Below are 115,343 nucleotides of genomic sequence, written 5' to 3'. Positions count from 1 at the left end.
GCATTCATCTTTTATTTACGGTTACCGCCAGCCAAACATAAATACTCCTATAACGAATCTGCGAAATAAAGCCAATTTGTTTCAATCGATGTGCCTGAGCGAGATGTCAAAAATATCGGTTGATATACTCCCGCTCTTACTTATCTCTAAAAATTGGCTATTAGCATTTTGATTCGTTAGCAATAAGGTTACGTCGCCTCAGGCTAAATTAAGGTTAGTTCCTGATAATAGTGAGTAGTACGCCCCTTATTCGAGTTCTACTTGAGGATTGTTTGAATGAAAGTTACGGTTTTTGGTATTGGTTATGTCGGGTTGGTTCAAGCCGCAGTTCTGGCAGAGGTTGGCCACGATGTTCTCTGCATTGATGTTGATGTAAAAAAAGTTGCTGATTTACAAGATGGCCGCATTGCTATTTTTGAACCAGGACTGGCATCGTTAGTAAAGGAAAACTATGACGAGGGGAGACTTCAATTTTCTACGGATGCAAAGGCTGGTGTAGCGCACGGTACTATTCAGTTTATTGCTGTGGGTACCCCCCCTGATGAAGATGGCGCTGCTGATTTGAAATATGTCCTTGAGGTCGCTGACACTATTGCTAAATATATGGATGCACCGAAAGTCATTATTGATAAATCTACTGTCCCCGTAGGAACTGCGGATAAAGTACGGGAAAGAATACAAACTGTTCTTCAGCAACGCGACCAAGAAATAGTATTCAATGTGGTTTCAAACCCCGAATTTTTGAAAGAAGGGGCGGCAGTTGCTGACTGTAAACGACCAGAACGTATCGTTATCGGTATTGATACAAATGATAATGGTGTTATCGATTTAATTAGTGAGCTATATGAACCGTTTAATCGAAACCATGACCGCATATTAATTATGGATATTCGCAGCGCGGAACTGACGAAATATGCAGCGAATGGCATGCTTGCAACCAAAATCAGCTTTATGAATGAGATTTCGAATATTGCAGAGCGATTGGGTGCTGATATCGAGAAAGTACGACAAGGCATCGGTTCTGATTCTCGTATTGGCTACCATTTTATTTATTCGGGTTGCGGTTATGGCGGGTCCTGTTTTCCCAAAGATATTCAGGCGTTAATTCGTACAGCTGAAAGTAATGGCTATCAACCACATTTGCTACAAGCAGTCGAACAGATCAATAACCAACAGAAGTATAAATTGGCCGAATTTATTCAACATCATTTTTCTTCACAACTTGCTGGAAAAACATTAGCTCTATGGGGATTAGCTTTTAAACCCAATACAGATGATATGCGAGAAGCCCCTAGTCGGATTTTAATGGAGACATTGTGGGAAGCCGGAGTGACTATTCAGGCTTATGATCCAGAGGCTATGGATGAAGCACAGCGAATTTATGGCGCAAGGGATGACTTGAGATTAATGGGGACAAAAGAGGCAGCATTACAAGGTGCTGATGCATTAGTTATTTGCACCGAATGGCAAAATTTTAGGGCTCCAGATTTTGATATGATCAAGTCTTGTCTGAAACAACCCGTTATTTTTGATGGGCGTAATTTGTACGATCCTGAGCGGTTAAATAGCCGAGGATTCACTTATTATGGGATTGGTCGTGGTGCGTCGATTAATCGGTTGTAATAAGTGAGAAAGATGATTTTATGTGTTGGGTACAAAATTTAAATTAGTTCTGTTTTGTAGCCAACGCTATCGTGGTTGGGCTTAGATACTGTCGCTTATTGCTTAATTTCACTTATATTACAGTCAATGGTGTCGTTAGGGCACCACAGCTATATCGATTATTATGATGTTATAAATTAGCAGAGTATTCTTATCGATTTACAATCAGAGTGATTGCACAGGGTTATTTATTGGAAATGATATGTTTAGACGGCCCTAACATCGATGATGTTTTGTCAGCGATTGAGTGGGGGTAATTTACCCGCGTAGGGTAAAAATACTGATTGGCAGTTTGGCGATAAACAAAAAATACCCCCCATATAATAGGAGGGTATTCTCATCACAATAGTAAATTAACTATTACGATTACAGCAGGAAATCATCCAGTGATTTACCTTGTTCTTCAATGGCTTTCTTAATCACTGCTGGGGTACGGCCTTGGCCAGTCCAGGTTTTAACATCGCCATTTTCATCGGTATACTGATATTTAGCAGGGCGTGCAGCACGTTTTGATTTACCAGTAGCCGCTTTAGCAGCAGCCATAGTATTCAACAGTTCGTTTGGATCAATACCGTCTGCAATAAGCATTTCGCGGTATTGTTGTAATTTACGTGTGCGTTCTTCAATTTCAGCCTGTACTTGGGAGTCTTCTTCGCGGCGTTCGTTAACGACCACTTCGAGTTTCTCAAGCATTTCTTCTAATGTTTCAAGAGTGCATTCACGCGCTTGTGCACGCAGAGTACGGATGTTGTTAAGAATTTTTAACGCTTCGCTCATTGTCCTGGTCTCAAATTATAATTGGTGGGGGGGCGTCTGGATAATAATAGAGTGCTATTTTAATTTCTGCAATAGCCAATTTGATTGGTATACTCGAATTTACGTATTTTATTAGTGAAAATTTGCTGCGTGCTACTAATAAACGGCGAGCACTTGTTATTATCTGAGCTGTTTTTAACGTGAAAGTTCGTTTTGCTCCCTAATGATCCTACTTGCGAACATGATTTTCTCACTAAGTTATAAGTTTGCTTTATATCAATAAAGCAAAAATAGGTTCCTTCGCTTGTAAGGATGCACAATAACTGATCGCATAAGTGCGTCGGGATATTGATATAGCTCTAACGAAATATTGAGTAAGAAAAAAGCATGTGCCATCGGAATTGTCAGGTTATGACAATATTTGTTATCACTATTTTACGAATTAATCATGAGAACACATTACCAGCATCATTAATGAACCAATCGTGCTGCGTACATATCGGACACAATTGGTTTCCCTTCTCTCAGGTTTGGTTAATGTTCAAGCAGAATATTTCAACTGTATCAATATTGTGAAATTGGTCATGTAATGTGTCTAATAATAGCGCATGTTTCACATGAAAGTTCTATCAATGACATTAGCTATATCATTACTTAATATAAAAAACAGTAATATAGATGAGGTGGCCAGCTCACCGCGAAGCCTGAATTTATGATAAACTACAAATTCATTGTCACTATGACCATTTATTATACCACTGGAGTTACGGGCCCATGGCTCAACTTTATTTTTATTACTCAGCGATGAATGCTGGGAAGTCAACCGCGCTATTACAGTCCTCTTATAACTACCAAGAGCGTGGGATGCGCACTCTGGTTTTTACGGCCGAGATTGATAATCGCTTTGGGGTTGGAACTGTCAGTTCGCGTATAGGACTGTCCTCACAAGCGATGCTGTTCAATAGCGGGACATCATTATTATCTATTATCGCTGCTGAACATCAGGATAAACCTGTCCATTGTGTTTTACTTGATGAGTGCCAATTTCTGACAAAAGAGCAAGTTCAGGAATTGTGCCAAGTGGTCGATGAATTAAATATCCCTGTTCTGTGTTATGGCTTACGTACCGATTTTCTTGGCGAGCTATTCCCGGGCAGCAAGTATTTGTTGTCTTGGGCCGACAAATTGGTTGAGCTAAAAACAATTTGTCATTGCGGGCGTAAAGCAAATATGGTGTTACGTCTGGATGAACAGGGGCGGGCGATGCATGATGGTGAACAGGTCGTCATCGGGGGCAATGAAAGTTACGTCTCAGTTTGTCGCCGCCATTATAAAGAAGCTATCAAAGCCGCGTGCCTGCAACAGCATCAGCAACACCCTTAATCACTTCATACCTCAGATAAGATACCTCACGCGCTTTGTCTGTAAAGCTGTGGGGTAACCAGCCTATTCTTGCATTAACTCCATAGGACTTCATACAGGCTCATTTACTGTGGTTATCTGTCATGACAACCTCTCAGTGGCTCTTTATTTAGGTGAGAATCGCAGTGCCGTACGTATTTGAGCTTTTAACTCAGAGAACAATGCAGAATAGATGACCCGGCTAAAAACCTGTATCAAGGCACCGAACGAATTGCCCGCAGAGAGCACCACAAAACGCGAAATGGGGAGAGTTTATCGAGTCGGGGGGAAGGTTAAGGCAAAAGCACGGTGCTGCTGTGATGACAGGTTGAGGAAGATAAGACGCTATTGAGTATGGGCCATGCAATTTGATGATGGCGTTATAGCAAAAGAAACCCCCGAATAACGAGTGTCATTCGGGGGTTAGGCCTTCTCGGGTTCACCTCTATCGAAAATGAGGTTCACACATTGAGATGGCGATTACTTTTTAGCTTTTTTCTCAGCTTTAGGTGCTGGAGCTACCACGGCTGCTTCTTCACTCGCAAGCTCTTCGCTAAATTCACGGCCATAGTAAGTATCCATCAGAATCTGTTTCAACTCAGAGATCAGTGGGTAACGTGGGTTAGCACCGGTACACTGGTCATCAAATGCATCTTCAGACAATTTGTCTACTTTAGCCAAGAAGTCAGCTTCCTGAACGCCTGCTTCACGGATTGAAGTAGGGATGCCCAATTCTGCTTTTATTCCATCTAACCAAGCTAGCAGTTTCTGGATTTTCTGTGCGGTACGGTCGCCCGGTGCACTTAGGCCCAGATGGTCTGCGATTTCAGCATAACGGCGACGCGCTTGTGGGCGGTCATACTGGCTGAAAGCAGTCTGTTTGGTTGGGTTGTCATTCGCGTTGTAGCGGATAACGTTGGAAATCAACATCGCATTTGCCAAGCCATGTGGGATGTGGAACTCAGAACCCAGTTTGTGGGCCATTGAGTGACAGACACCCAAGAAGGCGTTGGCAAAAGCGATACCGGCGATAGTTGCTGCGTTGTGAACACGTTCACGTGCAACAGGATTTTTAGCGCCTTCGTTGTAGCTGGCAGGCAGGAATTCTTTCAGCAGTTTCAGTGCTTGCAGAGCCTGACCATCAGAGTATTCATTTGCCAGTACAGAAACATAAGCTTCCATAGCATGAGTGACGGCGTCCAAACCACCGAAAGCACACAGAGACTTAGGCATATTCATAACCAGGTTGGCATCAACGATAGCCATATCTGGGGTCAATGCGTAGTCAGCCAATGGATATTTCTGACCTGTAGCATCATCGGTAACTACCGCGAATGGAGTTACTTCAGAACCTGTACCTGATGTGGTTGTTACGGCGATCATTTTCGCTTTCACGCCCATTTTCGGGAACTTGTAAATACGTTTACGGATATCCATAAAGCGCAATGCCAGTTCTTCGAAGTGGGTTTCAGGGTGCTCATACATAACCCACATGATTTTGGCAGCATCCATCGGTGAACCACCACCCAGCGCGATGATCACGTCTGGTTTGAATGAGTTCATCTGCTCTGCACCTTTACGTACGATGCTCAGGGTAGGGTCAGCTTCTACTTCGAAGAAGACTTCAGTTTCGATACCGTGAGATTTCAGTACGCTAGTGATTTGATCAGCATAACCGTTGTTGAACAGGTAGCGGTCAGTCACGATGAAGGCACGTTTTGCACCGTCAGTTGCCACTTCTTCCAACGCGATAGGCAGGGAGCCACGACGGAAGTAAATAGATTTCGGGAGTTTATGCCACAACATGTTTTCTGCTCGCTTAGCCACAGTTTTCTTGTTGATCAAGTGTTTCGGACCGACGTTTTCAGAGATAGAGTTACCACCCCAAGAACCGCAACCCAGCGTCAGAGATGGCGCTACTTTGAAGTTATACAGGTCACCGATACCACCATGAGAGGCAGGCGTGTTGATCAGAATTCGGGCGGTTTTCATTCTATCGCCGAAATACTTAACGCGCGCAGGCTGGTTATCTTGGTCTGTATACAGGCAAGATGTATGGCCGATACCGCCCATTTCCACCAGTTTTTCTGCTTTTTCAACAGCGTCTTCGAAGCTCTTCGCACGATACATTGCCAAAGTAGGTGACAGTTTTTCGTGAGCAAATGGCTCTGATTCATCAACAACTTTAACTTCGCCGATAAGAATCTTGGTGTTAGCTGGAACTTTGATGCCTGCCATTTCAGCAATTTTAGTGGCTGGTTGACCTACGATAGCCGCATTCAGGCCACCATTTTTCAGGATGATATCCTGAACAGCTTTCAACTCTTTACCCTGTAACAGGTAACCACCGTGTGAAGCAAAACGCTCGCGAACGGCATCGTATACAGAATCCACAACAATGATGGACTGTTCTGAAGCACAAATCACACCGTTATCAAAGGTTTTAGACATCAAGATAGATGCGACAACGCGTTTGATATCAGCAGTTTCGTCAACAACTACAGGTGTATTACCTGCACCTACGCCGATAGCAGGTTTACCTGAACTGTAAGCGGCTTTAACCATGCCTGGACCACCCGTTGCCAGAATCAGGTTAATGTCTGGGTGGTGCATCAGTTGGTTAGACAACTCAACCGTTGGCGCATCAATCCAACCGATAATATCTGCTGGCGCACCTGCTGCGATGGCGGCTTGAAGCACGATATCGGCGGCTTTATTGGTTGCGTCTTTAGCGCGTGGGTGTGGAGAGAATACGATACCGTTACGGGTTTTCAGGCTAATTAACGCCTTGAAGATAGCGGTAGAGGTCGGGTTAGTGGTTGGTACGATACCGCAGATCAAACCGATAGGTTCAGCGATAGTGATAGTACCGAAGGTTTTGTCTTCTTCTAAAATGCCACAAGTCTTTTCATCTTTGTAAGCATTGTAAATGTATTCAGAAGCAAAGTGGTTTTTGATCACTTTGTCTTCCACAATACCCATGCCTGATTCTTCTACAGCCAGTTTGGCTAAAGGAATACGGGCATCTGCGGCAGCTAGAGCTGCGGCACGGAAGATTTTATCAACCTGCTCTTGAGTGAAGTTGGCATACTCGCGCTGGGCTTTCTTGACGCGTGCTACTAGCTCGTTAAGTTCAGCGACATTCGTTACAGCCATAATGCTCTCCTGATAATGTTAAACTCTTTTAGTAAATGAGCTGTTGAAGCAACAAGTATAGACAGGCTCTAGCATGCTGTACTGTCAATTAGAGATAGTTTTTGTATCTTACTTTCTCATTTTCACCGCTGATTTACTGAAAGAGCTTTTAGTCTGCTAGGAATAAATTTGGATAAAAGGATTATTTTCAACCTTTATACTCTATTTCTTCGCAGTGCATTCTTCACTACAGGCCAGAGCTTAACTATTCTTAGGTATGTTTTTCGTGATTTAAATCACAAAATTAGCAAGCTGACACCATTCAGCAATTATTTGTTGAGAGTAATTATCATTAACATAAAAAAAGTGATAATTCATGACGTTAATACACCATTAACGCCACAGGGTATTAACAATAATGACGCTTTTAACCGATAAGCATTTACCCAGTATAAATGCAGGTTTATTACATGGATTCCTGTGACTAATTCCATTACATTAGCGCGCACATCTGTATGGTAGTGGCTCTAAGGTCGATTTTTAGTGAAAAGTGCTGTGGTGTGATGTTCGAATAATGCAGAATAGTATCTGCGCGTGGATGACATCATTTGTGTCGCAAATCTTCCTGATTCTGACCATAAAGTGTGTTGTCTGGGGCATTGGTGAAAATGACCCGTTGTCTGTGATGTATTTATTAGCAATTTCGCGGAGTGATGTGTGAGTCAATCACTGTTGGACCTTTCAGGTTACATCAAGTTTTTTGTTGGCTTATTTGCGCTGGTTAATCCGGTCGGTATTCTACCGGTATTTATCAGTATGACTAGCTATCAGGCGGCGGCAGGGCGGGACAAAACCAACCTAACAGCTAACCTGTCGGTAGCCATTATCTTGTGGATCTCTTTGTTCTTGGGGGATGCCATCCTGAAAATTTTTGGCATTTCTATTGATTCATTCCGAATAGCGGGTGGGATCTTGGTTGTCAGCATTGCAATGTCGATGATCAGCGGCAAACTCGGTGAAGACAAGCAGAATAAACAGGAAAAAACAGAAACTGCCGTACGAGAAAGTATCGGTGTTGTTCCACTGGCATTGCCATTGATGGCAGGACCAGGCGCTATCAGTTCAACTATAGTGTGGAGCTCTCGCTATCACAGTTGGCAAAACCTGCTGGGGTTGACTGTCGCGGTTGCTCTGTTTGCATTTTGCTGTTGGTTATTGTTCCGTGCTGCACCGCTATTGGTTCGATTGTTAGGGCAAACCGGTATCAATGTTATCACGCGTATTATGGGTTTATTGCTGATGGCATTGGGTATCGAATTCATTGTGACAGGTATTAAGGCTATTTTCCCCGGATTACTTTAATCTAACCAGTTCATTAGAATCCACGACTCATCATCTTAGAAAGGCCACCTGTTTATTACCGGTGGTTTTTTGCTTTTCGTAAGTAAAAGACTCAAATCATTAGGCATTAATTTGGTGCAAATAATGTATGAAGTTTAATCTGTTGCACTTAAATGCTGCAATAATGGTTGTTCTGTATAAATAATTTAGCTTAAGGCTTATTTTTATATCTTTAATAATAATTCACACACTCTCCGATTAAATAAAATGCGCGAGTTGTTGTTAAAATGCTCACATCATTCTGTAGGGCTTGTGCTGAATTTATCTAGGTGTTATTAGTGATTAGACCCAGATGTGTAGGGGTTTATTCTGGTAACGATATAAATGTTAACTTTATGTTTCTTTTCGCTGTTTTGAAGCATATTTTCCGGTGTGAAGTTAAATGGTGGTGTGTGTTTTTTGTATAAAATCAGTAGCTTAATTATTTATGACATTGCTAATGTAGTGAGTCACTATCGTTAGCTATGTATTGAAATAGAGAATTGCTTAACATTTCTGTAAAAATTATTGGCGTCGGATATCGGGTTCTGTTAGTTTCCGGTCAATTCGCTGACGAGAGTTTTCTTGTTTTTTCAAAGAAACTGGGCCGTAATTTTTATCTTGGAATAGTTATTGCTAGTCGTTGTTGGTGGCAGATTGACGCAGACCTAGAGAAAACATCACAAATCTCGCAAAAGGGCGGATAGAAATGCAAATAAAGTTTAAACAGCGACCACTGGCAATAATTGGCACTATTCTGGGTTTGTCATTCTCCACGGTCTCAATGGCGGCAACAATTCCTACTGGTGTGGTATTAGCTCTAGATCAGAGTATTACTATTAATAATGGTTCTGAAGTGGCTTCTCTGGACCCGCATAAAGTCGAAGGAAACCCTGAAACCAATATTATCCTCAACCTCTTAGAAGGGTTGGTGAGTAATGATGCTAATGGACACATCATTCCAGCTGTCGCGACCCGCTGGGATAATGACGGCTATAAAATATGGACTTTCCATTTGCGTGATGGCGCAGTGTGGAGTGATGGCTCACCCGTCACCGCACAAGATTTTGTTTATAGTTGGCAGCGTTTGGCAGATCCTAAAATAGGTTCACCCTATGCCAGTTATTTACAATATGCTCAAATTGAGAATGTTAACGAGGTACTAAAAGGGACTAAAAAGCCAGATGAGTTAGGTGTTAAGGCCCTTGATAGCAAAACATTGCAAGTGACTCTGACTGAGCCTGTTCCTTATTTTATCAGTATGTTATCGCATACCTCAATGAAGCCTGTTAAGCGTGATGTTGTGGAAAAATACGGCGATAAGTGGACACTTCCACAAAACTTTGTGGGTAATGGTGCCTACCAGTTAAAAAACTGGGTCGTTAATGAACGCATTGTGCTTGAGCGCAACCCAACATATTGGAATAACAAAGAGACCGTTATTAATCAGGCCACTTTTTTACCAATAACCTCAGAAGTCAGCGACATTAATCGTTATCGCAGTGGTGAAATTGATATTACTAATAGCGCCATTCCGCCAAATTTATTCGCCAAAATGAAGAAAGACCTGCCATCGCAGGTTCATGTCAACCCGTATCTTTGCACCTTCTATTACGAAATTAATAATCAGAAAGCACCATTTACTGATGCAAGGGTAAGAACAGCAATCAAATTAACGCTGGATCGAGATATTATTGCGACCAAAATTATGGGGCAAGGGCAGATTCCTGCTTATGGCTTTACCCCAACATTTACGGAGGGGGGGAATTTCGCATTGCCAGAATGGGCAAGTTGGCCTCAAGAGAAACGCAACGCTGAGGCAAAAAGATTGCTCGCAGAAGCTGGTTTTAACGCCGAGAATCCACTGACGTTTAATTTGCTCTACAACACGTCAGATCAAAATAAACAGCAAGCTATTGCTGCTGCATCTATGTGGCAAAAGAATCTGGGGGCCACTGTCACCTTACAGAATCAAGAGTGGAAAACATCATTAGAAAGTCGCCATCAGGGCCAATTTGATGTTGCCAGAGCAACCTGGTGCGGCGATTACAATGAGCCGACTGCTTTTCTCAATATGTTGTTGTCAGACAGCAGTAATAATACATTCTTCTATAAGAACCCAGAGTTCGATGCGCTTTTAGCGCAAACATTGGCAGCGCCTGATGCCAATGCACGTACCGCGTTATATCAACAAGCTGAAAATTTATTGGATAAAGATTCTGCAATGGTTCCGGTCTACTACCGCGTCAGTGTTCGGCTTATTCGGCCAACGGTGGGAGGATTTACGGGCAAAGACCCGCAAGACTTGGTGGATTTGAAAAATCTTTATATTCGTAAGTTGTAATCACTGGAAATATTGATTGCAGCAAGAAACAGAATCACGAAGTATTTAGTAAAGACAGAGTCATAGGGATGTATAACGCAGCATGAATTTTCGCCTGCTGCAAATACATAGAATATTTATATCGTCGGATTCGTTCCCCGAGCGATGTAATTTAAAAATGCCTTTTAAAGGTGAAGCATGTCCCGTCACTGGGCGATGCAATAATAAAAACTGGAGTGGATATAAGCATGACCAACATCACAAAGAAAAGTCTCTTGGCCGCAGGTATTGTGGCTGCCTTGGGTATGATGGCTGTAGGAAATACGTTTGCGGCAGATGTGCCTGCAGGCGTGCAATTGGCTGAAAAACAAGTTTTAGTCCGCAATAATGGATCCGAACCGCAATCGCTGGACCCACATAAAATTGAAGGTGTACCTGAATCAAATATCTCCCGTGACCTATTAGAAGGGCTGGTTATCAATGACCCTAACGGTAAAATTTTGCCGGGTGTCGCTGAGAGTTGGGATAATAAAGATTTTAAAGTTTGGACCTTCCATTTACGTAAAGATGCTAAATGGTCAAATGGTGACCCTGTAACGGCACAGGATTTTGTTTATAGCTGGCAACGTCTGGCTGACCCGAAAACCGTTTCCCCTTATGCAAGCTACGTACAATATGCACATATCGCGAATATTGACGATATTATCACGGGTAAAAAGTCGCCTGATACGTTGGGTGTGAAGGCGTTGGATGACCATACTCTGGAAGTCACACTTACCGAGCCAGTTCCTTATCTGGACAAACTACTTGCTCACCCATCTATGTCCCCGGTGAATAAAACCGTGGTTGAGAAATTTGGTGATAAGTGGACTCAGCCACAAAACTTTGTTGGTAATGGCGCTTATAAGCTGAAAGATTGGACCGTTAACGAACGTATTGTTTTAGAACGCAGTCCAACCTATTGGGATAATGCGAAAACCGTGATTAATCAGGTAACTTACCTGCCAATCTCTTCTGAAGTGACTGATGTTAACCGCTATCGCAGTGGTGAAATCGACATGACTTACAACAACATGCCGATTGAACTGTTCCAGAAATTGAAAAAAGAGATCCCACAGGAAGTTCATGTTGATCCGTATCTGTGTACCTATTACTACGAAATCAACAACCAAAAAGCCCCATTCACCGATGCTCGAGTACGTGAAGCACTGAAACTGGGCATGGATCGCGATATCATTGTGAATAAAGTGAAAAACCAAGGTGATTTACCGGCTTATGGTTTCACCCCACCGTACACCAGTGGTGCGGAGTTAACACCGCCAGAATGGTTTAGCTGGACACAAGAAAAACGCAATGAAGTGGCGAAGAAATTACTGGCAGAAGCAGGTTACACTAAAGATAAGCCACTGACATTCAACCTGTTGTACAACACTTCTGATTTACATAAAAAGCTGGCTATTGCAGCGGCTTCTATCTGGAAGAAAAATCTGGGTGTTGACGTCAAGCTGGAAAATCAAGAGTGGAAAACGTTCCTTGATACCCGCCATCAAGGGACTTTCGATGTTGCACGTGCCGGTTGGTGTGCTGACTATAACGAACCTTCTTCATTCCTGAATATGATGCTGTCTGACAGCAGTAATAACACCGTGCATTATAAGAGCCCGGCGTTTGATAAGCTGATGGGAGATACGCTGAAAGTTAAATCTGAGAAAGAGCGTGCTGGTTTATACCAACAAGCTGAAGTGTTGCTGGATAAAGATTCCGCTATCGTACCTTTGTTCTACTACGTGAATGCCCGTTTAGTGAAACCTTATGTCGGTGGGTATACCGGTAAGGATCCACTGGATAATATGCACGTTAAAGATCTTTATATTATCAAGCACTAATAGAGTAAGGGCAGCCACTCAATTTGTGTGCTGCCCTTAATGCTTTGAAATATAAAGTCGCAGTAAGAGGCTAAAGGTACAGGCAATGTTAAAATTTATTCTACGCCGCTGTCTGGAAGCAATTCCGACACTTTTCATTTTGATCACCATTTCATTCTTTATGATGCGTCTAGCCCCGGGCAGCCCATTTACCGGCGAGCGCAATCTTCCACCTGAAGTTATGGCGAATATTGAGGCGAAATATCACCTCAATGACCCCGTTTATAAGCAGTATTTCAATTATCTGGGGCAACTGGCACAAGGTGATCTTGGGCCATCGTTCAAATATAAAGATTACACAGTCAATGAGTTGGTTTCAGCATCGTTTCCTGTTTCGGCAAAACTCGGATTCGCCGCATTTTTACTGGCAGTGGTATTAGGGGTGAGTGCCGGTGTGATTGCCGCACTAAACCAAAATACCAAGTGGGATTATACCGTCATGGGGTTTGCTATGACTGGAGTGGTTATTCCCAGTTTCGTCGTGGCACCGCTATTAGTGCTGGTTTTCGCCATTATATTAAAATGGCTACCGGGTGGAGGATGGAATGGCGGGGCACCGAAATACATTATTTTGCCGATGGTGGCACTGTCGCTGGCTTATATCGCCAGTATCGCGCGTATTACCCGCGGTTCAATGATTGAAGTTCTTCATTCCAATTTTATTCGTACTGCGCGGGCCAAGGGCTTGCCACTGCGAGTTATTGTATTGCGTCATGCATTAAAGCCCGCATTACTGCCGGTTCTGTCTTATATGGGGCCTGCATTTGTCGGTATTATCACCGGCTCAATGGTGATTGAAACCATTTTTGGTTTGCCGGGCATAGGTCAGTTGTTCGTCAACGGAGCGTTAAATCGCGATTACTCTCTGGTCTTAAGTTTGACCATTTTAGTGGGTGCTTTAACTATTTTATTTAATGCGATTGTCGATGTGCTGTATGCCGTCATTGATCCGAAAATCCGTTACTAGCACTGGAGCACGCCCATTATGTTGAGCAAAAAAAATAGCGAAGCTCTAGAAGTTTTCAGTGAAAAACTGGAAGTTGAAGGGCGTAGCCTTTGGCAGGATGCCCGCCGCCGCTTTATTCATAACCGCGCGGCGATCACCAGTTTGGTGATCCTTATGTTTATTACCTTATTTGTTATTCTAGCCCCGATGCTGGCGCAGTTTTCCTATTCGGATACGGATTGGGGCATGATGTCTGCAGCACCCGATATGGAATCAGGACACTATTTTGGGACTGATTCCTCTGGCCGAGATCTGCTGGTTCGCGTTGCCATTGGTGGGCGAATTTCCTTGATGGTCGGTGTTGCTGCGGCACTGGTTGCCGTGGTCGTCGGCACATTGTATGGATCGTTATCCGGTTATCTTGGCGGGAAAGTTGACTCGTTGATGATGCGCTTATTGGAAATCCTGAACTCATTTCCTTTCATGTTTTTCGTCATTCTGCTGGTGACTTTCTTTGGCCAGAATATTCTATTGATATTTGTGGCTATAGGTATGGTGTCTTGGCTGGATATGGCGCGTATTGTGCGTGGACAGACTTTAAGTTTGAAGCGGAAGGAGTTTATTGAAGCGGCGCTAGTGGGCGGAGTTTCCACGCGCAATATCGTTTTACGCCATATTGTTCCGAACGTGTTAGGGGTGGTGGTGGTATACGCATCTCTATTGGTTCCCAGCATGATTTTGTTTGAATCTTTCCTGAGTTTCCTTGGGTTAGGTACACAAGAACCACTGAGTAGCTGGGGGGCATTACTTAGTGATGGCGCTAACTCAATGGAAGTTTCTCCTTGGTTATTGATGTTCCCTGCCGGCTTCTTGGTAGTGACTTTGTTCTGTTTTAACTTTATCGGCGATGGCTTGCGTGATGCCCTCGACCCGAAAGATCGCTGAGGAGTCGCACCATGACGACGATAGATAATCAGTCTGCTGTTCAGCAATCGAGCTTGTTTGAGCACAATGTACTGCTAGATGTGAAGGACCTGACGGTCACTTTCGGTACACCCGATGGTGATGTTACTGCGGTTAACGCACTGAATTTTGATCTGCGCGCCGGTGAAACATTGGGCATTGTTGGAGAGTCTGGTTCCGGCAAATCTCAAACGGCGTTTGCTTTGATGGGGTTACTGGCCAGTAATGGTCGGATAGGCGGCTCGGCAAAGTTTAATGGCCGTGAAATCCTGAATTTACCCGAAAAGCAGCTAAACCGTTTACGGGCCGAAGAAATCTCAATGATTTTCCAAGATCCTATGACCTCTCTGAACCCGTATATGCGTGTGGGTGAGCAGTTGATGGAAGTGCTGCAACTGCATAAGAAGATGAGTAAGAGTGAGGCATTTGAAGAGTCAATCCGCATGCTTGATGCGGTGAAAATGCCTGAAGCACGCAAGCGCATGCGCATGTATCCGCATGAATTTTCAGGTGGTATGCGCCAGCGTGTGATGATTGCAATGGCATTATTGTGTCGGCCTAAACTGTTAATTGCTGATGAGCCAACCACGGCGTTGGATGTTACGGTTCAAGCTCAAATCATGACTTTGCTGAATGAACTAAAGAATGAGTTTAATACCGCCATTATCATGATTACTCATGACCTTGGGGTAGTTGCTGGCATTTGTAATAAAGTTCTGGTGATGTATGCAGGTCGAACGATGGAGTATGGCCAGGCACGTGATGTTTTTTATCATCCAAGCCATCCGTATTCTATTGGTTTGCTGAATGCAGTTCCTCGCCTTGATGCTGAAGGCGAATCTCTCATGACTATTCCGGGTAACCCACCCAATCTACTGCGCTTGCCGAAAGGCTGCCCATTCCAACCTCGCTGCCAGTATGCAATGGATCGCTGTTCAACGGCGCCCGCATTAGAGCATTTTGGTGATGGCCGTTTACGTGCCTGCTATAAACCAGTAGGGGAGTTGGTATGAATGCCATGACAGAGAAGAAAGTTTTGTTGGAAGTGGCTGACCTGAAAGTGCATTTTGATATTCAGGATGGCAAACAGTGGTTCTGGCAGCCGAGCAAAACCCTCAAGGCCGTCGATGGTGTCACCTTACGTTTGTATGAGGGTGAAACCTTGGGCGTCGTGGGTGAATCTGGCTGTGGTAAATCTACTTTTGCCCGTGCCATTATTGGCTTGGTGAAGGCGACCGGCGGTAGTGTGGCTTGGTTGGGCAAAGATCTGCTCAATATGAGTGATGCCGAATGGCGTGCGACGCGCAGTGATATACAGATGATATTTCAGGATCCACTGGCATCATTAAATCCACGAATGACCATTGGCGATATCATTGCTGAACCCTTGCGGACTTACCATCCCAAAATGCCGCGTCAAGAAATCAAAGACAAAGTGAAAGCCATGATGTTGAAAGTAGGTTTATTGCCTAACTTAATCAACCGCTATCCTCATGAGTTTTCAGGTGGTCAGTGTCAACGAATTGGCATTGCCCGTGCACTGATTTTGGAACCGAAACTGGTCATTTGTGATGAACCGGTATCGGCGCTGGATGTGTCAATTCAAGCTCAAGTCGTGAACTTATTGCAGCAATTGCAGCGCGAAATGGGGTTATCCCTGATTTTTATTGCCCATGATTTGGCTGTAGTAAAACATATTTCTGACCGAGTGTTGGTGATGTATTTGGGGCATGCTGTTGAGCTGGGCACCTATGATGAGGTTTACCATAATCCGCAGCATCCTTATACCAAAGCGCTGATGTCGGCAGTGCCTATCCCTGATCCGGATAAAGAAAAGGCGAAAGTGATTCAGTTATTGGAAGGGGAGTTGCCGTCACCGATAAACCCACCGTCGGGGTGCGTATTTCGCACTCGCTGCCCAATCGCGGGGCCTGAGTGTGCCAAGACTCGCCCATTATTGGAAGGCAGTTTCCGTCATGCAGTCTCTTGTCTAAAAGTGGACCCGTTATAAAGCCATTTAACGGCAATTGATAAGTTAATAAAAAGCCCCGCTAAATAAGTGGGGCTTTTTTATTCTCATTGAACATGAACCGCTGCGGATGAGCTCCCCGCTATTCTTTCCACAGTATATGGCACAATTTATGGTCTTTTTCACGGCATAAAAGAACACGAGCAAAGACATCGTTGATCTCTTCACCGTCATTGTCAGCAAGACCAATGACCACTTCGGCGAAAAAGTCTGGGTTTAAGTCAAAATCGACATGCTCTTGCCAGTCTTCAGCGGGATCAAATAACTCAGCACCGCCACGTTCTTCAAACTGAAGATTAAACAAAAGAATATCTGCTGGGTCGAGGTTGTCACCCGCCAGTTCTAGAAAGATATCGTACGCCTGTTCCAGTGTTTCATCTTCAGTTAAGCGGTTATTCAGGTCCATTAAGTTTGGCTCTTGTGCATTCTGATCCATTTGCAGATTCCCATTTATCATGTGCAGATTGCGCTCATTAAAACATTCTCTCTCTAACTTTTACAATTATTCTACTGCTGAAAATGAATAACTCAGAGAATCTACAATTGAATGACGGTTGGTATTCAATTTATTACAAGAAGGGGCTGAAAAAGTAGAATAACCGTTCAGTAACCCGATGCCAGAGTGGGCGCTTGTTCCAAACTTCCCCGTCTAATAACTTCGAACGAGCAATATAATCATCTTGAACTTGGGCTAAATCGGCACCGAAACCATCATCATCAATCACCAATGTGATTTCAAAATTCAGCCATAAACTGCGCATATCCAAATTTACCGTGCCAACTAAACTTAGCTGACCATCGACCAGCACACTCTTGCTGTGCAACAGGCCACCTTCAAATTGGTAAATTTTAACACCAGCATCAAGAAGTTCTGAGAAGAACCCTCGACTGGCCCAGCGAACCATCATCGAGTCGTTATCCCGCGGAACGATAATGCTCACATCGACACCGCGCTGTGCTGCGGTACAAATGGCGTGCAGTAAATCATCACTGGGAACTAAGTAAGGGGTGGTCATGACCAACTGCTTACGAGCGGCATACACAGCAGTTAATAATGCCTGATGAATCATCTCTTCAGGGAAGCCAGGGCCGGATGCGATGACTTGAATGGTATGACCGCTCTCTTCTTCGAACGGCATGATATGGGTATCTGGTGGCGGCGGCAGAATACGTTTGCCGGTTTCAATCTCCCAGTCACAGGCATAGACAATACCCATGGTTGTGGCCACAGGACCTTCCATGCGCGCCATCATATCAATCCATTGGCCCACACCAGCATCTTGTTTGAAGAAGCGTGGATCCACCATATTCATACTGCCGGTGTAGGCCACATAGTTGTCAATCAGGACCACTTTACGGTGTTGACGCAAATCCATACGACGGAAAAACACCCGGAAAACATTCACTTTGAGCGCTTCGACCACTTCGATTCCGGCATTGCGCATCATGGAAGGATATGGACTACGGAAGAATTGCTGACTTCCGGCTGAATCCAGCATCAGGCGACAGTGGACACCGCGACGTGCCGCGGCCATAAGAGACTCAGCAACTTGATCTACCAATCCTCCAGGCTGCCAAATATAAAACACCATTTCTATATTATGTCGGGCCAGTTCAATATCACGCACTAGCGCTTTTAACGTGTCATCAGTCGTTGTCAGTAATTGTAATTGATTACCTTTAACACCACTGATGCCTTGGCGTCGTTCACATAATTGGAATAAAGGTGTCGCGACCTCACTGTTGGAGCTGGCAAAAATGTGTTGGCAATCTTTCAGTTCACTTAACCAGCGCGCAGTAGAGGGCCACATGGCTTTTGCTCGCTCTGCACGCCGCTTGCCCAAATGAAGCTCACCAAATGAGAGGTAAGCAATGATCCCAACCAAAGGCAGAATATAGATAACAAGCAGCCATGCCATGGCCGAAGGAACGGCTCTGCGTTTCATCAGAATACGCAATGTTACCCCGGCAATAAGCAACCAATAGCCAAAAACAGAGAGCCAACTGATTACGGTATAAAATGTTGTCATAAGGGCGGAAATCCTGTTCACAAATGGTCGCTAAAGAGTGTACGCACAGTGTGGCAAAGGCGAAACCTTTAATCGGATATATTAATTGATAAAATCTTTTTAGCTAAAGGACTTGCAAGAATAAATATAGCAGGCGTTTGTTATTCTTCCTGCATTGATAACGATAGGATTTAGGGGGAAACATGCACTTTTACTGTGGGCCGACTTGGATCGAGGAGTGAAAAGTTTATAATAGCCCAGTTCTCAGCTTTGGAAGAGTCGTTTCATGAGACGGAGTAAAAATGAGGTAGGCCGTTGGCGTATGCTGCGGCAAAATCAACGCCGCAGAAGTCGTTGGCTTGAAGGTCAATCGCGGCGTTATCGCCATATCTATTGTATTCGCCAGCTTCATGAACATCAGCATCGTAGGGCGCTATTGTTCACCGTGGCTTATGAATGGTAATTCACGTGCTCGCTAATAAAAACAGTCTCTTCATGAGGCTGTTTTTGTTTCAGTCATTAAGATATTGGGCGATGACTAAATCTCTACTATAAAATTACGTGTATAACGCCATCAGCCGACACAGAATTTTACGTGATTTCTGTACAATAGTATGGTCGATTTGAAATTGAGTAATGATATTTTCCACTTTAAATTTCGTTTTCTTTCGCATAAAAATCACACCTATCCTAAATTATCAAAATGCGATAATTCTGATGTCATTTTTAATAATAGATAGTGCAGAATAACGATCTATCAGTTTATTTCACATCTGAATGGCATCGCGCTACCTTATATATTAGGCCGCTTCGTTCTAATCGTTCAGTTTCAGGGGTGTTACTGTTAGGTTGTTCGAAGTGGCCATCCTCCTGCTAAATAAGTGATTCTGAAATAATAAACTTAATAATCATCATGATTGATTAATACTTTCTTATCTATCAATGGGTTGTTGATTGATGTTATTTTTTTCTTCAATTCTCATTATCGTTTTTAGTGATCAATAATAAAAAATTGATCAATTTTATCAATTGATCAATACTGCTGTTCTTATCAAAGAAAAGGATTTTACTGTGGATAGCAGGCTAAACATTGCAGTCGATTGCACTTTTATCTGTGAGCCGGTATACCAGCATAATGGTCAGTTACTGGCAGTGGAGTTATTGAGTCGTTTTACAACGTGTGCCTTTAAATCGCCTATTTATACCGAGCGTTTTTTGCATCAGCTTAATGCTCAGGTGAAGGCCCAATTACTGCATGACCAATTATGTGCAGTAAAAAACCATCAGCAATGGCTTATTGAAAAACAAATAATACTCTCAATAAATATAGATTTTGATATGGCTCAAGCGGTGTTGTATGACGAGAAAGTCATATCATTATTAGACTCAATGCCTTTTATCCGACTGGAAATAATGGAGAGTTTTCCTAATCTGGGTGACGGTGCAAAGAATACACTATTAAGTAAGTTGGCTAAACGATATTCCTTGTGGTTGGATGACTTTGGCAGTGGCAATGCGCACATTGCTGCGGCAGCCAGTGGTTTCTTTGAATGTGTAAAGGTTGATAAGCATTTTTACTGGCAGTGGGGAGGGAGTGTGACGTTTGACAATCTGGTGACCCGCTTGCGTGATCACTGCCAGAATGTGGTTGTTGAAGGCGTAGAAACTCACCAACAATTTATCCAACTTACAGATATGGGTGTTGATGCCATGCAAGGTTACTTATTTAGTGCGTCTCCATTAAATGAACTCCATAACCTCACGCTGCACTATGACCATTTTGATGTCAGATAAGTTTACTCAAATGATACTCACGTAAAAATAATAATCCACACACAAGGAAAGAGAATTTTTGTCGGTAGGACATCAAGTTAGGAGGCTTTTGCTGTGAATATCACAGATATATGCTGTGGTTCGGTGGATGATATAGTCCCTATTACAGCAAAGGCTATCGTTCATGTCTCAATATAAATTAGCTAAAACAGTATTCTTTGGGGACTTAAAAACTAGCACCGCACTCTATAAATATGAAATTTATTGCGAAGAGTCTGAACTGATATACCACGCTGCTATTTATTCTGAGCAAGTCATTGCTGCCGGTAAACATACATATCCAGTATGGGTAAGAAAAGATCATATGATACTGAAATCACCAGCGCATATGTTGGATAAAGCGGTGGAGGCTTGTGAGGACCATTGGTTGAAGCACTATAAAGTGTAGTGGGGCACAGAGGGGAAAATAGTCAATCAAATACGCCTGAACGCAGGCGTATTGTGTGGATTAATAATGTTTATCAATTCAATTAATCAAATAATTCTGATAGAAAACTTTTCTTCTTGTAATGCTTAGGTTTTGAGTATCCGTGGTTATCACGGTCATGATGACGTTCACGGTCTCTCGGCTCAGAATAAGAGGCCGTTGCAGGCCCATTTTCCACAGATTTTTCGATGATTTTATCTAACTCTCCGCGATCCAGCCAGACTCCACGGCAATTTGGGCAGTAATCAATTTCAATGCTTTTACGTTCAGACATCACCAATTGGGTATCTTTGCATACTGGACACTGCATAGTCTTCATCTCCGCGTTTAACAAAATGGCTCAATATCTCAAGAGAGAAATCGATAATTCATTAGACAATGATTCTCAGTAATTATAAGTAAAGATGATTAAAGAGATGTAATTGCGAAGCGTTAGGATGAAGAATGATAAGCCGTTTTCTAGCGGGGCTGCCACGATGCTAGCGCGGCGGCCCGATAAGTATGGTGTCAGAATACTCGCTTATAGGGTTTAACAATGACTGATTGGTACACACCTGCGGCGACATAAGGGTCTTGTTCTGCCCAAGTTTCAGCCTCTTGCTGTGAGGCAAACTCGGCTATCACGGTAGAACCACTGAATCCGGCTGCACCGGGGTCTGCACTGTCAATCGCAGGGTTGGGGCCTGCGGTCAGTAAACGCCCTTGGTCCTGTAAAGTCTGCAAGCGTGCTAGATGTGCAGGGCGCACTGATAAGCGTTTCTCCAGTGAATCGGGAACATCGGTCGAGAAGATTACATAAAACATGTTTCACCTTTAAAATTATTATCATGATATGCATCGAATTTGGTATCCCATAACAGCATGTTCCACCCATAAATTCAATAAGGTGCGCTAATGGCGCTGTATCCATTATCCGGCGCTTACCCCAGTAATGAACAATGAAATAAAATGATAATTAAGGGTAAATAGAAAGTACCATTTCGTTGATATTGTCGCTTAAAACACCATTTAAAGCCTATTGATGAGATAGTTTGCAGTTGCTTATTGAATATGATTGCTATTTGCATTTAAACTTAGCTGCATTAGAGGACACTGAATTATTATGCAGCTAAATAAATTTTTTCTGGGTCGACGGCTTACATGGCCAATCGCATTTTCAGTAGGGCTACATGGCAGCGTTGTTGCGGCATTGCTATACGTCTCTGTAGAGCAAATTCACGTACAGCCTGAAATCGAGGACGCACCACTGGCTGTCACGATGGTGAACGTTGCTACTTTTGCTGCTCCACAGCCAGCAGCGGCGGAACCACAGGCAGAGCCCGAGCCAGAACCGGTCGAAGAGGCACCACCAGAGCCTGAAGTGTTACCAGAGCCGGTTCCAGTGCCACTTCCTGAACCGGTGAAACCTAAGCCGAAACCTAAACCGGTGAAAAAAGAAGTTAAGAAGCCTGAAGTGAAAAAGCCGGACGTGAAGAAGACCGTCGCGCCACCGGATGACAAGCCTTTTAAATCGGATGAGCCAGCTCTGTTTTCTAACAATGCACCGGTAAAATCAGCACCGAAGGCATCAGTACCCGGAGCATCAACATCAGCAGGACCAAAAGCACTGAGTAAGGCGAAACCGACTTACCCGGCGCGCGCCTTGGCTTTAGGGGTTGAAGGGCAGGTTAAAGTACAATACGACATTGATGAGAATGGTCGAGTTACCAATGTCCGAATCTTGGAAGCCACTCCGCGAAATACCTTTGAGCGAGAAGTTAAGCAAGTAATGCGTAAGTGGCGGTTTGAGGCAGTGGCTGCTAAAGATTATGTCACAACCATCGTGTTCAAAATTGGCGGCACGATGGAAATGAACTAAGGCTTATATTTTATTGTTTGGAAAAGCAAAAATAGCTTAGTTGGACGCGAAATCGCATGATAAGAAAAGGGCGCCTTAACAGCGCCCTTTTGACATTAATAGAAAGCGGGGAGCTATTGTGTCGCACCCACCTCAAAATTTCCCCGTCCGTCGGGTAATGCTCGAGCTTTGCCTGCATCATCGACTGCGACATAGGTGAACACGGCCTCAGTCGCACGATAGCGCTGACCAATAGGCTCAGAAGAGACCTTTTTCACCCACACTTCGATATTGATGGTAATAGAGCTACGGCCGGTTTTAATGCAACGGGCATAGCAACATACGACATCCCCTACAGCCACAGGTTTGAGGAAAGTCATTCCATCAACACGGACGGTGACAACTCGACCTTGCGCTATTTCTTTTGCTTGAATGGCTCCGCCAATGTCCATTTGCGACATTAACCAGCCACCGAAGATATCGCCGTTGGCATTGGTGTCTGCGGGCATGGCAAGGGTACGAAGGACTAGTTCACCATTCGGTAATAATTGTTCACCGCGAGGTGATTGCTGTTCTTGAGTCATCTCTGTCGCTACTTGGGTTATAGATACCCGCTATCTTTCAAGCCGCAAGGTTGTTGGTTGTCATCACTGACTCATTTCATTGAGCTTATTTAGTGACCGCCAACCTGCAATGGAAAATCTATCGGGTATAAGTTAGTTAAATTATGACTTTTTCTGCTCTTCCGGCATATGTCGGTAAATATAAACACCGCTGATTAGCGTGAATACCAGTGTCAGCGCAGTTAAGCCAAAGACTTTGAAGTTCACCCAGATATCCTGAGGTAACCAGAAAGCGACATAGATATTCAGCAGGCCGCAGGCCAGGAAGAAGATTGCCCAAGACATATTCAGTGTTGACCACACGACATCAGGCAACGACAACTCTTTACCAAGCATTCGTTGAATCAATGGCTTCTTCATAAACCATTGGCTTACTAACAAAGCGGCAGCGAACAGAACATACAGCACTGTTACTTTCCATTTAATGAATAAATCACTGTGGAATGCCAGTGTTAGCGTACCGAAGACCAGTACCATAATCGCGGTGATTAGCGTCATCTTTTCAACTTTGCGATATTTGACCCAAGTAAAGGCCAGCGCTAACAACGTTGCGACAATGAGCGCCCCTGAGGCGACAAAAATGTCATACATCTTGTAGAAAACAAAAAATACGACCAATGGGAGAAAATCTAAAAGTTGCTTCATGAATCAATCCATCATTTATACACCGCCCGACTATACCGGATTCAGTGAGGTGAGTGTACCTGCGGTAAAACACTATTATCCTTAATTATCTGCCGGAATGCGCGCACTGCCAGCGGGATTTGCAGAAACTTACGATAAACAGGTAACAGATTTTGTCTGTATATTGCCAGCCATGCATTAACCCAGCATGATAAGCGGTAAATATTGGGTTAAGGCTGGGTAGGGTTGTTATGCAGAGAAAATCACTCCGGTATTGGATGCCGGGTTTGACCCAATTAATGGCCTATGAGCGTGGTTGGTTCAAGCCAGATGTGAGAGCCGGATTATCCGTTGCCGCTGTAGCATTGCCTATCGCTATAGCTTATGCCGAATTGACCGGCGTAAGTGCTGCGGTGGGGTTGTATTCTTGTATTTTACCCATGATTGCCTACGCATTTTTTGGTTCATCGCGGCAATTGATTGTGGGGCCTGATGCTGCGACTTGTGCGGTGATAGCAGCGGTTGTTGCACCACTGGCGGCAGGTAATAGTGAGGTTCACTGGCAACTGACCATCATAATGACATTGATGATGGGGACGTGGTGCCTGGTGGCGAGCCGCTTTAAATTGGGAGCATTGGCTGATTTGTTATCGCGGCCAATACTCACAGGGCTGCTTAACGGGGTAGCGATTACCATTATCGTCGACCAGCTAGGCAAAGTTTTTGGTTTTATGACCCGACCGCCCCAGTTAATCGAGCGGGTGTTAGCATTACCGCATAATTTGATTAATAGCCATTTGCCGACGGTCGCAATTTCGTTGCTGACTTTTGTCGTGCTATATGGCGTTAAATGGTTAAGACCCAATTGGCCAGCACCTTTGTTGGCCATTGTCATCGCGACTTTTGTCTCTTGGGCTGCCAATATGCAGCAATTTGGTGTTTCTGTCGTCGGCGGTTTTGATGGCGGGTTGCCAATCGTGCAATGGCCGGCTTTCCAGCCTGGTTTACTACGTGACATGGTCATTCCAGCCCTTAACTTAGCGGTTGTCAGTTTTGTCAGCATGATGCTGACGGCCCGTAGTTTTGCCGCCAAAAATGGTTATGAAGTTGACGCCGATGTGGAATTGCGGGCGCTGGGGGTCACGAATATTGTCTCCGCCTTATCCCAAGGTTTTGCTATCAGTGGGGCGAGCACTCGCACTGCAGTGAATGATGCCAATAATGGTAAGAGTCAGTTGGTTTCAATTATTGCCGCGCTGGTTATTGCGATGGTGCTGTTGTTCTTAACTCGCCCACTGCAATTTATTCCCATCGCCGCTCTGGGTGTGGTGTTGATTTATGCGGCTTGGTCTCTGCTCGGGTTCAGAAGCTTATGGCAGCTACGCAAACGTAATACTCAAGCTTTCTATCTGGCGCTTTTTACCTTTGCCAGTGTGGTGTTGGTCGGGGTTATCAGTGGTATTGGTTTAGCGGTATTACTGGGTATATTACAATTTTTACGCACGGTATTTCGTCCAACGGAGCAGCTGTTAGGGGTCAATGAAGATGGCATGATCCATTCAATGCGCAGTGGCAACGGTATTAAACCTGTTCCTGGAGTGATGATTTACCGTTTTAACTCACCATTGACCTACTTCAATGTGGCCTATTTTAAGCGGCGCATTCTGAATTTGGTTGATAGTACTTTACATCCGACGGATTGGGTGGTGATTGATGCGGTTGCCAGCTTTACCTATGCCGATATCAGCGTGTTGGCGGCTATCGATGAATTAAAACGCGATTTAAGACAGCGCAATATCAAACTGATATTAGCCGGAAGACGTACTGAGTTGACGCGTTGGTTCAGGATTAACCGACTCAAAAGCCATGATGAAGATCTGATTTTGGTCCCTGACTTGTATCTGGCTCTTAAGCTGATTCAGAGTAAACAGCGTGTGGCTGAAAAACAGGCGTCAGTGACGGAACTGGAACCTGAAAACGACGTGTAGAGAATAATGCGTTTATCATAAATAACAAAAGGGGCATATGGTGCCCCTTTTTATGAGAATGACAGGATATTTAGACTGTAATATCCGTCGGGCGCAGCAACATATATAAGCGGAACAGATACACCAGCAATAATGCAGAAACCAGATTGCTCAATGAACTTAAGATGACGCTGGCAATGGGGGTTGGCAACGCTGTTAAGTGATTGACCAAATACAGCAAGACCAATTTGGCGGCTATCCACAGCATCATCGCAGGAACAATTAAGCGCACATTCGCAAAGGCCAGTTTCGAACTGGCTTTTATTGCGGCAAAAACGCCAATCTTTTCAGTAGTCACGATAACCGGTGAGAGAGAAAGAGCAACGGCGATGATGATCCCAGGCACGATGAATATCATTAATCCCAACTGAATTAACAATGTGCCAATAAACATTAACAGCAGCAAGCGAGGTAAAATAGGCAGTGAAATTCCGATTGCCTGTAATGCGCTAACACGACGCCCAGTTGATACCATGGAGATCAGCGTTAACATTCCACCCACTAATAATACATTGCCCACTAATGCGGAAAAGGTTGCCGCAGCAGAGACTTTCAGTAGCACAATTTGCTGCTCTGGTGTGAGCTGTGCCACCATATCTCTAATACTGATATCTCCCGATGAAGCAAAATCACTTTCTGAAGCACTTAAAATACCCAGTTGTTCAGCATCAGGGATAAATGCCTGATTCAGCATGACGGTAATGAACGCAGTCAGCAACGCCAGCAACAAAATGGTGGGTAGCTGATTACGCAAAAAGTTAAAACTGTCACGGTATATAGTGTTAGCCGTGATAGGCATGAAAGCTCCTTGGGATCGAAAAAATAGCGCTAGCCGATGATTATACCTTGTTATGGCGCGCTATGGGATCCCGTGATTGGCCAATGGCTGATTTCTTCTGATCTAATTATCTGGATATTATCAATGGGTAACGGTGGCAAGCCGTAGTGGGCGCGGGCGCGATCACAATAAGGATTAGGTTCTCCGGCCTCGCCAGAGCGCTCAAATTCGTGGCAAGGCGGCGGTCGATCGCCATAAATTGAACAGGAAACGGACTGACCGACATCTCCTTGAAGGGCGATACAGCGGGGGGATTTGCTGTTAGTTCCTGACATGCAGCTAATAAATGGCGTGACTTGTTCTGTCATCGCATTAGGTACTGTACCACCCCCCTCTTTGGCTTCTGCCCAATAGAATGAAACCCGAAAATAGGCACAGCAGGCACCACAATTCACACACGGATTAATTTCAGCGCTCATCTTTAATCTACCGCTCCTTACAAAGTAAACAGCCAACCGATCACGATTTCACACATTTGACATCCAAGCATAGCAGCATGACGACGGTTCACTTTTTCATCAATGGTCATTAGCACGATTTGCTGAAAAAGGTCATTTATGATCCAGATCAATTTCAATGTTATTAAGGAATTAAATAACCCTACTTAAATTAGGATTTATTTAGATTGTTACGAAAGATGTGATCTCGATTGGATCATGAATACTTATTTGTAGGTATATTCTGTTCGCGAATGTACCTACAAATGGAATGGATAATGAAAAAAGTCACTTTGGCATTATTAGCCGTAGCAACTCTGGCATCGACTGCAGTCAGTGCGCATCAAGCAGGCGATTATATTTTCCGGGCAGGGACGGCGACAGTCAGACCAAATGCAGGGTCTGATGATGTACTAGGTTATGGTTCTTTCAAGGCGGATAATAATACTCAGTTAGGTCTGACTTTCAGCTATCTGATCACTGACAATATTGGGGTCGAGCTGCTGGCGGCTACGCCGTTCCGTCATAAAGTCGGTCTTGGGCCAACCGGGGATATTGCAGAAGTTAAGCAATTACCACCAACACTGATGGCGCAATATTATTTCCGTGATAAACAAGACAAACTGCGTCCGTATTTAGGGATTGGCTTAAACTACACCACCTTCTTTGACGAGAAATTCAACAATACCGGTGCTTCTGCGGGCTTGACCGATTTAAGTGTTAAAGACTCTTGGGGAGTGGCAGGACAAGCTGGTTTGGATTACATGGTCAGTGAAAACTGGATGCTGAACATGTCTGTCTGGTGGATGAACATCGAAACCGACGTTAAATTCAAAGCTGGTGGGGTGGAGCAGAGCATCCATACACGCCTTGACCCATGGGTATTTATGTTTGGCGCGGGTTATCGCTTCTAACTTCCCGTCGCTTTTGCCGCGACAAGAGGGTTAGCTGCACTTACTTGGTTAAGCTTATCGGGATTCGCCCATCTGTAACGGTAATGCTTTGAGCAAGCCAGTTGTGCTTGATATGGCAGGACTGGGTGATAAAGGAGGCGCAGAAATGCGCCTCCTATCGTTAAATTATCTGATTTGCATCTGATCACTGACCGATTTCACCCCAGGTACGGTGCGGGTTATTTGTACGGCCCGATTAGCATCTTGGCGTGAGCTGACGAAACCACTCAGTTGAACCCGCCCTTTGAATGTCTCAACACTGACTTCCGTGGATTTTAGATTCTTCTCACCCAGTAGTGCCGCTTTTACCTTCGTCGTGATCACCGTGTCATCCAGATAGCCCCCTGTGCCTTCAGACTTTGCTGTCGGTGCACAGGCGGATACCGCCATCGCCATAATCACTGCAATACATAAGGCCGAAAGGGTTTTGAAAATCTTCATAAATGACTCTCCATGTTTATCGATGTCATAGGGCATATGTAACACAATAATTAGTATTGGTTATTAATGGCGTTTATTCAAATTAGCAGTGAATAATTCGTGGAGAACATATTGAAAATAAGGGAGTAATTACTGCCAAGATTGCAATGTTCCCACAGGCCGCGAGAAATTTTAGCGTTAATACTCACGCGATAATGAGTTCAGCGCCTGAGAATGAGACTTTCAGGCGCTGAGTAAAGATTAGAGACGAGTTGCGGCTTTCATTTCTGAGACGAAATGAGCTAATTTTTTCAACATCTCAGCAGGTTGTGAGACATTATTTTCTATGATTTTGACAATGGCAGAGCCAGAAATTGCCCCCGCAGCCCCGGCAGCTAAACTGGCTTTTACCTGTTCAGGTTCTGAGATACCAAAACCTTGCAGTGCTGGTGCGGCATTGTATTCACGCAGTTTATCAATCAAATGATTTAACGGCAGATGACCGTGGTTCTCAGCGCCGGTAACACCAGCGCGTGAGAGTAAATAAGTATAGCCACGACCATGTGAAGCAATTTCACGCAATAAATCATCGTCAGCATTGGGGGGACAGATGAAGATAGGAGCAATGCCATGGCGTGCTGTGGCCGCGCGGAACGGAGCTGACTCTTCGAATGGCACGTCAGCAATCAGTACCGAGTCAACGCCCACTTCAGCACAGCGCTCATAGAAAGTATCAATCCCGTTGTGGAATACTAGATTTGCATACATCAGCAGACCAATAGGGATGGTTGGATGTTTTTTGCGAATTTCCGCTAACATCTCAAAGCAGATACCTGGCGTCACACCCGCAGCGAAGGCTCGCAATGCCGCGTTTTGAATGGTCGGCCCATCAGCCAACGGGTCGGAAAACGGGATACCTAACTCTAACGCATCCGCGCCTGCTGCTATTAAAGTATCAATAATATCCAAAGAGAGGGCCGGTGATGGATCACCTAACTGCACGAAAGGAACAAAAGCCCCTTCTTTTTTGGCGGCCAACTGTTTGAAAAGCTGCTGATAACGCTCCATTAAATTTCTCCCCGTGCTTTCAAAATATCGTGGACGGTGAAAATATCTTTATCACCACGCCCAGACAGATTAACCACCAGTATTTGTTCTTTTTCCGGCGACGCTTTAATCATTTTCAAAGCATGGGCCAGTGCATGGGAAGACTCCAATGCCGGAATAATCCCTTCTTTGCATGACAGTGCTTTGAAGGCTTCCAGCGCTTCATCATCGGTGACTGAAACATAATCAGCACGGCCGATGCTGTTCAAATAAGCATGCTGTGGCCCGACTGACGGGAAATCCAACCCGGCAGAAATAGAGTAAGACTCTTCAATCTGACCATCACGGGTTTGCATCATGGGTGATTTCATTCCAAAGTAGATGCCGACTTTGCCGTGCTTAAGTGGGGCGCCATGTTGACCGGTTTCGATACCCAACCCAGCGGGTTCAACACCAATTAAACCCACGCCCGGTTCGTCGATAAAATCAGCAAACATGCCAATCGCGTTTGAGCCGCCCCCGACACATGCCAGTACCGCATCCGGTAAACGCCCTTCTTTGGCTAATATTTGCGTCTTTGTTTCTTCGCCAATCATCCGCTGGAATTCACGCACGATGGTTGGATAAGGATGTGGGCCAGCAGCAGTACCTAGCATATAGTGGGCGGTTTCGTAGCTACCAGACCAGTCACGCAACGCTTCATTACAAGCATCTTTCAGGGTCGATGAGCCGCTGTGTACCGGGATAACTTCTGCGCCCATCAGGCGCATACGGAACACGTTAGGTGATTGGCGTTCAATATCTTTCGCCCCCATATAGATACGGCATTTCAAGCCAAGCAGGGCACAAGCTAATGCTGACGCGACCCCATGCTGTCCTGCACCGGTTTCTGCAATGATTTCAGTCTTACCCATGCGCTTGGCTAATAAAGCTTGACCCAACACTTGGTTGGTTTTGTGCGCGCCGCCATGCAGCAGATCTTCTCGTTTGAGATATAACTTGGTCTTGGTCCCCTCGGTCAAATTCTGACACAGGGTCAGGGCCGTTGGGCGCCCTGCATAGTTCTTTAGCAAATCCTGAAATGCCGCCTGAAACTCAGGGTCCAGTTGGGCACTGACAAAAGCGTCTTCCAGTTGCTTCAATGCTGGCATCAGAATCTGGGGCACGTACATGCCGCCGAACTCGCCAAAGTAAGGATTTAGTGTGGTCATTTCTCTGTCCTTTATCGGATTAACCAACATGTGGTCATAAATTAAATCAGTAAGCGCGCAATGTCTGGAATACGGCAGCGATCAATTGAGGATCTTTGATGCCGGGAGCACTTTCTACACCGGAGTTAATATCTAACCCTGCGGCGCCCAGTTGAGCCGCAGCAGCACAGTTATCAGCATTCAGGCCGCCTGCCAGCAAGACATTATCAAGTGGTTGTCCCGCTAATAATGACCAATCAAAACGCTGACCAGTACCGCCATCGCCATTGTCCAATACGTAACGTTCGACATGTTGTAGGCTGCGGGTGGGCAGTGTGTCACTGACCATCAGTGCTTTCCAAATTTGGCAACTGGCAGGTAAAACCTCACGCAGTTGATTAATATAAGATGGGTCTTCCTGCCCATGCAGTTGTACTGCTGCCAGAGATAAACGCTCGGCAGTTTGCTGGACGGTATTGATTTGAGCATCACGGAACACCCCGACATATTTTAGCGGCGCGCCACTGATAACGGTACGGGCTTGGGCGATGTCCACATGACGTGGTGAATGGCTAACAAAAATCAACCCGCCATACACCGCACCCGCTTGGTATGCCGCGGCAGCATCTTGGGCACGGGTCAGCCCACAGACTTTATTCTCGCCCAGTAATACCCGGCGCACGGCAGCATTAAGGTCGGATTCAGACATCAGTGCACTACCGATCAGAAAACCGTTGGCAATATGGCTCAGTTCACGCACCTGCCGGTAATGATTAATCCCCGACTCGCTGATAACAGTGACGCCTTCTGGCAGTCGAGGTGCCAATTCACGGGTACGATTAAGGTCGATGGATAGGTCACGTAAGTCACGGTTGTTAATACCCACGACTTTTGCGCCCAGCGCAATGGCGCGGTCCAGCTCTTCGGCATTACTGGCTTCGGTCAGTACGCCCATATTCAGGCTATGTGCGACCGCAGCCAACTGGCGATAGCTGTCATCGTCTAGCACCGACAGCATCAACAAAATCGCATCTGCCTGATAAAAACGGGCGAGTTGAATTTGATAGGCGTCGATAATAAAGTCTTTGCACAAAACAGGCTGAGTCACGACGGCACTGACTTGCGGTAAGAAATCAAAACTGCCCTGGAAGTATTTTTCGTCAGTTAACACTGAGATAGCAGAAGCATAGTTTTTGTAAACAGCGGCAATCTCTGCCGGATTAAAGTTGTCACGAATGATCCCCTTGGATGGGGATGCTTTCTTACATTCCAGAATAAAAACGGTTTTACTGCCTTGCAGCGCCTGATAAAAGTCGCGTTGGCTTAGGGTTATATCGTTTTGAAAACTGGCCAGAGGCTGTTGCAATTTCCGCGCGGCAACCCAGATTTCCTTATCGCGCACTATTTTGTGAAGTACGGTTTCCTGCATGATTTATCCTCTTGCTGCCAGAGCGGTAACACGTGAAAACGCTTGACCACTGTGAATCATTTCCAATGCTTGCTGCGCGTTGTGACGCAGGTTTTCTTGACCGTGCAACTTCAGTAATAACGCGACGTTAGCCGCGACGGCCGCGGCGTGTGCCGGTTCACCTTTACCTTGTAACAACCGTGCTAAAATGTCACGGTTTTCTTCAGGCGCACCGCCTTGCAGCGAACCCAATGGGTAGCGATTCAAACCAAAATCTTCTGGTGCTAATTCATAGCTTTCGATGCTGCCGTTATTCAATTCCGCGACTTGTGTCGGGGCATGAATGGCGACTTCGTCCATGCCACCGCCATGTACCACCGCCGCGCGTTGATAGCCAAGCACCTTCAAGGTCTGTGCAATCGGTAACACCAAATCAGGGCTATAAACACCAATCAGCGCCAGTGGTGGGCGAGCCGGGTTGATTAATGGCCCCAGCACATTGAACAACGTCCGAGTTTTCAACTGTTGACGCACGGGCATCGCATGGCGAAAACCGGTGTGATATTGCGGCGCGAAGAGGAAGCAAACCCCTAACTCATCTAGGGCCAGCCGTGATTGCTCGGCAGTCATATCCAAACGAATACCGAATGCGGCCAGCAAATCAGACGAACCTGAACGGCTGGACACACTGCGGTTACCGTGTTTAGCCACTTTGATACCACAACTGGCGGCAACAAAGGCACTGGCGGTAGAAATATTAATGCTGTTGGTGCCGTCTCCCCCCGTGCCGACGATATCAGCGAACAGATAATCTGGACGCGGGAAATGCTGTGCATCAGCCAACAGTGCTTGTGCCGCACCCGCTATTTCAGCGGGAGTTTCACCACGAACTTTCATGCTGATCAATGCTGCAGCCAGTTGGCTTGCTTCTAATTCGCCGCGCACGATAGCTGCAAACAGCATTTGGCTTTCTTGCTGGGTCATAATGTCGGCCTGGAACAGTTTTTCCAGCAACTGCTCTTTGGTCAATGACAGATCTTTGGCCAGCAGCATGTCTTTAGAGGGTAAATTTTGCATTCTATGTTCCTTAATTACGCTAACGCCCAGGCCAGTGTCTGCTCAAGCAAACGGGCACCTTGCGTGGTTAAAATCGATTCCGGATGGAATTGGTAGCCACAAACCCGGTGAGCATCATGGCGGACAGCCATGACCATCTCGCCAAAACGGGCGTTAACGGTTAATTCTGTCGGGATATTGCTGCCAACTAATGAGTGGTAGCGGGCAACCGGCAATGGATTAGGCATATTGGCAAACATGCCTTGCCCATCGTGTTCAATGGCAGAAGCTTTGCCGTGCAATATTTCACCCGCCTGACCAACGTGACCGCCATAAGCTTCAACAATGGCCTGGTGACCCAAGCAAATGCCGATAATGGGTAATTGTCCACGTAAACGCAGTAGTAATTCAGGCATACAACCGGCCTGAGCGGGTGTGCCGGGGCCGGGAGAGAGCATCAGCACAGGTTGTTCGAGTTGTTGCAGGCGCTCAATAATGGTTTCTGCGGCAATATGATTACGGTAAATCACCACGCGATGACCACTGGCACGCAGCTGGTCAACCAAGTTGTAAGTAAAGGAATCGATATTATCGAGCAGCAAGATATCGGCCATTAGAAGGTCTCCCTGGCATGGTGTGCGGTGGCAATTGCCCGCAAAACAGCACGTGCTTTATTGCGGGTTTCATCGGCTTCTGCCTGTGGAATGGAGTCGAGTACGACACCGGCACCTGCTTGAACGGTGGCAATGCCATCCTCGACATAAGCCGAGCGGATAACAATGCAGGTATCCAAATCACCGTGTGCAGTAAAATAGCCGACAGCGCCGCCGTAGCTGCCACGTCGTGAACCCTCACTGCCAGCAATCAATTGCATGGCTCGTACTTTGGGCGCACCGCTCAGGGTGCCCATGTTCATGCAGGCCTGATAGGCGTGTAGAACATCCAAATCGTGGCGCAATGTGCCCACAACGCGAGAGACCAGATGCATGACAAAGGAGTAGCGGTCAACTTTGGTCAGGTCGGCGACATAACGGCTGCCCGGCTCACAAATGCGCGCCAGATCATTACGGGCTAAATCCACCAACATCAAGTGCTCCGCGAGTTCTTTATGGTCAGTGCGCATCTCCAGCTCAATGCGGCTGTCCAAATCGCGATCCAGCTCGCCATTAGTACGGCGACCACGCGGGCGAGTACCCGCAATGGGGTAAATTTCAATTTGGCGGTTAGTGGCATCGTATTTCAGTGCACTTTCCGGTGAAGCCCCGAACAGAGAGAATTCATTATCCTGCATAAAGAACATATAAGGGCTTGGGTTATGGTCTTTCAGTGTCTGGTAAGCGGCTAAAGGTGAGGGGCAAGGCAGAGAAAACCGGCGGGATGGCACCACTTGGAAAATTTCGCCTTCACGAATGGCAAGCTGTAACTCACTTACGACCGCGCCATATTCTTCATCTGATTGGTTACACTGTAACGTCATTTCTGGTACTGACATGGCCGGAATAGGCTGCGGTGCCTGTTGTAACTGATGACTAAGCTGCTCTAAGCGGGCCGTCAGTCGCTGATGTTCGTTGCTATCCGGTGTGAACAGACTCGCTTGTAAATGAGTTGAACGATGTTGATGGTCTAATATCAGTAAGGTTTCGGCCAGATAGAAACAGAAATCGGGGCAACGGTTTTCATCACGCAGCGGTGGTAAGTTTTCAAAACCAGCAACCAAATCGTATGCGAACAGGCCCCCAAGGAACATCGCTTCACGCTCGGTCTTTGGAGTGCTGACCAATGTGAGTAGCAGGCGTAAAGCATCAAAAACGGACAGTGCTTGTAAGCGAGAATCTTCATCTTGCACTTCATTAATGATGGGGAAGGTTAATTCACGGCCATTAGGGCGCACTTGAATGTTAACTTCTGCCGGTAGGGCGGCATCCAATAAGGGTAATAAAGACGCACCATTACGCGTCAGTGCCTCAATGGTCACTTTTTGCCCGAGTGCAGTGATACGCAGTGCGCTGTCGATAATGAGCAGACTTTTCAGGTTCTGTTTGCTGGTTACCTCGGCTGACTCCAGTAATAATGTTGCAGGGCGAGCGCCGCAAAGCTGATGAAACAGTGCAGTGGGATCATCGCGATAACACGCCGTGGCGGTGAGTAACTGTAAAGTAGGGCGTGAAGTTTGCATCATTGTCTATTGATCCTAAAAAGATGTGATCCTGAAAAAGTGATTACGCCAAAATTTGTCCATAAAAAAACCCGCTATTAGCGGGCTGAAGCAATCTGCACTGTCTGATGACGGATATGCGTGATTACATCGCCCGAGTGAGGGAGATGTGCCACCAACGTAGTAAGGAAATCAGGGAAGTTTTCATTATCAGTCACGACTCTCTAAGATTGCTTTATTCGAGGATATCATTGGTTTCCTCGTGAACTTGCGTACTAGTTAACTGGTTCGCGAAGTGAATGTCAACCCCTGAGTGATTGTTTTTTAATTGTGCGTTACCGGGCTGATGTGCCCGGATTTCAATTAAAGTGCGTAAAGTCCTTATTAGCAGGTATCATAACCAACCACGTTTTTTCTGGATTTTCTGTTTTGGTTAATAAGACCGTTTTGATAAATAAACCCGTTGTGTCTGATAACACCACTTTAGCTGATACGGCTGAATCACCTGATAGAGTCGCTGAGTCTTCGGCTTTTACTCTCTATGATTTACACAGTCATACTACGGCATCCGACGGCTCGTTGACGCCAGCGGCATTAGTCGTGAGGGCTGCGCAAATGCGTGTGGGAGTCTTGGCTATCACCGATCACGATACCACTGCGGGGTTAGCAGAAGCGGCGGCGACTATCGCCGAGCAACAACTGGCATTGCGGCTTATTCCGGGGGTGGAAATCTCCACATTATGGGAAAACCATGAGATCCATATTGTGGGGCTAGGCATTGATATCCATCATGAAAGTATTTGTAAATTATTGAATGAGCAATCCGAACACCGTTATGTCCGAGCGCAGGAGATAAGCGCTCGTTTGGCTAAAGCGCGCATTCCTGATGCTTGGGAAGGGGCTAACCGATTGGCGAGTGGGGGCCAGGTAACTCGTGGGCATTTTGCTCGTTATTTGGTTGAGTTAGGGCTTGCCAGCAATGTCGGGCAGGTTTTTAAGAAATATTTAGCCAAAGGTAAGACCGGTTATGTTCCTGCTCAATGGTGTACAATAGAACAAGCTATTGATGCGATTAAGCAATCTGGTGGGCAAGCGGTGCTAGCACATCCTGGTCGCTATGATTTAACCGCAAAATGGCTAAAGCGGTTATTGGCGCATTTTGCTGAACATGGCGGAGATGCCATGGAAGTTGCCCAGTGTCAGCAAGCTCCTCATGAACGGGCGCAGCTTGCCCAATATGCGCGTGACTATAATTTACTTGCATCCCAAGGGTCTGATTTCCATCAACCTTGCTCTTGGATTGAATTGGGCCGCAAACTGTGGCTGCCCGCTGGGGTGGAGCCGGTATGGCGTGATTGGCCTATAGAGCCAGACAACTCGTACGTTGAATGATGAGGTAGAGTCATGAGTCAATTTTTTTATATTCACCCGGAAAATCCACAGCCTAGATTAATCAACCAAAGTGTTGATTTTTTACGTAAAGGCGGGGTGATTGTGTATCCGACAGATTCTGGTTATGCCCTTGGCTGCCGCTTAGAAGATAAATCGGCAATGGAACGTATCTGTCGCATTCGCCAATTGGATGGTCATCATAATTTTACCTTGATGTGCCGTGATTTGTCAGAGCTGTCCACTTACGCCTATGTGGATAACACGGCTTTTCGTTTGATCAAAAATAATACACCCGGCAACTACACCTTTATCTTAAAAGCGACCAAAGAAGTTCCTCGGCGTTTGATGAATGATAAACGCAAAACTATCGGTTTACGTGTGCCGTCTAATCCGATTGCGCTGGCGTTGCTGGATGTCTTGGGTGAGCCGTTGATGTCGACCACATTGATGCTACCGGGCAATGATTTCGCGGAATCTGACCCAGAAGAAATCAAAGAGCACTTAGGTAAACAAGTGGATTTGATCATTCATGGTGGTTCATTGGGCCAGCAACCTACGACCGTCATTGATTTGACAGACTCTTCCCCTGAAGTTATCCGCGAAGGAGCGGGGGACACCACACCGTTCCGCTAAATTTCATCTTGTGTATTCGCAGTGGTTGGATGCGGCATAAATTTTATCGTGACATGCCGATATCCAACCTGCTTATCAATCCTGCCCGAACCAATAAAAGTCTTTTACCTATTATTGTTGGCGTTGAGCCTTCATCAAATATTGCTACATACTTAATCGATTCCTAAATAAATAATCAATAATATTAGTGTGTTACTCCGATCTTACTCAGATTTGTTCTGCTGTATTCGCGAGAAGGGATTTCTGATTCTGTCATTTAGATTCATCTGCATTAATTTTTAGCTAAATTATTATCAATAATTAACATTATATTATTTTGATTATTTAACTGATTTAAATGAATAGTTATTTTTAAGACATATCCAACTAAAATTTAATTGTAAATATGGCTATATTAATGTCATTTTTATTTAACGATCTTTTATTCTTCGACTTAAGAGTGCCAACAGAACAATATTCTATCATACCTAGATATGATTACATTGATAGGATAAAGTATCGAATTTGTCATTATTGCGATCATAAAAACCAAAAAAATCATTTTTTATGTATAATCAGCACGTTTTCTATAAAAAATAGTCAAAAAAATCAAATACGTGATGTTTAAAAGATGAGTTTTATTAAAAACATCATTCTTATGTTTGAGTGCATGTAACTTATTTTGATTATTATGTGCCCGTAAGCCGTTATAGTGAGTCACTGGTGTAAATAATGAATATAAAATATCTTATTCTATAATCTTATATGGTTATGAGAATATTCTTATTTAAATCGATTTTTAACCGATTGATTTTTATTGTAAATAAATTCATTTCTTCGTATTTGTAGGATTCGTCCTACTCATGTGGTTCTCTGCTCCTATATATCTATATGGCATAGCGAGTTTAATATCCCTATTAATGAGCCAATGTCAGAGTTAAACCATTTTCTAGTGGGCGTTTACCAACTCAATTATTTTTTTAGTTGAGTATGACTCTTGCTCGTTAATTATGACCAATAACATATAGAGAAAATTGAGAATTTTATGAATCGAGTATTTAAAGTCATTTGGAATAGTGCACTAGGTCGCTATGATGTGGCGTCAGAGTTTTCCAAATCCGGTAAAAAAACCAAGTCATATTGTTCAGGTGTGATTGGTACAACCTTAAGTTTAAGAGCGCCCGCTCGTCTGAGCCAGATGGCCATCGCCTTGATGTTCACATTCGGGGCCAGCTCTTCTTTTGCGGCAGATATTACTGTTCCGGTATTTACGCCTGAAGTTGATTTTGAACAATCCTTCACAGGCGCGGGGAATACTTTATCGGGGAGTTTTAGTAACATTGCCCGAGGTGATGCCGGTTTTAAAAATAGTAAGCTAGGGGATATTCCAGCGGGGAATTTCCTCTATGGTGCAGAGAATCTGATCAGTAAAAATATTTTCAATTTAGGTGACATGGTGACTGAAACTTTCCTTGATCCTAAAGGAACGGGTGCATTAATTACTATTAATGTGTACAGCAGCACGGCGATGTCGATTAAACCACTTGCCGATTTTGCGGTACCCGTATCCTATGCTGTCGGTGAAAATGGTCAGTATGTGAATCGTAATTTATTCCATGTGCAGGATAGCAGTGACCTGACAGTGAATGTTGGTAGTACCGCATCTGGTTGGGTTAATGATGGTACGAATTATTTTAGCGCCATTCTGAAAGGTGGCTTAAAAAGTGAGGCGGCAGCAACCACGTCTTCTGGATTCTATGTCGATTCAGATAACGCATCATCTCAGAATACTGTACTCAATTATAATGCCAAAACAGTTGTCAATCTGGGTAATAACAGCAATAACATACGTGACAGAAGCACCTCAGTTGCCAATGCGGTACTTGATGACTTTACCGGCGCTTTCACCAGTCCTTATTTAGGTGCCCAAAATGTTCAAAATTTTGCTGATTTTCAAAAATACAACAATGATTTGATCGCAGGTATTAAAAGTGGTGCGATTGTTCTCGACAGTAAAGGTTATCAGGCCGAGCTGGCACGCGCCTATTTTACTAACGACTCTAATACCTCACCAAAAGTTACCCCGATCTATCTCGATATGGGGATTGATGCCAATGATGCTGTAAATCATATTATCGACTCTTCCCGCGTTGCCTTTATTCATGGTGATGGTCAGCATGCCATTGTGAATATTGGCACTGATGCCAACATTCAAGCTTTTAACACCGATATTTCGGTTGTGCGTCTACAAGACGGTGCAACATTGAATAACGCAGGGATATTAGGTTCGGCTGCGGGAACGGTTCGTGGCACCAATATTATTTTAGCAACAGACAGTACGGTAATTAACGAAGCAACAGGGGTTCTGGATGCCGGGACTAACCCTGATATGCTGGATTTTAAACCTATACCGTCTGCCACATTACCACTGAATGTCGCCAGTGGGAGTCATACCGCGATTTTAGCGAATGGCACCTCTTCAGTGACTAACAATGGCGTGATTAATACTGCTTCACGTGGCACCAGTGTTTATACCCGCGCAGCTATTATTGACGGCAACTCCACATTGGTTAATAACGGGGCAATAAACATTGCCGCAACTGTTGATACATCCCCTGCAGCAGGATATCTGAACGAAGGGGTGAGTGTTCAGAAAGGCTCTACCTTTGAGAATAATGGCACCGTCTATGTGGGCCGCCAAGCCCAGCGCTCATTAACCGATGTGGTCACTGATCTGGCAATAAAAACAGAGTCTTATGCCGTTAAACTCATTCAAGATACTGTTAATTTGAGCAATATCGCCACTTTTATCAATAATGTGGGCGGTAAAATTGTCATTGGCAGCAAAACTGAAAACTCCACCGCAATTATTGCACAAGGTGTCAGAACCGCCGTTAGTCAGAACGGTACGATTGAGTTGAATGGTGCGGGTGCAACGCCGGGGCAAAATGCAGCACAAAATGTCGGTATTTCTTCCAGCCAGAACGCCACCAATGTTGTCAATAATGGCGATATTATTATCAATGGTATCAATACTGTTGGCATGAAAGTATTGGCAGGCAGCGCCGCGACTAACGCGGGTAACATTTATGTCAATAAAGGACTTGATGCTGCCACCAATCTGGCCAACTACGGTATTCAAGCGGTGGGGACGGGGGCTGCGGCTAACCTTTCCGGTCAGGTGAATCTTACGGGCGACGGCGCTATTGGGGTGGTTGCTGAAGATAAGGGCACTATTAATGTCACCGGTAATGGTCAGGTTGAGTTTGTTTCAGGTAAGAAACAAGTGGGATATCTGATTTATGGTGCAGGTGCCAGTGTCAATAACACCGCAGTGGGTGCTGAGACGGTGTCAACTGAAGGCTCTACTTTGTATCGTGTTGATAAAGGAGCCAGTTTTGCTGGAACCACTGCCTCAACCATGAGTGCAACCGGTCAGAATTCATCGTTGATTCAGGTCACGGGAGTGGGCAGTAGCTTCAGCTCTGGTGCACTAGATATGGTGCTCTCGGGTGAAGGTGCCACCGGGGTGAAAGTTGAAGGTGGGGCGACCGGTACGATCACCGCTGATGCTAGCCTGACCCTCAGCGGTAATGGGGCCACTGCCGGTATTGTTGACGGTAATTACTACGGTTTGGATGGTATCGCGACCGGGACTACTGGCCAGTCTGTCTTAACCAGCTCTGCGGTATTGACGACGGGTAATACCGCTTCTGGCGCCTATGGTTATATTGCCCGCAACGGTGGTGAGTTGATCCACAAAGGTTCTATCGACTTTACTCAATCTGGCAGCACGGGTGTGCTGGTGGATGGCGGGATCCTGACAAACCAGAATCTGATCTCAGTGAATGGTACTGCTGTAAATATTCAAGGCGCTAATTCGACAGTCAATAACTCGGGCATCGTGAACGCCACAGATGGTACTGCCGCTTTCCTGTTAGGCACTGGAGCGAGTTTGACCTTGTCCGGCAGTGGTGAAACTAAAGCAGGCGGTACGGCCCATGGCGTATTGCTGGATACTGGCGCAACGGCACTGACCGTGGATGGTGCCACCATCACCATGACAGCCGGTGGTTCCGGTAATGCTATTGAGAACAAAGCCGAAATTTCAGGTATTCAGTTAAAAGACACCACGTTGACCGTGGGAAATGGCGCGGGTATTCGTACCGGTGCTTCAATGGCGGCCACTAACTCGGGCACCATCAATGTGAACGGCAGTGGTACCGGTATTTTGTTTGCCAATACCGGCGATACCATTACCGATAACACATTGGATATGTCCGACTCGGCTGACTTGGTGATTAACGTCAATTCCGCCGCGGGCAAAGGGATTGTGACTAATTCCAGTCAGAATCTGAAAACCGGTGCCAGCGTGAATGTCAATGATGCCGCAGGCGGTGCCGCTCTGATTGTGCAAGGCACCACCAGTGAGGTCGAGCAGTCTGGTAACTTGATATCACAGTCACTAACTAACTCGGTGGTGGATATCAACAACGGTTATGTCACCAGTTTCGTTAACAGTGGCGCGATCCACGCCAACAGTTCGGCACAACAAGCTGTTGTGACTAATACTGGCACCGGCATGGCTTTTACCAACCAGACGGGCGGCAGCATTATCGGCCAGGTCAATCTGTTGGCTGGCAATAATACTGTCACTTTGATGAAAGGCAGTGAAGGGACTGACTTCACCACCGGTAGCGGCGATGACCAATTTATTCTGAAAGATCTGACACTGGCTGATACTGGCGTGTTCAGTTCGCTGAATGGTGGCACAGGTAGCGACACCCTGACCTTTGATAACTCGGTGTATACGCTGAGTGATGTTGATACCATCCAAAATATGGATTACATCGACCTGATTAATAACTCCACACTGACATTGGACAATGTCTTGCTGGCACTGGGTAATGCTCAGGATGACAATGCCGATACGGGTTTTAACCTAGGTGATGGCAGCCTGCTGCAGATTAACAACCTGAATGCAGTGGACTTTAACAGCAAACTTAATGGCTTGGGTACAGTAGCAGTAAATACCGCAGGTAATGCATTCAACTTTACTACCAACGCGGCACAAAATGCCTTCAATGGTGTATTGGCATTAGGACACGCCACTTTTGAACTGGCGGCTGAAAATACCTCGGCACTGGTGAATGCAACCCTGAAAGCGGGAGCAGATAGCTTTACAACCGTGGGCGATGGTGTTCAGACTATCGGCGGGCTGGCCTTCGATGGCGGTACGGTGAAGTTTAACACCGGCACACCGGGTGAAACGGTAGCGAAAAGCACGATTCACACCACGAAGGAGATGAATTTACTCGGCACCGGTACGGTAGAAGTGAATATCGAGAGTGTTGATAACAGCCAGACTCCCGTTAATCCTACCTTGCCAATTATGGAACAAGATGATGCCAACACGCTATTGCAGCTAGCAACAAGTGATGTTGCGGTACAAGGTAATGGCGGCAATCTGGTGCTGCAAGACCAGTATGGCAATGTCATTACTGACGCCACCACGGCAGATATTGCCCAAAATGGCACCACGGTCGCTAGAGGAACTTATGATTATCGCCTGACCAGCGGTGTGGGTAACGATGGATTGTATGTCGGTTACGGTCTGACGCAAGTTGAGTTACTGGGAAGCGGCGCTGACGCATTGTCACTGTATGCCACCAATAAAACCGGCCCAGCAGCAGATTTGAGTGCCAAAATCACCGGCATGGGTGAGCTGGCCATTGATACCGGCGCAGGCAATACCGTAACACTGTCCAATCTGGACAACGACTACACCGGCGCAACTGAGGTTCGCAGTGGCACCCTGCAAATGTCGAATGACAATGTGCTGGGGAATACGTCACTGTTATCTCTGGCAGCCGATACCGCCTTTGATATGAACGGTCATAGCCAGACAGTAGGTGAATTGAACGGTACTGGCGGTTCATCATTGAACGTCAATGGCGGCAGTCTGACCCTGAGTCAAGGCGGTATTTCAGACGGTGAACTCACCGGTAAAGGCGCGTTGACGATCGCTGCCGATGTGCTGACGGTTAATGGGGCTAACACAGGCCTGAGCGCAGTAACGACCATTGCCAGTGGTGCGCAGGCGTTACTGAACAATGCCGCCGGTCTGGGTGATGGCAACATTATCAATGCCGGTCTATTAACATTGACCAGTGCGACAGGTCAGTTGGTGAATGCCATCAGTGATGCGGGCAGTGTGGTATTGCAGAATAATAGCGACATCATCGCCAGCGGTGATAACAGCCTGTTCAGCGGCCTGTTTGATATTAACAACGCTAGCCAGCTTACTGTTTCTCAGGCGGCGAACCTGGGCACGGCGTCCGTGACCAATAATGGTTCGCTGGTATTGAACTCAGATGCTGATTGGGCATTAGCAAATAGCGTTACTGGTAGCGGTAGTCTGACTAAGAATGGCACTGGCACGGTATCGTTAACACCGTCTGCGGCCTATACCGGCCAGACAGATATCAAGGCAGGCGGCCTGATCTTGGGCAGCAATGCAGATCCAATGACACTGGCTAGCCAGCAAGTGAATATTGCCAACGGTGCCTTTATGGGCGGCTTTGGCGGCGTAGCTGGTGCGATTGATAACCAAGGCGTATTGTTTGTCGGCAATCCGGTAGCACCAGTGACGTCAATACTGAGCCGTTTGGCACCTGCCAGCAACGTATTCACGGTGGGGACGGATTTAACCAACAGCGGCACGGTCTTTATTGGCAATAAAACCAGTAACGGTACTGGCACCACCGGTAATCAGTTAGTGGTAAATGGTCATTATATTGGTAACAACGGATTGCTGCATTTCAACACGGCGCTGGGTGATGACAACTCTGCAACGGACAGCATGATAGTCAACGGCAGCACCAGCGGAACCACTAATGTGAGTGTGGATAACGCAGGAGGGCTTGGCGCTAAAACGCTCAATGGTATTGAGTTGATTCAGGTCAACGGCCAGTCTGACGGTAATTTCGTGCAAAGTGGTCGTATTGTGGCTGGTGCGTATGATTACAGCCTGAAACGCGGTGTGGGACAGAATGCCAGCAACTGGTATCTAACCAGCTTAGGCAATGTGCCGGTTGATCCAGAAAACCCGGAAAATCCAGAAAATCCAGAGAGTCCGGTGAATCCTGGTGAAGAAATCAAACGCCCTGAGGCTGGAAGTTACACTGCTAACTTGGCCACGGCTAACAATATGTTCGTGACGCGACTGCATGATCGTTTAGGGGAAACTCAATATATTGATGCGCTGACTGGCGAGCAGAAAGTCACCAGTATGTGGTTACGAAATGAAGGTGGGCATAATCGTTCGCGTGATATGAGTGGCCAGTTGAAGACCCAAAGCAATCGGTACGTGATGCAATTGGGGGGCGATATTGCTCAGTGGAGCAATAATGATCTGGACCGTTTACATTTAGGCGTAATGGCGGGTTACGGTAACAGCAAGAGCAACACTCATTCGGCATCGGGTTATCAGTCTGATGGTTCAGTTGATGGTTACACTACCGGTGTGTATGGCACTTGGTATGCTAACAACGAAGACAAGTCAGGATTGTATGTAGACGGCTGGGCGCAATATAGCTGGTTCAACAATACGGTGAAAGGTGAGGGCCTGGCGACAGAAGAGTACAAATCGAAAGGGGTAACCGCCTCAGTAGAGAGTGGCTACACCTTCAAGATTGGCGAAAACAAGGCTAAGAATGAAACGTACTTTATCCAGCCGAAAGCGCAGATAACGTGGATGGGTGTGAAGGCAGACGAGCACCGTGAAGCCAATGGCACTCAGGTGAGTGGTCAGGGCGATGGTAATATCCAGACGCGTCTTGGGGTTCGTTCTTATATGAAAGGACACCATGCTAGCGACAATGGTAAAGACCGTGAATTCCAGCCGTTTGTTGAAGCCAATTGGATCCATAACACCAAAGACTTCGGTACAACGATGAACTCCGTTGAGATGAAACAGGCTGGAGCGAAGAATATTGGTGAGTTGAAACTGGGCGTTGAGGGGCAACTGAATAAACAACTCAATGTTTGGGGCAACGTAGGCCAACAATTGGGCGATAAAGGCTACAGCGATACTGCTGTCATGCTAGGGGTGAAATACAACTTCTAATCGTCATCTTCTCTTATAAATAACGGTGCTTCGGCACCGTTATTTATATTCTATCAAATTGATTAAACACCATTCTATATCGACCCAAAAATCGTGAAAAAGGAGTGACATAACGTCATGGGAGTCATTGTTGTTAGTGAGTGTAGCTTAACAAGATTATCTCTAAAGATTGTTGTTGAGGGAATAAAATTAATTCCTAATGAAAGTGATAATATTAATTTATACTCCTCTGCTGATAATGCTAGCCTCTATAATCCACTTCCCCCTCGCAGTGTTATTATTTTCGATGTTGACAATATTTCACCGACTAAAGTATTCAATACCATTGATAAGATAAGGATGTTCAACCCTCATGCCTTTATTATGATTTTTAGTCGAAAAGGTGAAAATACAGAGGATTTCATCTACTTGTCAGCGTTGTGTGATGGTGTCTTATGTAAAACAGCAGCTCTTGAACAAATAGCAGATATGCTTATGGGATTATTATTATCAAAAAAATCACCTAAGGAATCTGACCGATTTGTTTTTTACAGGAAAATAAAAAATCAACTAACCCACAGAGAAAATGAAGTTCTGGAGTGTCTCCTGTCAGGAATGACGAATAATGCAATTTCAGAAAAACTTGATATGAAAAGTAAAACCGCAAGTGCTCATAGACGTAATATATATAACAAGTTGGGAGTTAAAGTTATTAGTGGAATGCTTAAGGATTTATTGGCTAAAAACAATAAGTGAGTTTCAATCATAAAAATATATATTTCTTAAATACAATCAACCTTACCCAACCAAGATAATTCTTAAATTATTTAAACTTTTCTTGATATATTAGCGCGCCTTCTCATTTGATATATTTTGTTATTGATTTGCTGATGTTGTGTTCTATTTATTATGGCGATGACAATTAACGTTTCATTTTTTGCACTGCATCAATAAATTAGATTAAATTCATATTTTTTTTGCCTTAAATTTAATTAGGGTGATCAACTGATTTATATAAATAATATGAGATATAAAACCATTAATTCCTGAAAATACGATCTTTCCATCCATATCGAGATCTTCGAGTAGTATAATCATCTGGTCTATTGAGTTAATTCAGCTTATAGATCTGACATATCGCCATTTGACAGCATAAAAGATCGCGATGTAAGGTGTCCCTGCTACAAATGTTGGGTGACCCCTTAATTGAACGAATCTGACTGATATCACGGCAAAAGAGCAATGCGGGATGATATCAGTCTTAGGGGTATAATATCCAATAGAAGGTTGAATACTTATAAAGGATTAATGAGGGTATTTTATGAAAGCAGTGGCGATAGTAGTATTGATGGCAAGTGCAGTATTGGGAGGATGCAGCACACAAGCAAAGGTTGACTCCGAGAAACAGACAGCCGCCATTATTAAAAAGAGTACCAACGATCAGTGCGTCAATAATTTTTCCATGGTCAAAAAGCTTAACACCAATGAGTTCGGTGTATTTAGAGGGCAATTCGACCAAATCAACGATATGTATGCATTTTTAGAACAAAACCGAAACATTTTGGATAACGATCCGAAGCAACTCATTTCTCTGGAACTGGATTCAAAACTTAAAATGGTGTGTGCCAGAGTTAGAAATACTGCGTTCAATGAAGTACAAAACAAAGTGAACTATCTCTCGCGGATTTAGTTTTTATTGACTAAGACACAGTGACACTTGCTATATTTAGTTATTATAACAATCAGTGTGTTTATGTTTTCGCATTTTATACGATGTTCATTCTTACATTTAGTAAGCGTGGATGTTGTATTTTTTGATGATAAGATATTTTTAATGTAACTATTAGAATTAGAGCAGTTTAGTTCGCTAAATTGCTCATTTCTTTTCGTCATGCGTTTTGTTTCTTTATTAAAAATGAGTTTATTGGGTGGAATACACAATCACATCATATGTTGGTCAGTGATGGGGTTTGTATTTCTGTCAATAATAAAACGGCTCGTATCTGCGCGGTCACGGATATCGCCATTCAAAATCGGAACTTTGAATCCACTATGAACGGTTTCCATTCAAATAAATCACTTATGCGAGTGGTTGCAATTAATACATTATTAATGCAATTACTGTTGCCTATAACAATAGCTTTCACGCCGTTAATATCATTATCTGTTCGTGCAGATGAAATAGACGAGATAATGGCAAAGATGAGGTCCTCCGAAATACTGGTTGAACCTATGGCAGCGGCACCTAATACTTATTCTGAACAGCCAAATAATTATATTAAAGAACCGGTTGTTCCTTACCATTCTCAATCAAAGAATCCCTTCATAGAGAAAGAAGAAGCTACAAATTTACCGCAAGGTAGCACATTACCTGATTTAGGTTCTGATAATGCTCAGGAGTCAAATAGCTCTGGAGCGAATAAATTTAATCTTACTGAAGATACTGTTGCCAGCACCGCAACCCAATTTTGGGGCGTAATGGGAAGTGATAACTCAGCAAAAGCCGCAGAAAGTGCCGTGAGAGGGGTTTCCTCTGGTTTGGCAGCGCAGGCGGCCTCTGATTGGCTAAATCAATTTGGTCATGCGCGCGTACAACTTAATTCTACTGGCACGGGTAACGCCGATATATTACTGCCGCTGGTGGAATCTCAAGACAACCTGTTATTTGGTCAGTTAGGTGTGCGTTACGATGGTTATCGGACTACCAATAATGCGGGTATTGGGGTCCGCCAATTTACTGAAAACTGGATGTTCGGCGTTAACAGTTTTTATGACTATGACCTGACCGGAAAAAATAGCCGTTTAGGGGTAGGGGCTGAAGCCTGGACTGATAATCTCAAACTTTCTGCCAATGGCTATTTTCGTTTAACTGACTGGCATCAGTCAGTGCTGTCCGAAATGGAAGATTATAACGAACGCCCAGCCAATGGTTTTGACGTCAGGGCCATGGCCTATCTGCCTAGCTATCCTCAGCTAGGTGGCTCGTTGATGTATGAAAAATATTTCGGCAAAGGTGTCGCGCTGAATAGTGGTAAGACTAACCCAGATGATTTAGGTGATTCACCGTCCGCGGTAACATTGGGTGTTAATTATACGCCGATCCCGCTAGTTACCGTCGATGTGGCGCATAAGAAAGGCCAGAATACCACCAATGAGCTTCAGGTGGGTCTGAACTTTAATTATCGCTTCGGTGTGCCGTGGATTGATCAAATCAATAAAGACACGGTTGGCTTGATGCGCAGTCTGGCAGGTAGCCGTTATGATTTGGTTGATCGCAATTACAATATTGTCATGCAGTATGAGAAACAAAATCTTATCAATTTAACGCTGCCAGCATCGATTTCTGCTCATGCCTTAGAAAATGTCACTCTGACAGGTGTTGTGGCGTCGAAATATGGTGCTGAACGTGTTGAGTGGAGTGCACCGATATTGATTACCACTGGTGGTGCCTTGATGCCACTGGCGATGGAATCGGCCTCCGTTACACTGCCTGCTTATCAACATCTGCAAAACGTCAACAGCTACCAAGTCAGTGCCGTTGCCTATGATGTTCGTGGCAATAAATCGAATACAGCGACCACGAATATTATTGTGCAGGAATCTCCACATCAGATAGCGCTGAATGTTGTGGGTTCTAATACGAGCGCGACGGCTGACGGTGCTTCGCTAGTCACTTATCGGGCATTAGTGGTTGATACCGCCAATGGAGCCAACACACCGATGGCGGGCATGAACGTCATGTTTAATGCCACAGTTGGTGACGTTGTCACGCCAAGTGCGACCACTGATAATTTAGGAAGAGCGACAGTTTCAGTTAAGAGCACTCGAGCTGGTGCTGGGCAGGTTCATGCTGTGTTGGATAATGGCAACAGAGCACAAGCCGCAGTGGCGTTTCTTGCTGACGAAAGCACCGCCACCATCTTGGGTGAGAACCTGACCGTACTGAGCAACAATGCATTGGCCAATGGCGCGGCGACCAATAGCGTGATGGCTGTCATAACGGATGCTAATGGTAACCCTGTTCCCAATATGCTGGTGAATTTCAGTGCAGACAACAGCGCCACACTGTCACTTTCTAGCGGCACTACTGACACGAATGGGGCAATTACCGTGATGCTGACGAACGACACCACAGGTGCCGTCAATGTAACAGCCACACTCAATGGAACCAGCCGAAGTGTCGCGGTTAACTTTGTTCCAGACACTGGCACGGCGACAATTGTCGACGGTGCGCTGACTGTACAAAGTGATAATGCCCTCGCCAATGGCAATGCAAGTAACAGTGTTAAAGCTATTGTGACCGATGCTCACGGAAACCCCATTCCTAATATCGCCGTGGCTTTTACCGCCAGCAATGGTGCAAATATTGTGGCTAATGGAACAACGGGAGCCGACGGTTCAGTGACGCAATCACTGACCAATGTGACTGCGGGTGTAACGCGTGTAACTGCTTCAATTAATGGTATTAGCCGGACAGTGGATGTGACGTTTATCCCCGATAGTGGAACGGCCACACTTGCCAATGGTGCACTGACAGTTAGTCGCGACAATGCACTGGCTGATGGTAGTGCCACTAATGAGGTGAAAGCAGTAGTGACCGATGCCACAGGCAACCGGGTACCGAATCAGATCGTGACGTTCGGTGCAGATAACGGTGCGGTGATAGCCGCTAGTGGCACCACGGATGCCAATGGCGAAGTGATTTTGCAGCTAACCAACAGCACAGCCGGTATGGTGCATATTACCGCGACAGTCAATAGTCAGAGTCGAAGTGTGAATACCACCTTTATTCCTGACAGTGGCACGGCAACTATCGTGAGTGGTGCGCTGACGATTATCAGTGATAACGCGTTGGCGAATGGTGTTGCAACGAACACTGTAAAAGCTGTTGTCACCGATGCGTTCGGCAATCTCATACCGAATTTGGTGGTCACGTTTAGTGTAGGTAACAATGCATTAATCGCTACCAGTGGCACGACAGGTGCGGATGGTGCTGTCACGTTGCCATTGACCAATACTACCGCCGGGCTAAGTCATGTGACAGCGACAGTCAATGGGAACAGCCAGTCAGTGAGTGTGACATTTGTTCCTGATAGCGGAACCGCGACTATTCTCAGTGGAGCACTGACGGTTATCAGTGACAATGCACTGGCAAATGGCAGTGCGACCGACTCAGTAAAAGCGGTGGTGACCGATGCTACCGGTAATCTGGTCGTCAATCAGGTGGTGACTTTCAGTGCGAATAATGGCGCGGTAATCGCCGCCAATGGCACGACCGGTACAGATGGATCCGTGACCTTACCATTAACCAACACCACTGCCGGGATAACGCGTGTGACGGCGACGGTCAATGGCCATAGTCAGGCAGTGGAGGTGACCTTTATTCCGGATAGCAGCACAGCCACTCTTCTCGGTGGATCACTGACTATCACCCGCGACAATGCGATTGCTAACGGTATTGCGACCAACGCAGTGAAAGCTGTCGTCACGGATGCCAATGGTAATTTGGTGCCTAATCAAGTGGTGGCATTCAGCGCTAATCATGGTGGTGTGATTGCCGCCAGCGGAACTACCGATGCTGATGGTGCAGTGAACCTGCCGCTAACCAACACGACAACCGGACTGACACGTATAACGGCGACGGTCAATGGTCATAGCCAAACGGTGGACGTGACCTTTATTCCTGATGGTGGAACCGCCACCCTTACCAGTGGTTCACTAACCATCACCAGTGATAATGCGTTGGCAAATGGCAGTGCGACCAACGGGGTGAAAGCAGTCGTGACGGATTCAACAGGTAATCTGGTGCCTAATCAAGTGGTGACTTTCAGCGCTAATAACGGCGCAGTGATTGCCGCCAATGGCACGACGGGTGCTGATGGTGCGGTAACGTTACCGCTGACCAACACGGTGGCCGGAGTGACCCGTGTCACTGCGACAATAAATGGTAGTAGCCAAAGCGTGGATGTGACGTTTATCCCTGATGGTGGCACCGCGACCATTCTCAGTGGTGCACTGACTATCACCAGTGATAATGCGTTGGCCAATGGCAGTGCGACTAACTCGGTGAAGGCCATAGTGACAGATGCTACTGGCAATCGGGTACCCAATCAGGTGGTGACGTTCAGTGCGAGCAATGGTGCGGTGATTGCCGCCAACGCTACGACGGGCACCGACGGTTCGGTGACTTTATCACTGACTAACGCCACTTCTGGGGTGAGCCACGTGACGGCGACGGTTAATGGTTACAGCCAGACGGTGGATGTCACGTTTGTTCCAGACAGTAGTACAGCAACCATTACCAGCGGAGCACTTAGTATTGAGGTCGATGGTGCACTGGCTAATGGTGTCGCGACGAACAGTGTCAAAGCGGTAGTCACCGATGCGCAAGGCAACCGAATACCTAATCTGGCAGTAACATTCAGTGCCAATAACGGGGCGGTAATTGCGGCCAGTGCTACGACAGCCTCAGATGGTTCGGTGACTTTGCCTCTGACAAATACCACATCAGGAATAAGCCGAGTCACCGCCACAGTCAATGGCAACAGCCAAGCGGTGGATGTGACCTTCATTCCAGACAGCAGTACGGCAACGATTGTGAGTGGAGCGTTGACTATCGAAACTGATGGTGCGCTGGCTAATGGTTCTGCTACCAACAGTGTCAAAGCGGTAGTCAGCGATGCACAAGGCAATCGGGTACCGAACCTGCTAGTGAACTTCAGTGCCGATAATGGCGCAGTGATGACTGCCAGTGCTACGACAGGCCCAGACGGTTCGGTGACGTTACCGGTGAGCAGTACAACGGCTGGAGTGAGTCGAGTCACCGCGACGGTGAACGGTCATAGTCAAACAGTGGATATGACTTTTATTGCTGATGAAAGTACAGCCACCATTGTGGGCGGAGCACTGAGTGTTGAGGTTGATGGTGCGCTGGCAAATGGTTCTGCTACCAACAGTGTTAAAGCCGTGGTGACGGATGCCCATGGGAACCTGATACCTAATTTGCTGGTGAATTTCAGTGCCAATAATAGTGGTGTGATTGCGGCTAGCGGTACGACCGGCGCAGATGGCTCAGTGACGGTCACGTTGACCAATACTACCTCAGGGGTCAGCCGTGTTACTGCTACTGTGAATGGTAATAGCCAAAATGTAGATGTCACCTTTATTGCTGATGAAAGTACGGCAACTATTGTCGCTGGAGCACTGACGATTGAAGTTGATGGTGCGCTGGCTAATAGTGTCGCCACAAACAGTGTTAAAGCGGTGGTGACAGATGCTCAGGGTAACCGGGTGCCGAATCTGCTGGTGAATTTCAGTGCCGATAACAGTGGCGTGATTGCAGCCAGCGGTACGACCGACGCAGATGGCTCAGTGACATTGACCTTAACCAATACCAAATCAGGTATGACTAAAGTCACCGCGACGGTCAATGGTCATAGTCAAACGGTAGATACGACCTTCGTCTCTGATCCGAGCACGGCAAAGGTCAGTCTGGAATCTGTTATCGGCAATATGCCAGCGGATGGCACGGCACAAAATAGTGTTAAAGCCATTGTCACTGATGCATTTGACAATGTGGTCGCGAATCAATCAGTCAGTTTCAATGCCACTAATAGCGCAACGATCGCTGCCACCGGAACAAGCGATATAAATGGTGAAGTTATCGTGACACTCGTCAGTGTTAATCCAGGGGAGAGTACCGTGACGGCAACAATCAATGGTACCAGTGATACGGATGTTATGACGTTTGTGCCCGTGCCATTTAGCATGAAATTTGTTTTAACAATGTAAGGCGATAGTGAAATAAATAACGGTATAGAGGGTATGCCCATAATGTTAATACCCTCTATGCGCAGCTGAATAGTTAAAAAAGAAGGCAATAATATTTACCGCAATTTATGCCTACTTTGTCATTACCTTATTTTGGATATTTATTATGAAATTATTTAACTTAATCACATTCACATTGGCTTTTTCAGCACTGCCAAATATCGCACTTAGCCATTATGTTGTAGAAAATCCACAAACTAGTCTAAGTGAACTTACTTTTGATCTGACACATTATTATTTACCTAGCCACGAAACTACTCATCCTAATACCTGCAAAATGAAAACAGGCGCTGGGACTCAATCATTACAATCTTGCCGATTGGTTTATGTGTTTAATTTATTAACATCATCAGGTGCTGTTGGCGCAGAAATACAAAGAGGATATGTTGATCTTCAGGGTGACGGCAGCTATGACACAGAATTATCGAATGCCACCACTCATTATAATTCACTAAGGGTGGCAGAGGCCCATGGTGTCAATCTTAATCAGCACGTGTCAATCCCTTATGCTAATATTTCAACACTCGTTGGTAGTAATGGGCGTTTTAGAGTTACAACCTCTTCAGAGGGTTTTTCATGTCTTAATAATGCCAATTGTACATTGGCTACCGGTGGAACCGGTTATACAACCAGTACTATTGATTTGGGTGCCCAAAATCTTGATGTTGCCTGTGAGGCAAGTGCATCTGGGCCTCTCAGTATTGAGAATACTTTGAGTGGCGAACATATTTACTCGTATAACAGCAATGCAACACGGTTGTCGCAAAATATTGGCGAAATTAAGTTATCGGTTAATTGTGTTAACTGGTTATCAACGGCGAAAAGTAAAACATTAAACTTTTCTATTACACCCAATACAACGATAGCGACGGGTGGGAACACTCAAGTGACTTGTGGCGCTTATCGTGATGGTAATGCAGGGACCGCTGCCGGTTATTCATTCTCTCGTCCAATTAATGTCGCAGGATTTGATGGTATTTCAGAGCAGTATGATACCGACAGTATTTATTATGGACTTTATGTTACATCACCATCGACGTCAGCTGAAACTGTTCTTGACTTAAATTGTGCATTATCGGGGCAATACACTCTTAATTAGGACATATATTCGCTGGGCGATTTTATCATTAATGATAATTTCGCCTAAACACTCATAACTTCACGAGTAAGTCACGATGAATAAAATCATTTCAGCTCTGATTATTGACCAACATCCTTTAATAAGGCATGTCGTGAGGGGACTGATAGAGTGCAAAGGTGGAAAAGTTTATGAAACTGGCGAAGAGTTAGAATCGATAAAAATGGCCAGTATTTATAAGCCGAGTATCATTGTTGTCGATTTTGTTGGATATAAAAACATTCAACTTAATCTCATCCAAAAACTCATGCTAATGTCTCCTGAGTCAAAAGTGCTTATTTATACCTCACTAACCTCAATTTATTATTTGAAAAAATGTCTTGGAATAGGTGTTCGTGGATATGTATATAAGAAGGATGATGTTATTAATCTTGATGGTGCAATTGATGCAGTAATATCGGGGTATTGCTGCTTCCCTCAAGTCGATTTGCCCACGAATGCATAATGACTATATGCATTATTTCCCAAGGTCAATGGGAGTAAGGTCTTGCCCGATGAATAAATTAGTATCCTATTCACTCTATTTCTTCTGGTTTATCTGGCTGTTCTGTTTTTTTAGCCTGATTATCGTTGAGACATTTCCGGAGTTTATGAACTACGTACACTCTATTTATCTCGGCGCTATTGTCTCGGAAGAAACTTATGATTCTCTTATTGCATTCTCATTATGGTTATCGCTGTTCTCAGCCATGACCGCCATGTTTTTTATTAATTTATTTTTCAAAAAATTAAGAGAGTTTAGATAAATAACGTCCAACTTATGTTCGCTATCAAGGAAATTAACACTATGGAAGAGAAATTTGCCATCATTCAACATCCTTGTTCTTTTACTCGTTTCAGTTTGGAGCGTATTTTAAAAAAACTCTTAATGAGTGAATCCGTCAATGTTGCTGCCAGTGTCAGCTCCCTCACAGATTGCTATGATAACTTGGTGAAGTTTCCTACTGTTAATCTAGCCATTTTGAATCTACGTGGTGAGGACTATACATCGGGTGATAGCCTAAGCTTAGTGGTTGACTGGTTACGGATACATCGCCCAAATTGTCGCGTCATTATCATCGCAGATGAGTTTTGTGTTCATCTACTCAAGCAATATTTCTTTGGGGTTGAGCAGGTTTATGCTGTTATTGCGCAAAATGCCCTGATGAGTCAATTCGTTAGCCAATTAAATCGAGTATTTTCCAGCCCGCCAGCTCTGAATAAAAAACGGCCATGCATATTATCGCGGCGAGAACGAACTGTTCTGGCGTTATTGCTGCAAGGCAAATCGAACAATGATATTGCAGATCATTTGGAATTAAGTAATAAAACGGTTAGCTATCACAAACGCAGTGCTTTGGGTAAATTGGGTATCAACACATTACAACCTATGCTAATGAATGCCGGAATTGTTTCACAGTTCTTGAGCAATACACACTCTGGACCACAAAGTACAATGGTATGATTATAATGACGTCACATTCTCATGTATTGCACTCAGGAGTTAACTTTCCTGAGTCACGCAAACCAAATAGGAGAGTGTTAAGAAATTAATCTGCGGCATGTTTTTGGTGATAAAGAAAAGTAGCTGGTGTGGCTCAGACTATAAATTTTCTTCTCTAGTTTAACGGTTCCGGACATGGAAAAACATTTTCCCTGTCCGCTAGGAACAAATGCACGGCAGCATTAGTTTGTACAAGATTATTCGATCCATTCGATCCATTCGATCCATTCGATATTAACGATTTTGGTCAAATTGAGCTGTACAGTGGAATGGCTCAAAATCGTTATCTTTTAAAAGCCAATTATTTCTGATTCTCGTCTGTGGATACTTAGTGTGTCTGGCGAATTGGTCAGAAAAGGGCTGCCAAGAGTCTTGATGGCTGCGGTGCTGTTTAGGCATGCCATTGAGTTTGCTGACGACTCCCTCGTTTACTCTAAACAGGCTGTAAAGATTTATTAGAATCTTTCATGCTAGAATTCGTGTAATATACGTGACCCCTAAGCATCAGGTGTAGCAGTTGCTGTGGCGCCTTATTTGCGTGCTTTCTTTGAAAAGTTTTAAAATCCAATGAGTTGATGTGCGGTAAAAAAACATAACTTATTGATGAGACGATTATACACGACGCCTGTGAAGGCGACATTAGAGGTTGCTCAATGAGCGAGAAGTCAGAAGACCAGAAATTACCAAACTCAAAGCCACAAAGCCCTAAACCACAGGGCGATAAAGTTGTGGGCGAAAAATTACAGAAAATCTTGGCTCGCGCCGGTCATGGCTCGCGTCGAGAAATCGAAACCATTATTCAACAAGGCCGCGTTAGCGTTGATGGTAAAATATCAAAGCTGGGTGATCGGGTTGAAGTGACTCAGGCCACTAAAATTCGTCTAGACGGTCATCTTCTATCTATTAAAGAATCTGAAGAGGCAGTGTGCCGTGTTCTGGCGTATTACAAGCCTGAGGGTGAACTTTGTACCCGTAATGACCCTGAAGGTCGTCCAACCGTATTTGATCGTTTGCCTAAACTGCGCGGGTCTCGTTGGGTCGCGGTCGGGCGTTTAGACGTCAACACCTCCGGGTTATTGTTGTTCACCACCGATGGTGAACTGGCTAACCGTCTGATGCATCCAAGCCGCGAAGTTGAACGTGAATATGCCGTGCGGGTGTTTGGTCAGATTGATGACGAAAAAATCAAGCAGTTGAGCCGTGGCGTGCAATTGGAAGATGGTCCTGCGGCATTCCGCACCATTAAATTCCAAGGCGGAGAAGGGCTTAACCAGTGGTACAACGTCACCTTAACCGAAGGGCGCAACCGTGAAGTTCGCCGCTTATGGGAAGCTGTCGGTGTGCAAGTTAGTCGCCTGATTCGTGTACGTTATGGTGATATCAATCTGCCAAAAGGCTTGCCACGTGGCGGCTGGACAGAGCTAGATCTGAACGCCACTAACTATCTGCGTGAATTAGTGGAGCTGGATTCTGAAACTGTCAGTAAATTGCCAGTAGAGAAAGACCGACGTCGCGTGAAAGCGAACCAAATTCGCCGTGCGGTTAAGCGTCATACTGAAGTCGCTGGTCGTCAGGTTGCAGGTCGTCAAGGTTCTGCACGTAAAGGTTCTACTCGTCAGAATGCAGGTAATGCAACGCCAGCAGCAACGACTGGGCGTCGCGGATCGAACAAACGCGGGTAATCCACTAAGTGGGAAGATATTTTCTTCTTCCCACTTCTTCTTATGCCATCAGATAATTACCAATCAATACCTTGTTGCGCTTTAATGCCAGCATCAAAAGCATGTTTGACTGGGCGTAATTCGCTGACAGTATCCGCCATTTCCAACAGATCTCGATGGCAACCACGCCCCGTAATAATGACCGTTTGATGGGCAGGGCGCTGTTTTAGTGCATTAACAACCTCCTCTAGTGGCAGATAGTCATAGGCCACCATATACGTCAGCTCATCCAACACAACTAAGTCCAACGTCGGGTCTGCCAGCATACGCAATCCGTGTTGCCAAACCGCTTGGCAGGCCGCGGTATCGGTCTCTCTGTTCTGCGTATTCCAGGTAAAACCTGTCGCCATTACTTGGAACTCGACACCGTGTTGTTGCAGCAAATTTTTCTCACCGTTCGGCCATTCACCTTTAATAAATTGAATCACTCCCGCTTTCAGACCATGGCCAACTGCACGGGTTACTGTACCAAATGCAGCAGTGGTTTTACCTTTACCATTGCCGGTGAAAACAATCAAAATACCGCGAATTTCCTGTGCTGCGGCCACTCGTGATTCAACCTTTTCTTTTATTTTTTGTTGGCGCTGCTGGTGGCGTTCTTCAGACATAAACGTTCCTTTATTCGGCGGGGCCAGCTTTGCGGCCCGGTTGTGCATCGAAACTGATACCCGTCTTTCTTCGGCTATCGTCGCCCATCAGGTAAAGATATAGCGGCATAATATCAGCGGGTGTTTTTAGCTTATCGGCATTCTCGTCAGGGAAGGCATTTGCCCGCATTTGAGTCCGCGTTCCGCCGGGATTAATGCAATTAACTCGCAGATTACTGTGCTTATACTCTTCAGCCAGCACTTGCATCATGCCCTCAGTGGCAAATTTGGAGACGGCGTAAGCACCCCATTCGGCACGACCTTGACGTCCAACACTGGAGCTGGTGAAGACCAATGAAGCGCTGGGAGACTTAAGTAACAATGGTAGCAATGCTTGAGTTAGCATAAAAGTTGCATTGACATTCACTTGCATTACATCTTGCCAGACAGCAATGCTTTGCTCAGACATGGGAACTATTTCACCCAGTAAACCCGCATTGTGCAGCACTCCGTCTAAATGAGAAATTTGTGTGCTGAGGGTTTGGGCTAACTGCTGGCAATCCTGTTCGCTTGCATGCAGTAAGTCAAGCACCAGAACGATTGCAGACCTCCCGCCAGCCTCTGTAATCTGCTGTTTTACAGCGACGAGTTTACTCTCTGTACGACCGACGAGAATCAAACGAGCACCAAAACGTGCGTAAGTCAGCGCCGCTTCGCGACCAATACCATCACCTGCACCCGTGACTAAAATAGTCCGATTATCGAGCAGGTCACCTTTAGGTTGATAATGCATAATTATTCCTCTTGCTGGCGGCGAGTATTCTATTTTTCATGCCGCGATATCTCTTACATTCTTATATTTAAGCGAAACCAATGCAATTTTTCATTTGCGCAAGACGGCGGCCGATGGGTTCGCTAGAATGCAGGTATCTCTTTAATAGCAGATGAATAAAGGCGGTATTTGTGGAGTTATTTTCTCTGTACGGACTGTTTCTCGCTAAAGTGGTAACCATTGTGGTTGCGATTGGTGCGGTAGTACTACTGATTGTCAGCCAAGGAATGAGGAAACAAGGGCAACGAGGCGAACTCAATCTAGTTGACTTGGGTGAGCAATATAAGGAAATGCAGCGTGAGATGCGTTTAGCGCGCATGAGTCCCTCGGAGCAAAAAGTCTGGAGTAAAGAATTTAAAAAGCAGCAAAAATCCGATCAAAAACTGAAGAAACAGCGCGCGAAAGCCGGTGCGGTGGCAACAGGGAAACCCTGTTTATATGTCATTGATTTCAAAGGTAGCATTGATGCGCATGAAGTCACGTCATTGCGTGAAGAGATTTCTGCTGTGTTGGCGGTTGCCACTGCGCAAGATGAAGTATTGCTGAGACTCGAAAGCCCGGGGGGGGTTGTGCATGGCTACGGCCTTGCGGCTTCGCAATTGGAGCGTTTGCGTCATAAAGGTATACGTCTGACCGTCGCGGTGGATAAAGTGGCCGCGAGCGGGGGGTATATGATGGCTTGTGTTGCGGATCGCATTATTAGCGCGCCTTTTGCCATTATTGGTTCTATCGGGGTTGTCGCACAGATACCTAACTTCCACCGCTTATTGAAAAAGAACGACATTGATGTTGAGCTGCACACCGCTGGTGAGTTTAAGAGAACCCTAACGCTGTTTGGTGAAAATACTGAGCAAGGGCGCGAGAAATTTCGCGAAGATTTGAATGAAACTCATCTGCTATTTAAGCAGTTTGTTCAACAACAACGCCCCTCTTTAGATATTGATGCTGTTGCAACCGGTGAACATTGGTTTGGTACTCAAGCAAAAGAGAAAGGGTTGGTTGATGCGATTGGTACCAGTGATGATTTACTGATTGCTGAAATGGATAACCACGAAGTTATAGGTGTGCGTTATTCGCGTCGCAAACGTCTAATGGATCGTTTTACCGGGAGCGCCGCAGAAAGTGTCGACCGCCTATTATTGCGGTGGTGGCAGCGTGGGGAAAAACCCCTGCTCTAGTCGAATAGGATTTGAGTTTTACAAGACAATAACAGGGGGAAACCCCCTGTTATTGTTGGCTCAATAGCTAAACGAGAAAGTAATAAAAGAAGAATAATCAGAATTAATCAATTAAATGATATTTAGCAGACAACACGTGTGCCAGATGTTTGAACATATTAAATACTGCGGTTGTTTTTGCTGTGGGTAAACCATCTGAATCGAGGAAGAATTCACCACGAAATACTAAGACAGAACCTTTCTGCTCAACCTCTGTTGCTTCCATACCATGCAGATAATCTTCATGCTGGCGAATAATCTCATTAGCTTCTGCCAACAATTCATTACGCGTAATCGGTGCTGTGTTTCCGAGCATTATATTCCCTCACGACAATCATATTTGTTTTCAGAACCAAGTAAATTCTTTCACTATTGTACTGCGGGTTAGCATTTGTTCGCAAACCGACTAAGGTTTATTCGAGCTATTGATGGCTTTATCATCAATATTGGATAAATTAAGATTCCGAGCTAATTAGGTTGCGTAGCGCTTTTTATCAGGTACAGTGTGGGATTTTATACTATTAGGTGGAAGGTTTTGTTGACGCCATAAGGCAGAATTCACTGCTGTTACACTGGGCGCAGGCAAAAATTTTGCGGGATCGTCAAGCATGATTCGGATGACTCTTTTGTGGCACCGATCAAAAAAACAGGTTGATCTCCTGAAAAAGTACCGCAATATAAAAAAGAGATTGCGAATGCCGCGGTACGGCAAGATAAAAACCTTCTTTTAGAAGAAATAATTTAGGTAAAGGTAATTATGGGTAAAGCTCTCGTAATAGTTGAGTCCCCGGCAAAAGCCAAAACTATTAATAAATACTTAGGGAATAACTACGTGGTTAAGTCCAGTGTCGGTCACATTCGTGATTTGCCGACCAGTGGATCTGCCAGTAAGAAGAGCGCTAACTCAACTGAAGATAAAGCCAAGAAAGCTGATAAACCCAAAACTAAAGTAAAGAAAGACGAAAAGGTTGCATTAGTTAACCGCATGGGTGTCGATCCTTATCATGGCTGGAAAGCGCAGTATGAAATTTTGCCCGGCAAAGAAAAAGTGGTTGCCGAGCTTAAAGCATTAGCTGAAAACGCTGACCATATCTATCTCGCAACCGACCTTGACCGCGAAGGAGAGGCTATTGCCTGGCATTTGCGGGAAGTGATTGGTGGTGATGATAAGCGTTTTAGTCGTGTGGTATTCAACGAAATCACTAAAAATGCTATCCAACAAGCGTTTAATCAACCTGGTGAATTGAATATCAACCGGGTTAATGCCCAACAAGCCCGTCGCTTTATGGACCGGGTTGTGGGTTATATGGTTTCTCCGCTGCTGTGGAAAAAAATTGCTCGTGGCCTGTCTGCAGGGCGTGTGCAATCCGTCGCGGTGCGCTTAGTGGTCGAACGTGAGCGGGATATTAAAGCATTCGTTCCTGAAGAGTATTGGGAACTGCATGCCGACTTGCTGGCAAAGGGTGAAGTACCGATTCAAATGGAAGTCACCCATGCTCACAATAAGCCGTTTAAACCGGTCAATCGTGAGCAGACGCACGCCGCCCTTAAATTGTTGGAAAACGCGCGCTACAAAGTGTTGGATCGTGAAGATAAACCGACCAGCAGCAAGCCCGGCGCACCTTTTATTACGTCCACCTTGCAACAGGCTGCTAGTACCCGCCTGAGTTTTGGTGTGAAGAAGACCATGATGATGGCGCAGCGCTTGTATGAAGCGGGCCATATCACCTATATGCGTACTGACTCCACCAATTTGAGTCAAGATGCGTTGACCATGGTTCGTGGTTATATCGGCGATAATTTTGGTGATAAGTATTTACCGTCTGCGCCAAATCAATACAGCAGCAAAGAGAACTCACAAGAAGCGCATGAAGCTATTCGTCCTTCTGATGTGAATGTGCTGGCTGAACAATTAAAAGATATGGAAGCCGATGCCCAGAAGCTGTATCAGCTGATTTGGCGTCAGTTTGTGGCCTGTCAGATGACACCGGCCAAATATGATTCAACGACGCTGACCGTGCAGGCTGGTGACTTCCAACTGCGCGCTAAAGGCCGTACTTTGCGATTTGACGGTTGGACTAAGGTCATGCCAGCACTGCGCAAAGGCGATGAAGATCGCACCTTGCCAGTGATTGAAGTGGGCAGTGAGTTGGATTTGCAAAAGCTGATCCCAAGCCAGCACTTTACCAAGCCACCGGCACGTTACAGTGAAGCATCATTGGTGAAAGAGCTGGAAAAACGGGGTATTGGCCGTCCATCTACTTATGCGTCGATTATTTCGACCATTCAAGACCGTGGCTATGTTCGGGTTGAAAACCGCCGCTTCTATGCAGAGAAAATGGGTGAAATTGTTACTGACCGCTTGGAAGAAAACTTCCGCGAGTTGATGAATTACGATTTCACCGCGCGGATGGAAAGTGGTTTGGACCAAGTGGCCAACGATCAGGCTGAATGGAAAGCTGTGCTGGATGGATTCTTTGCTGAATTCAGCGAGCAGCTTGAAAAAGCCGAAAAAGATCCTGAAGAGGGCGGTATGCGTCCAAATCAGATGGTCATGACCAGCATTGATTGCCCAACTTGTGGTCGTCCGATGGGGATTCGTACCGCCAGTACCGGGGTGTTCCTAGGTTGCTCAGGTTATGCATTGCCACCGAAGGAGCGCTGTAAAACCACCATCAATCTGGTACCAGAAGCTGAAATTCTTAACATTTTGGAAGGTGATGATGCGGAGACCAACGCATTACGCGCCCGTCGTCGCTGCCAGAAATGTGGCACTGCAATGGACAGCTATCTGATCGATAACCAACGTAAATTGCATGTTTGTGGGAATAACCCTGCATGTGATGGTTATGAGATAGAAGAAGGTGAGTTCCGCATCAAAGGGTATGAAGGCCCTATTGTTGAGTGCGAGAAATGTGGTTCCGAAATGCACCTGAAAATGGGACGTTTTGGTAAGTACATGGGTTGTACCAATGACGAGTGCAAAAATACCCGTAAAATCTTACGCAGTGGTGAAGTTGCACCGCCAAAAGAAGATCCGGTGCCATTACCCGAATTGCCTTGTGAAAAATCTGATGCTTATTTCGTGTTGCGAGATGGTGCTGCGGGTGTGTTCTTAGCGGCCAATACTTTCCCTAAATCGCGCGAAACACGTGCACCTTTAGTTGAAGAGTTGGTTCGTTTTAAGGATCGTTTACCTGAGAAGCTACGTTATTTGGCGGATGCGCCAGTGACGGACAAGGAGGGTAACAAAACCATGGTGCGCTTTAGCCGTAAAACTAAGCAACAATATGTTTCCTCTGAAAAAGAGGGCAAAGCCACAGGTTGGTCTGCTTTCTATATCGATGGCAAATGGGTTGAAGCGAAAAAATAAGCATTTTACTGAGTGAGAGTGGTATCTCGAGAGATTAATCGCGCTCAGTCGTAAAGTTAAAATGCCGAGCCATGCCTAAGAAACCAGCCTCAATGGCTGGTTTTTTTATTGGGTTAATTTATCCAAGTGCTTTATAGTCTTGGTTAATCCGTTGATACTATCAATCATTAACGGCTGTCTGCATTTATCAAAAACACGATTATTTTTAGGCTAATACTCGATGGTCTAGGTAGCTAATAGCGCAAGTCTACAGGCAGACCCAAGTCAGAGATTTAAGCAAGGAAAGTCGTTACTATCGCTACAATGCAACGAGAGAAGGGTATATACAGTTGTTGGCGAAATGATATAGTAGTTATATAAAATATTTTTTTATCACCTTAAGTTATTATAAGGTCAATACTGACCACTTCGCATGTCGCTATAAGTTTCAGTTAATAACTTCTCGGCATACCGGGTGATACCGATATACCAAACTGTGGCGTTCCCCGCAGTGTTTAACCTAGGATGGTATAGATATGAAATTGCAACAGCTCCGTTATATTGTTGAGGTGGTTAATCATAACCTTAACGTATCATCTACCGCAGAGGGTCTGTACACCTCACAACCTGGGATAAGTAAACAGGTCAGAATGCTGGAAGATGAGCTTGGCATCCAGATTTTTGCCCGCAGTGGTAAACATCTCACACAAGTCACTCCCGCAGGGCTGGAAATAATCCGTATTGCTCGTGAAGTGCTGTCAAAAGTGGATGCCATCAAAGCGGTTGCTGGTGAACATACCTATCCAGATAAAGGGTCTTTGTATGTAGCCACGACTCATACTCAGGCACGCTATGCATTGCCTAATGTGATTAAAGGCTTTATCGAACGTTATCCGCGCGTGTCCTTGCATATGCATCAAGGGTCACCCACACAAATTGCTGAGGCAGTTTCCAAGGGGAGTGCTGACTTTGCTATTGCAACTGAAGCACTTCATTTGTACGACGACCTGATCATGTTGCCGTGCTATCACTGGAATCGCGCGGTGGTTGTTAAGCCTGATCATCCATTAGCTGGCAAGACTCATGTCAGCATTGAAGAGCTGGCAGCCTATCCAATAGTAACCTACACCTTTGGTTTTACCGGCCGCTCAGAGTTGGATACCGCATTTAATCGCGCAGGGTTGACTCCACGAATTGTTTTCACCGCCACCGATGCGGATGTGATTAAAACCTATGTGAGATTAGGGCTGGGGGTGGGTGTTATCGCCAGTATGGCGGTTGACCCAGTTCAAGACCCTGATTTAGTGACGGTTGATGCGCGCGATATCTTTACTTACAGTACCACCAAAATTGGTTTCCGCCGCAGCACCTTCCTGCGTAGTTATATGTATGATTTTATCCTGCGTTTTGCCCCGCATTTGACGCGTGATGTGGTGGATAAAGCGGTTGCTTTGCGTTCGAATGAAGATATTGAGGCGATGTTCAAAGACATAAAATTGCCGACGAAATAATTGTTCTTGTAGCGTAAAGATAAAGCCCCAAGTTAATGGGGCTTTTTGCATTGCTAACGTTTCTTATTGGCTTGTGCCAGTACTGAGCCGGCCAGCGTTTTGGTTTGTTCACTGTATTTAGAATTTGCCAGAACTTGTGATGCGACATCCTCCATATGTGCGCCTGTTTGATTATTCGTGCTAGATTGAGATAGGGCCGATCCTGCAAGACTTTTTTCGATGGCGGAAGCATTAGGATCTTTCAGTATTTTCGCCGCTTGCGAAGCAACTGATTGGGAGGTTTTCTTGGTATTCTTATTCGTCATAATTTCCATTTCATCCTGTTTATAGGGTATTCCACGTAGTGCACTATCTATTTAACAATGTTACATATTAATTAAGTTGTATGTACAAGGGGGTTTCTTTGTCTATCGTGGTAGGGAATAGTAGACACAATGGAATATGTATATGCTAATGAAATTTAATTAATTCACCTGATTTTATATTTTTATTATATGTTTGTTCGTATATTTTCAATTTTTATAAAAGGACAGTAAATGTTTTCAGTGAGTAATCCTTCTAATACTAATACCAGTTGTCCTCTATTGCTCCCTGAATTACCCTTTCCAGAAAAACAACATTTAAATTATCTACGTAGCATGCCAAATAGCGATGACGTATCAGTTCCAGTCAGTGAGATTAGTGATGCTCTGAATGAGTTAACATCGATATATAGTGAGGATTTTTTACAAAACGTAACTCAATTAGATATCCATGATGAAATCAAAAATTTCAACCAACTTTCTGCCTATAGAAAAGTAAACTTCATCGATTGGTTTGCTTTTAGAGATTTTAAGGAGGATGGCTATGTGAGGATAAATAATTTTTTAAGAGAGTCTCAAGGTGAGCAACAAAACGTACGATCGAATGTATTTCAGATGAAACTATCGCTCATGCATCTAACAATGTTGCAGGCCATGCAACCTACAGTTCAACAGACATTGTTCAGAGGGGAGGTTAGGTCCCTTTTTAGCACCAGTAACTGGACGGAAGGATCTATATTTAGTACTAAATCATTCATGAGTTCATCCCAAGACGAAGATGTAGCATGGAGTTTTTGTGGCGATAAAACCACTTTGGATAATGATTCTATAAATGTCTTATTTGAAATATATAATGACAACCCCTATTCAGGTGCAGACATTTCAAGTGTGCTGCGTGATGGGGAAGATGAATTTTTATTTCTTCCTGAGACTGATTTTATAATAACAGATAGAACTTATGATGCAGAAGAGAAAACACTAAAAATAGAAATGTCTACATGTTATACCGGCGAGCATATCTTTAGTTCAAATCTTCAGGCGTTGGTGTTCTTTGCAAGGGAAAGCTAAATATGGGTACTGAGAAGGCAACCTACTTACTATGATTTATGTTAAATAGAACAGTGGCTTATCAATTATTTTTGTATATCTGATTTTCTATAAAGAACTATTAAGTTGAAATTTAAAAGATAATTTAAAAAATATAATGTATTTTCATATTAGTATTCAACATTTTTACAATGAAAGTAAACAAGGAGAATCTATGGATAAAATATCTTACCCTTTATCAAAAATAGGGCTGAGTAACACATTTCAGGCATTAGAGAACAGAGGCGCTATTCCTGAAAAAGCTCAATTTTATATTGATGGTGATAATGTGGAAAGTATAGGCAGTGCAAGTGAATCTTTAGAACGGTTAATTCATAAGGGTTGGCTGATCCCTTCAGATAATAACATTGAAACTGACAGAAGAGTTAACTTACTGACTTCAATGAGTAAGTTCTCAATGGTAGAACTTACGCTTGAACACAGTGATAAAATGTACCCATATTTACATCATGATAATCATATTCTAATGAAATTTGATTTTGATAGTGATTCAGGGCTCAAAATGCGTCATTCAGTCACTTATGGTAATGGTAAGTGCGATTTGTTTACATTGCATTGCCAAATGCTCTTGAGTGAAGACTTTCAGTTAGATGAAAACAAAACTAATATTTACTTTGAGTTTGCATCACAATGCCCAAAAGAGTTGCAACAAGATCTTGATCTTAGAACAATAACTACCAAGATTTTAGATTGGCTAAAGAATTTATTCTTCCCGAATTCTTATAATGCGGATAATACTGTGCCATTTAGTCTATCTGACAATGAACTTCAATGGGATAAAACCGGATTCGAGTTTTATGAATCATCTGATTTTGACAACTTAACGCCTAGTGAGTGCAATAGGGTAATAACCGATATGGAGTTTAAATTGTTTTTTGAAAGCTAAGATATGAAAGAGCAACACAGTAGTTAATTTTACCTTATCGGGTCATGAGTTTTTTTACTCTCATCGTTCATACCTATCGCTGCCAGTAATCGCCATTGTTGCCAAAATGTTAATGTTTCTTTGTGTTATATTTAATCTAGACCTCATAATTTCAAGGGAATAGCCTTGTTGAGATGAATGATGTTTAGAACACTTATAAGAAACAATGGAGGCGCTATGTCGTTGGATCTGCGTAAAACGAGTATGGCCAAGTTGGTCGCCCTTAACCACGAGTATCACTATTACAGTCTACCGCAACTGGCGGCAGCACTGGGTGATATTGACCGACTTCCGAAATCACTGAAAGTGTTGTTGGAAAACCTGTTGCGCCATCTGGATGGTGAGCAGGTCCAAGAGGAAGACCTCAAAGCGATTATTGATTGGCAACAAACCGGTCATGCCGATAAAGAGATTGCTTATCGTCCGGCGCGGGTTCTCATGCAGGACTTTACCGGTGTACCCGCCGTCGTCGATTTAGCCGCTATGCGAGAAGCGGTTAAGCGTTTGGGCGGCGATGTTGCTCAGGTTAACCCATTATCTCCTGTTGACTTGGTTATCGACCACTCGGTGACGGTTGACGAGTTTGGCGATAAAGCGGCCTTTGGCGAAAACGTTCGCTTAGAAATGGAACGTAACCACGAACGCTATATCTTTTTACGCTGGGGGCAAAAAGCGTTCAGCCGATTCCGTGTCGTACCGCCGGGGACCGGAATTTGTCATCAGGTTAACCTTGAGTATTTAGGGCAGACCGTCTGGCATGAACAGCAGGGCGGCAAGCAGGTTGCGTATCCAGATACTTTGGTGGGCACTGACTCTCATACCACGATGATTAATGGTCTGGGGATTTTGGGCTGGGGGGTCGGAGGGATTGAAGCAGAGGCGGCAATGCTGGGCCAGCCAGTCTCGATGCTGATTCCTGATGTGGTCGGATTCAAGATGACGGGCAAAATGCGTGAAGGGATCACCGCCACTGATTTAGTATTAACGGTTACACAAATGCTGAGAAAGCACGGTGTGGTAGGTAAGTTTGTTGAGTTTTACGGCGATGGTTTGGCTGATTTACCATTGGCAGATCGCGCCACTATCGCCAACATGTCACCAGAATATGGTGCCACCTGTGGGTTCTTCCCAGTGGACGATGTCACATTAGGCTACCTGCGCTTAAGTGGCCGCCGTGATGAACAGATAGCGTTAGTCGAGGCCTACAGTAAAGCACAGGGTCTATGGCGTTATCCGGGGGATGAACCTGTGTTTACCAGCCAGTTATCATTGGATCTGGGTGCAGTAGAAGCCAGTTTGGCCGGGCCGAAACGGCCACAAGACCGGGTTGCATTGCCCAAAGTCCCGCTCGCGTTTAATGCTTTTGAAGAGCTGGAAGTGAACAGCAAGAAAGATAAAGTAAGCCATGTTTCTTTCTCACTTGAGGGGCAAACTCATGAGCTAGAGCAAGGGGCGGTGGTCATCGCCGCTATCACCTCATGCACTAATACCTCAAATCCAAGTGTGCTGATGGCGGCGGGCTTGCTTGCCAAAAAAGCGTCAGAAAAGGGGCTTAAAACTAAACCTTGGGTTAAAACCTCGCTGGCTCCCGGTTCTAAAGTCGTGACTGAATATCTCAACTCTGCGGGGCTAACGCCTTATCTTGACCATCTGGGTTTTAATTTGGTTGGCTATGGCTGTACTACTTGTATAGGTAACTCTGGCCCATTACCGGACCCAATAGAAAAAGCCATTAAAGCCGGGGATTTAACCGTGGGCGCGGTGCTGTCCGGCAACCGTAACTTTGAAGGGCGAATCCATCCTTTGGTTAAAACGAACTGGCTGGCGTCACCTCCGCTGGTCGTGGCTTACGCCTTGGCTGGGAATATGAATATCAACCTAGCCCAAGATGCACTAGGTTATGATCCTGAGGGTAATCCTGTTTATCTGAAAGATATTTGGCCAACTGGGATTGAAATCGCTAAAGCGGTTGAAGAGGTTAAAACAGAGATGTTCCGCAAAGAGTATGCGGCAGTATTTGACGGTGATGAAGATTGGCAGGCGATTGAGGTTGTTAGTACACCAACCTATGACTGGCAAAATGACTCCACTTATATTCGTTTACCTCCTTTCTTCAGTGATATGAAAGCGTTACCGGAGCCTGTTCAAGATATTCATAATGCGCGTATTTTAGCCATTTTGGCTGACTCAGTGACGACGGACCATATTTCTCCTGCGGGTAATATCAAGTTAGACAGCCCGGCCGGTCGTTATTTGCGAGATCGTGGAGTAGAGATCAAAGAGTTCAACTCCTATGGTTCCCGCCGTGGCAACCATGAAGTAATGATGCGTGGGACTTTTGCCAATATTCGTATTCGCAACGAAATGGTGCCCGGTGTTGAAGGAGGGATAACTCGCCATATTCCATCGCAAAATGAAATGTCGATTTACGATGCGGCGATGCGTTACCAGCAGGAACAGGTGCCATTGGCGGTGATTGCGGGGAAGGAGTATGGTTCAGGGTCCAGTCGCGACTGGGCGGCCAAAGGGCCGAGATTGCTGGGTGTTAGGGTCGTGATTGCTGAGTCATTCGAACGTATTCACCGATCAAATTTAATCGGTATGGGAATTTTACCACTTGAGTTTCCGCAAGGTGTTAACCGCAAAACCTTAGGCCTCACCGGAGATGAGTCCATCAGCGTCAGCGGGTTACAAAATCTGGCTCCGGGGCAAACTGTTGCGGTGACACTCACCTATGCTGATGGCCGTCAACAGACGGTCAATACGCGTTGCCGTATCGATACGGGGAATGAATTGGTCTATTTTGAGAATGGTGGCATTTTGCATTACGTTATCCGCAAAATGTTGTGATGCGTTGCGTGTCGGAGTGACAGTGTCACTATTTGACGACGTAACTCAATGCCAAATAAGCCAAAGGGTGGTCACAAGACCACCCTTTATCATTTGAACACAGTCTTTCGTGAACGGCATGAACAGCAGAATTACTTGGTCAACAAATGGCCCATTTTGGCCGCTTTAGTTGCCATATACTGCTCGTTCTTTGGATTCTGGCCGACAATCAGTGGCACACGTTCGACAATGTTAATTCCCGCTTGCGAGAGAATTTCAACCTTTTTGGGGTTGTTGGTTAGCAGGCGGACGGCTTTGACACCTAATAATTTGTACATATCAGAACATAGCGTGAAGTCGCGTTCATCGGCGGCAAAACCCAGTTGATGATTAGCTTCAACCGTATCGGCACCAAGATCCTGTAAAGCGTAAGCCCGGATCTTATTCAGCAGGCCAATATTTCGACCTTCCTGACGATGATAAATCAGCACACCACGCCCTTCTTCGGCAATATGGGCCAGTGCCGCTTCAAGCTGAAAACCACAGTCACAGCGCAAGCTAAATAAAGCATCACCCGTTAGGCACTCAGAATGAACTCGCGAGAGCACCGGTTTATCCCCGCTGATATCACCAAAAATTAAGGCCAGATGATCATGGCCGGTGGCTAATTCTTCAAAACCGACCATTAGAAAATCACCCCACGGAGTGGGTAATTTGGCTTCTGCTACACGTTTTAGCTGCATCTTACTGTTCATATTATAACGTCGGACCCTTAGGAAGGCTGTCGCACACCCTACCGTATATACCCTTTATATTGGGGTATAAGGTTAAATAAAAAGTTTCTCTGTGATCATTATTAGCTATATTGCCATAACTTTTGACTTGCTGCTGTTCAACAAAGCAGCAAGAAGGTAAGAGTGAATGTCAGGCTGGGGTTTATTTCAGCAGTGGCAAAAAAATTTTTATGTTATCAATGGGCCGCAAGATTGATGCGTTATGGCTATAGATGCAATTAGCGCTATCACCATGGATAATATGTTGTGGGCATTTGCTAGAAAGAAAGGACCTCAGATGTGGAATATAGCAAAACGAATCACGGTAGGAGCACTTATTTTACTGCTGCCGACCTTGATTATCTGGCTTTCTGGTTGGCAATGGCAGCCCGGGGGCAGTGATAGCTGGCTAAAAGGACTATTTTGGGTGACTGAAACGGTCACCGCGCCGTGGGGAATTGTGACCAGCATATTGATTGGCGGCTGGTTTCTATGGTGCCTGCGCTTTCGAATCAAACCAGCCATTGGGCTGCTCGTCATATTGTGTGGCGTTATTGTTTTGGGCCAAGGTGTAAAATCCTTGATTAAAGAACAGGTGCAGGAGCCTCGACCATTTGTGGTGTGGCTTGAGGCTGAACATCATATTGATAATCGTTTTTTCTATTCGCTACCGCGGTCTGAGCGTAGCGCGCTCGTGAAGCAGCAATTACAAAACCAATCGATTATTCCATCATGGCTGAGTAATCATTGGCAATTTGAAACCGGTTTTGCTTTTCCTTCGGGACATACGGTTTTTGCCGCCAGTTGGGCTTTATTGGCTGTGGGATTGCTGTGGCCACGCCGACATTACAAAACGGTTATTTTGCTGATGTTATGGGCGCAGGGTGTCATGATGAGCCGATTGGCCTTAGGTATGCACTGGCCACGTGATCTTATGGCGGCAACCATCATCAGCGCGTTATTAGTCGCGGTAGTTTGCCATTTAGTGCAGCGTTGGTTCGGCCTGTTAACGATTTTGCCGCAAGAAAAACAGGAAATAGAAAAACGTGAGCATGAGGAAAATTAAGTGATTAGTTATTATTCGCAGTTAAGTTGCTTAAAATAATATCTATTGAACACGAGTTAGGCGCTTTATCTTGGTGCAGGCTTTCTTTGCTGGGTTAGGAAGTGCTAATTTAATAAGTAAGGACGCCACATTTTTGGCATAATTCATCAGGTTGATTCGGCCTTTAGGAAAAAACGTGAAATATTTGCTGATTTTTTTGTTAGTGCTAGTGATTTTCGTGATTTCAGTCACGTTAGGGGCAAATAACGATCAGGTCGTTACCTTTAATTATTTATTGGCTCAAGGCGAATATCGGGTATCTACGTTATTGGCGACACTTTTTGCGGCAGGCTTAGTGCTTGGATGGATTATTTGCGGGCTATTTTATCTGCGTGTGCGCATTTTGTTGGGCCGTGCAGAACGAAAAATCAAACGTCTTGAAGCACAGCTTGTACCATCGACTGAACCCAGCGTTACGGCATCCGCACCTGCTGTCAGCAAGGAATAATTTTTTATGTTAGAAATGCTGTTTCTGCTGTTACCCGTCGCTGCCGCCTATGGTTGGTATATGGGGCGTAGAAGTGCACAGCAGGACAAGCAACAGGATGCTAACCGCCTGTCTCGTGAATATGTTGCTGGGGTTAACTTCCTTCTTTCCAATCAGCAGGATAAAGCGGTTGATCTGTTTCTTGAAATGCTGAAAGAAGACAGTTCAGCGGTTGAAGCCCACCTGACATTGGGCAATCTGTTTCGCTCCCGTGGTGAGGTTGATCGTGCTATTCGTATCCATCAGGCCTTGATGGAAAGCGCTTCCCTGACATTTGAACAGCGGTTGTTGGCCATCCAGCAGCTTGGCCGCGATTATATGGCAGCGGGTTTATATGATCGTGCAGAAGATATGTTCAACCAGTTGGTTGAGGAGCAAGATTTTCGGCTGGGGGCATTACAGCAATTATTAGCAATTTATCAGGCAACCAGTGACTGGAATAACGCTATCGAAGTAGCAGAAAAGCTGGTCAAGATGGGTAAAGAAAATCAGCGATTGGAAATTGCCCATTTTTATTGCGAACTTGCGCTGCAAGCCATGGGCGTTGATGATCTTGATAAGGCGATGGGGTTGCTGAAAAAAGCGGCCGCTGCCGATAAGCAATGTGCCAGAGTCTCTATCATGCAAGGCCGGTTATATCTGGCCAAGGGTGAATATGCTAAAGGCGTTGACGCGCTGGAACGTGTGTTAGAGCAAGATAAAGAAGTGGTGAGCGAAGCATTGCCGATGCTGAGTGAGTGCTACCAACACTTACAGCAACCCGAGGCTTGGGCCAATTTCCTTAAACGTTGTGTTGAAGATAATACCGGCGCTACGGCTGAGCTTATGCTGGCAGAGATTCTAGAGCAGCAGGAAGGTCGTGATGTGGCGCAAACGTATATTAACCGCCAGTTGCAACGCCACCCAACCATGCGTGTTTTCTATCGTTTGATGGATTATCATTTGGCAGATGCAGAGGAAGGGCGAGCGAAAGAGAGCTTGCTGTTGCTGCGTGACATGGTCGGGGAACAAATCCGGACTAAACCTCGTTACCGTTGCCACAAATGTGGTTTTACTGCGCATTCGCTTTACTGGCACTGCCCATCATGCCGGGCATGGGCATCGGTTAAACCTATCCGAGGGCTGGATGGACAATAAATGGACGGTTGGAGGCTGGGTTATCGGGTGAGGTGAATCACCCGATGGGCGAGGATATATAGCATTCCTGATTTATCTTTTCTTCTGAGACGCTTTCACACCGTCTTTCAAAAGTTGCCGCAGTTTCTTTAACTCTTTCTGACTTAATGGTTGTTCTGAAATTTCTTCCACGCCTTGGTTATCAATTTCGCTGTGATGCAATTTGGCATCTTTGCGGCTGCCCTTACTACTTTTAACATCAACCTCAAAGCTTTTTTCCAACCTTTCGCAGACTTCGGTACTGAGGGAAAACTGTTTTTCTAAGGCTGCTGCTTTTATTTTATCTTTTAATTCCAGAGGGATTTTAATGGTTAAGGTAGATATTTCGCTCATCATATAACCTTCAACTTAAGGGAAAATACCAAGCTATGTGAGGAAAGGAAAACTGTCTAGGGGATAACACAATTGTCACAAAAAATTCACATTGAAATGAGCAAAAAAGAGCACCAAAGCGCTCTTTTTTGTGATGCGACACAGACTTAACCAGAGGGGGAATAAATTTAACGATAAATAACAGCCGTGCCGTGCATCTTGTTATTACCACTGGCTGAGGTTATCAGGAATGAGGTTGTGCCGGCAGCTTCCGCTTTCTGCGCCAATGCATTTTCTAAATCAGTCAGCGTACTAGCATTGCTGACTGAAATTACACCAATTTCATTCAATTCAGTTGATGTATTTTTCTGAATTTGCGTGGCTGCAACACTGGCAAATGAAGCGAGGGAAAGAATGATAGCAGGTGCGATGTATTTGATGCTTTTCATGTGACACTCCAATTTTTTGATTAAATAGGTATTATTTAAATCATTAGTAGACAATCAATGTCTTGCGATGGAGTGAATGATATAGCATTGGTGTTGAATGAAAATCACAAACACCTGACCATCTTAATCAAATATATTGATCGATAATTTACGCTTCTTGAAACTATTTTACTTAATGGCGGTTATGCGGGGGATATCCTCTTGACGCAAACTGACTTTTACCATCAACCCGCGGTGTACAAAGGGTCAACCGTAGGTAACCTGATAGCTGTGATTTCAGTGATGTAGCCTGTAGAATGTGCCTGTTATCATGACTAACTGACTGAAAAAGGCTTAAAAATGACGTCTGCAACGAAAACTAATAACAGTGGCCCAATAACTTCCCCGATCGTTGTTGCACTGGATTATGCCAATAGAGACGCGGCGTTAGCCTTCGCTGATCGTGTTAATCCGCGTGATTGCCGATTAAAAGTGGGCAAAGAAATGTTCACTTTATATGGCCCACAATTGGTTCGTGACTTACATCAGCGCGGTTTTGAGGTCTTTCTGGATTTAAAATTCCACGATATTCCAAATACCACTGCGCATGCCGTTGCTGCCGCCGCGGACCTCGGGGTCTGGATGGTGAATGTCCACGCCAGTGGTGGCGCGCGTATGATGACCGCAGCGAAAGAGGCGTTATTACCTTTTGGGAAACATGCACCATTATTGATTGCGGTCACGGTATTGACCAGCATGGATGGCGAGGATCTGCGTGATATTGGCATTAATATTTCCCCGGCAGAGCAGGCTGAGCGCTTGGCAAAATTGACCTGGGATTGCGGCTTAGATGGTGTGGTGTGTTCAGCCCATGAAGCGGTACGTCTGAAACAGGTATGTGGCACAGATTTTAAACTTGTGACCCCCGGTATTCGTCCACAAGGCAGTGACGCGGGTGATCAACGTCGTATTATGACGCCAGAGCAGGCAGTTGCAGTGGGCGTGGATTATATGGTGATAGGGCGCCCGATCACCCAATCGCCAAACCCGGAAAAGACACTGAGTGATATTCTGGCATCGCTGAGTCAGGAGGCAAAATGAGCAATGATAATAGCCGTCTGGTTTACTCAACTGACTCTGGCCGTATCAGTGAGCCAGCGCTCAAACCTGAGCGGCCGAAAGGTGATGGTATTGTCCGCATTCAGCGCCAAACCAGTGGGCGTAAAGGTAAAGGTGTAAGTTTGATTACCGGTGTTGATGGCAGCGATGAAATGCTGGAGAAACTGGCGGCTGAGTTGAAGAAAAAATGTGGATGTGGAGGTTCGGTTAAAGACGGAATCATTGAAATTCAAGGAGATAAACGGGATTTGCTGAAGCAACTTCTGGAGGCCAAGGGAATGAAAGTTAAATTGGCTGGTGGTTGATATAACGTTTTAATTTTACTCGCATCAAGTTCGAAAGAGAGTATCCAAGGTTCTTGGCGTTGCAGATAATCTCTTGTAACGCCAAGAACGAAGGTTAAATGTTATTTGCCAACCTGATGGCCGATAACCCCACCGATCGCCGCGCCCCCTAACGTCCCTAATGTACTGCCAGTCAATACCGCACCGCCGACGGCACCAGCACCAGCACCAATAGCCGTGTTACGGTCACGCTTGGACATGTTAGAACATGCAGATAACGATAAGGCCAGAGTAAGGGCCAATGCAGCAGTGGCAAATCGTTTATTGATCATCATCATAATTCTCCTGACGTTGGCTTAATACGGATAGAGCAGGTGATATGCCTACAATTTATATATCCTGCTCTATCCGTATCAAATTGAACTTACCTTACTTAGTATAGGCATTGTATCAATTTTAGCCGTGGTCTTAAAATGTTAGTGTTTAGAATAAAAAACGTCTTTTTGATTTAAATTCGGGATTAATACTGAAAACTCGTTTTTTCGCCGATATAAAGCAGTATAAATGTCCGAGAATCATTTAATAGGTAAATAGTCTTAATTTGGCTGTGTCATGGGCGAATTAAGGTTTATCTGAACAATTAACTCATTGTCTATGCTGAACAAAGAGTCATATTCTTATCTGTGCACCTCTCAGACTGCACTTTCTAGCCGATCCGCACGCAGTTTATAGCCATTTATCCCATACCGGTTCTGACCGGTGACGCTGAAAATGAGGGTAATTCGGTTATATCAGGATACGACGATGCTTAACGAACTGAAGCAGCAAGTACTTGCTGCCAACCTGGCGTTACCACGCCATCATCTGGTCACTTTCACTTGGGGCAATGTCAGCGCAGTTGACCGGCAACAGGGCCTGCTCGTGATTAAACCGTCAGGTGTGGAATATGATGTCATGACAGTCAATGACATGGTGGTGGTGGAGCTGGAAACCGGCAAAGTCGTGGAGGGTAGCAAGAAACCTTCGTCTGATACTGATACTCATCGTGTACTTTACCTTAACTTCCCGCACGTTGGTGGTATCGTACATACCCATTCACGCCATGCCACTATCTGGGCGCAAGCGGGTCTAGACTTACCCGCATGGGGCACTACTCATGCAGATTATTTCTATGGCACCATTCCTTGTACTCGCCTGATGACACCGGAAGAAATTGCTGGCCGTTATGAGTGGGAGACGGGCAATGTAATTGTCGAGACGTTCCATGAGCGCGCGATTAAACCGGAGGATGTACCCGCCGTTTTAGTCAATTCTCATGGCCCATTTGCTTGGGGAACCAGTGCGGATAATGCAGTACACAACGCCGTAGTATTAGAAGAGTTGGCTTATATGGGGATTTACTCTCGTCAGTTGAATCCACAATTAGCGGATATGCAACCAGAGTTATTGGATAAACACTATCTGCGCAAACACGGTAAAAATGCCTATTACGGGCAGTGATTTTATGTGTGGTGGTGAACCTGTGCTCAGTCTTGCACAGGTTTTTCCAGCCATAACATGGCGTCAGTAATATCAAGCACTTTGGCTTCTACTTGTGCAATTGCATCATTAACGCCCTGATTATAATAATGCACACCTAGCTCACGGCTGATGAATTGCAATAGAAACTCCGCATCAAAATCTTCCAGTTCAAAGTGATGCTCTTGCTCCATATACCGTTGAATTTTATGCACCATTCGTTGTGTTTGTTCGCGCGTGAATGTGATGTCTGCCATTTTCGTGCTCCGCAATCTATAAATGTAGGTGTCTTATTCGCTGAGAATATCGACTTGGATCCCTTGGGCCATGAGCTGTTGTTGATAGCCAGCAGGTAAGCGGTTATCGGTAATCACTCGGTTGATACTTGATAAGGGGGCCAGCGAATTTTGATGTACCTGCCCAAACTTTGATGCATCAGCCAAAATAATATTTTCAGCTCCTTTAGCGAGCACGCTATTAATAACATCTGCACGCAGCATGTCACGCCCGGTAAAACCCGTTCCCATCTGGTAGCCATCAATACCAATAAACGCTTTGCTAAAGTGTACGTGACGCAGGCAAAGCTGTGTCAGAGGGCCGACCATACTGTCACTTTTCTTCTGATAAATTCCACCAAGCAAAATCACCTCGCAGGTGGAATCTTTTAATTGTCGAGCAATGTAGCCACTCACCGTCACCAGAGTAATGCTAGGGCGCTGTGCCAGTTTATGGGCCAGCAGGGCATTGCTGCTACCGCTTTCGATAAAAATGGTTTCACCATCATTGACCAGTGAAGCGGCATGGTTGGCCAGTTTCTGCTTGGTCGAGAAGTGAGTCATCATGCGCACATCAACATCATCACTTTCAAGGGCCACCGCAGAGCCATGGACGCGTTTGAGCAACCCCCGCTTTTCGAGCAGATTAAGGTCTTGGCGGATGGTCACCTCAGAGACTTGGCTGGCTTGTGCCAATTGACTCACACTCACACGCTGTTGGTCATTCACAATCTGTAAAATTGCCTGCTGTCTTGCGTTCATACCGTATCCGTCAAAAAATAAAATTTTCGTTTGAAGTATAATTTACTTTCGAATGAAAGATAGTTGATGAGGATCACGTTATGGACTGATGATTGGTCTATGATTGCGGCTAATGATTTTTCATTAATCTATTCGCTTTAAACAATCTGGAGGTTCTTATGGAGCTTTATCTCGATACAGCCGATGTCGCTGCAGTGAAACGCCTGGCGCGGGTGCTGCCGCTACAAGGGGTCACCACAAATCCAAGCATTTTGGCAAAAGCGGGTAAACCTATTTGGGAAGTATTACCTGCGCTACGTGATGCGCTAGGTGGCACCGGTAAGCTCTTTGCACAAGTGTTGGCCAGTGACAGTGAACTGATGGTATCTGAGGCTGTATTATTGTCGCAACGGGTTCCTGGATTGGTGATTAAAGTTCCGGCAACGGCAGAAGGTTTGGCGGCAATTAAGAAATTAAAAGCCATGTCGATCCCGACATTGGGCACGGCAGTATATGGTGCTGGGCAAGGTCTGTTATCTGCATTGGCCGGAGCGGAGTATGTTGCGCCTTATGTTAACCGATTGGATGCTCAGGGCGGGGATGGCATTGCAATGGTGCGCGAACTGCAACAATTGCTGACCCTACATGCACCGGGGGCAAAAGTGCTAGCGGCCAGCTTCCGTACACCACGACAGGTGCTCGATTGCCTGCTGGCAGGGTGCCAGTCTGTGACTATTCCTGTGGATGTGGCCGAGCAGTTTATCAGTACACCGGCAGTAAAAGCGGCAGTAGAGCAGTTTGAGCATGACTGGCAAGGTGCGTTTGGTAGCGCTATTTTAAGCTAATCGATAGTCACCATTAAAAACGCCCTGTGAATAATCAACAGGGCGTTATGTTGGTTTTAGTCAATGGTTATTGGGTTACGCTGTCACTTACTGCACAATGCAAACCACGAATGACTTCCCCTAGCAAGGGCACTTCCCAAGTTTTCCCGCCTTACTAGGGAAACGCGCATCCAGACAATAACGATGAAAATCACGTTCGCTCATCGGGGGAGTATCGGGGTGATGGCGGCGCATATGATTGACATAATTACCGTAATCTTGAACCCCTACCATTAAGCGAAAACTTTGCGCCACCCGATGTGCAATGAGGCGCACCCATGCCCGCAGAGTGGTTGGGTGAGATTTCATCGGAACCAAGGGGATGCAGCGCGTAATGGTGCGCGGCCCCGTTGATGACGAATTATTGTGCAATAAATGGGGCTGCCGGGTACGCAGCGGTATACCTGCATTAGCCACGAGCACTCTCCTCACGCCAGACGATTTCAGTCTCATGTGTGGTTGGTTTGCTAGATTTCAGCGCACGGCGAACCACAAAGAAAGATGAAATCAACATGGTCACCGCCACTAGCATGAAGAATGCACACAAAGCGGCGTTGATCTGGTTGTTAAACACGATGGTTTCCATGTCTTTAATGCTCTTGGCCGGAGCAATTAAAACGCCTTGCTCGACACCGGCTGAGAATTTCTTCGCTTGAGCCAAGAAGCCAATGCTCGGTTTTTCATGGAATATCTTCTGCCAGCCTGCCGTCATTGAGGTAATAAACAGCCAAATTGTTGGCAAGATGGTTACCCAAGCATAGCGCTGCTTCTTCATTTTAAACAGGACGACGGTCCCTAAAATCAGCGCCATCGAGGCTAACATCTGGTTGCCGATGCCAAATAACGGCCACAGAGTGTTAATACCCCCCAGCGGATCGACTACACCTTGATAGACAAAGAAGCCCCAACAAGCAACGGCCACGGTAGTACCAGACAAGTTACCAAACCATGAGCGGTTATTCGCCAAACTTGGCACCACCACGCCCACCAAATCCTGCACCATAAAGCGGCAAGCACGGGTACCTGCATCAACAGCGGTCAAAATGAACATGGCTTCAAACAGGATGGCAAAGTGATACCAAAAGGCCATCATGTTGCGGCTGTTAAAGACTTCACTAATGATATGTGCCATCCCAACGGCGAAGGTTGGCGCACCGCCAGCACGGGACAGAATGGAGTTCTCACCGACATCTTTGGCAATCATGGTCAGAACTTCAGGTGTGACGACAAATCCCCAACTATTGATGGCTTGCGAGGCACTTTCTACGGTGGTGCCAATTAACGCCGCCGGTGAGTTCATGGCAAAGTAAACGCCTGGATCGATAACAGAGGCGCAAATCAAGGCCATGATGGCGACGAAGGATTCCATCAACATCGCGCCATAACCGATAAAGCGGGTGTGGCTTTCGCGTTCTACCAGTTTCGGCGTAGTGCCACTGGCAACCAACGCATGGAAGCCCGAAATGGCGCCGCAGGCGATAGTAATAAACAGGAACGGGAACAAGCTGCCAGAGAATACCGGGCCGCTTCCATCAATAAAACGCGAGACAGCTGGCATTTTCATTTCTGGCATCGCGAACACAATACCAATAGCCAGACCGATAATGACGCCAATTTTCAGGAAGGTTGAGAGGTAATCGCGTGGAGCCAGTAATAGCCATACCGGCAGTACCGAGGCGATGAACCCGTAGATAACCAGCACCCAAGTCAGCGTAGTGCCATGTAGCGTGAAGAATGGCCCCCAATAAGGATGTGCGGCAATATTTCCGCCATAAATAATTGCTGCCATCATTAACACAAAGCCAATTAATGACACTTCGGCGATTTTACCCGGACGAAGAAAACGCATATACACGCCCATAAACAGGGCGATTGGGATGGTGGCTGCAATGGTAAACAGACCCCACGGGCTGTCAGCCAGTGCCTTAACCACCACCAAGGCTAGTGCTGACAAGATGATAATCATCACGCCCAATGCACCCAACATGGTGATAACCCCGGCAAAAGCACCCAGTTCTTGTTTTGCCATCTCCCCCAGAGAGCGCCCATCGCGACGGGTGGAAATAAACAGGATCAAAAAGTCCTGCACCGCACCCGCCATCATGACCCCAACCAAAATCCAGATAGTGCCCGGTAGGAAGCCCATTTGAGCGGCCAGAATGGGACCGACTAACGGCCCGGCACCCGCAATTGCGGCAAAGTGGTGGCCGAAGAGTACCCATTTATTGGTCGGGACATAATCCAGACCATCATTACGCCGTTCGGCAGGCGTTAAACGTCGATCATCTAATTCAAATACATTCTTGGCAATAAACAGGCTGTAAAAGCGATAAGCGATGCTGTAGCACGCCACAGAGGCGATCACCAACCAGATGGCATTAACATGCTCACCTCGGCTAAGTGCCAGCATGGCAAAAGCAAATGCACCAATTAACGCCACTGTCAGCCATATGACGACGGTCTTGACGTTCTTCATGGGTAACGGCTCCTTCGTTATGTTGGGGGATATCTACCCGCCACCTTTCAAGATGTAGAGCTGTTGGCTGCCATTATTCACCCCATTCATTGAGTTATCTCAACTCCTTGGGTTCATTTTGTTGCCGCCGACCTACAACGCGAAATCTATTGGGTATAGAGGTTATCGACACCGACAGAATGAAGGGCCGTAACGGTTATTTAACATAGGAGCTTTAATGTGAAAGAAAAGTAGCGAAAGTGAGAAATGTGATGAGCTATTTGTTTTTAACTTATCTTTGGTATCATTTGCTTACATATTGTGACATGTGCCCATCATCTTTCCAGCCGCAAGAGCGTTGGCTGCACCTTGAAATCTATTGGGTAAGCGTCGTGGAAATAGAAAAGCCGTGGATGTTATATATCACCACGGCTTATCAGTTTTATGCAAGTTATCTATTAGACAACAGGGCGAGCGACCACATTACGGGTTTCCATCCGCACTTCGGCAATGCGCACTTCAATCTTGTCGCTCTGGCTGTACACTGTTTCACCTTTAATTTGCACGGTGCCGGTTTCTTGGCTGCAAACCAGTTCATCACGCACCGCATGAATGAACGGTGCTGGGATAAAGGCCACTGCACCGTTATCAAGCAAGCGTACACGCAGACCACCACGAGTCACATCAATGATCTCTGCGGCGAAGCGCGTATCAGTACCCGCCTGCGGCTGAAGGTAGCGGGCATATAACCAATCACCCACATCGCGTTCTGCCATACGGTTCAACCGGCGGCGCTCGGCCAGTTGGACGGTGATTTCATCTTGCGGTTTTTCTGCTTGCTGGCCAGTAATAATCGCTTTCAGTAGGCGATGATTGACCATATCGCCGTATTTACGAATTGGCGACGTCCAAGTTGCATAAGCCTCAAGCCCTAAACCAAAATGTGGCCCGGGAACGGTGCTGATCTCAGCAAACGTCTGGAAGCGGCGAATACGGCTATCAAGGAACTGAGTAGGTAACGCATCAAGATGGCGACGCAATTCACAGAAGCCCGGTAACGTCAGCAGTGCTTGTGGGTCCGCTTCAACCCCATTGGCTTGCAAGACATTTGCGGCTTGCTCAACCAGCGCTGGGTCAAAACCGGTATGCACATTGTAAATACCAAAACCAAGATTATCGCGCAGTGCTATGGCAGCACAGACGTTAGCGGCAATCATACACTCTTCAACAATCCGGTTGGCGATACGGCGGTGCTCAACAATGATATCCAGCACTTCGCCTTTTTCACCTAGCAAGAAACGGTAGTCAGGGCGGTCTTTGAATACCAGTGCGTGTTGTTGACGCCAATGACAGCGGGCGTCACAAACACGTTTAAGGCGCGTTATCTGTTCAGCGATATCGGCATTTTGTGGCTGCCAGTCACCGATGCCCTCTAACCAGTCAGAAACTTCGTCATAAACCAGTTTGGCTTTAGACTCAACCCAAGCGGCAGAGAAATGAATATCATCACCCAGCGCGCCGTCGGCCGCGATAGTCACGCGGCACACCAATACCGGGCGACGTTCATTTGGACGGAGCGAGCAGAGATTGTCAGATAAATCCCGCGGTAACATCGGGATATTAAAGCCGGGCAGATAGTTGGTAAATGCACGTTTGCGCGCAATTAAATCCAACTCACTGTTTTCATCGACATACGCGGTAGGGTCGGCAATGGCAATAGTTAACAGCAAGGAGCCATCACCTTTGTCTTCCACATACAATGCGTCATCCATATCTTCAGTGCTGGCACTGTCGATAGTGACAAAATTAAGCGCGGTCAGATCTTCGCGTTGTAGGCCACCCTCATGCAGGGCAGACTCAATCATCACAGGCGCTTCGCGTTCCAGATTATGACGCGCCAATGTAACCCACCAAGGGACGAAATGATCTTCACCATGGGTGATAAAGGCGGTCAGATCAGCATTAAAAGCGCGGTCACCTTTTAATGGATGGCGGCGCATTTCAGCAACAGCCCAATCTCCATTCTGGAAGTCGTGGGTTAACTCACGCACCGGACGGCATTGGATAGCATCACGTAATAAAGGGTGATCAGGGACGATCGACAAGCGGTCATCTTTTCTCTGCACTCGGCCCACAAAGCGCGACAAAAATGGCTCAACCAGGGTTTCCGGCTCAGCAATCTCACGATCTTTATCGGTGTGCAGGGTGGCAATAATGCGGTCGCCATGCATGACTTTCTTCATCTGCGGTGGCGGAATAAAGTAACTTTTCTGCCCGTCTACCTCAAGAAAGCCAAAGCCTTTCTCAGTACCTTTAACGACGCCTTCGACGCGTGGAGTCTGAGTGTGAAGTTGCTGTTTTAGCTGCGCCAGCAGCGGGTTATCTTGAAACATATCGTCCAGTGAATGGTGTAGTGAGAGGGATTAATCCGGCTGACAGTTTTACGCGAATCAGCCCCATCGGGCAAGCAGCATATCACCTTGGCGAGCAATTCCCTGAGAAAGACGTGGGCATATCCATTGCCCTTCATCGATTGCATTCAGGCAATACGCAATGATTGCGGTTGCTGGCAACGTCGCACGGCGACAGGCACTGATTTTGATGTTGGGGTGTGGGTTTGATCACCAAAGCTGGATAAGGGCACCAGTGGGTTAGTTTCAGGGTAATAGGCGGCAAGATTACCGCGCGGAATATCATAGCTGACTAACTTGAACCCACTGACTTTTCGGGTAATGCCGTCATTCCACAACGTTTCAATCTCGACCAGTTCGCCATCTTCTAACGCCAATTCGGCTAAGTCTTGTGGATTAATAAACAACACTTCCCGTTGACCATAAACGCCACGATAGCGGTCATCAAGACCATAAATCGTAGTGTTGTATTGGTCGTGAGAACGTAAAGTTTGCAGCACAAAGGGAACTTGCTTTCCGGCAATGTGCGGGAACAAACTCTCCGGTAATGCGGAAGCACAAAACTCGGCCTTACCACTTGGTGTCGCAAATTGCAGGTCAGCGGCAGCACTTCCTAAATAGAAGCCGCCGGGTTGCTCGCAGCGTGCATTAAAGTCATCAAAGCCGGGGAGGGTCGCCGCAATATGATCACGAATGAGATTGTAATCATCAGCTAAGGCAAGCCAATCCAGAGCTTTTCCCTGAGCCGGTTTATTAGCAAAAACAGCCTGGGCGATACCGCAAACAATGGCGGTTTCTGAATGTTGCGTGTCTGCCAGCGGTTTGCCTACACCTTCTGAGGCATGCACCATGCTGAAAGAGTCTTCCACGGTAATAAATTGTGAACCGGTGGCTTGCATATCACGCTCCGTGCGGCCCAATGTCGGTAAAATCAAGGCGTCAGCGCCAGTAATCAGATGGCTGCGGTTCAGTTTGGTGCTGATATGCACAGTCAGATCGCAACAGCGTAGTGCTTGTGCTGTTCGTTCGGTATCTGGGGCTGCGGCGGCCAGATTTCCCCCTAAGGCTATCAGCACTTTGACTTCACCGCGGAGCATGGCTTCCAGCGCTTCTACCGTATTGTGACCTGCATCTTGAGGTGGCTCAAAACCAAAATGGTGACCCAAGCGTGCCAGCATTGCCGCCGAGGGTTTCTCATCAATCCCCATGGTGCGGTTGCCCTGTACATTACTGTGACCGCGAACCGGGCATAAACCCGCGCCGGGTTTGCCGAGCTGACCAAACAGCAGTTGTAGATTGGCCAGTTCACGAACAGTTATCACCGAGTGTTTATGCTGCGTAATCCCCATAGCCCACGTTAGGATGACGCGCTCGGCGTGCTGATAAATATCAGCCGCGTGACGTATTTGTTCCTCGCTCAGGCCCGATTGCTGCGTAATTTGTTGCCATGAGGTGTTGTCGACTGCGGCTAAATAGTCGTTGATTCCTTGGGTATGCGCAGTAATAAAGGCGTGATCAAACAAACCGCTATCTCCCCGCGCCAATTGTTCACGGTGAGCTTCCAGTAGCGCCTTCACCATGCCGCGTACTGCCGCCATATCACCGCCCAGATTGGGCTGGAAATAGGCCGAGCTAATAGGCGAGGATTTTGGCGTTAACATCTCAATCGGATTTTGTGGATCGGCGAAACGTTCTAATCCGCGCTCGCGCAAAGTATTAAAGCTGACAATTCGCGCCCCACGATCTTTGGCATGGCGCAGGCTGTGTAACATTCGCGGATGATTGGTCCCCGGATTTTGCCCGAAAACAAAAATGGCATCAGCTCGTTCAAAATCCTGCATGCGGATGGTGCCTTTGCCGACCCCAATACTCTGTTTCAGCCCAGTACCACTGGCTTCATGGCACATATTTGAGCAATCAGGGAAGTTATTAGTGCCTAACATGCGGCCAAAGAGTTGATAAAGGTAGGAGGCCTCATTACTGGCACGGCCCGAGGTATACAGTTCCAACTGATTAGGGCTATCTAGGCCATTAATATGTTGAGCAATTAACGCCAGCGCGCTTTCCCAACTGACCGGTTGATAGCGGTCAGTTTGTGGGTTATAGCGCATTGGATGAGTGATTCGCCCTTGATACTCAAGAAAATAGTCACTTTGTTGGCGCAAGGTGGCGAGGGTGTGTTCAGCAAAAAATTGCGGTTCCACTGCTTTGCGCGTGGCTTCCCAACTAACTGCTTTTGCACCATTTTCACAAAAGCTGAAGGTACTGTGATTATCGTCACCCCAAGCGCACCCAGGGCAATCAAAACCTTTAACCTGATTGACGCGCAATAAGTTGCGAATATTTTTTAACGCTTGCTTACTGTCCAGTACAAAGCGAGTGGTAGCTTCGAGAGAACCCCAGCCACCGGCAGCGCCGGTATAGGGTTTTATTGCTGATTTAAATTTCATGATAGGTACGCCGCAGGTGTTATTTTTGTTTCAGGCAGGAAACATAAGGTTAACCGCTTGAATCTGTTTTGTTGCAAGTCTAGTGGGGCGAGGTTGAAGCGTCTAATCGAATACGGTAATCGCGGCATAGAGGGGAGCTATCACGAACAAACCCGGCTCAGAAAGCCGGGCCAGTCAATTAATGTTCCGGGTAAACTTTCTCTTTAAACTCACACAAATCTTCAATAATGCAGGAGCCACAGCGTGGTTTACGGGCAATACAGGTATAGCGTCCATGAAGAATCAGCCAGTGATGGCAATCCAGTTTAAACTCAGCGGGAACCACTTTGAGCAGTTTGGCTTCAACTTGATCAACATTGCTGCCAGGGGCAAAGCCGGTACGATTACAAACACGAAATATATGGGTATCAACCGCGATGGTCGGCCAACCAAAGGCGGTGTTCAATACGACATTTGCAGTTTTGCGACCCACGCCGGGTAATGCCTCCAGTGCGGCGCGATCTTCGGGGACCTCACCGTGATGTTTTTCCAGCAAAATACGGCATGTTTTAATCACGTTTTCGGCCTTAGTATTAAATAGGCCGATAGTTTTAATGTATGACTTTAGGCCATCAACGCCCAAATCCAGCATAGCTTGAGGCGTGTTAGCCACCGGATAGAGTTTGGCGGTGGCTTTATTGACACTGACGTCTGTGGCCTGAGCAGAAAGCAGCACGGAAATCAGCAGCTCAAAAGGGGTGTTATAGACCAATTCAGTGGTTGGATGCGGGTTGTTATCGCGCAAACGAGTCAATATAGCGATACGTTTTTCTTTATTCATTAGGCTTTCCCGGCCGAGATATCCTGAGTTTGTGGTGCCGCGGACAGTGTTCTGGCTTTACGCGCTTTCATTTTTTCGTCAATGACATATTTACCGGCCAGCAATAATCCCAAACCGATAAAAGCCCCCGGTGGCAGCATCGCCAATAGGAATGGGGTGTCCAGATGTAAGACTTCAATACGTAGCACTTTAGCCCAGTTACCCAGCAGCATATCTGCGCCATCAAACAGGGTGCCGTTGCCCAAAATTTCGCGCAGTGAACCCAGAACAAACAAAGCGCAAGTAGCCCCTAGCCCCATGGATAAACCATCCAGAGCGGATAACCCCACCGGATTTTTTGCGGCATAGGCTTCTGCCCGGCCAATGACAATACAGTTGGTCACAATTAATGGAATGAATATCCCTAGCGACTGATATAAACCAAAGGCATAGGCATTAATCAGCATTTGCACGGTACTGACCACTGATGCAATGATCATCACGTAAATCGGGATGCGAATTTCGTTGGGTACCCAGCGGCGTAGGGCTGATACCGCGGTATTGGTACAGACCAAAACCAAGGTTGTGGCCAAACCTAAGCCCAGCGCATTGGTGGCAGTGGAGGAAACCGCCAGCAGTGGGCAGAGGCCCAGCAGTTGCACTAACGCTGAGTTATTTTTCCACAGTCCTTGAACGATCAGATCTTTTGCTTCACTCATTGACTCTCTCCACAAACAGGCAAGTTATCGAGTTTTGCCGGCAAGGTTTCCAGATACAGTGCGGTATTTTTCACCGCACGTACAACGGCTCGTGGTGTGATGGTCGCGCCGGTAAATTGATCAAACGCTCCGCCATCTTTTTTCACTGCCCAGCGCGTATCTTGCTCGCCTGCAACATGTTGCCCGCTGAAATGCGCTATCCAGTCAGAAATACGGATATCAATTTTATCACCAAGACCTGGGGTTTCATGATGTTCTATCACTCGACTGCCCAGTACGTTACCGTGAAAGTCTGCTCCAACCAAGAGTTGGATTGCACCGGAATAACCATCTGGCGCCGTGGTTTCAATGGCGGCAGCCACGGGTTGACCCGCTTTGCGTGCCAAATAGACACGGTGGGGGGCATCATTACCCAGTGCTGTATCAGTGACAACGTAACACTCTGCTTGCATATCATTGTCATAAATTTCAGCCGGAACAACCTGATCGAACAACACTTTTTGTTGTAGTGCGGCCTGATGAGCAATGGTTGTTTCGGTCAGAGAGTTAACGACGGCGGTTAACCCAGTGGCACCGGCGGCAAACAGGGCCAAAGTGATGCCGTGACGCTTCATAGTGTTTAGCATAACGGCTCCTTATTTATGCCCGCGATGATGGCCATAGACCCGTGGTTGGGTATAGTGATCAATCAGCGGAACAGTGATGTTGGCTAACAGCACAGCAAAAGCCACCCCATCAGGATAACCGCCGTACACACGAATTAACCACACCAGAATACCAATCAGTGCACCGAAAATCAGACGGCCACGCGGTGTCGTCGATGCGCTGACTGGGTCGGTAGCAATGAAGAACGCCCCCAGCATGGTCGCCCCGGAAAATAGATGTAGCATCGGTGGGGCGAAGCTTTGCGGAGAAATCAGCCAACTGATCGCGGCGCAAGTACTTAACGCCAGCAGAAAACTGACGGGAATATGCCAATGAATGGCTTTACGCCACAACAGGAACAGGCCGCCCACCAGAAAACCAATGTTAACCCATTGCCAGCCAATCCCCGCCAAGGCACCACCAAAGAGGGGCTGTTGCAAAATATGTTCAGCGGGCTGGACGCGTAGCGCCGTTTTAAAATGGTCGAGGGGCGTGGCTTGGCTAATACCATCAACCCCCATCTGCAGTTGATGAATATCGGCGCCGCTGTGGGTAAAACCGGTGAAAATGGTTAATAGGCTGTCATGAAATCCGACTGGCGTACCTTGTAAGGGCAGCGGTGGTAACCAACTGGTCATTTGCACCGGGAATGAAATCAGCAACACCACATAACCCACCATGGCGGGGTTAAAGGGATTTTGCCCCAAACCACCGTAGAGTTGCTTGGCAATGACAATAGCAAACAATGTACCCAATACAATCATCCACCAAGGGGCCAACGGTGGCAGGCTTATCCCTAGCAGCAGGCCGGTGAGCAGAGCAGAATTGTCTTGCAGCCGGGTTAATACCGGTTGCTTGCGTAATTGCAAGACCGCACCTTCGGCCAGCAAAGCGGTAACCATGGCCAGCGCAACCTGAATCAGGCTGCCATAACCAAAGAAGTAGGTCTGGGCGATGATGCCCGGAATACAAGCCAAAATTACCAACAGCATAATATTGCGGGTACTTCGTTGATTATGCGTAAAAGGGGAACTGGCTATCTGCAACCCTTTGTTCTGGATCGGAGTTGTGGGCCTGAATTTCATGAAATTGCAACCATATGTCGAATGCTTAACAGGGTTCTCAAACGCAGGCGTCGCGCGGGCAAGTCAGTACTTGCGGGCGTCAATACACTCAGCCGTCAGGGGGAATAATATTGGTGCCGCATTCTACCCTATTCAGACAAAGTGTAATACGCCTTAATCATAGGGTTATTATTCTTCATAAACTGTGATGTTCAGTAAATAGCCCTGTTTAATATGCCTAGTGAGCCAAAGAATAGGCTTGCAATTTATATCGTAATAGTAACAAAGAAATAGAGTGATGAACGGGTTAATCCAGCGAGATAATTAGGCTTGAGTATCAGAAAGATAGCTAAAATTGTCTGTTTAAGAAGCGTTTTCTATAGGAGGATTCTTTAGTAACCAACTGTAAATTAACGATATCTTAACGTTAAAATTTAGATTTGAGAAAAGCGTTGGCATAATGATAGATTAATGTAGTATGCAGTGTAATTATATATTTAAAGAACAATACAATGATAAATGAAGACATATTATTTATAGAAGAATTAATTGAGTGGATTGAAATCAATTTAGAAAAGAGGCCGACATTGGATGATGTGGCGAAGATTTCAGGATATTCAAAATGGCATTTGCAACGAAAGTTTAAAAGTATTGTTGGGTTACAATTAGCCTCCTATATCCGCGGGCGGGTGCTGACTCGTGCGGCAGTGGCTTTGCGTATTTCACGACGGCCAATCATAGAAATCTCTGATGAGTTGGGTTTTGATTCACAACAGACTTTTACTCGTACGTTTAAGAAGCGTTTTGGTGTCACGCCAAACAGCTTTCGCCAAATGGAGCATTGGGATGTACAAGGTATGATTCCACGTTTTGGTTTCTGTGAAAATTATACACCAGAAATCAAAAGGATAACCTTACCAGAGAAAGAGCTGGTGGGCTTCACTCGGCAATTGGATTTTGATGAGCACAACCATTGTAGTGGCAAGCATTCATCCTGCATGGCCATGAAAGATGAGATTTTGCTCGATTTCTTTAAAGAAGTTAACTTCTCATGCCAGAGGATCTATTCCTTGTTTTCTGCCAAGGAGAGTTTACAAGGGCAGAACAGAGTCTATTATTCGACGGCGATCGATAAAGAGAAAAGGCACGAAATTCAGGGGCACCGCGAGATAGACCATATTTCTATACCGGCGGGTGAGTTTTTGTCTATCTCTCATCAAGGGAGTGCCAAAGAGTGCGTGAAGTTTTCTATCTATTTGTACAACGAAGTATTGCCGAAGTTAAGAGATGAATTTGGTGGTGGTTTAGAGATGGAGGTGATTGAAGTTGATGGTTGTCATGCTGAATCTAAAATGCGTGATATTTCCTCCGTCTATCATTATCTTATGGCCGTAAATTGACGCCTTGTTGTTATAAAAACGTAGGGCGTCAATTCAGTCTTTGTGCAGTGATACCTTAATCCGGATTCACTGTTTGTGCTGCTTTCTTGGCTTTGACACGGGCGATAGCGGCAGCCACCGCGGCTTTGCGCGGATCTTCTTCTGGCGCGTGACTTTCATTTTTGGCTGTTTCAGCCGTAACGAGTGCCGCTTTCTTGGCTTTGACACGAGCGATAGCGGCAGCCACCGCAGCTTTGCGCGGGTCTTCTTCTGGCGCGCGACTTTCATTTTTGGCTGTTTCAGCCGTAACGTGTGCCGCTTTTTTGGCTTTGACACGAGCGATAGCGGCAGCCACCGCAGCTTTGCGCGGGTCTTCTTCTGGCGCGTGACTTTCATTTTTGGCTGTTTCAGCCGTAACGCGTGCCGCTTTTTTGGCTTTGACACGGGCGATAGCGGCAGCCACCGCAGCTTGGCGTGGATCAATGACCTCTGCATTTTCAGCGGTCATTGTGGCCTGTTTTTCTGCCTGAAGAGTTCTGGCTTGAGCTTTACGTGCTTGGCGGGCAGCAATGGCCTCACTGTTATCTGGTGTTTGCCCTGCAATGACGGCAATCGTTGAGTCAGCGCTTTTTGCTTCACGGGACAAGCGGCTAACCGCGGCTTCAACTGTTTGCTGGTCGGCTTCCGTCAGCTTGACGGCGGCTTGCTTGTGGCGTAATTCACGAGCTAATTTTTCCCGCTCTAGGCGAGCTTGTTTGGCTTCAAAACGTGCTTTCGCAATAGCTGCGCGGGCGCTTTCCTGATCAAGCGCGCGAATTTCGGCTTTTTCCTGGCGATAGTATTGCACCAAAGGAATATTACTTGGGCAGACATAGGCGCAGGCACCACATTCAATACAATCAAACAAGTTATGATTACGTGCCTTTTCATGTTCTTCACCCCGGCTGAACCAGTATAGTTGCTGGGGTAATAAACCGGCCGGACAGGCATCAACGCATAAGCCACAACGAATGCAGGCTTGTTCAGGCTCCGACAACCCCATCTCAGTTTCTGTCGGGGCTAAAATACAGTTACTGATCTTAACGATAGGAACATCCAAACTTGGCAGGGTAAAGCCCATCAAAGGCCCCCCCATAATCACCATTTGTTGGGGTTGTGGTTGAAAGCCAGCTAAGGTCAATAAGTGTATGACTGGGGTGCCGATCCTGGCCCAGAAATTCCCCGGTTTTGTTATTGCATCGCCAGTCAATGTCACGACTCGCTCGATGAGAGGCTCATCATCAATAACCGCTCGTTTGATGGCTACCGCTGTCCCCACATTGTGCATCAGCACCCCAATGGATGACGAATGCTTGCCGAAGGGCACTTCTTTACCCGTCAGAATTTTGGTGAGCTGCTTGGCTCCACCTGACGGGTACTTGGTGGGAATCACCCGCAACTGGATGTCATCATGACCGCGTAGCGCCAGTTGCAGAGCAGCAATAGCTTCAGGTTTATTATCTTCAATACCTATCAGTACCTGCTGAGGCTGGAGCAAGTACATTAAAATATGAATCCCAGTCACCAACTCTTCGCCATGATCTTGCATCAACCGATCATCGGCAGTGATATAAGGCTCGCACTCTGCCGCATTGATAATGAGAGTAGTAACGCTGTTTAAACCGCCTTGTAATTTGCTGGCAGTCGGAAAACCTGCACCACCTAAACCGGCAATCCCCGCTTGATGAATTCTCTCTAGCAGTGCGTTCCGGTCCCATTGTCGATAATTTGCCCAAGGTTGTTGTTCGCGCCAGCGATCTTTCCCATCCGGAGCGATATGCACGCACAGTTCCGCCAAACCTGAAGGATGTGCGGTGGTATGAGGTGCTATTGCTGTAATTGTGCCGGATGTTGGAGCATGCACAGGCACGGTACGACCTCGGCCAATGGTCAGAGGTTGTCCTTTTAAGACGTATTCACCGGCTCTGACACACAATTCACCTTCAGGCCCAAGATGTTGCTGCAACGGAATGATCATTTGTGCAGGCAAAGAGGCGATACGCATAGGGACGGTGCTTGATTGCAGCTTCATTTCCGGCGGATGAATGCCACCGTCGAAATCCCAGATGTTATCGTGTTGACGGGCAGTAAACAGCTTAAACATGTTGCTCCGCATCTATCATTTTCACCGGGATCATCTGCGAAGCAACTAACTGCGTGGGCAGGTTTTTGACCGGGATGGTGCTCAAATCCCACTTCCAGTTCGCAGTGGTAGTAGCAACCGGGAGCATCTCAATACAGTCTGTTGGGCAAGGCGATACGCAAAGATCACAGCCAGTACAAAGATCCGGTAAAACGGTATGCATGGCGCGGGTGGCACCGACGATGGCATCAACCGGGCAGGCCTGAATACATTTAGTGCAACCAATACAGTTTGCTTCATCAATAAACGCCACTTTGCGCTGAGGATGGGTGGCCGTTTCATCGCCATCCAAGGGTTGCGGCTCCACAGCCAGCAACTCGGCCAGTTTGAACATTACTTGCTCGCCACCCGGTGCGCATTTGTTTATTTTTTCACTGCCGCCGGAGACGGCTTCGGCATAGGGGCGACAGCCGGGATAGCCACATTGTCCACATTGGCTTTGCGGCAGGATAGCGTCTATTTGTTCAACGATAGGGTCTTGTTCAACCTGAAAACGACGGGCAGCAAAGCCCAGCACGGCACCTGAAATCAGCGCCAATGTGCTCAATGCGCCTATGGCAATCCATAACGACATCATCAGAACTTCACCAATCCGGTAAAGCCCATAAAGGCGAGTGACATAAGCCCCGCGGTAATAAGTGCGATAGACGAGCCACGGAAGGGCGCGGGTACGTCAGCAACAGCCAGACGTTCACGGATAGCCGCGAATAGCACCATAACCAGAGAGAAACCGGCGGCAGCGCTGAAGCCGTATACCGCCGATTGCATAAAATTGTGAGATTGATTGATATTAAGCAAGGCCACACCTAACACCGCACAGTTAGTGGTGATCAACGGCAAAAATATCCCCAACAAGCGATAAAGCGCTGGGCTGGTTTTGCGTACCACCAGTTCAGTAAATTGCACAACAACCGCGATAACTAATATAAAGGCCAATGTCCGCAAATAGACTAACCCGAGTGGCAGCAAGATAAAGCTGTTAACCATCCAGGCGCACACCGAGGCCAGAGTCAGTACAAAAGTGGTTGCCAGCCCCATACCAATGGCGGTCTCCAGTTTTTTAGAGACACCCATGAAAGGGCACAAGCCAAGAAACTTGACCAGCACGAAGTTGTTTACCAAAACAGTACCGACAAACAGGAGCAGGTATTCAGTCATTACGGGGCCTAAAAAAATAAAAGCCGCCTATTATCCAAAATTGGCGGCCCAACGACAACAGATGAAGTGCAGGGTTATTACGATTTTCCGGCTATTTTAAGGCAAAAAGAGGAACAATTCCTTTAATTCTCAGTAAAAGTCTGTTTCACGCGCTGAGAACGTTTGATATAGGGAACGAAAATTGCGGCAGCCAACAGAGGCCAACCTAAGGTACGCAGGGCGATATCATCGCTGATAGGCGAAAACGCGAATGCCTTTAACGCTAATAATACCGTTAACAATAGCCACAGAATAAACAGTTTGGGGAAACGACGTGAGCGGCTGCAACACAACCAGATAACCCATACCGTATAAATCCACATGACGATTGTGGTCACCACGGAGAAATACCATTGCAGGGTAAACGCCTGTGAGTTAGTGACCAGATATTCCCTAGATTCAGGAGTGAAAATGGCCATCGCATACAGCGCTAGCATCAGACTGGCACTCAGTAATGTCACAATCAGATAAGCCAATGGAGCCAATAACCAGCCGCCAATACGTTGATATTCCTGCTGTTGAGACATAGTGAACCCTATTTATCGAATATGACCTTTTTCATTGCACTAGCTTAACCCGCAAATGCGTCCTTCGTCATCTATATCAATATGATAATAAGCTGGCAGCGTGCCGAGGCCTGGCATGGTCATAATATCCCCGGCATAAATACGTACAAAACCGGCCCCGGCGGAAACTGCGCAGGCGGTGATAGGCAAGACAAAATCATGAGGAACCCCCTTCAACCGGGAATCGGCACTAATGGAAAGGGGGGTTTTGGCAATGCACAGCGGTAAATGACCGAAACCTGCCGCCGTTATTGCTGCTAGCTGCTGGCGTGCTTGCGGGGTGTATGTGACCTCGCTGGCACCATAACGTTGGGCTAATATCTCGATTTTTTGCTCCAAAGAGGCACTGTCAGAGTAGGGAAGTGTCGGCTCATCGGCATGCTTGCAGGCATTGACCACTTGTTGGGCCAAAGCCGTGGTGCCGGCGCCGCCTTTAGCAAACGCCTCGCTAATTTCGCAAGCAAAAGCACCAGCGGAAAGCGCATAATCGCTGAGAAAATCCAGTTCCTCTGCGCTGTCGTCGGGGAAGCGATTAACGGCCACCACCACCGGTAAACCATAGCTTTTTGCATTATCAATGTGCCACTTCAGATTGGTGCAACCTTGGCTTAGGAGTGGGATATTGGTACTGAGAATTTCAGTTGGTAGTGGCTGGCCCGGTTTGATGTCAAACACGCCGCTGTTGGCTTTCAGGCTTCGCAGTGTGGCAACTAACACTACGCAGGATGGAGCAAGGCCGGACTGACGGTACTTAATATTAAAGAACTTCTCCATCCCCATATCTGAGCCAAAACCGGCCTCTGTCACTACATAGTCAGCTAACTGCAACCCCAGTCGGTCAGCCAGTACCGAGGAGTTACCGTGGGCGATATTGGCAAATGGCCCGGCATGAATGAGCACTGGCGTTTGTTCAGTGGTCTGCATTAATGTTGGATGGATAGCTTCTTTCATTAAGGCCGCCATGGCTCCTGCAACCCCAAGGTCTTCTGCGGTGATGGGGACACCGTGGGTATTTTTTGCCAAAATGATCCGGCCAATACGTTGGCGCATATCCTGCAAGTTTTCTGATAACGCCAATATCGCCATCAATTCTGATGCTGCGGTTATTTCGACATAATCTGCGCGTTCAACGCCATGAGTTCCTCCGCCAACGCCGACCTGAATGTGTCGCAATGCGCGATCATTATGGTCAACTACGCGCGGCCATAGAATGTGTTGGATATCAATGTTCAGCAAAGGCATGCCGGTTTGCTGGCAAAAGGCTTGCCCCAGACGTTGTTCATGGTACAAACGTGCATCCAGCGCCGCTGCCGCCAGATTATGCGCAGCACTGATGGCATGAATGTCACCCGTCAGATGCAAATTTAACTTTTCCATCGGTAGCACTTGTGCGCTACCGCCGCCTGCGGCGCCGCCTTTGACACCAAATACCGGACCAAGGCTTGGTTGACGAATACATGCCACACCACGAAAACCTAATTTGTTAATTCCCTGACTCAATCCAATTGTTGTGACTGTTTTGCCTTCCCCCATTGGGGTGGGGGTAATGCTGGAAACTAGAATCAGCTTGCCTTGTTTGCTCTGGGAACGTAGCACACTGATATCGACTTTCGCCATATGGTGTCCGTAGGGGATCACACTATCGGCGGTTAAACCTAATTGCTGTGCAATCAGTTGAATTGGCTGCAAGTTGGTATCATGACTTACATTGACTGTAGGGGAGAGGTCATCGGCAGTGGAAAGTCGTGTCGGTGTCATGCTGGGATAATTCCTGTTATCAGTGATAAAACGGCGGCAGCCAATCATAGAGGCTATAAATCACCGCGAAATTATCACACAAAGCACCATAAATTTGGCGATGCAAATCAATAAATGTGATGTCACTAGTAGATGAATGTGATGTGTTTTATCTCTAATGGTTAATTCTATTAGTGATTTATATCTTGTTTATTTTTATATTTTTGAAATCATTTTGATTATTTTAAATAACATTAAAGAATTTTTGAGAATTTCATCATTACACATCCTTATTTTATGAGTTTGGTTTATGTGTAGCACTATACAATTCTGCTGTCATATTTTTTATCACGTGAAAAGTTATTTTTACGATGAAATAATTAGGTAATGTCATTTATGGAAAACCACGTTCATTCCTCTTTGGTATGTGCAGCACGACTACTTTGTTTGGCGGGATTTAGTGCCGAGCCTGTTAAAGTATTTAGACAGAATACCGCTATCACTATCTCGACAATGACCTCATTTACATTGTTACAAAGGCATTTATCACAATTATCACGAACCACACCAGCCCGTTTTAAAGTCAAAAGAAAGCCATTAAATAAGATAAAACCAGAGCAATTACCCTTGGCATTCCGGGATGTACAAGGGCGATTTATTCTATTGGCACGTCTAAATGATAACCAGGCACTGCTACAGTATGCTGATAGCGCGCAACCAAAAATTGTAGACTATCAAGAGCTTAATTCGTTATGGGGGGGTGTTGTTATCTACTGTAGCCATTCACGTTTTGATATCCGCTGGTTTATTCCTGCCTTATTACATCATCGCAAATCGCTGACTCAGGTATTGGTTTTATCATTATTGCTACAATTTTTGGCACTCATATCGCCTCTTTTCTTTCAAGTGATTATGGATAAGGTTTTAGTCCATAATGCACTGACCACTCTTGATGTGTTAATTACTGTGTTACTCGTGGTTGGTGTTTATGAAGTGATGTTGAAATTTCTACGTGAATATATTTTCACTCACACCACCACGCGAGTGGATATTTTATTGGGTGGGAAGTTATTTAATCATTTAATTAAATTACCACTGAGTTACTTTAAACAGCGTCATGTAGGGAATATTGTCGCTAGAGTACGAGAATTAGATAATATTCGTGAATTTATTACGGGTTCGGCCCTGACATTATGTGTGGATGTGGTCTTCACCGTCGTGTTGTTTATTGTTATGTGGTGTATATCCCCGCTGCTGACATTCATTGTTTTGGGGACATTACCGCTTTATTTGTTATTAGCTGCATTGAGTACCAAACCACTGCAAAAGAAAGTCAGTGTTTTGTGCAGTCGTGCCGCACAAAATGGCGCATTTTTAACCGAAACCTTATCGGGCGTTGAAACAGTAAAAAGTTTGGCACTTGAGCCGCAAATGCAGCAGCGGTGGGAGAGGCAAACGCGTGATTTTGCACAAGCCAATTTTCAAGTACAAAATTTGCAAAGTTTCAGCAGCCAGAGTGCGCAGTTGCTACAAAAGCTGGCGGGTGCACTGGTTTTAGTCATCGGGGCATATCAAGTGATGTCTGTGCAACTCAGTATCGGGCAATTGATTGCTTTTAATATGCTGGCTGGGCAGGCACTTATGCCAATGAGCAAGTTAGTTGATTTGTGGCAGCAGAGTATTCGTGCGCAGGTTGGGTTGACGTTAATCTCCGATATTCTGAGCTTACCGGTTGAGCAGGCCAGTGGGGCGGCACTTTCTGATAGTAAAATTCAGGGTGATATTTTGTTGGAGAATGTCACTTTCCGCTATCGCCCGGATCTTGACCCCGTATTGCGGCATTTTTCATTATCTCTGCGAGCGGGGGAGCATATCGGGCTAGTTGGCCCCTCAGGCTCTGGGAAAAGTACCGTTGCGCGGTTACTGCAACGTTTGTATATCGCCGAGCAAGGCGTAATTAATATTGATGGGTTCCCAATAAATCGTTTTTCGCCTGAATGCTTACGGCGGCAAATCGGTGTCGTTATGCAAGAGAATCACCTGTTTAATCGAACTGTGCGCGAGAATATAGCCTACTCTCGGCCGACTGCATCGCTCAGTGAGGTGGTGGATGCGGCATCTCTGGCTGGCGCACATGCCTTTATTCTCGCACTGCCACTGGGGTATGACACGGTTCTCGCCGAGGGAGGTGCATCACTTTCTGGGGGGCAGCGTCAGCGCATTGCTATAGCTCGCACGTTATTGGCCAATCCTCGGGTTTTAATCTTCGATGAAGCGACCAGTGCTTTAGATGATGAGTCGCAAGCCGAAGTGCAGAAAAATATGGCCCGCATCATTGCCAATCGTACCGTTATCACTATTGCTCACCGGCTTTCAACCGTACGACATTGCCACCGTATTGCGGTAGTCACTCAAGGTCAAGTCACCGAACTTGCCAGTCATAACGAACTGCTGGCACTAAATGGCGTCTATGCCCAGCTTTGGCAACAACAGGCTGACTTTAGCCATGAGGAAACAAAATGAAGCTGATGCACTATTTGGCTAACTTGTCGTGGGTGAAGGCGCTAAAGCATCGTTGGCAGCGCTACGTTGCGGCAGAGAAAACACGCGATGAGTATGATTTTCTTCCTGCTTATTTGGATGTTGTTGAACGCCCGGTATCGCCTTTGGCGCGGCGTACTGCCTGGTTTCTGGCCCTGACATTACTGGCGGTATTAATCTGGTCGATTGTAGGGAAGCTAGATATTCACGCTTCAGCACAGGGTAAGGTGATTGTCTCCGAACACTCGAAAGTGATTCAACCGTTAGAACCGGGTGTGGTGATGGCAATCCATGTTCGCGATGGTGACCACGTTAAAGCCGGTCAGGTGTTGATCGAGCTAAATCCCATTGGTATTGATGCCGAGATAGGCAATATCAACCAACAATTGAGCCATCGGTTACTGGAAGCAGCACGGATGGCGGCACTACAGACGGAGAACCCACTCGTTAATTTTAGCTATTCAAGTGATATTTCAGAGGAATTGGCCGTGGCCGCCAAGGCACTGTTAACCAAAGAGCACGATGAAGACAACGCTGAACTGGCACGTCAAGACAGTGAACTGGCGGTTAATCAAGCGCATATTCAGGCGGCCACCATCAATATGACTAATCAGCAAGCCTTAATGAAAAACATTTATCAACAGTTACAGGCATTGCGAACCCTAGCCAAATCCAAATCCATCGCTGACGTTGAGTTATTAATACAAGAGCGGGAATGGCTCAATGCGACTGCAGAGGCCGACCGCTTAAAAAACGAACAGGCTATTTTGCAGGCAAAGGCACTCAACCTAACACAAACTCGAGTCCACTATCTGGCTGAAAAGAAAAGAAATTATCAGGAGAGATTAAATAAAGCCCACGAAGTTATCAATCAATTGCAGCAAGAGTTGATTAAGTTGACAGAAAAACAGCGCCAGCAAACTTTACGTGCACCGGAGGCGGGGGTCATCCAGCAATTGGCGGTGCATACATTGGGCGGTGTCGTCACCACGGCCCAGCCACTCATGGTCTTGGTGCCTGAAAACTACCCGCTGGAACTCGATGTCATGATTCTGAATAAAGATGTGGGGTTTGTGCTGCCCGGTCAGGCGGTGGAAGTCAAGATAGACAGTTTCCCCTACACCCGATTTGGCACACTTTCTGGTGAAGTTAAGCATATCTCGCGTGATGCAATGGAAGATCAACAGCAAGGGCTTGTGTTCCCGGCGCGTATTCAACTGGGCAGCGATACGCTGATCGTTGAGGGGAAACCGGTACGGTTATCCGCTGGGATGTCAGTCAGTGTCGAAATTAAAACGGGCAGCCGTCGAGTGATTGATTATTTACTCAGCCCATTGCAACAGTATCAATCTGAAGCCTTGAAGGAGCGTTGATATGATGAGTTCAGCATCAACTCAGATCAATCAGCCTCTGGAAGCACTGGTTCGTGCCGCTGCGTGTTTTGATCTTGTCGTCGAAGTTTCCGTGTTAGCCCATAAATTGGGGGGGGCCTCTCAAAAAATAGATAACATTGCCTTATGCCGCTGTGCCGGATGGATTGGTTTACGGGCCAGAACCGTCAATCAGCCGTTTGAACGGTTGGGCAATTTGACATTCCCTATTTTGTTCAGTGATGGCGTGCAGTGGTACGTGCTATTAGCACTTAATGAACAGGGGGCGATGCTCCATTACGCTGGCAGAGGAGAATCGCTACAAATAAGTGTGCAGGAACTTGCTCGCTTGTGGCGCGGTGAGGCTATTTTATTAGCGAAAGCGGAGCCATCGGTACAAAAGAAAACCTCTTTTGGTTTTAGCTGGTTTATCCCGGTTATCACCAAATATCGCCATCAGCTACGTAATATTATTCTGGTCTCATTGCTTTTGCAGAGCATTTTGCTGGTAACGCCGATGTTGTTCGAAACGATGATCGACAAAGTATTAGTGGGGCGCGGGGTCGGCAGTTTGATGGTTCTGGGCATTGCTATGATTGCGCTGGCAATTGTTGAACCATGCTATACCTTTTTACGCAGTTGGTTGTTTTCACATTTATCCAGCCGGGTGGGGGCAGAACTAAATTCCGGGCTTTATCATCACTTACTGGGGCTGCCTCTGGATTATTTTGCTGCACAACAAACCGGGAAAACCATCGCTAAAGTGCGGGAAATGGAGCAAATTCGCAGCTTCTTGACGGGTTCTGCATTGACCATGCTGTTGGATTTAATCTTTGTCGGCACATTTATCGCTGTGATGTTTTGCTACAGTAAGTCTTTAACATGGATAGTGATATTCTCTCTGGTGTGTTACCTGTTGTTCTGGTTATCGGTGAGTGGCCTCTTGCGTAAGCGAGTAGAAAGGCAATATGAAGCCAGTGCACATAACACGGCATTTCTGACGGAAGCTATCAGTGGGTTGGAAACCATCAAAACGTCAGCGACCGAAAATCTGTTTAACCGTAGTTGGCGCTCCTCTTTAGCTCGTTATGTACGAGCCTCATTTGCATGTACTTGGGCGGCAAATATTGCTGAACAAGGTATTCATCTTATCAATAAAGTAACTTCAGCTATTTTACTGTGGGTGGGCGTGACGTTAGTGCTCGCTGGGGAACTCAGTCCCGGGCAATTTATCGCTTTTACACTGTTCTCAGGCTACGTTACCCAGCCTATCTTACGCTTGGCGCAAATATGGCAAGATTTCCAGCATACGCAAGTTTCGCTCAAGCGCATTGGTAGTATTTTGGATTATCCGGCAGAGCCGGGCAGTGTTGGATTACTCTCGAATCATGCGGTAGCGGGGAGTTTGGCTTTTAAACAGGTCCGTTTCCGCTATCGGCCCGATACCGCTGAAGTTATCCAAAATCTCAGTTTGGATATTGCTGGCGGCGAGTTTATCGGTATTACCGGGCCTTCGGGCTGTGGAAAATCGACATTAACCAAGTTGCTCCAGCGCTTGTATACCCCACAACACGGGCAAATTTTGGTCGATGGGCAGGATTTAGCCATTACAGATACCACCACCTTGCGCTGCCAAATGAGTGTGGTTTTGCAAGAAAGTGTCCTGTTCTCCGGCACGATAAGAGACAATATATGCCAGTGTCGGCCTCATGCCGATGATGCTCATGTTGAGCACATTGCACGGTTGGCGGGGGCGCATGACTTTATTACAACACTGCCACAGGGTTACCAAACGTCTGTGGGTGAACGCGGCGGTATGTTATCCGGTGGTCAACGCCAACGAGTCGCATTGGCAAGGGCGTTGATGGCAGATCCAAAAATTCTGATCCTTGATGAGGCCACCAGTGCTCTGGATTATGAATCTGAGGCAGCTATCATGTGCCAATTACCGGAAATCATCCGTAATCGCACCGTTATTTGCATTGCGCACCGTTTGAATACATTGCGTCTATGTCATCGTATTTTGGTGTTAAAAGAGGGGCAGGTGTTGGAGCAAGGTAGCCATCAAGCACTGCTGGCGCAGCGCGGCGTCTATGCCCATTTGTGGCGGCTGCAAACAGAGTAGAGCATCTGGCTGGGGGCGGGTTAGCCACCCAGCCAGTGTTAGTTACAGCTTATCACCATTGGACTTAATCACGTCTTGATACCAGAAAAAGCTTTTCTTGCGTTGGCGCGCCAGTTGTTTTTGGTGGTCGACATACACAAAGCCATATTGCTTCTGAAAACCGTTCAACCAACTCAAAAGGTCGGTAAACGACCATGGGTAGTAACCTCGAACATCGGCGCCTTGTTTTATCGCATCCTCAATGGCGGCAATATGCTGACGCAGATAATCAATTCGATCGTCATCAACAACTTCACCATTAATGATGGGATCTTTAGCGCCTAAGCCATTCTCTGTAATATAGATTGGGATATCGCCATAGCGGGCTTTGATATTCATGATGCCCTCAGTCAAGCCCTGAGGGTAAATTTCCCAGTCCCAATCGGTATAAATGCCACTTGGGTTGCGGACAAATTTGAACAAGCCCTTAAAGCCGAACTCATTACCTTGCTGGTGGCCTGAGCCTTTCTTGCCTGAAGTGTTAATGGCGAGATGCGTTTCTTGGGTATTTGCAGCAATAGTTTCGCGCTTATAATAATTTAGGCCAATAAAGTCGCAAATATTGTCGCGCAGTAGTGCTTCATCACCCGGAGCAAATTGAGGCATCCCCCAGATGGCCTGAGTTTGTTCCAGTAATTCAGCGGGATACTCACCTTTCAATACGGGATCGTACAGCCAATGAGTAAAGATCCCATCAGCTAAACGGAATGCGGCAATATCTTCTGGCGAATTGCTAAGAGGGGTATTGGTTTGCAGGACATTCACAAAACCAATTTTTCCTTCAATACCACTGGTGCGGAATGCGGCAACAGCCTTGGCATGTGCTACAAAAACATGGTGGCAGGCTTGAATGGCGCGCCCCGTGTCCTGAACGCCCGGTGGGTGAGCGCCGACAATATAACCAAAACCAATAAAACAGATGGTTTCATTAAAAGTAGACCAAAGTTTGACCCGGTCACCATAGTGTTGATAGCACAAACGGGCGTATTCTTCGAAAGCATCGGCAGTGCTACGTGTTTCCCAACCCCCCTCATCCTGCAAGGCTTGCGGTAAATCCCAGTGATACAGGGTAATCATGGGTTCAATATTATGTTCCAGCAGTGCATCAATCAGTTCACTGTAGAATTTGATCCCAGCAGGATTAACTTCACCACGGCCGGTAGGTAATAATCGCGGCCATGAGATAGAAAAACGATAACTTTTCATACCCATTTCAGCCATTAGCGCCACATCTTCACGGAAGCGGTGGTAGTGGTCTACCGCAACATCACCATTGGTTCCCTGATAGGTAGTACCTGGCAGGTGCGAAAAAGTATCCCAGATAGAAGGGCCTTTGCCATCAGCATCATAGGCCCCTTCAACTTGATAAGCGGCGCTAGCCGCACCCCATAAAAAATCCTTCGGGAAAGCAGACATAAATTCACTCCCATGTAATGAATGAAAAGAGTAGTGGTTAAAACATCTGCCACCAGTGTATTCGGTAATTCACTTTCTATGCAACCGGTTTCTGTAACCGGTTTCTGTTTGGATGAAATACAGAAAAAAACAAAAACCACATCATAAAAAATTAATAATGATTAAACGGAAGAGAGGGAATTGTGTAACTCAAAACTACTGTATGTATAATCAGTTGTTGGTTTACTGAAACCATTGGCGCGGTTAATTGGTCAGGCGGCGCAGCATACTCAAGTGATCGTGGTTTCCCATGCCGCAGAATTAGTGGCGGCGCTACAACAAGAAGATTTTTGCCGCCATATTTTGTTGGATAAACAGCTCAGTGAAACAACAATACAGCAGGATACAACTCCTGAGTGGCTATGGCCATCACGTTAGCGGTTGGGCTAAAAACCATGAAAAGGGGCTATTAAGCCCCCTTGGTTGATGAGTAATTAATCTGCTGATAAATATAAATGACGGTCCTACCTTCGCTAACTCAATGATTCAGATGGTAATAGACTTCATTCCAACGAATTTCATTTTTGAACGCTGGCAGGGTGGTGTCGTTATCGATAAGCAGGAACTCAATCCCATGCATTTCGGCATACAGGCGCAGTTCATCAACGCCAATAGCTTGTGAGAACACGGTATGGTGCGCACCACCAGCAATGATCCAAGCTTCGGCGGCTGTTGCCAGTGACGGTTGGGCTTGCCAGATAGCGCGAGCAACAGGCAGTTTTGGTAACGGGTGGGGTTGCTCAACGGTATCGACCACATTAACCAGCAAGCGGAAGCGGTTACCCATATCAATCAAGCTGGCATTCAGGGCCGGGCCTGCTGGGGTTGAGAAGATCAAACGAGCAGGGTCAGCTTTACCACCGATACCTAAATGTTGCACATCCAGCAGTGGTTTCTCTTCTTTTGCAATTGATGGGCAGACTTCCAGCATGTGAGAACCAACAACTAAATCATTGCCCGGCTGGAAGTTATAGGTGTAATCCTCCATAAAGGACGTGCCGCCTTTCAGACCGGTACCCATCACTTTCAGGATGCGCAGCAGTGCTGCGGTTTTCCAGTCGCCTTCGCCGCCGAAGCCATAACCTTGCTGCATAAGACGTTGGACGGCCAGCCCCGGTAACTGTTTCAGACCATATAAGTTTTCAAAGTTGGTGGTAAAGGCTTTAAAACCGCCTTGCTCAAGGAAACGCTTCATCCCTAACTCAATGCGAGCCGCATCCAGCAGATTTTCACGTTTATTGCCGTTCAATTTCACGGCATCAGTCAAGCGATAGGTGGCCTCATACTCTTCAACCAGAGCATCTATATCCCCTTTACTGACTGCGTCCACCACGGTGACCAAGTCGCCAATGCCGTAGGCATTGACCGAATATCCGAACTGAATTTGAGCTGCAACTTTATCACCTTCGGTGACGGCTACTTCACGCATATTGTCGCCAAAACGAGCAACTTTCAGTTGTTGGCTTTCCTGTTTAGCCGCAGCTACCCGCATCCATTGACCAATGCGTTGGTGTGCTTCTTTATCCTGCCAGTGCCCGGTGATGACGCTATGCTGCTGACGCATACGTGCACCGATAAAACCAAACTCACGGCCACCGTGAGCTGTTTGGTTCAAGTTCATAAAGTCCATATCCATGGTTTCCCATGGGATCTGAGCATTAAATTGGGTATGGAATTGCAGCAAAGGTTTATTCAGAATACTCAGCCCACCAATCCACATTTTGGCTGGTGAGAAAGTGTGGAGCCAAGTCATGATGCCGATGCACGCCGTATCATAATTAGCTTCGCGACACAGGGCGGTGATCTCGTCTGGCGTAGTGACCAAGGGTTTTAGCACTAATTTGACCGGTAAACCCGCTTCACTATTCAGGCTGCTGACCACATGATGGGCATTATCCATAACTTGTTGCAATGTTTTAGGGCCATACAGGTTTTGACTGCCGATCACAAACCACACTTCTGATTGCTTGAATACGTCCATCGGATACTCCGTTTAATAATGTATATATTTATAAATCAGGTTAACCATCAAGATCAGTGCTTAGTCTCGGTGACTGGCGCGTAATGGGGTTCGGCCGATAAGCACCACTGTTGATAGCGTTGATAAAGCTGTTGATAGCGTGCGACTTGTGTTGCATTTGGTATCAAGGTGCGTTCAATTTTACAGGCCATATGGCGCTGTGCAGCTGGGACATCATCAAATACGCCAGCAGCAACCGCTGCAAAAATAGCAGCACCTAAGGCGCAACATTGATCTGATGCCACTATTTGTAGCGGTCGATTCATCACATCAGCACAAACCTGCATGATCACTGGAGATTTCCGTGCAATACCGCCTAATGCCAGCACATTCTCCACCGGAATATCCTGTTGTTCGAAGCATTCCATGATGGCGCGAGCACCGAATGCGGTAGCAGCAATAAAACCACCAAATAGCGTCGGAGCATCGGTGCCAAGATTCAGATCCGTAATAACACCTTTCAAGCGCTGATTAGCATTTGGTGTGCGGCGACCATTAAACCAATCCAATACCACCGGTAGATGATCAAGCGATGGATTTTTAGCCCACTCAGTTGTGAGCGAGGTAAGAAGGGTGGATTCAATCTGCTTTAATTGAAGCTGTAATTCGGGCTGTGCCAGTGCAGCCTGATGTAATGGCCAGCTTAATAAACGGCTAAACCAGGCATACATATCACCAAATGCCGATTGACCCGCCTCCATACCAATCCAGCCGGGTACTACGCTACCTTCTACCTGACCACAGATTCCTGCAATCGCCCGATCACCCACCAGCTTTTCATCGGCAATCAAGATATCGCAAGTCGAGGTGCCGATAACTTTGACCAATGTATATGGTTGAGCTCCCGCACCAACGGCGCCCATATGGCAATCAAATGCACCACCTGAAATGACAACGTTAGCAGGTAAACCTAGACGTTCAGCCCATTCAGCGGTGATAACTCCCACGGGGCGTTCTGCAGTATAGGTATCAGTAAATAAGGGGTAATCGAGCTTGTTAACCAGGCTACTATCCAGCGCCGTCAGGAATTCTCGTGGTGGCAATCCTCCCCAAGAAGGGTGCCACAAGCTTTTATGTCCAGCGCTGCATCGGCCTCGTTGAATATCTTGTGGTGCCGTAGTACCAGAGAGCAATGCCGGGATCCAGTCGCACAATTCAACCCATGACACCGCCGTATCACGAACCGCTTTATCCGCTCGGGTAATGTGCAAGATCTTTGCCCAAAACCACTCAGAAGAGTAAACACCGCCGATATAGCGCGAGTAATCAGCAAATTCTCCGCTGTGACATAAGCGATTGATTTCTTCTGCTTCTTCAATGGCAGTGTGGTCTTTCCACAACACGAACATGGCATTAGGGTTATCCGCAAAATCCGGACGTAGCGCCAATACCTGACCTTGTTCATCAATCGGGGCTGGTGTAGAGCCGGTGGTATCCACACCAATGCCGACAATTTGTTGACGCTGTTGCGCCGAGAGGCGATTGACCACCTGCTGGATGGCCTGCTCCATCGCTTCTATATAGTCGAGAGGGTGGTGACGGAACTGATTGTGGGCGGCCTGGCTATAAAGGCCCTGCTGCCATCGAGGGTAATAAACAACTTCGGTATCGATCTCGGTGCCATGCTGACAATCCACCGCCAATACCCGCACGGAATCGCTGCCAAAATCCAACCCGAGCGCTATAGCGTTATTTTTCGATAAAGGGCTGCCTGCCGATATAACGTCGCCTGTCATGGGGGATGCTCCTAACGATTGCAGAAAACAAGAATTCATTGGCAATAACCATAGGAGTGAGCGGCGGCAAGATGTGAGGAGCCAATAGCTGGAAGTATGTACTTTTCTGCTTCCTACAGTGTTTTTGTGATGTCAGTCAAAAGTTAGAGAGAGGTTAAATTTGCTGAATATATGGATAAATAAACTGTAATCCCTGGATGTGATAGCGCTCTACATTCTGAAAGGAAATTAACGTTAAAACTGTCACCGTCTTACCGGGTGTGGTGAGGTTAGGTGGCTTTTATAGAGCATGCAACCGCACTTAAACTGAGAAAACATGATTGATAACGTTTCCACTGAAAATCGATAGATTTGTGTAGTTGACGATTTAATAAACAAAAAACATCTCTTCCTACAAAAACAGTCCGGAGAACACTATGCATAAATTAACTAAGGCGCTGGCAGTGGTTGGGTTAGCGGCAGTTATGTCACATTCAGCTATTGCCGAAAGCATGAAATTAGGCTTTTTAGTCAAGCAACCGGAAGAACCTTGGTTCCAGACAGAATGGAAGTTTGCTGATAAAGCCGGGAAGGATTTAGGTTTCGAAGTGATAAAGATTGCCGTGCCCGATGGTGAAAAAACACTAAATGCAATTGATAGTCTGGCGGCCAGCGGTGCAAAAGGTTTTGTCATCTGTACACCGGACCCTAAATTGGGGCCAGCCATCGAAGCAAAAGCACGCAGTTATAACCTGAAAGTGATCGCAGTTGATGACCAATTCGTTAATGCCAAAGGCAAACCGATGGAAAGTGTTCCATTAGTGATGATGGCGGCGACCAAAATCGGTGAGCGTCAAGGACAGGAACTGTGGAAAGAGATGAATAACCGTGGATGGCAACCGGCAGAAACCGCTGTCATGGCTATTACTTCTGACGAGCTTGATACGGCACGTCGCCGTACTACAGGCTCTATGGACGCGCTGAAAGCAGCAGGTTTCCCAGAGAAACAAATCTATAAAGTACCAACCAAATCCAATGATATTCCGGGCGCATTTGATGCCGCTAACTCCATGTTGGTACAGCACCCTGAAGTGAAAAACTGGCTGATTGTCGGGATGAACGACAACACCGTATTGGGTGGCGTGCGGGCAACCGAAGGTCAGGGCTTTAAAGCACCTAATGTGATTGGGATTGGTATCAATGGTGTTGATGCGGTAAGTGAATTGTCAAAAGGCCAGGCGACCGGTTTCTACGGTTCTCTGTTACCAAGCCCGGATATCCATGGTTACAAGAGCATCCAGATGCTTCATGACTGGGTTACCAAAGATGTTGAGCCAGCGAAATTTACTGAAGTCACGGATGTGGTGTTGATCACTCGGGATAACTTCAAAACTGAGTTAGAGAAAAAAGGCTTGATGTAATTCCGTTATGTCTTGTGGAGATACAGGCTATGACGCACTGGGGGCAGGCTGCGGCTTGCCCCACCTGACCACGCAGTTATTTATCATGTTATTACGTGGCGCGGTGCAACCCAAAATTTAGAAGGAAGCCATCATGTCAGCACTCCATTCTGCGTTACAAGCCGAGCAGGAAGCCGAGAAGTCACCTTATCTGGCTTTTTGTGGCATCGGAAAAAGTTTCCCCGGTGTTCAAGCGCTGGATGATATCAGTTTTACCTGTCAGGCCGGTCAAATCCACGCCCTGATGGGGGAGAATGGCGCAGGGAAGTCAACACTGCTGAAAATTCTCAGTGGTAATTACACGCCAACCCAGGGCGAAATCCACATTAGAGGGAAGGCGGTCAATTTTACCAACACCACCGAGGCACTCGACGCGGGGGTGGCGATCATTTATCAGGAACTGCACTTAGTACCGGAAATGACCGTGGCAGAAAATATCTATTTAGGCCAATTGCCAACCAAGATGGGCATGGTCGATCGTAAATTATTGCGTTATGAGTCCAGTTTGCAGCTCGCACATTTAGGGCTGGATATTGATCCCGACACCCCCCTGAAATATCTCTCCATCGGCCAATGGCAGATGGTGGAAATTGCCAAAGCGTTGGCGCGCAATGCCAAGATAATTGCCTTTGATGAACCTACCAGCTCACTCTCTGCCAGAGAGATTGAACAGCTATTTCGGGTTATTCGCGAATTGCGCGCTGAAGGGCGGGTTATTTTATATGTTTCCCACCGTATGGAAGAAATTTTTGCACTGAGTGATGCCATTACCGTGTTCAAAGATGGTCGCTACGTGCGTACTTTTGATGATATGGAGCAGGTTAATAATGACTCATTAGTTCAGGCCATGGTGGGGCGCAATCTGGGAGATATTTATGGCTATCAACCCCGTGAAATAGGGCCGGAGCGCCTGACATTGCAAGATGTAAAAGCCATTGGTGTTAAATCCCCCATTAGTTTGACGGTGCATCAGGGTGAGATTGTTGGCTTATTTGGGTTAGTCGGCGCGGGGCGCAGTGAATTACTCAAAGGATTATTTGGTGGCACCAAACTGACCAGTGGGCAAGTGTTGTTGGATGGCAAAGCGCTGACGGTTCGTTCCCCCATTGATGCCATTACCGCTGGGATCATGCTATGCCCTGAGGATCGTAAAGCTGATGGCATTATTCCGGTGCATTCAGTGCAGGACAACATCAATATCAGCGCCCGACGTAAAACCCTAACCGCGGGCTGCCTGATTAATAACCGCTGGGAGCAAGAGAATGCGGCATTACGCATTCAGTCCCTAAATATCAAAACACCAGGCCCCCAACAGTTAATTATGAATCTCTCCGGCGGCAATCAGCAGAAAGCCATTTTAGGCCGCTGGTTATCCGAGGATATGAAAGTGATCCTGCTGGATGAACCGACGCGCGGTATTGATGTTGGAGCCAAGCATGAGATTTATAACGTGATTTATGCACTGGCGAAACAGGGTATTGCTGTGTTGTTTGCGTCCAGTGATTTGCCTGAAGTGCTTGGGCTGGCTGACAGAATTGTAGTGATGCGTGAGGGGGCTATTTCCGGTGAGTTAGAACACGGTCATGCCACTGAAGAGCAAGCGCTCAGTCTGGCGATGCTACGTGCCCCAAATATAACGACTGATGCCGCGCCTGCGGTTGCCTGATTGTGAAGGAGTTAACTATGTCCAGTGTTACTTTGAATTCTGATAAGAAGACCCCGCCATCACCTCAGTCGCAGCCACCTCAAGAGGCTCCTGCCAAAGGAGGGCTGGGGCTTTCACGCATTTGGGATAGCTATGGCATGCTGGTGGTCTTCGCCGTGGTCTTTATCGGCTGCGTGATATTTGTGCCTAATTTTGGCTCTTTTATCAATATGAAAGGGCTGGGGTTGGCAATCTCGATGTCTGGGATGGTGGCATGCGGCATGCTGTTTTGTCTGGCATCCGGTGATTTTGACTTATCTGTTGCCTCGGTGATTGCTTGTGCGGGGGTGACTACCGCCGTGGTCATCAATATGACCGAAAGCCTGTGGCTAGGGGTCGGTGCGGGTTTAGTGTTGGGGGCGCTGTGTGGGTTGATTAATGGCTTTGTAATTGCCCGGTTGAAAATCAATGCCCTGATTACCACATTGGCGACGATGCAGATTGTCCGTGGCTTGGCGTACATCATCTCTGATGGTAAAGCCGTAGGCATCGAAGATGAACGTTTCTTTGCGCTGGGTTACACCAACTGGTTCGGTTTGCCAGCACCTATCTGGATAACCATTGCTTGCTTGGCTCTGTTTGGTTTTCTGTTGAATAAAACCACCTTTGGCCGTAACACACTGGCCATTGGGGGCAATGAAGATGCCGCTCGTTTAGCCGGGGTTCCGGTGGTGCGTACCAAGATTATTATCTTTGTGTTATCCGGTTTGGTGTCTGCTGCCGCGGGTATTATCCTCGCTTCGCGCATGACCAGCGGTCAGCCAATGACCTCAATAGGTTATGAGTTGATCGTTATTTCTGCTTGTGTACTGGGTGGGGTTTCACTCAAAGGTGGGATTGGTAAAATTTCCTATGTTATTGCCGGGATTTTAATTCTGGGGACAGTGGAAAATGCCATGAACCTGTTGAACATTTCGCCATTCTCTCAATACGTAGTTCGTGGCTTGATCCTGCTGGCAGCGGTTATCTTCGACCGTTACAAGCAGCTTGCTAAACGGACAGTATAAGTCTGCGAGTGACAGAAAAGTCCATAAAAAGCCTATCTGGCTCACAATTCTGTCATCACTATCGGGCAGCGTGAAATCTGCCCGATAAACTGGAGTTAGCACGAGCGTTTGCCTACATAACAGAAAAAGACTCCAAGGAGGCCAAATGTACCATCGAATGGTTCAGGAACCGCAACCCAATCCCTTGCTGCCCGGCTACACGTTTAATGCCTATCTGGTAGCAGGATTAACCCCGATTCTGGCAGATGGACCACTCGATTTCTTTATCGACAGGCCGGGGGGGATGAAGGGGTATATTCTTAATTTGACCATTAAAGGTCAGGGTAAGATATTTGACGGTGAAAATACGTTTTACAGTAATCCCGGCGATTTGCTGCTATTTCCACCCAAGGCGGCACACTATTACGGCCGTTCGCCTAACAGTGATTGCTGGTATCACCGTTGGGTCTATTTCCGGCCGCGAGCTTACTGGGCCGACTGGTTAGAATGGCACAGTAAAACCCATGAAGTAGGGCGTTTATCCTTACCTAACAATAATTTACTTCTAGAGTTTGACCGGTTATTTGCCAATATTGAGCAGACACAAAAATCAGGTCGCCGTTTTGGTGAAGAATTAGGAATGAACTTGCTGGAGCGTCTTCTGCTGCGTGCAATGGAAGAAGACCCTCTTAGCCCACAGCGTATTATGGATCCACGCGTCATAGAAGCATGTCAGTTTATTACGGGTAATCTGGCTGGGGAATTGCGTATTGACGAAGTGGCGCGGCATGTGTGTCTGTCTCCCTCTCGCTTGGCGCATCTTTTTCGTGAGCAGGTGGGGATTAATATCCTGCGTTGGCGTGAAGATCAGCGAGTTATCCGGGCAAAATTATTACTGCAAACCACACAAGAGCCCATCGCGACGATTGGCCGGGTCGTCGGCTATGACGACCAGCTCTATTTCTCGCGCGTTTTCCGCAAACGCGTAGGGGTTAGCCCCAGTGATTTCCGGCGTCGCAGTATTGAAACCAACTACCCGCAACGCAGTCTACGTCATCCAGAATGGCGGGATAATTCAGAGGTAATTGTGCGGGTTTAATCCCGCCTGAAATGCTCAGCAAGAAATTACCTCTTGTCGCGGGATTCATCATGGTGTCAAATCGATCCACTTGAAGTGTAAAGATGACGAATATTCCGGGCAAGAGGAAACAAAATGGCCGAAAAAATAAGAGTAGGTTTGCTGGGCTATGGTTATGCCAGTAAAACGTTCCATGCACCGCTCATCATGGGGACGCCGGGGCTTGAACTCGCAGGTGTTTCCAGTAGTGATGCCAGTAAAGTTCATGCTGATTGGCCATCAATGACGGTTGTTTCTGAACCACAAGCGCTGTTTGACGACCCTTCTATCGATCTCATCGTTATACCTACACCCAATGATACCCATTTTCCATTAGCGCAAAAAGCTCTGGCTGCGGGTAAACATGTGGTGGTTGATAAACCTTTTACGGTGACACTGTCACAAGCAAATGAGCTTAAAAAACAGGCAGATGATGCTGGGTTACTGCTCTCGGTATTCCATAATCGTCGCTGGGACAGTGATTTTCTGACACTGAAAACATTGCTGGCCGAAGGTGCCTTAGGGAAAGTGGTCTACTTTGAATCACATTTTGACCGTTATCGTCCGGAGATCCGCCAACGCTGGCGTGAGCAAGCCGGCGCAGGGAGCGGCATTTGGTACGATTTAGGGCCGCATCTGTTGGATCAGGCGCTGCAGTTGTTTGGATTACCCGATACCTTAAATGTAGACCTAGGAATGTTACGTCCGGGCGCACAATCAGTAGATTATTTCCATGCTGTTCTCAGTTATCCAGGCCAACGCGTAGTGCTGCATGGCACCGTATTGGCCGCAGCTGAAACTGCACGCTATATCGTCCATGGTATGCAAGGTAGCTACATCAAGTTTGGTTTGGATCCGCAAGAAGATAGGCTGAAGGCGGGGGAACGATTACCGCAGGCGGACTGGGGCTATGATATGCGTGATGGGGTGGTGACACTGTCACGTGATGGGGTCCTCGCTGAAAAACCATTACTCACGTTGCCGGGGAATTATCCTGCTTATTATGCTGGTATACGGGATGCTATTTTGGGAACCGCACCTAATCCAGTACCGGCATCTGAAGCAATTAAAGTGATGGAATTGATAGAGCTGGGTATGGCCTCTGATCAACAGAAAAAAGCGCTGCCGGTTTCATCTGCAAACTGAGTTGCCACTTTACTGGGTGTCATCATTGCCCCCAGTTTTTATTTGAAAAATACCCCAACAAACGTGACGTTGCCGTTAATCCTTTAGCGACGTCGCTGTATCGGGGAGAAGGAATACAGTGGCATGTCATGGTTACAACGCTTACAGATAGATAGGTTTTTATTAATACTGATTGTGGTGGTCATTATCGCTTCTATTTTCCCTTGTGAAGGGGAAGTGAAAGTGTGGTTTGAGCATCTGACGACGGCAGCCATCGCCTTATTATTCTTTATGCATGGAGCCAAACTCTCCCGTGCGGCGATTGTTTCCGGCATGGGGCATTGGAAACTGCATCTGGTGGTTTTTCTTAGCACATTTGCGTTATTCCCGCTGCTAGGATTGGGGATGAATGTGCTGGTTCCCGGCGTGTTAACGCCAACACTGTATCTGGGGTTCCTCTATTTATGCGCGTTACCTGCGACGGTGCAATCGGCCATCGCTTATACCTCAGTCGCGGGTGGGAATGTGGCGGCGGCGATATGCAGCGCATCGGCTTCCAGTATCCTTGGGGTATTCTTGTCTCCGATACTGGTGGGGATGTTGATGCAAACCCAAGGTGGGGAGACGGAT

General features: G+C 46.3%; 91 protein-coding genes, 2 pseudogenes and 1 other annotated feature (1 of these 94 running past the window's edge). Of the genes and pseudogenes, 49 read left to right on the top strand and 44 right to left on the bottom strand.

Annotated elements, in window-relative coordinates; genetic code table 11:
* Positions 1–276: 276 nt before the first annotated feature.
* Positions 277–1,623 carry a UDP-glucose dehydrogenase family protein gene (locus HUZ92_RS08620; protein WP_145580035.1) on the top strand — a complete coding sequence of 449 codons (1,347 nt, stop codon included), beginning with the start codon at positions 277–279 and terminating at the stop codon, positions 1,621–1,623.
* A 405-nt stretch (positions 1,624–2,028) separates the two neighbouring features.
* On the opposite strand, the gene hns is transcribed toward HUZ92_RS08620, so the two are convergent.
* Positions 2,029–2,439, bottom strand: a complete 411-nt coding sequence (gene hns / locus HUZ92_RS08615; RefSeq protein WP_050101354.1) for a histone-like nucleoid-structuring protein H-NS — start codon at positions 2,437–2,439, stop codon at positions 2,029–2,031.
* 753 nt (positions 2,440–3,192) lie between these two features.
* Between hns and HUZ92_RS08610 the strand changes: the two genes are divergently transcribed.
* On the top strand, positions 3,193–3,801 hold the full coding sequence (locus HUZ92_RS08610) for a thymidine kinase (RefSeq protein WP_050101353.1): 609 nt from the start codon (positions 3,193–3,195) through the stop codon (positions 3,799–3,801).
* Positions 3,802–4,299: 498 nt separating this feature from the next.
* Here the strand turns inward: HUZ92_RS08610 and adhE are convergent, their stop codons facing one another.
* Positions 4,300–6,975, bottom strand: a complete 2,676-nt coding sequence (gene adhE, locus HUZ92_RS08605; protein ID WP_050101352.1) for a bifunctional acetaldehyde-CoA/alcohol dehydrogenase — start codon at positions 6,973–6,975, stop codon at positions 4,300–4,302.
* 696 nt (positions 6,976–7,671) lie between these two features.
* On the opposite strand from adhE, the gene HUZ92_RS08600 reads away from it, so the two are divergent.
* The 7 genes from HUZ92_RS08600 to oppF all read left to right on the top strand — a co-directional run bounded on the left by HUZ92_RS08600 (position 7,672) and on the right by oppF (position 16,502).
* The gene (locus HUZ92_RS08600; RefSeq protein WP_050101351.1) at positions 7,672–8,316 is read left to right on the top strand and encodes a YchE family NAAT transporter; all 645 of its coding nucleotides are present in this window, start codon (positions 7,672–7,674) and stop codon (positions 8,314–8,316) included.
* Positions 8,317–9,043: 727 nt separating this feature from the next.
* Positions 9,044–10,678, top strand: coding sequence for an ABC transporter substrate-binding protein (locus tag HUZ92_RS08595; RefSeq protein ID WP_050296120.1), 1,635 nt, complete (start codon positions 9,044–9,046; stop codon positions 10,676–10,678).
* 227 nt (positions 10,679–10,905) lie between these two features.
* A complete protein-coding gene (gene oppA / locus HUZ92_RS08590; protein WP_050140597.1) occupies positions 10,906–12,543 on the top strand; it encodes an oligopeptide ABC transporter substrate-binding protein OppA in 1,638 nt (545 codons plus the stop codon).
* Positions 12,544–12,628: 85 nt separating this feature from the next.
* Positions 12,629–13,549 (top strand): oligopeptide ABC transporter permease OppB, encoded by a 921-nt coding sequence (gene oppB, locus HUZ92_RS08585; RefSeq protein ID WP_050101347.1) that lies wholly within the window; start codon positions 12,629–12,631, stop codon positions 13,547–13,549.
* Positions 13,550–13,564: 15 nt separating this feature from the next.
* Positions 13,565–14,473: an oligopeptide ABC transporter permease OppC gene (gene oppC, locus HUZ92_RS08580; RefSeq protein ID WP_050101346.1), complete on the top strand. Its 909-nt coding sequence runs from the start codon at positions 13,565–13,567 to the stop codon at positions 14,471–14,473.
* 11 nt (positions 14,474–14,484) lie between these two features.
* Positions 14,485–15,504: an ABC transporter ATP-binding protein gene (gene oppD / locus HUZ92_RS08575; RefSeq protein WP_050101345.1), complete on the top strand. Its 1,020-nt coding sequence runs from the start codon at positions 14,485–14,487 to the stop codon at positions 15,502–15,504.
* Positions 15,501–16,502 (top strand): murein tripeptide/oligopeptide ABC transporter ATP binding protein OppF, encoded by a 1,002-nt coding sequence (oppF, locus tag HUZ92_RS08570; protein WP_050101344.1) that lies wholly within the window; start codon positions 15,501–15,503, stop codon positions 16,500–16,502. The genes oppD and oppF overlap by 4 nt, the downstream gene beginning before the upstream one ends.
* A gap of 100 nt (positions 16,503–16,602) precedes the next feature.
* Here the strand turns inward: oppF and HUZ92_RS08565 are convergent, their stop codons facing one another.
* Positions 16,603–16,926, bottom strand: coding sequence for an HI1450 family dsDNA-mimic protein (locus tag HUZ92_RS08565; protein ID WP_050101364.1), 324 nt, complete (start codon positions 16,924–16,926; stop codon positions 16,603–16,605).
* Between the two features lie 163 nt (positions 16,927–17,089).
* Positions 17,090–18,550, bottom strand: coding sequence for a cardiolipin synthase (gene cls / locus HUZ92_RS08560; protein ID WP_050101343.1), 1,461 nt, complete (start codon positions 18,548–18,550; stop codon positions 17,090–17,092).
* Positions 18,551–18,815: 265 nt separating this feature from the next.
* Between cls and HUZ92_RS08555 the strand changes: the two genes are divergently transcribed.
* The 3 genes from HUZ92_RS08555 to HUZ92_RS08545 all read left to right on the top strand — a co-directional run bounded on the left by HUZ92_RS08555 (position 18,816) and on the right by HUZ92_RS08545 (position 20,750).
* Entirely contained in the window at positions 18,816–18,992 is a 177-nt protein-coding gene (locus HUZ92_RS08555) for a YciY family protein (protein ID WP_050101342.1), read from the top strand.
* 608 nt (positions 18,993–19,600) lie between these two features.
* Entirely contained in the window at positions 19,601–20,323 is a 723-nt protein-coding gene (locus HUZ92_RS08550) for an EAL domain-containing protein (RefSeq protein ID WP_145580036.1), read from the top strand.
* 163 nt (positions 20,324–20,486) lie between these two features.
* Positions 20,487–20,750 (top strand): hypothetical protein, encoded by a 264-nt coding sequence (locus HUZ92_RS08545; RefSeq protein ID WP_050101340.1) that lies wholly within the window; start codon positions 20,487–20,489, stop codon positions 20,748–20,750.
* 82 nt (positions 20,751–20,832) lie between these two features.
* Here HUZ92_RS08545 and HUZ92_RS08540 read toward each other — a convergent pair whose 3' ends face one another.
* Both HUZ92_RS08540 and HUZ92_RS08535 read right to left on the bottom strand, forming a co-directional pair.
* The gene (locus HUZ92_RS08540; RefSeq protein ID WP_050101339.1) at positions 20,833–21,099 is read right to left on the bottom strand and encodes a TFIIB-type zinc ribbon-containing protein; all 267 of its coding nucleotides are present in this window, start codon (positions 21,097–21,099) and stop codon (positions 20,833–20,835) included.
* Positions 21,100–21,296: 197 nt separating this feature from the next.
* Positions 21,297–21,593 (bottom strand): YciI family protein, encoded by a 297-nt coding sequence (locus tag HUZ92_RS08535; protein WP_050101338.1) that lies wholly within the window; start codon positions 21,591–21,593, stop codon positions 21,297–21,299.
* A 298-nt stretch (positions 21,594–21,891) separates the two neighbouring features.
* Here HUZ92_RS08535 and tonB point away from each other — a divergent pair, with 298 nt between their 5' ends.
* Positions 21,892–22,647 carry a TonB system transport protein TonB gene (gene tonB, locus HUZ92_RS08530; RefSeq protein ID WP_050101337.1) on the top strand — a complete coding sequence of 252 codons (756 nt, stop codon included), beginning with the start codon at positions 21,892–21,894 and terminating at the stop codon, positions 22,645–22,647.
* A gap of 113 nt (positions 22,648–22,760) precedes the next feature.
* Here the strand turns inward: tonB and yciA are convergent, their stop codons facing one another.
* Positions 22,761–23,210 carry an acyl-CoA thioester hydrolase YciA gene (gene yciA, locus HUZ92_RS08525; RefSeq protein WP_050101336.1) on the bottom strand — a complete coding sequence of 150 codons (450 nt, stop codon included), beginning with the start codon at positions 23,208–23,210 and terminating at the stop codon, positions 22,761–22,763.
* A gap of 141 nt (positions 23,211–23,351) precedes the next feature.
* Positions 23,352–23,894, bottom strand: a complete 543-nt coding sequence (locus tag HUZ92_RS08520; protein ID WP_145580037.1) for a septation protein A — start codon at positions 23,892–23,894, stop codon at positions 23,352–23,354.
* Positions 23,895–24,124: 230 nt separating this feature from the next.
* Here HUZ92_RS08520 and HUZ92_RS08515 point away from each other — a divergent pair, with 230 nt between their 5' ends.
* On the top strand, positions 24,125–25,861 hold the full coding sequence (locus HUZ92_RS08515) for a SulP family inorganic anion transporter (protein WP_050101334.1): 1,737 nt from the start codon (positions 24,125–24,127) through the stop codon (positions 25,859–25,861).
* A gap of 70 nt (positions 25,862–25,931) precedes the next feature.
* On the opposite strand, the gene HUZ92_RS08510 is transcribed toward HUZ92_RS08515, so the two are convergent.
* Both HUZ92_RS08510 and HUZ92_RS08505 read right to left on the bottom strand, forming a co-directional pair.
* Positions 25,932–26,699, bottom strand: coding sequence for a YciC family protein (locus HUZ92_RS08510; RefSeq protein WP_050101333.1), 768 nt, complete (start codon positions 26,697–26,699; stop codon positions 25,932–25,934).
* Positions 26,700–26,749: 50 nt separating this feature from the next.
* A complete protein-coding gene (locus HUZ92_RS08505) occupies positions 26,750–27,157 on the bottom strand; it encodes a YkgJ family cysteine cluster protein (protein ID WP_050101332.1) in 408 nt (135 codons plus the stop codon).
* A 296-nt stretch (positions 27,158–27,453) separates the two neighbouring features.
* On the opposite strand from HUZ92_RS08505, the gene ompW reads away from it, so the two are divergent.
* The gene (gene ompW / locus HUZ92_RS08500) at positions 27,454–28,089 is read left to right on the top strand and encodes an outer membrane protein OmpW (protein WP_072086745.1); all 636 of its coding nucleotides are present in this window, start codon (positions 27,454–27,456) and stop codon (positions 28,087–28,089) included.
* A 165-nt stretch (positions 28,090–28,254) separates the two neighbouring features.
* On the opposite strand, the gene HUZ92_RS08495 is transcribed toward ompW, so the two are convergent.
* From HUZ92_RS08495 to trpL, 8 genes and pseudogenes are all read right to left on the bottom strand, one after another.
* The gene (locus HUZ92_RS08495) at positions 28,255–28,569 is read right to left on the bottom strand and encodes a BON domain-containing protein (RefSeq protein ID WP_050101330.1); all 315 of its coding nucleotides are present in this window, start codon (positions 28,567–28,569) and stop codon (positions 28,255–28,257) included.
* A gap of 240 nt (positions 28,570–28,809) precedes the next feature.
* Positions 28,810–29,616, bottom strand: a complete 807-nt coding sequence (trpA, locus tag HUZ92_RS08490) for a tryptophan synthase subunit alpha (protein ID WP_145580038.1) — start codon at positions 29,614–29,616, stop codon at positions 28,810–28,812.
* The gene (trpB, locus tag HUZ92_RS08485) at positions 29,616–30,806 is read right to left on the bottom strand and encodes a tryptophan synthase subunit beta (protein ID WP_050101328.1); all 1,191 of its coding nucleotides are present in this window, start codon (positions 30,804–30,806) and stop codon (positions 29,616–29,618) included. The genes trpA and trpB overlap by 1 nt, the downstream gene beginning before the upstream one ends.
* 46 nt (positions 30,807–30,852) lie before the next feature.
* Positions 30,853–32,214, bottom strand: a complete 1,362-nt coding sequence (trpCF, locus tag HUZ92_RS08480) for a bifunctional indole-3-glycerol-phosphate synthase TrpC/phosphoribosylanthranilate isomerase TrpF (protein ID WP_145580039.1) — start codon at positions 32,212–32,214, stop codon at positions 30,853–30,855.
* Positions 32,215–32,217: 3 nt separating this feature from the next.
* Positions 32,218–33,210, bottom strand: a pseudogene (gene trpD / locus HUZ92_RS21030) (anthranilate phosphoribosyltransferase); the annotation flags it as partial.
* An 80-nt stretch (positions 33,211–33,290) separates the two neighbouring features.
* A pseudogene (locus HUZ92_RS21025) lies at positions 33,291–33,863 on the bottom strand (glutamine amidotransferase-related protein); the annotation flags it as partial.
* On the bottom strand, positions 33,863–35,425 hold the full coding sequence (locus HUZ92_RS08465) for an anthranilate synthase component 1 (protein WP_145524779.1): 1,563 nt from the start codon (positions 35,423–35,425) through the stop codon (positions 33,863–33,865). The gene HUZ92_RS08465 and the pseudogene HUZ92_RS21025, both read right to left, overlap by 1 nt.
* A 61-nt stretch (positions 35,426–35,486) precedes the next feature.
* Positions 35,487–35,588 (bottom strand) — a sequence feature (Trp leader region).
* The gene (gene trpL, locus HUZ92_RS08460) at positions 35,550–35,612 is read right to left on the bottom strand and encodes a trp operon leader peptide (RefSeq protein ID WP_115155793.1); all 63 of its coding nucleotides are present in this window, start codon (positions 35,610–35,612) and stop codon (positions 35,550–35,552) included. (Overlaps the previous feature by 39 nt.)
* A 257-nt stretch (positions 35,613–35,869) precedes the next feature.
* Here trpL and rnm point away from each other — a divergent pair, with 257 nt between their 5' ends.
* The 10 genes from rnm (at position 35,870) to rluB (ending at position 57,648) form a co-directional block, all read left to right on the top strand.
* Entirely contained in the window at positions 35,870–36,796 is a 927-nt protein-coding gene (rnm, locus tag HUZ92_RS08455) for an RNase RNM (RefSeq protein ID WP_145580040.1), read from the top strand.
* A 12-nt stretch (positions 36,797–36,808) separates the two neighbouring features.
* Positions 36,809–37,429 carry an L-threonylcarbamoyladenylate synthase gene (locus tag HUZ92_RS08450; RefSeq protein ID WP_050101324.1) on the top strand — a complete coding sequence of 207 codons (621 nt, stop codon included), beginning with the start codon at positions 36,809–36,811 and terminating at the stop codon, positions 37,427–37,429.
* Positions 37,430–38,453: 1,024 nt separating this feature from the next.
* A complete protein-coding gene (locus HUZ92_RS08445; RefSeq protein WP_145579974.1) occupies positions 38,454–45,536 on the top strand; it encodes an autotransporter outer membrane beta-barrel domain-containing protein in 7,083 nt (2,360 codons plus the stop codon).
* Positions 45,537–45,653: 117 nt separating this feature from the next.
* Positions 45,654–46,271: a helix-turn-helix transcriptional regulator gene (locus HUZ92_RS08440; protein WP_145579973.1), complete on the top strand. Its 618-nt coding sequence runs from the start codon at positions 45,654–45,656 to the stop codon at positions 46,269–46,271.
* Positions 46,272–46,836: 565 nt separating this feature from the next.
* Complete coding sequence (locus HUZ92_RS08435) at positions 46,837–47,205, top strand: hypothetical protein (RefSeq protein WP_050101321.1); 369 nt, start codon at positions 46,837–46,839, stop codon at positions 47,203–47,205.
* 503 nt (positions 47,206–47,708) lie between these two features.
* Entirely contained in the window at positions 47,709–53,306 is a 5,598-nt protein-coding gene (locus tag HUZ92_RS08430) for an Ig-like domain-containing protein (protein ID WP_174846811.1), read from the top strand.
* 145 nt (positions 53,307–53,451) lie between these two features.
* Positions 53,452–54,444 (top strand): heme utilization protein, encoded by a 993-nt coding sequence (locus HUZ92_RS08425; protein WP_145579971.1) that lies wholly within the window; start codon positions 53,452–53,454, stop codon positions 54,442–54,444.
* Between the two features lie 76 nt (positions 54,445–54,520).
* Complete coding sequence (locus HUZ92_RS08420) at positions 54,521–54,928, top strand: response regulator (protein ID WP_072086744.1); 408 nt, start codon at positions 54,521–54,523, stop codon at positions 54,926–54,928.
* Positions 54,929–55,270: 342 nt separating this feature from the next.
* Positions 55,271–55,927: a helix-turn-helix transcriptional regulator gene (locus HUZ92_RS08415; protein ID WP_050101317.1), complete on the top strand. Its 657-nt coding sequence runs from the start codon at positions 55,271–55,273 to the stop codon at positions 55,925–55,927.
* A 692-nt stretch (positions 55,928–56,619) separates the two neighbouring features.
* Positions 56,620–57,648, top strand: a complete 1,029-nt coding sequence (gene rluB / locus HUZ92_RS08410; protein ID WP_050101316.1) for a 23S rRNA pseudouridine(2605) synthase RluB — start codon at positions 56,620–56,622, stop codon at positions 57,646–57,648.
* A gap of 56 nt (positions 57,649–57,704) precedes the next feature.
* Here rluB and cobO read toward each other — a convergent pair whose 3' ends face one another.
* A complete protein-coding gene (gene cobO / locus HUZ92_RS08405) occupies positions 57,705–58,295 on the bottom strand; it encodes a cob(I)yrinic acid a,c-diamide adenosyltransferase (RefSeq protein ID WP_050101315.1) in 591 nt (196 codons plus the stop codon).
* 10 nt (positions 58,296–58,305) lie between these two features.
* Positions 58,306–59,067 carry a YciK family oxidoreductase gene (locus HUZ92_RS08400; RefSeq protein ID WP_050140605.1) on the bottom strand — a complete coding sequence of 254 codons (762 nt, stop codon included), beginning with the start codon at positions 59,065–59,067 and terminating at the stop codon, positions 58,306–58,308.
* Between the two features lie 170 nt (positions 59,068–59,237).
* Between HUZ92_RS08400 and sohB the strand changes: the two genes are divergently transcribed.
* Positions 59,238–60,284: a protease SohB gene (gene sohB / locus HUZ92_RS08395; protein ID WP_050101313.1), complete on the top strand. Its 1,047-nt coding sequence runs from the start codon at positions 59,238–59,240 to the stop codon at positions 60,282–60,284.
* Between the two features lie 103 nt (positions 60,285–60,387).
* Here the strand turns inward: sohB and HUZ92_RS08390 are convergent, their stop codons facing one another.
* Positions 60,388–60,639 carry a YciN family protein gene (locus HUZ92_RS08390; protein ID WP_050101312.1) on the bottom strand — a complete coding sequence of 84 codons (252 nt, stop codon included), beginning with the start codon at positions 60,637–60,639 and terminating at the stop codon, positions 60,388–60,390.
* Between the two features lie 441 nt (positions 60,640–61,080).
* Here HUZ92_RS08390 and topA point away from each other — a divergent pair, with 441 nt between their 5' ends.
* Both topA and cysB read left to right on the top strand, forming a co-directional pair.
* Complete coding sequence (gene topA, locus HUZ92_RS08385) at positions 61,081–63,696, top strand: type I DNA topoisomerase (protein ID WP_050101311.1); 2,616 nt, start codon at positions 61,081–61,083, stop codon at positions 63,694–63,696.
* Positions 63,697–64,211: 515 nt separating this feature from the next.
* Entirely contained in the window at positions 64,212–65,186 is a 975-nt protein-coding gene (gene cysB, locus HUZ92_RS08380; RefSeq protein WP_050101310.1) for an HTH-type transcriptional regulator CysB, read from the top strand.
* Positions 65,187–65,239: 53 nt separating this feature from the next.
* Here the strand turns inward: cysB and HUZ92_RS08375 are convergent, their stop codons facing one another.
* Entirely contained in the window at positions 65,240–65,491 is a 252-nt protein-coding gene (locus HUZ92_RS08375; protein ID WP_072086748.1) for a hypothetical protein, read from the bottom strand.
* Positions 65,492–65,722: 231 nt separating this feature from the next.
* Between HUZ92_RS08375 and HUZ92_RS08370 the strand changes: the two genes are divergently transcribed.
* From HUZ92_RS08370 to acnA, 3 genes are all read left to right on the top strand, one after another.
* A complete protein-coding gene (locus HUZ92_RS08370) occupies positions 65,723–66,556 on the top strand; it encodes an ADP-ribosyltransferase (protein WP_145524743.1) in 834 nt (277 codons plus the stop codon).
* Positions 66,557–66,749: 193 nt separating this feature from the next.
* Entirely contained in the window at positions 66,750–67,481 is a 732-nt protein-coding gene (locus tag HUZ92_RS08365) for a hypothetical protein (protein WP_145579970.1), read from the top strand.
* A 216-nt stretch (positions 67,482–67,697) separates the two neighbouring features.
* Positions 67,698–70,370 carry an aconitate hydratase AcnA gene (acnA, locus tag HUZ92_RS08360; RefSeq protein WP_145579969.1) on the top strand — a complete coding sequence of 891 codons (2,673 nt, stop codon included), beginning with the start codon at positions 67,698–67,700 and terminating at the stop codon, positions 70,368–70,370.
* Between the two features lie 131 nt (positions 70,371–70,501).
* Here the strand turns inward: acnA and ribA are convergent, their stop codons facing one another.
* Positions 70,502–71,092, bottom strand: a complete 591-nt coding sequence (gene ribA / locus HUZ92_RS08355) for a GTP cyclohydrolase II (RefSeq protein WP_050101360.1) — start codon at positions 71,090–71,092, stop codon at positions 70,502–70,504.
* A 328-nt stretch (positions 71,093–71,420) separates the two neighbouring features.
* On the opposite strand from ribA, the gene pgpB reads away from it, so the two are divergent.
* The 3 genes from pgpB to lapB all read left to right on the top strand — a co-directional run bounded on the left by pgpB (position 71,421) and on the right by lapB (position 73,851).
* Complete coding sequence (gene pgpB / locus HUZ92_RS08350) at positions 71,421–72,188, top strand: phosphatidylglycerophosphatase B (RefSeq protein ID WP_050101294.1); 768 nt, start codon at positions 71,421–71,423, stop codon at positions 72,186–72,188.
* A gap of 175 nt (positions 72,189–72,363) precedes the next feature.
* Entirely contained in the window at positions 72,364–72,675 is a 312-nt protein-coding gene (locus tag HUZ92_RS08345; protein WP_050101293.1) for a LapA family protein, read from the top strand.
* A 6-nt stretch (positions 72,676–72,681) separates the two neighbouring features.
* Entirely contained in the window at positions 72,682–73,851 is a 1,170-nt protein-coding gene (lapB, locus tag HUZ92_RS08340; RefSeq protein WP_050101292.1) for a lipopolysaccharide assembly protein LapB, read from the top strand.
* 72 nt (positions 73,852–73,923) lie between these two features.
* Here lapB and HUZ92_RS08335 read toward each other — a convergent pair whose 3' ends face one another.
* Positions 73,924–74,223: a hypothetical protein gene (locus HUZ92_RS08335; RefSeq protein ID WP_050101291.1), complete on the bottom strand. Its 300-nt coding sequence runs from the start codon at positions 74,221–74,223 to the stop codon at positions 73,924–73,926.
* Positions 74,224–74,390: 167 nt separating this feature from the next.
* Positions 74,391–74,651: a multiple stress resistance protein BhsA gene (gene bhsA / locus HUZ92_RS08330; protein WP_145579968.1), complete on the bottom strand. Its 261-nt coding sequence runs from the start codon at positions 74,649–74,651 to the stop codon at positions 74,391–74,393.
* A 339-nt stretch (positions 74,652–74,990) separates the two neighbouring features.
* On the opposite strand from bhsA, the gene pyrF reads away from it, so the two are divergent.
* Together pyrF and yciH are read left to right on the top strand one after the other, a co-directional pair.
* Positions 74,991–75,731, top strand: coding sequence for an orotidine-5'-phosphate decarboxylase (gene pyrF / locus HUZ92_RS08325; protein ID WP_050101289.1), 741 nt, complete (start codon positions 74,991–74,993; stop codon positions 75,729–75,731).
* The gene (yciH, locus tag HUZ92_RS08320) at positions 75,728–76,054 is read left to right on the top strand and encodes a stress response translation initiation inhibitor YciH (RefSeq protein ID WP_050140611.1); all 327 of its coding nucleotides are present in this window, start codon (positions 75,728–75,730) and stop codon (positions 76,052–76,054) included. The genes pyrF and yciH overlap by 4 nt, the downstream gene beginning before the upstream one ends.
* Positions 76,055–76,155: 101 nt before the next feature.
* On the opposite strand, the gene osmB is transcribed toward yciH, so the two are convergent.
* Positions 76,156–76,371, bottom strand: coding sequence for an osmotically-inducible lipoprotein OsmB (gene osmB / locus HUZ92_RS08315; protein ID WP_026017843.1), 216 nt, complete (start codon positions 76,369–76,371; stop codon positions 76,156–76,158).
* Positions 76,372–76,837: 466 nt separating this feature from the next.
* On the opposite strand from osmB, the gene araD reads away from it, so the two are divergent.
* Positions 76,838–77,533 carry an L-ribulose-5-phosphate 4-epimerase gene (gene araD / locus HUZ92_RS08310; protein ID WP_050101287.1) on the top strand — a complete coding sequence of 232 codons (696 nt, stop codon included), beginning with the start codon at positions 76,838–76,840 and terminating at the stop codon, positions 77,531–77,533.
* A 26-nt stretch (positions 77,534–77,559) separates the two neighbouring features.
* On the opposite strand, the gene HUZ92_RS08305 is transcribed toward araD, so the two are convergent.
* Positions 77,560–77,808, bottom strand: a complete 249-nt coding sequence (locus tag HUZ92_RS08305; RefSeq protein WP_050101286.1) for a DUF2164 domain-containing protein — start codon at positions 77,806–77,808, stop codon at positions 77,560–77,562.
* Positions 77,809–77,841: 33 nt separating this feature from the next.
* The gene (locus tag HUZ92_RS08300) at positions 77,842–78,588 is read right to left on the bottom strand and encodes a DeoR/GlpR family DNA-binding transcription regulator (RefSeq protein ID WP_050101285.1); all 747 of its coding nucleotides are present in this window, start codon (positions 78,586–78,588) and stop codon (positions 77,842–77,844) included.
* 158 nt (positions 78,589–78,746) lie between these two features.
* On the opposite strand from HUZ92_RS08300, the gene fsa reads away from it, so the two are divergent.
* Positions 78,747–79,412, top strand: a complete 666-nt coding sequence (fsa, locus tag HUZ92_RS08295; RefSeq protein ID WP_050101284.1) for a fructose-6-phosphate aldolase — start codon at positions 78,747–78,749, stop codon at positions 79,410–79,412.
* A gap of 120 nt (positions 79,413–79,532) precedes the next feature.
* Here the strand turns inward: fsa and HUZ92_RS08290 are convergent, their stop codons facing one another.
* The 8 genes from HUZ92_RS08290 to rsxD all read right to left on the bottom strand — a co-directional run bounded on the left by HUZ92_RS08290 (position 79,533) and on the right by rsxD (position 90,015).
* Complete coding sequence (locus tag HUZ92_RS08290) at positions 79,533–79,868, bottom strand: YbdD/YjiX family protein (RefSeq protein WP_050101283.1); 336 nt, start codon at positions 79,866–79,868, stop codon at positions 79,533–79,535.
* Complete coding sequence (locus tag HUZ92_RS08285) at positions 79,861–81,927, bottom strand: carbon starvation CstA family protein (protein WP_050101282.1); 2,067 nt, start codon at positions 81,925–81,927, stop codon at positions 79,861–79,863. The genes HUZ92_RS08290 and HUZ92_RS08285 overlap by 8 nt, the downstream gene beginning before the upstream one ends.
* 437 nt (positions 81,928–82,364) lie before the next feature.
* Complete coding sequence (locus HUZ92_RS08280; RefSeq protein WP_050101281.1) at positions 82,365–84,299, bottom strand: exoribonuclease II; 1,935 nt, start codon at positions 84,297–84,299, stop codon at positions 82,365–82,367.
* A 146-nt stretch (positions 84,300–84,445) separates the two neighbouring features.
* Positions 84,446–86,767: an FdhF/YdeP family oxidoreductase gene (locus HUZ92_RS08275; protein WP_145579967.1), complete on the bottom strand. Its 2,322-nt coding sequence runs from the start codon at positions 86,765–86,767 to the stop codon at positions 84,446–84,448.
* A 178-nt stretch (positions 86,768–86,945) separates the two neighbouring features.
* Positions 86,946–87,587, bottom strand: coding sequence for an endonuclease III (gene nth / locus HUZ92_RS08270; RefSeq protein WP_050101279.1), 642 nt, complete (start codon positions 87,585–87,587; stop codon positions 86,946–86,948).
* Entirely contained in the window at positions 87,587–88,285 is a 699-nt protein-coding gene (locus HUZ92_RS08265; protein ID WP_050140614.1) for an electron transport complex subunit E, read from the bottom strand. Before HUZ92_RS08265 ends, nth begins: the two co-directional genes overlap by 1 nt.
* On the bottom strand, positions 88,282–88,911 hold the full coding sequence (gene rsxG / locus HUZ92_RS08260) for an electron transport complex subunit RsxG (protein WP_145524735.1): 630 nt from the start codon (positions 88,909–88,911) through the stop codon (positions 88,282–88,284). Before rsxG ends, HUZ92_RS08265 begins: the two co-directional genes overlap by 4 nt.
* 9 nt (positions 88,912–88,920) lie before the next feature.
* On the bottom strand, positions 88,921–90,015 hold the full coding sequence (gene rsxD, locus HUZ92_RS08255) for an electron transport complex subunit RsxD (protein ID WP_050101276.1): 1,095 nt from the start codon (positions 90,013–90,015) through the stop codon (positions 88,921–88,923).
* 491 nt (positions 90,016–90,506) lie between these two features.
* Here rsxD and HUZ92_RS08250 point away from each other — a divergent pair, with 491 nt between their 5' ends.
* Entirely contained in the window at positions 90,507–91,394 is an 888-nt protein-coding gene (locus HUZ92_RS08250) for a helix-turn-helix domain-containing protein (RefSeq protein WP_050101275.1), read from the top strand.
* Positions 91,395–91,449: 55 nt separating this feature from the next.
* Here HUZ92_RS08250 and rsxC read toward each other — a convergent pair whose 3' ends face one another.
* The 5 genes from rsxC to HUZ92_RS08225 form a co-directional block, all read right to left on the bottom strand.
* A complete protein-coding gene (gene rsxC / locus HUZ92_RS08245) occupies positions 91,450–93,516 on the bottom strand; it encodes an electron transport complex subunit RsxC (protein ID WP_174846809.1) in 2,067 nt (688 codons plus the stop codon).
* Complete coding sequence (gene rsxB / locus HUZ92_RS08240; RefSeq protein WP_050097728.1) at positions 93,509–94,132, bottom strand: electron transport complex subunit RsxB; 624 nt, start codon at positions 94,130–94,132, stop codon at positions 93,509–93,511. Before rsxB ends, rsxC begins: the two co-directional genes overlap by 8 nt.
* Entirely contained in the window at positions 94,132–94,713 is a 582-nt protein-coding gene (gene rsxA / locus HUZ92_RS08235) for an electron transport complex subunit RsxA (RefSeq protein WP_005169884.1), read from the bottom strand. Before rsxA ends, rsxB begins: the two co-directional genes overlap by 1 nt.
* Positions 94,714–94,835: 122 nt before the next feature.
* Complete coding sequence (locus HUZ92_RS08230; protein WP_050097727.1) at positions 94,836–95,279, bottom strand: DUF2569 domain-containing protein; 444 nt, start codon at positions 95,277–95,279, stop codon at positions 94,836–94,838.
* A 39-nt stretch (positions 95,280–95,318) separates the two neighbouring features.
* On the bottom strand, positions 95,319–97,076 hold the full coding sequence (locus HUZ92_RS08225) for a formate--tetrahydrofolate ligase (RefSeq protein ID WP_174846808.1): 1,758 nt from the start codon (positions 97,074–97,076) through the stop codon (positions 95,319–95,321).
* Positions 97,077–97,451: 375 nt separating this feature from the next.
* Here HUZ92_RS08225 and HUZ92_RS08220 point away from each other — a divergent pair, with 375 nt between their 5' ends.
* From HUZ92_RS08220 to HUZ92_RS08210, 3 genes are read left to right on the top strand one after another with little or no spacing between them, the layout of a single operon-like run.
* Positions 97,452–99,578 (top strand): peptidase domain-containing ABC transporter, encoded by a 2,127-nt coding sequence (locus tag HUZ92_RS08220; RefSeq protein ID WP_145579964.1) that lies wholly within the window; start codon positions 97,452–97,454, stop codon positions 99,576–99,578.
* Positions 99,575–100,969 (top strand): HlyD family type I secretion periplasmic adaptor subunit, encoded by a 1,395-nt coding sequence (locus HUZ92_RS08215; RefSeq protein ID WP_145579963.1) that lies wholly within the window; start codon positions 99,575–99,577, stop codon positions 100,967–100,969. Before HUZ92_RS08220 ends, HUZ92_RS08215 begins: the two co-directional genes overlap by 4 nt.
* Position 100,970: 1 nt before the next feature.
* Positions 100,971–103,091, top strand: coding sequence for a type I secretion system permease/ATPase (locus HUZ92_RS08210; protein WP_145579962.1), 2,121 nt, complete (start codon positions 100,971–100,973; stop codon positions 103,089–103,091).
* A gap of 42 nt (positions 103,092–103,133) precedes the next feature.
* Here HUZ92_RS08210 and HUZ92_RS08205 read toward each other — a convergent pair whose 3' ends face one another.
* Positions 103,134–104,546 carry a glycoside hydrolase family 1 protein gene (locus HUZ92_RS08205; protein ID WP_050296147.1) on the bottom strand — a complete coding sequence of 471 codons (1,413 nt, stop codon included), beginning with the start codon at positions 104,544–104,546 and terminating at the stop codon, positions 103,134–103,136.
* A gap of 234 nt (positions 104,547–104,780) precedes the next feature.
* On the opposite strand from HUZ92_RS08205, the gene HUZ92_RS08200 reads away from it, so the two are divergent.
* Positions 104,781–104,963: a hypothetical protein gene (locus tag HUZ92_RS08200; RefSeq protein WP_235897003.1), complete on the top strand. Its 183-nt coding sequence runs from the start codon at positions 104,781–104,783 to the stop codon at positions 104,961–104,963.
* A 100-nt stretch (positions 104,964–105,063) separates the two neighbouring features.
* On the opposite strand, the gene araA is transcribed toward HUZ92_RS08200, so the two are convergent.
* Both araA and HUZ92_RS08190 read right to left on the bottom strand, forming a co-directional pair.
* Complete coding sequence (araA, locus tag HUZ92_RS08195) at positions 105,064–106,566, bottom strand: L-arabinose isomerase (RefSeq protein WP_050097720.1); 1,503 nt, start codon at positions 106,564–106,566, stop codon at positions 105,064–105,066.
* A gap of 53 nt (positions 106,567–106,619) precedes the next feature.
* Positions 106,620–108,341, bottom strand: a complete 1,722-nt coding sequence (locus tag HUZ92_RS08190) for a ribulokinase (protein WP_050097719.1) — start codon at positions 108,339–108,341, stop codon at positions 106,620–106,622.
* Positions 108,342–108,757: 416 nt separating this feature from the next.
* On the opposite strand from HUZ92_RS08190, the gene HUZ92_RS08185 reads away from it, so the two are divergent.
* From HUZ92_RS08185 to HUZ92_RS08160, 6 genes are all read left to right on the top strand, one after another.
* Complete coding sequence (locus HUZ92_RS08185) at positions 108,758–109,741, top strand: arabinose ABC transporter substrate-binding protein (protein ID WP_050097718.1); 984 nt, start codon at positions 108,758–108,760, stop codon at positions 109,739–109,741.
* Between the two features lie 133 nt (positions 109,742–109,874).
* Positions 109,875–111,446: an L-arabinose ABC transporter ATP-binding protein AraG gene (gene araG, locus HUZ92_RS08180; protein ID WP_050140622.1), complete on the top strand. Its 1,572-nt coding sequence runs from the start codon at positions 109,875–109,877 to the stop codon at positions 111,444–111,446.
* Positions 111,447–111,463: 17 nt separating this feature from the next.
* Positions 111,464–112,492 (top strand): L-arabinose ABC transporter permease AraH, encoded by a 1,029-nt coding sequence (araH, locus tag HUZ92_RS08175; RefSeq protein WP_050097716.1) that lies wholly within the window; start codon positions 111,464–111,466, stop codon positions 112,490–112,492.
* A gap of 145 nt (positions 112,493–112,637) precedes the next feature.
* A complete protein-coding gene (gene araC / locus HUZ92_RS08170; protein WP_050097715.1) occupies positions 112,638–113,570 on the top strand; it encodes an arabinose operon transcriptional regulator AraC in 933 nt (310 codons plus the stop codon).
* Between the two features lie 114 nt (positions 113,571–113,684).
* Positions 113,685–114,734, top strand: coding sequence for an oxidoreductase (locus HUZ92_RS08165; RefSeq protein ID WP_050097714.1), 1,050 nt, complete (start codon positions 113,685–113,687; stop codon positions 114,732–114,734).
* A 123-nt stretch (positions 114,735–114,857) separates the two neighbouring features.
* On the top strand, positions 114,858–115,343 hold the start of the coding sequence (locus HUZ92_RS08160) for a bile acid:sodium symporter family protein (protein WP_050097713.1). 549 nt of this gene lie beyond the right edge of the window; the window shows 486 of its 1,035 coding nt (coding positions 1–486); it begins with the start codon at positions 114,858–114,860; its stop codon lies off the right edge, out of view.

It is taken from the genome of Yersinia vastinensis (assembly GCF_902726565.1).
In the GTDB taxonomy this organism is placed as follows: Bacteria; Pseudomonadota; Gammaproteobacteria; order Enterobacterales; family Enterobacteriaceae; genus Yersinia; species Yersinia vastinensis.
This window is presented reverse-complemented; position numbering and strand designations above follow the sequence as displayed.

What these genes read in the sequence shown, in the direction of transcription:
- HUZ92_RS08375 (WP_072086748.1), bottom strand. Translation starts at nt 65,491, where the DNA reads ATGACGAATAAGAATACCAAGAAAACCTCCCAATCAGTTGCTTCGCAA.
- pyrF (WP_050101289.1), top strand. Translation starts at nt 74,991, where the DNA reads ATGACGTCTGCAACGAAAACTAATAACAGTGGCCCAATAACTTCCCCG.
- HUZ92_RS08210 (WP_145579962.1), top strand. Translation starts at nt 100,971, where the DNA reads ATGATGAGTTCAGCATCAACTCAGATCAATCAGCCTCTGGAAGCACTG.
- bhsA (WP_145579968.1), bottom strand. Translation starts at nt 74,651, where the DNA reads ATGAAAAGCATCAAATACATCGCACCTGCTATCATTCTTTCCCTCGCT.
- HUZ92_RS08495 (WP_050101330.1), bottom strand. Translation starts at nt 28,569, where the DNA reads ATGAAGATTTTCAAAACCCTTTCGGCCTTATGTATTGCAGTGATTATG.
- HUZ92_RS08300 (WP_050101285.1), bottom strand. Translation starts at nt 78,588, where the DNA reads ATGAACGCAAGACAGCAGGCAATTTTACAGATTGTGAATGACCAACAG.
- HUZ92_RS08265 (WP_050140614.1), bottom strand. Translation starts at nt 88,285, where the DNA reads ATGAGTGAAGCAAAAGATCTGATCGTTCAAGGACTGTGGAAAAATAAC.
- hns (WP_050101354.1), bottom strand. Translation starts at nt 2,439, where the DNA reads ATGAGCGAAGCGTTAAAAATTCTTAACAACATCCGTACTCTGCGTGCA.
- HUZ92_RS08205 (WP_050296147.1), bottom strand. Translation starts at nt 104,546, where the DNA reads ATGTCTGCTTTCCCGAAGGATTTTTTATGGGGTGCGGCTAGCGCCGCT.
- HUZ92_RS08190 (WP_050097719.1), bottom strand. Translation starts at nt 108,341, where the DNA reads ATGACAGGCGACGTTATATCGGCAGGCAGCCCTTTATCGAAAAATAAC.
- HUZ92_RS08535 (WP_050101338.1), bottom strand. Translation starts at nt 21,593, where the DNA reads ATGTTTTATGTAATCTTCTCGACCGATGTTCCCGATTCACTGGAGAAA.
- ribA (WP_050101360.1), bottom strand. Translation starts at nt 71,092, where the DNA reads ATGCAGCTAAAACGTGTAGCAGAAGCCAAATTACCCACTCCGTGGGGT.
- adhE (WP_050101352.1), bottom strand. Translation starts at nt 6,975, where the DNA reads ATGGCTGTAACGAATGTCGCTGAACTTAACGAGCTAGTAGCACGCGTC.
- HUZ92_RS08215 (WP_145579963.1), top strand. Translation starts at nt 99,575, where the DNA reads ATGAAGCTGATGCACTATTTGGCTAACTTGTCGTGGGTGAAGGCGCTA.
- HUZ92_RS08230 (WP_050097727.1), bottom strand. Translation starts at nt 95,279, where the DNA reads ATGTCTCAACAGCAGGAATATCAACGTATTGGCGGCTGGTTATTGGCT.
- HUZ92_RS08220 (WP_145579964.1), top strand. Translation starts at nt 97,452, where the DNA reads ATGGAAAACCACGTTCATTCCTCTTTGGTATGTGCAGCACGACTACTT.
- HUZ92_RS08305 (WP_050101286.1), bottom strand. Translation starts at nt 77,808, where the DNA reads ATGGCAGACATCACATTCACGCGCGAACAAACACAACGAATGGTGCAT.
- araH (WP_050097716.1), top strand. Translation starts at nt 111,464, where the DNA reads ATGTCCAGTGTTACTTTGAATTCTGATAAGAAGACCCCGCCATCACCT.
- HUZ92_RS08335 (WP_050101291.1), bottom strand. Translation starts at nt 74,223, where the DNA reads ATGAGCGAAATATCTACCTTAACCATTAAAATCCCTCTGGAATTAAAA.
- topA (WP_050101311.1), top strand. Translation starts at nt 61,081, where the DNA reads ATGGGTAAAGCTCTCGTAATAGTTGAGTCCCCGGCAAAAGCCAAAACT.
- yciA (WP_050101336.1), bottom strand. Translation starts at nt 23,210, where the DNA reads ATGACTCAAGAACAGCAATCACCTCGCGGTGAACAATTATTACCGAAT.
- oppB (WP_050101347.1), top strand. Translation starts at nt 12,629, where the DNA reads ATGTTAAAATTTATTCTACGCCGCTGTCTGGAAGCAATTCCGACACTT.
- HUZ92_RS08430 (WP_174846811.1), top strand. Translation starts at nt 47,709, where the DNA reads ATGGCAAAGATGAGGTCCTCCGAAATACTGGTTGAACCTATGGCAGCG.
- araC (WP_050097715.1), top strand. Translation starts at nt 112,638, where the DNA reads ATGTACCATCGAATGGTTCAGGAACCGCAACCCAATCCCTTGCTGCCC.
- HUZ92_RS08165 (WP_050097714.1), top strand. Translation starts at nt 113,685, where the DNA reads ATGGCCGAAAAAATAAGAGTAGGTTTGCTGGGCTATGGTTATGCCAGT.
- HUZ92_RS08620 (WP_145580035.1), top strand. Translation starts at nt 277, where the DNA reads ATGAAAGTTACGGTTTTTGGTATTGGTTATGTCGGGTTGGTTCAAGCC.
- oppA (WP_050140597.1), top strand. Translation starts at nt 10,906, where the DNA reads ATGACCAACATCACAAAGAAAAGTCTCTTGGCCGCAGGTATTGTGGCT.
- HUZ92_RS08445 (WP_145579974.1), top strand. Translation starts at nt 38,454, where the DNA reads ATGAATCGAGTATTTAAAGTCATTTGGAATAGTGCACTAGGTCGCTAT.
- tonB (WP_050101337.1), top strand. Translation starts at nt 21,892, where the DNA reads ATGCAGCTAAATAAATTTTTTCTGGGTCGACGGCTTACATGGCCAATC.
- yciH (WP_050140611.1), top strand. Translation starts at nt 75,728, where the DNA reads ATGAGCAATGATAATAGCCGTCTGGTTTACTCAACTGACTCTGGCCGT.
- HUZ92_RS08450 (WP_050101324.1), top strand. Translation starts at nt 36,809, where the DNA reads ATGAGTCAATTTTTTTATATTCACCCGGAAAATCCACAGCCTAGATTA.
- HUZ92_RS08365 (WP_145579970.1), top strand. Translation starts at nt 66,750, where the DNA reads ATGGATAAAATATCTTACCCTTTATCAAAAATAGGGCTGAGTAACACA.
- HUZ92_RS08510 (WP_050101333.1), bottom strand. Translation starts at nt 26,699, where the DNA reads ATGCCTATCACGGCTAACACTATATACCGTGACAGTTTTAACTTTTTG.
- cysB (WP_050101310.1), top strand. Translation starts at nt 64,212, where the DNA reads ATGAAATTGCAACAGCTCCGTTATATTGTTGAGGTGGTTAATCATAAC.
- HUZ92_RS08390 (WP_050101312.1), bottom strand. Translation starts at nt 60,639, where the DNA reads ATGCTCGGAAACACAGCACCGATTACGCGTAATGAATTGTTGGCAGAA.
- rsxD (WP_050101276.1), bottom strand. Translation starts at nt 90,015, where the DNA reads ATGAAATTCAGGCCCACAACTCCGATCCAGAACAAAGGGTTGCAGATA.
- oppD (WP_050101345.1), top strand. Translation starts at nt 14,485, where the DNA reads ATGACGACGATAGATAATCAGTCTGCTGTTCAGCAATCGAGCTTGTTT.
- HUZ92_RS08465 (WP_145524779.1), bottom strand. Translation starts at nt 35,425, where the DNA reads ATGCAAACTTCACGCCCTACTTTACAGTTACTCACCGCCACGGCGTGT.
- araD (WP_050101287.1), top strand. Translation starts at nt 76,838, where the DNA reads ATGCTTAACGAACTGAAGCAGCAAGTACTTGCTGCCAACCTGGCGTTA.
- rsxG (WP_145524735.1), bottom strand. Translation starts at nt 88,911, where the DNA reads ATGCTAAACACTATGAAGCGTCACGGCATCACTTTGGCCCTGTTTGCC.
- HUZ92_RS08225 (WP_174846808.1), bottom strand. Translation starts at nt 97,076, where the DNA reads ATGACACCGACACGACTTTCCACTGCCGATGACCTCTCCCCTACAGTC.
- HUZ92_RS08555 (WP_050101342.1), top strand. Translation starts at nt 18,816, where the DNA reads ATGAGACGGAGTAAAAATGAGGTAGGCCGTTGGCGTATGCTGCGGCAA.
- HUZ92_RS08440 (WP_145579973.1), top strand. Translation starts at nt 45,654, where the DNA reads ATGGGAGTCATTGTTGTTAGTGAGTGTAGCTTAACAAGATTATCTCTA.
- ompW (WP_072086745.1), top strand. Translation starts at nt 27,454, where the DNA reads ATGAAAAAAGTCACTTTGGCATTATTAGCCGTAGCAACTCTGGCATCG.
- HUZ92_RS08610 (WP_050101353.1), top strand. Translation starts at nt 3,193, where the DNA reads ATGGCTCAACTTTATTTTTATTACTCAGCGATGAATGCTGGGAAGTCA.
- HUZ92_RS08400 (WP_050140605.1), bottom strand. Translation starts at nt 59,067, where the DNA reads ATGCATTATCAACCTAAAGGTGACCTGCTCGATAATCGGACTATTTTA.
- HUZ92_RS08280 (WP_050101281.1), bottom strand. Translation starts at nt 84,299, where the DNA reads ATGTTTCAAGATAACCCGCTGCTGGCGCAGCTAAAACAGCAACTTCAC.
- cls (WP_050101343.1), bottom strand. Translation starts at nt 18,550, where the DNA reads ATGACAACATTTTATACCGTAATCAGTTGGCTCTCTGTTTTTGGCTAT.
- rsxC (WP_174846809.1), bottom strand. Translation starts at nt 93,516, where the DNA reads ATGTTTAAGCTGTTTACTGCCCGTCAACACGATAACATCTGGGATTTC.
- HUZ92_RS08370 (WP_145524743.1), top strand. Translation starts at nt 65,723, where the DNA reads ATGTTTTCAGTGAGTAATCCTTCTAATACTAATACCAGTTGTCCTCTA.
- HUZ92_RS08415 (WP_050101317.1), top strand. Translation starts at nt 55,271, where the DNA reads ATGGAAGAGAAATTTGCCATCATTCAACATCCTTGTTCTTTTACTCGT.
- cobO (WP_050101315.1), bottom strand. Translation starts at nt 58,295, where the DNA reads ATGTCTGAAGAACGCCACCAGCAGCGCCAACAAAAAATAAAAGAAAAG.
- trpA (WP_145580038.1), bottom strand. Translation starts at nt 29,616, where the DNA reads ATGGAGCGTTATCAGCAGCTTTTCAAACAGTTGGCCGCCAAAAAAGAA.
- HUZ92_RS08425 (WP_145579971.1), top strand. Translation starts at nt 53,452, where the DNA reads ATGAAATTATTTAACTTAATCACATTCACATTGGCTTTTTCAGCACTG.
- HUZ92_RS08565 (WP_050101364.1), bottom strand. Translation starts at nt 16,926, where the DNA reads ATGGACCTGAATAACCGCTTAACTGAAGATGAAACACTGGAACAGGCG.
- acnA (WP_145579969.1), top strand. Translation starts at nt 67,698, where the DNA reads ATGTCGTTGGATCTGCGTAAAACGAGTATGGCCAAGTTGGTCGCCCTT.
- araG (WP_050140622.1), top strand. Translation starts at nt 109,875, where the DNA reads ATGTCAGCACTCCATTCTGCGTTACAAGCCGAGCAGGAAGCCGAGAAG.
- HUZ92_RS08545 (WP_050101340.1), top strand. Translation starts at nt 20,487, where the DNA reads ATGTCTCAATATAAATTAGCTAAAACAGTATTCTTTGGGGACTTAAAA.
- HUZ92_RS08515 (WP_050101334.1), top strand. Translation starts at nt 24,125, where the DNA reads ATGCAGAGAAAATCACTCCGGTATTGGATGCCGGGTTTGACCCAATTA.
- HUZ92_RS08250 (WP_050101275.1), top strand. Translation starts at nt 90,507, where the DNA reads ATGATAAATGAAGACATATTATTTATAGAAGAATTAATTGAGTGGATT.
- HUZ92_RS08285 (WP_050101282.1), bottom strand. Translation starts at nt 81,927, where the DNA reads ATGAAGAACGTCAAGACCGTCGTCATATGGCTGACAGTGGCGTTAATT.
- fsa (WP_050101284.1), top strand. Translation starts at nt 78,747, where the DNA reads ATGGAGCTTTATCTCGATACAGCCGATGTCGCTGCAGTGAAACGCCTG.
- HUZ92_RS08185 (WP_050097718.1), top strand. Translation starts at nt 108,758, where the DNA reads ATGCATAAATTAACTAAGGCGCTGGCAGTGGTTGGGTTAGCGGCAGTT.
- HUZ92_RS08505 (WP_050101332.1), bottom strand. Translation starts at nt 27,157, where the DNA reads ATGAGCGCTGAAATTAATCCGTGTGTGAATTGTGGTGCCTGCTGTGCC.
- araA (WP_050097720.1), bottom strand. Translation starts at nt 106,566, where the DNA reads ATGGACGTATTCAAGCAATCAGAAGTGTGGTTTGTGATCGGCAGTCAA.
- HUZ92_RS08520 (WP_145580037.1), bottom strand. Translation starts at nt 23,894, where the DNA reads ATGAAGCAACTTTTAGATTTTCTCCCATTGGTCGTATTTTTTGTTTTC.
- osmB (WP_026017843.1), bottom strand. Translation starts at nt 76,371, where the DNA reads ATGATGATGATCAATAAACGATTTGCCACTGCTGCATTGGCCCTTACT.
- rluB (WP_050101316.1), top strand. Translation starts at nt 56,620, where the DNA reads ATGAGCGAGAAGTCAGAAGACCAGAAATTACCAAACTCAAAGCCACAA.
- HUZ92_RS08595 (WP_050296120.1), top strand. Translation starts at nt 9,044, where the DNA reads ATGCAAATAAAGTTTAAACAGCGACCACTGGCAATAATTGGCACTATT.
- rsxA (WP_005169884.1), bottom strand. Translation starts at nt 94,713, where the DNA reads ATGACTGAATACCTGCTCCTGTTTGTCGGTACTGTTTTGGTAAACAAC.
- HUZ92_RS08275 (WP_145579967.1), bottom strand. Translation starts at nt 86,767, where the DNA reads ATGAAATTTAAATCAGCAATAAAACCCTATACCGGCGCTGCCGGTGGC.
- oppF (WP_050101344.1), top strand. Translation starts at nt 15,501, where the DNA reads ATGAATGCCATGACAGAGAAGAAAGTTTTGTTGGAAGTGGCTGACCTG.
- pgpB (WP_050101294.1), top strand. Translation starts at nt 71,421, where the DNA reads ATGTGGAATATAGCAAAACGAATCACGGTAGGAGCACTTATTTTACTG.
- HUZ92_RS08435 (WP_050101321.1), top strand. Translation starts at nt 46,837, where the DNA reads ATGAAAGCAGTGGCGATAGTAGTATTGATGGCAAGTGCAGTATTGGGA.
- nth (WP_050101279.1), bottom strand. Translation starts at nt 87,587, where the DNA reads ATGAATAAAGAAAAACGTATCGCTATATTGACTCGTTTGCGCGATAAC.
- HUZ92_RS08540 (WP_050101339.1), bottom strand. Translation starts at nt 21,099, where the DNA reads ATGCAGTGTCCAGTATGCAAAGATACCCAATTGGTGATGTCTGAACGT.
- HUZ92_RS08420 (WP_072086744.1), top strand. Translation starts at nt 54,521, where the DNA reads ATGAATAAAATCATTTCAGCTCTGATTATTGACCAACATCCTTTAATA.
- rsxB (WP_050097728.1), bottom strand. Translation starts at nt 94,132, where the DNA reads ATGATGTCGTTATGGATTGCCATAGGCGCATTGAGCACATTGGCGCTG.
- trpB (WP_050101328.1), bottom strand. Translation starts at nt 30,806, where the DNA reads ATGACCACACTAAATCCTTACTTTGGCGAGTTCGGCGGCATGTACGTG.
- trpCF (WP_145580039.1), bottom strand. Translation starts at nt 32,214, where the DNA reads ATGCAGGAAACCGTACTTCACAAAATAGTGCGCGATAAGGAAATCTGG.
- lapB (WP_050101292.1), top strand. Translation starts at nt 72,682, where the DNA reads ATGTTAGAAATGCTGTTTCTGCTGTTACCCGTCGCTGCCGCCTATGGT.